General features: G+C 59.8%; 97 protein-coding genes and 23 pseudogenes (1 of these 120 only partly in view). 51 read left to right on the forward strand and 69 right to left on the reverse strand.

The genetic code is table 11. From position 1 onward, the window contains the following. Window positions 1–445 precede the first annotated feature (445 nt). From HN018_RS24985 to HN018_RS25010, 6 genes and pseudogenes are all read left to right on the forward strand, one after another. Window positions 446–733 (forward strand): hypothetical protein, encoded by a 288-nt coding sequence (locus HN018_RS24985; protein WP_171837599.1) that lies wholly within the window; start codon window positions 446–448, stop codon window positions 731–733. Between the two features lie 362 nt (window positions 734–1095). Further along, a pseudogene (istA, locus tag HN018_RS24990) lies at window positions 1096–2484 on the forward strand (IS21 family transposase); the annotation flags it as partial. A 29-nt stretch (window positions 2485–2513) separates the two neighbouring features. Next, window positions 2514–3316 (forward strand): IS5 family transposase gene (locus HN018_RS24995; RefSeq protein ID WP_172443573.1). Its coding sequence is split into 2 segments (ribosomal slippage): window positions 2514–2850 and window positions 2850–3316, totalling 804 coding nucleotides; the frame shifts between segments, so codons are not numbered across the junction. A gap of 7 nt (window positions 3317–3323) precedes the next feature. Continuing rightward, a pseudogene (locus tag HN018_RS25000) lies at window positions 3324–3485 on the forward strand (IS21 family transposase); the annotation flags it as partial. Further along, a complete protein-coding gene (istB, locus tag HN018_RS25005; RefSeq protein WP_171837288.1) occupies window positions 3475–4254 on the forward strand; it encodes an IS21-like element helper ATPase IstB in 780 nt (259 codons plus the stop codon). The pseudogene HN018_RS25000 and the gene istB, both read left to right, overlap by 11 nt. An 85-nt stretch (window positions 4255–4339) precedes the next feature. Next, a pseudogene (locus HN018_RS25010) lies at window positions 4340–5644 on the forward strand (IS1380 family transposase); the annotation flags it as partial. A 160-nt stretch (window positions 5645–5804) separates the two neighbouring features. Here the strand turns inward: HN018_RS25010 and HN018_RS25015 are convergent. The 4 genes and pseudogenes from HN018_RS25015 to HN018_RS25030 form a co-directional block, all read right to left on the reverse strand. Next, window positions 5805–6574: pseudogene (locus HN018_RS25015) on the reverse strand (IS5 family transposase). Window positions 6575–6679: 105 nt separating this feature from the next. After that, window positions 6680–7465 carry a YsnF/AvaK domain-containing protein gene (locus tag HN018_RS25020; RefSeq protein WP_171837119.1) on the reverse strand — a complete coding sequence of 262 codons (786 nt, stop codon included), beginning with the start codon at window positions 7463–7465 and terminating at the stop codon, window positions 6680–6682. 81 nt (window positions 7466–7546) lie between these two features. Next, on the reverse strand, window positions 7547–7717 hold the full coding sequence (locus HN018_RS25025; protein ID WP_171837120.1) for a CsbD family protein: 171 nt from the start codon (window positions 7715–7717) through the stop codon (window positions 7547–7549). 181 nt (window positions 7718–7898) lie between these two features. After that, window positions 7899–9755, reverse strand: coding sequence for a PAS domain S-box protein (locus tag HN018_RS25030; protein ID WP_171837121.1), 1857 nt, complete (start codon window positions 9753–9755; stop codon window positions 7899–7901). Window positions 9756–9927: 172 nt separating this feature from the next. Between HN018_RS25030 and HN018_RS25035 the strand changes: the two genes are divergently transcribed. From HN018_RS25035 to HN018_RS25060, 6 genes are all read left to right on the forward strand, one after another. Next, window positions 9928–10362, forward strand: a complete 435-nt coding sequence (locus HN018_RS25035; protein WP_171837122.1) for a YsnF/AvaK domain-containing protein — start codon at window positions 9928–9930, stop codon at window positions 10360–10362. A gap of 327 nt (window positions 10363–10689) precedes the next feature. Then, on the forward strand, window positions 10690–11484 hold the full coding sequence (locus HN018_RS25040; protein ID WP_171837123.1) for a YsnF/AvaK domain-containing protein: 795 nt from the start codon (window positions 10690–10692) through the stop codon (window positions 11482–11484). A 97-nt stretch (window positions 11485–11581) separates the two neighbouring features. Next, window positions 11582–11965 (forward strand): hypothetical protein, encoded by a 384-nt coding sequence (locus HN018_RS25045; protein WP_171837124.1) that lies wholly within the window; start codon window positions 11582–11584, stop codon window positions 11963–11965. 40 nt (window positions 11966–12005) lie between these two features. Continuing rightward, window positions 12006–12623, forward strand: coding sequence for a general stress protein (locus HN018_RS25050; RefSeq protein ID WP_171837125.1), 618 nt, complete (start codon window positions 12006–12008; stop codon window positions 12621–12623). 295 nt (window positions 12624–12918) lie between these two features. Then, window positions 12919–13890 (forward strand): IS5 family transposase, encoded by a 972-nt coding sequence (locus HN018_RS25055; RefSeq protein ID WP_171837145.1) that lies wholly within the window; start codon window positions 12919–12921, stop codon window positions 13888–13890. Window positions 13891–14106: 216 nt separating this feature from the next. After that, window positions 14107–14892 carry a GNAT family N-acetyltransferase gene (locus tag HN018_RS25060; RefSeq protein WP_171837126.1) on the forward strand — a complete coding sequence of 262 codons (786 nt, stop codon included), beginning with the start codon at window positions 14107–14109 and terminating at the stop codon, window positions 14890–14892. Window positions 14893–14963: 71 nt separating this feature from the next. Here the strand turns inward: HN018_RS25060 and HN018_RS25065 are convergent. Continuing rightward, a pseudogene (locus tag HN018_RS25065) lies at window positions 14964–15934 on the reverse strand (IS5 family transposase). Beyond that, window positions 15871–16179, reverse strand: coding sequence for a transposase (locus HN018_RS29595; RefSeq protein WP_408886851.1), 309 nt, complete (start codon window positions 16177–16179; stop codon window positions 15871–15873). The pseudogene HN018_RS25065 and the gene HN018_RS29595 overlap by 64 nt, the downstream one beginning before the upstream one ends. Between HN018_RS29595 and HN018_RS28870 the strand changes: the two genes are divergently transcribed. Then, window positions 16063–16422, forward strand: coding sequence for a hypothetical protein (locus tag HN018_RS28870; protein ID WP_239479416.1), 360 nt, complete (start codon window positions 16063–16065; stop codon window positions 16420–16422). The genes HN018_RS29595 and HN018_RS28870 overlap by 117 nt on opposite strands. Before the next feature lie 55 nt (window positions 16423–16477). Here the strand turns inward: HN018_RS28870 and HN018_RS25075 are convergent, their stop codons facing one another. Continuing rightward, window positions 16478–17032, reverse strand: a complete 555-nt coding sequence (locus HN018_RS25075) for a TetR/AcrR family transcriptional regulator (protein WP_172443582.1) — start codon at window positions 17030–17032, stop codon at window positions 16478–16480. Between the two features lie 78 nt (window positions 17033–17110). Further along, window positions 17111–18082 (reverse strand): SDR family NAD(P)-dependent oxidoreductase, encoded by a 972-nt coding sequence (locus HN018_RS25080; RefSeq protein WP_171837129.1) that lies wholly within the window; start codon window positions 18080–18082, stop codon window positions 17111–17113. Between the two features lie 167 nt (window positions 18083–18249). Between HN018_RS25080 and HN018_RS25085 the strand changes: the two genes are divergently transcribed. From HN018_RS25085 to HN018_RS25100, 3 genes and pseudogenes are all read left to right on the forward strand, one after another. Further along, entirely contained in the window at window positions 18250–18387 is a 138-nt protein-coding gene (locus HN018_RS25085; RefSeq protein ID WP_171837130.1) for a hypothetical protein, read from the forward strand. A 31-nt stretch (window positions 18388–18418) separates the two neighbouring features. After that, a pseudogene (locus HN018_RS29600) lies at window positions 18419–19209 on the forward strand (transposase). Between the two features lie 548 nt (window positions 19210–19757). Continuing rightward, window positions 19758–22529 carry a TonB-dependent receptor domain-containing protein gene (locus tag HN018_RS25100; protein ID WP_171837133.1) on the forward strand — a complete coding sequence of 924 codons (2772 nt, stop codon included), beginning with the start codon at window positions 19758–19760 and terminating at the stop codon, window positions 22527–22529. A 962-nt stretch (window positions 22530–23491) separates the two neighbouring features. Here HN018_RS25100 and HN018_RS25105 read toward each other — a convergent pair. The 6 genes and pseudogenes from HN018_RS25105 to HN018_RS25125 form a co-directional block, all read right to left on the reverse strand. Further along, complete coding sequence (locus HN018_RS25105) at window positions 23492–23665, reverse strand: DDE-type integrase/transposase/recombinase (protein WP_171837134.1); 174 nt, start codon at window positions 23663–23665, stop codon at window positions 23492–23494. Then, complete coding sequence (locus tag HN018_RS25110) at window positions 23616–23885, reverse strand: hypothetical protein (protein WP_171837118.1); 270 nt, start codon at window positions 23883–23885, stop codon at window positions 23616–23618. The genes HN018_RS25105 and HN018_RS25110 overlap by 50 nt, the downstream gene beginning before the upstream one ends. A gap of 135 nt (window positions 23886–24020) precedes the next feature. Next, a pseudogene (locus HN018_RS25115) lies at window positions 24021–24449 on the reverse strand (IS6 family transposase); the annotation flags it as partial. Window positions 24450–24535: 86 nt separating this feature from the next. Beyond that, the gene (locus tag HN018_RS25120) at window positions 24536–25168 is read right to left on the reverse strand and encodes a hypothetical protein (protein ID WP_171837135.1); all 633 of its coding nucleotides are present in this window, start codon (window positions 25166–25168) and stop codon (window positions 24536–24538) included. A 4-nt stretch (window positions 25169–25172) separates the two neighbouring features. Next, window positions 25173–25523, reverse strand: coding sequence for a helix-turn-helix domain-containing protein (locus HN018_RS29605; RefSeq protein ID WP_408886836.1), 351 nt, complete (start codon window positions 25521–25523; stop codon window positions 25173–25175). Next, window positions 25471–25680: a helix-turn-helix domain-containing protein gene (locus HN018_RS25125; protein ID WP_171837136.1), complete on the reverse strand. Its 210-nt coding sequence runs from the start codon at window positions 25678–25680 to the stop codon at window positions 25471–25473. Before HN018_RS25125 ends, HN018_RS29605 begins: the two co-directional genes overlap by 53 nt. A 132-nt stretch (window positions 25681–25812) precedes the next feature. On the opposite strand from HN018_RS25125, the gene HN018_RS25130 reads away from it, so the two are divergent. From HN018_RS25130 to HN018_RS25140, 3 genes are read left to right on the forward strand one after another with little or no spacing between them, the layout of a single operon-like run. Then, window positions 25813–26202: a hypothetical protein gene (locus tag HN018_RS25130; protein WP_171837137.1), complete on the forward strand. Its 390-nt coding sequence runs from the start codon at window positions 25813–25815 to the stop codon at window positions 26200–26202. Between the two features lies 1 nt (window position 26203). Continuing rightward, complete coding sequence (locus HN018_RS25135; RefSeq protein ID WP_171837138.1) at window positions 26204–26371, forward strand: hypothetical protein; 168 nt, start codon at window positions 26204–26206, stop codon at window positions 26369–26371. Next, window positions 26368–26565 (forward strand): hypothetical protein, encoded by a 198-nt coding sequence (locus HN018_RS25140; protein WP_171837139.1) that lies wholly within the window; start codon window positions 26368–26370, stop codon window positions 26563–26565. The genes HN018_RS25135 and HN018_RS25140 overlap by 4 nt, the downstream gene beginning before the upstream one ends. Window positions 26566–26826: 261 nt before the next feature. Here the strand turns inward: HN018_RS25140 and HN018_RS25145 are convergent, their stop codons facing one another. Then, window positions 26827–27768, reverse strand: a complete 942-nt coding sequence (locus tag HN018_RS25145) for an IS5 family transposase (RefSeq protein ID WP_171837140.1) — start codon at window positions 27766–27768, stop codon at window positions 26827–26829. A 208-nt stretch (window positions 27769–27976) separates the two neighbouring features. On the opposite strand from HN018_RS25145, the gene HN018_RS25150 reads away from it, so the two are divergent. Together HN018_RS25150 and HN018_RS29610 are read left to right on the forward strand one after the other, a co-directional pair. Then, complete coding sequence (locus HN018_RS25150) at window positions 27977–28213, forward strand: hypothetical protein (protein WP_171837141.1); 237 nt, start codon at window positions 27977–27979, stop codon at window positions 28211–28213. Between the two features lie 60 nt (window positions 28214–28273). Next, window positions 28274–28486, forward strand: a pseudogene (locus HN018_RS29610) (IS5/IS1182 family transposase); the annotation flags it as partial. Between the two features lie 248 nt (window positions 28487–28734). Here HN018_RS29610 and HN018_RS25155 read toward each other — a convergent pair. Further along, window positions 28735–31575, reverse strand: a complete 2841-nt coding sequence (locus tag HN018_RS25155) for a ligand-binding sensor domain-containing diguanylate cyclase (RefSeq protein ID WP_171837143.1) — start codon at window positions 31573–31575, stop codon at window positions 28735–28737. Window positions 31576–32412: 837 nt separating this feature from the next. Between HN018_RS25155 and HN018_RS25160 the strand changes: the two are divergent. Continuing rightward, window positions 32413–33395, forward strand: a pseudogene (locus tag HN018_RS25160) (IS481 family transposase). A gap of 251 nt (window positions 33396–33646) precedes the next feature. Further along, complete coding sequence (locus HN018_RS25165) at window positions 33647–34945, forward strand: IS701 family transposase (protein ID WP_171837144.1); 1299 nt, start codon at window positions 33647–33649, stop codon at window positions 34943–34945. 45 nt (window positions 34946–34990) lie between these two features. Here HN018_RS25165 and HN018_RS25170 read toward each other — a convergent pair whose 3' ends face one another. Further along, on the reverse strand, window positions 34991–35983 hold the full coding sequence (locus HN018_RS25170) for an IS481 family transposase (protein WP_172443529.1): 993 nt from the start codon (window positions 35981–35983) through the stop codon (window positions 34991–34993). Window positions 35984–36103: 120 nt separating this feature from the next. Further along, window positions 36104–36861 (reverse strand): IS5 family transposase gene (locus HN018_RS25175; RefSeq protein ID WP_408886837.1). Its coding sequence is split into 2 segments (ribosomal slippage): window positions 36104–36519 and window positions 36519–36861, totalling 759 coding nucleotides; the frame shifts between segments, so codons are not numbered across the junction. Window positions 36862–37001: 140 nt separating this feature from the next. On the opposite strand from HN018_RS25175, the gene HN018_RS25180 reads away from it, so the two are divergent. Together HN018_RS25180 and HN018_RS25185 are read left to right on the forward strand one after the other, a co-directional pair. After that, complete coding sequence (locus tag HN018_RS25180; protein WP_171837297.1) at window positions 37002–38207, forward strand: IS701 family transposase; 1206 nt, start codon at window positions 37002–37004, stop codon at window positions 38205–38207. A gap of 261 nt (window positions 38208–38468) precedes the next feature. Beyond that, complete coding sequence (locus HN018_RS25185) at window positions 38469–39461, forward strand: DDE-type integrase/transposase/recombinase (protein ID WP_172443575.1); 993 nt, start codon at window positions 38469–38471, stop codon at window positions 39459–39461. Here the strand turns inward: HN018_RS25185 and HN018_RS25190 are convergent. Further along, a pseudogene (locus tag HN018_RS25190) lies at window positions 39444–39695 on the reverse strand (integrase core domain-containing protein); the annotation flags it as partial. The gene HN018_RS25185 and the pseudogene HN018_RS25190 sit on opposite strands and share 18 nt — an antisense overlap. Window positions 39696–39732: 37 nt before the next feature. Here HN018_RS25190 and HN018_RS29750 point away from each other — a divergent pair. After that, a pseudogene (locus HN018_RS29750) lies at window positions 39733–40059 on the forward strand (helix-turn-helix domain-containing protein); the annotation flags it as partial. Between the two features lie 57 nt (window positions 40060–40116). Here HN018_RS29750 and HN018_RS25200 read toward each other — a convergent pair. The 4 genes and pseudogenes from HN018_RS25200 to HN018_RS28875 form a co-directional block, all read right to left on the reverse strand. Then, a complete protein-coding gene (locus HN018_RS25200) occupies window positions 40117–40476 on the reverse strand; it encodes a transposase (protein WP_239479452.1) in 360 nt (119 codons plus the stop codon). 201 nt (window positions 40477–40677) lie between these two features. Continuing rightward, entirely contained in the window at window positions 40678–40989 is a 312-nt protein-coding gene (locus tag HN018_RS25205; RefSeq protein WP_171837728.1) for a TolC family protein, read from the reverse strand. 84 nt (window positions 40990–41073) lie between these two features. Continuing rightward, entirely contained in the window at window positions 41074–42045 is a 972-nt protein-coding gene (locus HN018_RS25210; RefSeq protein ID WP_171837729.1) for an IS5 family transposase, read from the reverse strand. 59 nt (window positions 42046–42104) lie between these two features. Beyond that, a pseudogene (locus HN018_RS28875) lies at window positions 42105–42233 on the reverse strand (sigma-70 family RNA polymerase sigma factor); the annotation flags it as partial. On the opposite strand from HN018_RS28875, the gene HN018_RS29615 reads away from it, so the two are divergent. After that, the gene (locus HN018_RS29615; protein ID WP_171837730.1) at window positions 42174–42314 is read left to right on the forward strand and encodes a hypothetical protein; all 141 of its coding nucleotides are present in this window, start codon (window positions 42174–42176) and stop codon (window positions 42312–42314) included. The pseudogene HN018_RS28875 and the gene HN018_RS29615 sit on opposite strands and share 60 nt — an antisense overlap. A 219-nt stretch (window positions 42315–42533) precedes the next feature. Next, window positions 42534–43657: pseudogene (locus tag HN018_RS25220) on the forward strand (IS3 family transposase). Between the two features lie 161 nt (window positions 43658–43818). On the opposite strand, the gene HN018_RS25225 reads toward HN018_RS25220, so the two are convergent. From HN018_RS25225 to HN018_RS25235, 3 genes are all read right to left on the reverse strand, one after another. Next, complete coding sequence (locus HN018_RS25225) at window positions 43819–44325, reverse strand: GNAT family N-acetyltransferase (RefSeq protein ID WP_171837731.1); 507 nt, start codon at window positions 44323–44325, stop codon at window positions 43819–43821. A 157-nt stretch (window positions 44326–44482) separates the two neighbouring features. After that, window positions 44483–46813, reverse strand: coding sequence for an Orn/Lys/Arg family decarboxylase (locus HN018_RS25230; protein ID WP_239479417.1), 2331 nt, complete (start codon window positions 46811–46813; stop codon window positions 44483–44485). 76 nt (window positions 46814–46889) lie between these two features. After that, window positions 46890–48284, reverse strand: a complete 1395-nt coding sequence (locus HN018_RS25235; protein WP_239479418.1) for an outer membrane beta-barrel protein — start codon at window positions 48282–48284, stop codon at window positions 46890–46892. A gap of 467 nt (window positions 48285–48751) precedes the next feature. On the opposite strand from HN018_RS25235, the gene HN018_RS25240 reads away from it, so the two are divergent. The 5 genes from HN018_RS25240 (at window position 48752) to HN018_RS25260 (ending at window position 53766) form a co-directional block, all read left to right on the forward strand. Next, window positions 48752–50242: a basic amino acid/polyamine antiporter gene (locus tag HN018_RS25240; protein WP_171837732.1), complete on the forward strand. Its 1491-nt coding sequence runs from the start codon at window positions 48752–48754 to the stop codon at window positions 50240–50242. Between the two features lie 42 nt (window positions 50243–50284). Beyond that, window positions 50285–50866, forward strand: coding sequence for a pyruvoyl-dependent arginine decarboxylase (locus HN018_RS25245; RefSeq protein ID WP_171837733.1), 582 nt, complete (start codon window positions 50285–50287; stop codon window positions 50864–50866). A gap of 14 nt (window positions 50867–50880) precedes the next feature. After that, window positions 50881–51780: an N-carbamoylputrescine amidase gene (gene aguB / locus HN018_RS25250; RefSeq protein ID WP_171837734.1), complete on the forward strand. Its 900-nt coding sequence runs from the start codon at window positions 50881–50883 to the stop codon at window positions 51778–51780. Then, window positions 51767–52912, forward strand: coding sequence for an agmatine deiminase (aguA, locus tag HN018_RS25255; RefSeq protein ID WP_171837737.1), 1146 nt, complete (start codon window positions 51767–51769; stop codon window positions 52910–52912). Before aguB ends, aguA begins: the two co-directional genes overlap by 14 nt. Window positions 52913–52963: 51 nt before the next feature. Further along, window positions 52964–53766 (forward strand): IS5 family transposase gene (locus tag HN018_RS25260; protein WP_172443520.1). Its coding sequence is split into 2 segments (ribosomal slippage): window positions 52964–53300 and window positions 53300–53766, totalling 804 coding nucleotides; the frame shifts between segments, so codons are not numbered across the junction. On the opposite strand, the gene HN018_RS25265 is transcribed toward HN018_RS25260, so the two are convergent. Further along, window positions 53728–53922: a hypothetical protein gene (locus HN018_RS25265; RefSeq protein ID WP_172443576.1), complete on the reverse strand. Its 195-nt coding sequence runs from the start codon at window positions 53920–53922 to the stop codon at window positions 53728–53730. The genes HN018_RS25260 and HN018_RS25265 overlap by 39 nt on opposite strands. Window positions 53923–53950: 28 nt before the next feature. Between HN018_RS25265 and HN018_RS25270 the strand changes: the two genes are divergently transcribed. Together HN018_RS25270 and HN018_RS25275 are read left to right on the forward strand one after the other, a co-directional pair. After that, window positions 53951–54232: an ammonium transporter gene (locus tag HN018_RS25270; RefSeq protein WP_171834373.1), complete on the forward strand. Its 282-nt coding sequence runs from the start codon at window positions 53951–53953 to the stop codon at window positions 54230–54232. Between the two features lie 115 nt (window positions 54233–54347). Further along, a complete protein-coding gene (locus tag HN018_RS25275) occupies window positions 54348–54530 on the forward strand; it encodes a transposase (protein ID WP_171834372.1) in 183 nt (60 codons plus the stop codon). 1076 nt (window positions 54531–55606) lie between these two features. Here HN018_RS25275 and HN018_RS25280 read toward each other — a convergent pair. Continuing rightward, window positions 55607–55843 carry a hypothetical protein gene (locus tag HN018_RS25280; RefSeq protein ID WP_171834371.1) on the reverse strand — a complete coding sequence of 79 codons (237 nt, stop codon included), beginning with the start codon at window positions 55841–55843 and terminating at the stop codon, window positions 55607–55609. A gap of 232 nt (window positions 55844–56075) precedes the next feature. On the opposite strand from HN018_RS25280, the pseudogene HN018_RS25285 reads away from it, so the two are divergent. Continuing rightward, window positions 56076–57428: pseudogene (locus HN018_RS25285) on the forward strand (IS701 family transposase). Window positions 57429–57442: 14 nt separating this feature from the next. Here HN018_RS25285 and HN018_RS25290 read toward each other — a convergent pair. Beyond that, entirely contained in the window at window positions 57443–58045 is a 603-nt protein-coding gene (locus tag HN018_RS25290; protein ID WP_171834370.1) for a DedA family protein, read from the reverse strand. A 558-nt stretch (window positions 58046–58603) separates the two neighbouring features. Beyond that, window positions 58604–59197, reverse strand: coding sequence for an adenylate kinase (locus HN018_RS25295; RefSeq protein ID WP_338034041.1), 594 nt, complete (start codon window positions 59195–59197; stop codon window positions 58604–58606). 489 nt (window positions 59198–59686) lie between these two features. Between HN018_RS25295 and HN018_RS25300 the strand changes: the two genes are divergently transcribed. From HN018_RS25300 to HN018_RS25320, 5 genes are all read left to right on the forward strand, one after another. Continuing rightward, window positions 59687–61135: an NAD(P)H-hydrate dehydratase gene (locus HN018_RS25300; protein ID WP_338034042.1), complete on the forward strand. Its 1449-nt coding sequence runs from the start codon at window positions 59687–59689 to the stop codon at window positions 61133–61135. Further along, window positions 61135–62118: a zinc-dependent alcohol dehydrogenase family protein gene (locus HN018_RS25305; RefSeq protein ID WP_171834380.1), complete on the forward strand. Its 984-nt coding sequence runs from the start codon at window positions 61135–61137 to the stop codon at window positions 62116–62118. The genes HN018_RS25300 and HN018_RS25305 overlap by 1 nt, the downstream gene beginning before the upstream one ends. Window positions 62119–62205: 87 nt before the next feature. Continuing rightward, complete coding sequence (locus HN018_RS25310) at window positions 62206–63282, forward strand: sensor histidine kinase (RefSeq protein ID WP_171834368.1); 1077 nt, start codon at window positions 62206–62208, stop codon at window positions 63280–63282. A 666-nt stretch (window positions 63283–63948) separates the two neighbouring features. Continuing rightward, window positions 63949–65436 carry an FAD-dependent oxidoreductase gene (locus HN018_RS25315; RefSeq protein ID WP_171834367.1) on the forward strand — a complete coding sequence of 496 codons (1488 nt, stop codon included), beginning with the start codon at window positions 63949–63951 and terminating at the stop codon, window positions 65434–65436. Beyond that, the gene (locus tag HN018_RS25320) at window positions 65436–66368 is read left to right on the forward strand and encodes an NAD(P)/FAD-dependent oxidoreductase (RefSeq protein ID WP_171834366.1); all 933 of its coding nucleotides are present in this window, start codon (window positions 65436–65438) and stop codon (window positions 66366–66368) included. Before HN018_RS25315 ends, HN018_RS25320 begins: the two co-directional genes overlap by 1 nt. Window positions 66369–66420: 52 nt before the next feature. Here HN018_RS25320 and HN018_RS25325 read toward each other — a convergent pair whose 3' ends face one another. The 4 genes from HN018_RS25325 to HN018_RS25345 form a co-directional block, all read right to left on the reverse strand. Then, on the reverse strand, window positions 66421–66906 hold the full coding sequence (locus tag HN018_RS25325; RefSeq protein ID WP_171834365.1) for a CBS domain-containing protein: 486 nt from the start codon (window positions 66904–66906) through the stop codon (window positions 66421–66423). Between the two features lie 271 nt (window positions 66907–67177). After that, the gene (locus tag HN018_RS25330; RefSeq protein WP_171834364.1) at window positions 67178–67600 is read right to left on the reverse strand and encodes a response regulator; all 423 of its coding nucleotides are present in this window, start codon (window positions 67598–67600) and stop codon (window positions 67178–67180) included. 94 nt (window positions 67601–67694) lie between these two features. Then, window positions 67695–69947: a response regulator gene (locus tag HN018_RS25335; protein ID WP_171834363.1), complete on the reverse strand. Its 2253-nt coding sequence runs from the start codon at window positions 69945–69947 to the stop codon at window positions 67695–67697. Window positions 69948–70563: 616 nt separating this feature from the next. Next, the gene (locus HN018_RS25345; RefSeq protein ID WP_171834361.1) at window positions 70564–70977 is read right to left on the reverse strand and encodes a hypothetical protein; all 414 of its coding nucleotides are present in this window, start codon (window positions 70975–70977) and stop codon (window positions 70564–70566) included. A 294-nt stretch (window positions 70978–71271) separates the two neighbouring features. Between HN018_RS25345 and HN018_RS25350 the strand changes: the two genes are divergently transcribed. The 3 genes from HN018_RS25350 (at window position 71272) to HN018_RS25360 (ending at window position 74037) form a co-directional block, all read left to right on the forward strand. Then, window positions 71272–71541, forward strand: a complete 270-nt coding sequence (locus HN018_RS25350) for a hypothetical protein (protein ID WP_171834360.1) — start codon at window positions 71272–71274, stop codon at window positions 71539–71541. Window positions 71542–72308: 767 nt separating this feature from the next. Then, entirely contained in the window at window positions 72309–73163 is an 855-nt protein-coding gene (locus HN018_RS25355) for a universal stress protein (protein WP_171834359.1), read from the forward strand. A gap of 187 nt (window positions 73164–73350) precedes the next feature. Beyond that, window positions 73351–74037 (forward strand): helix-turn-helix domain-containing protein, encoded by a 687-nt coding sequence (locus tag HN018_RS25360; protein WP_171834358.1) that lies wholly within the window; start codon window positions 73351–73353, stop codon window positions 74035–74037. 13 nt (window positions 74038–74050) lie between these two features. On the opposite strand, the pseudogene HN018_RS25365 reads toward HN018_RS25360, so the two are convergent. The 4 genes and pseudogenes from HN018_RS25365 to dnaK form a co-directional block, all read right to left on the reverse strand. Continuing rightward, a pseudogene (locus HN018_RS25365) lies at window positions 74051–75593 on the reverse strand (acetyl-CoA hydrolase/transferase family protein). A 155-nt stretch (window positions 75594–75748) separates the two neighbouring features. Further along, window positions 75749–76327, reverse strand: a complete 579-nt coding sequence (locus HN018_RS25370; RefSeq protein WP_171834357.1) for a protease pro-enzyme activation domain-containing protein — start codon at window positions 76325–76327, stop codon at window positions 75749–75751. A 69-nt stretch (window positions 76328–76396) separates the two neighbouring features. After that, window positions 76397–77566 carry an alkene reductase gene (locus HN018_RS25375; RefSeq protein ID WP_239479419.1) on the reverse strand — a complete coding sequence of 390 codons (1170 nt, stop codon included), beginning with the start codon at window positions 77564–77566 and terminating at the stop codon, window positions 76397–76399. 235 nt (window positions 77567–77801) lie between these two features. Next, window positions 77802–79697: a molecular chaperone DnaK gene (dnaK, locus tag HN018_RS25380; RefSeq protein ID WP_171834356.1), complete on the reverse strand. Its 1896-nt coding sequence runs from the start codon at window positions 79695–79697 to the stop codon at window positions 77802–77804. A gap of 214 nt (window positions 79698–79911) precedes the next feature. Here dnaK and HN018_RS25385 point away from each other — a divergent pair, with 214 nt between their 5' ends. Beyond that, window positions 79912–80601 carry a BON domain-containing protein gene (locus HN018_RS25385; RefSeq protein ID WP_239479420.1) on the forward strand — a complete coding sequence of 230 codons (690 nt, stop codon included), beginning with the start codon at window positions 79912–79914 and terminating at the stop codon, window positions 80599–80601. Between the two features lie 282 nt (window positions 80602–80883). Here HN018_RS25385 and adhP read toward each other — a convergent pair whose 3' ends face one another. Then, a complete protein-coding gene (adhP, locus tag HN018_RS25390; protein WP_171834355.1) occupies window positions 80884–81918 on the reverse strand; it encodes an alcohol dehydrogenase AdhP in 1035 nt (344 codons plus the stop codon). Window positions 81919–82159: 241 nt separating this feature from the next. Between adhP and HN018_RS25395 the strand changes: the two are divergent. Next, window positions 82160–82959: pseudogene (locus HN018_RS25395) on the forward strand (IS5 family transposase). A gap of 54 nt (window positions 82960–83013) precedes the next feature. Here HN018_RS25395 and HN018_RS25400 read toward each other — a convergent pair. The 12 genes from HN018_RS25400 to HN018_RS25455 all read right to left on the reverse strand — a co-directional run bounded on the left by HN018_RS25400 (window position 83014) and on the right by HN018_RS25455 (window position 95734). After that, window positions 83014–84429, reverse strand: coding sequence for a carbohydrate porin (locus tag HN018_RS25400; protein WP_171834354.1), 1416 nt, complete (start codon window positions 84427–84429; stop codon window positions 83014–83016). Further along, a complete protein-coding gene (locus HN018_RS25405) occupies window positions 84426–85364 on the reverse strand; it encodes a malonate decarboxylase subunit epsilon (protein ID WP_171834353.1) in 939 nt (312 codons plus the stop codon). The genes HN018_RS25400 and HN018_RS25405 overlap by 4 nt, the downstream gene beginning before the upstream one ends. Continuing rightward, the gene (mdcB, locus tag HN018_RS25410; protein WP_171834352.1) at window positions 85361–86254 is read right to left on the reverse strand and encodes a triphosphoribosyl-dephospho-CoA synthase MdcB; all 894 of its coding nucleotides are present in this window, start codon (window positions 86252–86254) and stop codon (window positions 85361–85363) included. Before mdcB ends, HN018_RS25405 begins: the two co-directional genes overlap by 4 nt. Beyond that, the gene (mdcG, locus tag HN018_RS25415) at window positions 86251–86907 is read right to left on the reverse strand and encodes a malonate decarboxylase holo-[acyl-carrier-protein] synthase (protein ID WP_171834351.1); all 657 of its coding nucleotides are present in this window, start codon (window positions 86905–86907) and stop codon (window positions 86251–86253) included. Before mdcG ends, mdcB begins: the two co-directional genes overlap by 4 nt. Continuing rightward, window positions 86894–87637, reverse strand: coding sequence for a biotin-independent malonate decarboxylase subunit gamma (locus HN018_RS25420; protein WP_171834350.1), 744 nt, complete (start codon window positions 87635–87637; stop codon window positions 86894–86896). The genes mdcG and HN018_RS25420 overlap by 14 nt, the downstream gene beginning before the upstream one ends. Beyond that, complete coding sequence (locus tag HN018_RS25425; protein WP_171834349.1) at window positions 87624–88547, reverse strand: biotin-independent malonate decarboxylase subunit beta; 924 nt, start codon at window positions 88545–88547, stop codon at window positions 87624–87626. Before HN018_RS25425 ends, HN018_RS25420 begins: the two co-directional genes overlap by 14 nt. A gap of 13 nt (window positions 88548–88560) precedes the next feature. Beyond that, a complete protein-coding gene (gene mdcC, locus HN018_RS25430) occupies window positions 88561–88872 on the reverse strand; it encodes a malonate decarboxylase acyl carrier protein (protein ID WP_171834348.1) in 312 nt (103 codons plus the stop codon). A gap of 12 nt (window positions 88873–88884) precedes the next feature. Further along, window positions 88885–90528 carry a malonate decarboxylase subunit alpha gene (gene mdcA, locus HN018_RS25435; RefSeq protein ID WP_171834347.1) on the reverse strand — a complete coding sequence of 548 codons (1644 nt, stop codon included), beginning with the start codon at window positions 90526–90528 and terminating at the stop codon, window positions 88885–88887. Between the two features lie 76 nt (window positions 90529–90604). Then, window positions 90605–91540, reverse strand: a complete 936-nt coding sequence (locus HN018_RS25440) for an AEC family transporter (protein WP_171834346.1) — start codon at window positions 91538–91540, stop codon at window positions 90605–90607. Between the two features lie 406 nt (window positions 91541–91946). Continuing rightward, the gene (locus HN018_RS25445; RefSeq protein WP_171834345.1) at window positions 91947–92300 is read right to left on the reverse strand and encodes a BON domain-containing protein; all 354 of its coding nucleotides are present in this window, start codon (window positions 92298–92300) and stop codon (window positions 91947–91949) included. 357 nt (window positions 92301–92657) lie between these two features. Beyond that, on the reverse strand, window positions 92658–94922 hold the full coding sequence (locus tag HN018_RS25450) for a glycoside hydrolase family 65 protein (protein ID WP_239479421.1): 2265 nt from the start codon (window positions 94920–94922) through the stop codon (window positions 92658–92660). A 23-nt stretch (window positions 94923–94945) separates the two neighbouring features. Further along, the gene (locus HN018_RS25455; RefSeq protein WP_171834343.1) at window positions 94946–95734 is read right to left on the reverse strand and encodes an HAD family hydrolase; all 789 of its coding nucleotides are present in this window, start codon (window positions 95732–95734) and stop codon (window positions 94946–94948) included. A 327-nt stretch (window positions 95735–96061) separates the two neighbouring features. On the opposite strand from HN018_RS25455, the gene HN018_RS25460 reads away from it, so the two are divergent. The 3 genes from HN018_RS25460 to HN018_RS29190 all read left to right on the forward strand — a co-directional run bounded on the left by HN018_RS25460 (window position 96062) and on the right by HN018_RS29190 (window position 98477). Beyond that, complete coding sequence (locus HN018_RS25460) at window positions 96062–96259, forward strand: hypothetical protein (RefSeq protein WP_171834342.1); 198 nt, start codon at window positions 96062–96064, stop codon at window positions 96257–96259. A gap of 784 nt (window positions 96260–97043) precedes the next feature. After that, window positions 97044–98045, forward strand: coding sequence for an IS4/Tn5 family transposase DNA-binding protein (locus HN018_RS25465; RefSeq protein WP_275434435.1), 1002 nt, complete (start codon window positions 97044–97046; stop codon window positions 98043–98045). A 27-nt stretch (window positions 98046–98072) separates the two neighbouring features. Beyond that, a complete protein-coding gene (locus HN018_RS29190; protein ID WP_275434436.1) occupies window positions 98073–98477 on the forward strand; it encodes a hypothetical protein in 405 nt (134 codons plus the stop codon). Between the two features lie 50 nt (window positions 98478–98527). On the opposite strand, the gene HN018_RS25470 is transcribed toward HN018_RS29190, so the two are convergent. The 3 genes and pseudogenes from HN018_RS25470 to HN018_RS25480 form a co-directional block, all read right to left on the reverse strand. After that, a complete protein-coding gene (locus HN018_RS25470) occupies window positions 98528–98752 on the reverse strand; it encodes a hypothetical protein (protein ID WP_171834341.1) in 225 nt (74 codons plus the stop codon). 2 nt (window positions 98753–98754) lie between these two features. After that, window positions 98755–100155, reverse strand: a pseudogene (tnpC, locus tag HN018_RS25475) (IS66 family transposase); the annotation flags it as partial. Between the two features lie 459 nt (window positions 100156–100614). Further along, entirely contained in the window at window positions 100615–101442 is an 828-nt protein-coding gene (locus tag HN018_RS25480) for a slipin family protein (protein ID WP_171834377.1), read from the reverse strand. A gap of 399 nt (window positions 101443–101841) precedes the next feature. Here HN018_RS25480 and HN018_RS25485 point away from each other — a divergent pair, with 399 nt between their 5' ends. Next, window positions 101842–102078: a hypothetical protein gene (locus tag HN018_RS25485; protein WP_171834340.1), complete on the forward strand. Its 237-nt coding sequence runs from the start codon at window positions 101842–101844 to the stop codon at window positions 102076–102078. 13 nt (window positions 102079–102091) lie between these two features. On the opposite strand, the pseudogene HN018_RS25490 reads toward HN018_RS25485, so the two are convergent. Further along, window positions 102092–102843 (reverse strand): annotated as a pseudogene (locus HN018_RS25490) (IS5 family transposase). A gap of 273 nt (window positions 102844–103116) precedes the next feature. Here HN018_RS25490 and HN018_RS25495 point away from each other — a divergent pair. After that, the gene (locus tag HN018_RS25495; RefSeq protein ID WP_171834339.1) at window positions 103117–103281 is read left to right on the forward strand and encodes a hypothetical protein; all 165 of its coding nucleotides are present in this window, start codon (window positions 103117–103119) and stop codon (window positions 103279–103281) included. Here HN018_RS25495 and HN018_RS29620 read toward each other — a convergent pair. From HN018_RS29620 to pgm, 14 genes and pseudogenes are all read right to left on the reverse strand, one after another. Further along, window positions 103254–103478 carry a hypothetical protein gene (locus HN018_RS29620; RefSeq protein ID WP_204259808.1) on the reverse strand — a complete coding sequence of 75 codons (225 nt, stop codon included), beginning with the start codon at window positions 103476–103478 and terminating at the stop codon, window positions 103254–103256. The genes HN018_RS25495 and HN018_RS29620 overlap by 28 nt on opposite strands. A 148-nt stretch (window positions 103479–103626) precedes the next feature. Then, window positions 103627–103908, reverse strand: a pseudogene (locus tag HN018_RS25505) (transposase); the annotation flags it as partial. A 409-nt stretch (window positions 103909–104317) separates the two neighbouring features. Then, the gene (locus HN018_RS25510) at window positions 104318–105202 is read right to left on the reverse strand and encodes an ADP-polyphosphate phosphotransferase (protein WP_408886838.1); all 885 of its coding nucleotides are present in this window, start codon (window positions 105200–105202) and stop codon (window positions 104318–104320) included. A gap of 466 nt (window positions 105203–105668) precedes the next feature. After that, window positions 105669–108143 (reverse strand): annotated as a pseudogene (locus HN018_RS25515) (plasma-membrane proton-efflux P-type ATPase); the annotation flags it as partial. Window positions 108144–108327: 184 nt separating this feature from the next. After that, entirely contained in the window at window positions 108328–108990 is a 663-nt protein-coding gene (locus HN018_RS25520) for an amylo-alpha-1,6-glucosidase (RefSeq protein WP_408886839.1), read from the reverse strand. A 113-nt stretch (window positions 108991–109103) separates the two neighbouring features. Continuing rightward, a pseudogene (locus HN018_RS25525) lies at window positions 109104–109892 on the reverse strand (IS6 family transposase); the annotation flags it as partial. After that, window positions 109873–111102: pseudogene (groEL, locus tag HN018_RS25530) on the reverse strand (chaperonin GroEL); the annotation flags it as partial. The pseudogenes groEL and HN018_RS25525, both read right to left, overlap by 20 nt. Before the next feature lie 10 nt (window positions 111103–111112). After that, window positions 111113–111913 (reverse strand): IS5 family transposase, encoded by an 801-nt coding sequence (locus HN018_RS25535; protein ID WP_171834337.1) that lies wholly within the window; start codon window positions 111911–111913, stop codon window positions 111113–111115. A 50-nt stretch (window positions 111914–111963) separates the two neighbouring features. Then, window positions 111964–112332, reverse strand: a pseudogene (locus HN018_RS25540) (TCP-1/cpn60 chaperonin family protein); the annotation flags it as partial. A 95-nt stretch (window positions 112333–112427) separates the two neighbouring features. Beyond that, window positions 112428–112670: a co-chaperone GroES gene (locus tag HN018_RS25545; RefSeq protein ID WP_171834336.1), complete on the reverse strand. Its 243-nt coding sequence runs from the start codon at window positions 112668–112670 to the stop codon at window positions 112428–112430. Window positions 112671–112907: 237 nt separating this feature from the next. Further along, window positions 112908–113651 (reverse strand): triose-phosphate isomerase, encoded by a 744-nt coding sequence (gene tpiA, locus HN018_RS25550; protein ID WP_239479423.1) that lies wholly within the window; start codon window positions 113649–113651, stop codon window positions 112908–112910. Between the two features lie 126 nt (window positions 113652–113777). Beyond that, a complete protein-coding gene (locus HN018_RS25555) occupies window positions 113778–114170 on the reverse strand; it encodes a hypothetical protein (protein ID WP_171834335.1) in 393 nt (130 codons plus the stop codon). A gap of 54 nt (window positions 114171–114224) precedes the next feature. Next, complete coding sequence (locus HN018_RS25560; protein ID WP_171834334.1) at window positions 114225–115016, reverse strand: PRC-barrel domain-containing protein; 792 nt, start codon at window positions 115014–115016, stop codon at window positions 114225–114227. Window positions 115017–115118: 102 nt separating this feature from the next. Beyond that, window positions 115119–115343: the 3' portion of a phosphoglucomutase (alpha-D-glucose-1,6-bisphosphate-dependent) gene (gene pgm, locus HN018_RS25565; RefSeq protein ID WP_171834333.1), read on the reverse strand. 1431 nt of this gene lie beyond the right edge of the window; 225 of the gene's 1656 nt are visible here — the last part of the coding sequence; the start codon falls outside the window, past its right edge — the gene reads right to left on this strand; its stop codon occupies window positions 115119–115121.

Below are 115343 nucleotides of genomic sequence, written 5' to 3' on the forward strand. Positions count from 1 at the left end.
GTTTACTAGAAGCACCCTCATCCCGTGCGTCCGGCATCTGGCTAAGCTGCGAAGGCGCTGCCTGTTGTTTTATTGGTGAGCCAAGTTGTGCGGCCAACGCGCCCGAAGGTGCGGGTATTCCTCCTGTCTGCGACGAAGATGGCCGCTCAGGAGCCTCAGTAGCTTGTGGTTTGTCGAGTTGAGTTGTGTGCGACTGCGCAGCCGTCTGGTGTAATTCCGATTCAACAGAAGCAGCGCGCGGCAAACCGAAATTGGGTTTAGTTCCGCTGGCTCCGTCAGGTCGGGATGCAGCCGAAACCATCCCGGGTTCGGGCGAGACGACAAGCCCGTCAGTGAGTCCAGCTCGCCGCTGTAACTCATCGATGCGTGTATTGGCAACCTGACCGTTACCATCCCCACTTCCATCGGCAATCGCGAGTGCAGTGCGTCGAATATCGATAGCGAGTTGGCGATCATCCAGACTCTCCGTAGATTTGAGCAGAGCAATCATTTGCTCATTCTGGAGACCGGGAACCGTCACCGCTCTTTCAGTCATCTCCTTTCGCAAACTAGCGCTCATTGGAACCGCGCCCTTGCCAAGCTGGCGTTCTGTGTCCTGCACAGCGTAGGCGAGATGATTCCGAAGGCCGTCACTTTCGGCACCACCCTCCTTCTGGATCGCGCGGTTAAGCCGCTCAAGATTCATGGCAAGTCCGCGGTCGGCTTCCTGGATCTGTGGAACGGCTCTCTGTAGTTCAGCGGCCAAGTTCCGCACCTCGGCAGCACCCACTGGACCAGCGGCGGCAGGCTGCTCTTGCTCTAGCGTCTCACTCATGTGGAAATCCTCCTACTGCTCTATCTTATCGTCGGAGACGGCATGCTTACGGATCCTACAAGTCGGGTCTCCGCCTGATTGGCAAGCACTGCCGCATTGACCAGCGCGGCCTTCTGCGCAATCTGCAGATTCTGCCACGAGAGGTAGTTTTGCAGAGCCAGTTCAGTCGCTGTTGATTTGCATTGAGATCTGCCCCGGGTAGGGCCTGAGTTTTCGCTGAGATTTGACCCGTGTCTGTTCACATCCCTTGCCGAATGGTTGGGGTTATTGGAGTGATCGACATGGAGTTGTTGAGTGTGATCCGCCGTTGGCGTCACAGGGATCAGATTTCGATCCGAGACATTGAGAGGCGGACGGGGTTGTCGCGGAACACGATCCGCAAATACCTGCGTTCGGACGCGGTCGAAGTCAGGTTCAAGGTGCCGGAGCGCCCGAGCCGGCTGGACCCGTTCGCAGACAAGCTGTCGGGATGGCTGGCGGTGGAGGCAGGCAAAGGGCGCAAGTCGCGCCGGACCGCTCGCCGGTTGCACGCGGACCTCGTCGTGCTGGGTTATGACGGCTCCTACGCACGGGTTGCCGCTTTTGCCCGGCATTGGCGAGCGGAGCGCATGGTCGCGCAGCGCACTACCGGGCGCGGAGTGTTCGTGCCGCTGGTTTTCTCTCCGGGAGATGCTTTCCAGTTCGACTGGAGCGAGGACTGGGCAACGATCGCCGGCAAACGGGTCAAGCTGCAGGCCGCGCACACCAAGCTCGCGCATAGCCGGGCCTTCGTGGTCAGGGCCTACAGGCTACAGACGCACGAGATGCTGTTCGACGCCCTGGCCGAGGCGTTCCGGGTGCTGGGCGGGGTTCCGCGCCGGGGCATCTTCGACAACATGCGAACCGCCGTGGACCGGATCGGGGTGGGCAAGGCGCGGCAGGTCAACGCACGCTTTGCCGCCATGGCCAGCCATTACCTGTTCGAGCCCACGTTCTGCAGCCCAGCCTCGGGCTGGGAGAAAGGTCAGGTCGAGAAAAACGTACAGGATGCGCGGCGGCAGCTCTGGCAGGCCGTGCCGTCCTTTGCCGACCTGCCAGAACTCAACGCGTGGCTCGAGACGCGCTGCATCGAGCGCTGGGGCGAGCTCGTGCACGGGGTGCTGCCGGGCAGCGTCGCTGACGTTCACGCCGAGGAGCGGGCGAGCCTGATGCCGGTGGGCCGGGCGTTCGATGGCTTTGTCGAGCACCCCAAACGGGTGTCGCCGACCTGCCTGCTGCATTTCGAGGCCAACCGCTACAGCGTGCCCGCCTCGTTTGCCAACCGGCCGGTCAGCCTGCGGGTCTATCCCGATCGCCTGATCGTGGTAGCCGAGGGGCAGGTCTTATGCGAGCACGTCCGCATCGTCGAACGCTCGCACGATGTCCCCCGCCGCACCGTCTACGACTGGCGGCATTACCTGGCGGTGATCCAGCGCAAGCCGGGGGCTCTGCGCAATGGCGCGCCCTTTGCCGAAATGCCGGAAGCGTTTCGCACACTCCAGACCGCACTGCTGCGGCGGCCAGGGGGCGATCGGGAGATGGTGGACGTCCTTGCCCTGGTACTGCAACACGATGAGCAGGCGGTGTTGTGCGCGGTGGAACTGGCTCTCGAGGACGGTGTCGCCACTAAGAGCGCCTTTCAAAACCTTGTACTGCCCGGCGATCTGATTCATGAGGAGACATGGCTTCTCCTCTCGTCTCCGACGCCCTCTGGTCGATCATCGAGCCGTTGCTGCCCGTGCCTCCGCCACGACCGCGGGGCGGTAGGCCGCGGGTACCGGATCGGGCGGCGCTGACCGGGATCCTGTTCGTGCTACGGAGCGGCATCCAGTGGGAGATGCTACCGCTTGAGGTGGGGTGCGGCTCGGGCATCACGTGCTGGCGTCGCTTGCGGGATTGGCAAGAGGCGGGCGTGTGGGATGCACTGCACCGCGAACTGCTGCGTCGGCTGCGGGCGGCCGACCGGATCGACTGGAGCCGGGCCTGCCTGGACAGCGCATCGCTGGCTGCAAAAAGGGGGGCGACAAGACAGGGCCAAACCCGACCGATCGAGGCAGGCTCGGCACGAAACGCCATCTCGTCACGGACCGGAGCGGCATCCCGCTCGCCTTCATACTGACCGGCGCCAACACCAACGACAGCATGCCGTTCGAGGAACTGCTCGACAGCATCCTGCCGATCGGCGGCAAGCCGGGCCGGGCACGACACCGGCCGGACAAGCTGCACGCCGACAAGGCCTACGATCACCGACGTTGCCGCCAGGCCTGCCGCCGCCGTGGGATCTCACCCCGCATCGCCCGGCGCGGCGTCGAGACCAGCGAGAAGCTGGGCCGACACAGGTGGGTCATCGAGCGGACCTTCGCGTGGATCAACCGCTACCGCCGGCTCGTCACGCGCTACGAGCGCAGAAGCGATATCCACCACGCATTCACCGCTCTCGCCTGCTCATTGATCTGCTTCAACACGCTGCAGAAGAGGTTTTGAAAGGCGCTCTAAGACCCATGTCCTCAACATCCTCCACCGCCTGACGGACGGCCATGGCGCAACTGCCGCCATCAACGCACCGCAGGCTCTCGTGCTGCGACAGGAGCCCAAGGCCGATATCGAGCGCTACGACGCGCTGCGGGACCGGGAGCTGCGCCATGCGTCATGATCCCGCCAGCGCCGCCCTCGTGGTCATGCTGCGCGGGCTCAAGATGTTCGGCATGGCTCAGGCGGTGGGAGAACTGGCCGAGCAAGGCGGCCCTGCGTTCGAGGCGGCCGTCCCCACCATGTCGCAGCTGCTTAAGGCCGAGATGGCCGAGCGCGAGGTACGCTCCATCGCCTATCACACCAAGGCAGCACGGTTTCCGGCCTACAAGGACCTGGCCAGCTTCGACTTCGCCGCCAGCGAGGTCAACGAGGCCACGGTGAGGCAACTGCACCGAGGCGAGTTCACCGACCGGGCCGACAACGTCGTGCTCATCGGCGGGCCCGGCACCGGAAAGAGCCACCTCGCCACGGCACTGGGCGTCCAGGCCATCGAACAAAGCCGCAAGAAGGTCAGGTTCTTTTCCACCGTGGACCTGGTCAACACGCTGGAACAGGAGAAAGCCGCCAACAAGGCCGGACACCTCGCCGACCATCTGATCCGTCTCGACCTCGTCATCCTGGACGAACTTGGCTACCTGCCGTTCAGTTCGTCGGGCGGCGCGCTGTTATTTCACCTGCTCAGCAAGCTCTACGAGCAGACCAGCGTCGTCATTACCACCAACCTGAGCTTTAGCGAGTGGGGCCAGGTGTTCGGCGATACCAAGATGACGACCGCGCTGCTCGACCGGCTCACCCACCACTGCCACATCCTGGAAACCGGGAACGACAGCTTCAGGTTCAGAAGCAGTTCGACCGAACCCAAAACCAGGAGAACCAAAACATCGGCTTGACCCGCACCAGCAGTGCGACAGAAATACCCTTGGCCGGGTCACTTCTCAATGAAAACGCCGGGTCAGCTCTCAGTGAAAATTAACAGTCCAGCGCAAGAAAGTCACCACCGCGTTCGACGGTGGACGCCTGACCTCCGACGGCGGCGTGATGCTAATTGCCGCTGTCGAGACCCGCCTCGGTCTTGCGGCCAAACTGGCCGCGCTGATCGCTGACCATCGCAACCCTGCGTTTGTGACGCATAGCGTTGCCGACATCTTGCGCGCGCGCATGCTTGCCATTGCCTGCGGCTACGAGGACGGTGATGACCTCGATCATCGGCGTACCGATCCCGGTTTCAAGTTTGCCTGCGGGCATCTGCCTGACAGCGGCCGCGATCTCTGCTCGCAGCCAACAGTGTCGCGTTGGGAAAACGCACCGACACTGCGCGAGGTCATGCGCCTGACCTACGCCATGGTCGATGTCTACTGCGCCAGCTATTCGCGTCCGCCCCGCGCTGTGACGCTGGATATCGACGATACCGTCGACATCGTGCATGGCCATCAACAGCTCTCGCTGTTCAACGCCTACTACGACGAGCGTTGCTTTCTGCCGATCCACGTCTACGACACCGTGACATCGCGTCCCGTGGCGGTGCTGCTGCGGACCGGCACAACGCCGTCCGGGGTGGAAGTTCGCAATCATCTGCGTCGCCTGGTCCGCCGTATCCGACAGCATTGGCCTAACACCCGGCTGACCATTCGCGGCGATGGTCATTACGGCCGTCCGGAGGTGATGGCATGGTGCGAGGCCAATGGCGTCGATTACATCCTTGGTTTGCCGGGCAACAAAGTTCTCGATCGCCTCATGGAGCCATACGCCGACGATGTGCGGGTTTGCCGCGCCGAGACACAGGCGCCGGTCGTCCGCCGCTATGCAGGGGCGCGCTATGGCGCCAAGTCCTGGCGCTGCGAGCGCCGCGTCGCAGCACGGATCGAGGCCACTACCAAAGGCCTCGACATACGCTTCGTCGTCACCAACATCATCGGAAGCAACGCCGAATGGCTGTATGACACGCTCTATTGCGCCCGCGGCCAGGCAGAAAATCTGATCAAGCTGCACAAGAGCCAACTCGCCTAGGACCGCACCAGTTGCCGCTCGCCGCTCGCGAACCAGGTACTGCTCGTGCTGCATACAGGTGCCTTTTGGCTGATGCTCGGGCTGCGTGACGCTATTCCCGAGCCGCAGCCGTTGGCCCGGGCCGGGTTCACCACCTTGCGCATGCGCCTGATCAAAATCGGCGCCCGCATCGCCGAGACCGCCAGCCGGGTGCAGATCGCTTTCGCCACCGCCCATCCGGAGGCCGCGCTGTTTGCAAGCCTTGCCCGATGCCTCAACCCTGCCGGGCCGTGATGCAGGGGCCACGTGCCCCGAATTCGCCCGATCCTGACAACCTCCAGCGCCTGCCAGATACGCGCCGCTCAGCGATGAAAAAGACGAATTGGAAAATCACGCCCGACGCTCAAGATGCCGCCGCCGCTTCACCGCGCTGAATAAGACGGGCTAGGGCCTGTTAGCACTTGATCCAGTCGCACGCAGCAGCGAGGCAGAGGATGCCCATGAAGGAACTAGCGGTCTTCTCATAACGTGTGGCGACCGCGCGCCATTCTTTTAATCTGGCCCATAGCCGCTCGACCTGGTTGCGATTGTTATAGATCCAGGCCGGACAGGACAGCGCCTCTTCGTTCCTGCGCGTCGGGATCGCCGGACGTGCGCCCAGGCTCTAGATGTGCTCGCGAAAGGCGTGGCTGCTGTAGCCCCGGTCGGCGACCACCCACTTCGGCACGCCGGGCAGCTTTGCCAGCAGCGGTATGGCATGAGGCAGTTCGTAATCCTGGCCTGGCGCCAGAATGAAGGCCACAGCCCGGCCAAGGGCGTCGGTGATCACGCTTGCTTTGGTTCCAAAGCCGCCCCGAGACCGGCCCAGCGCCTCACGTTCGTCGCGTTGTTCTGACGTATCCTCTTTCGAGGCGCGCCTGCAGCCTTCTGATGGGCCCGGATACTGGTTCCGTCCAGGAACGTCATGCCCAGCTTCACAGCGTCCTTCTCAGCGAGGATCAGGAGCCGGTCCCACACGCCCAACCTGGACCAGCGGATGAACGTCTGAGCGGGCTTCCACCAAGGCCCCAGCACGTCCGGCACCGCACGCCACTTCGCTCCGTTCTGATGTCGCCACAGGATCGCTCCGATCGTTTGGCGGAGATCCTTCGGCGCAACCTTCGCCCGCGGCCGGCATGCCTCGATCAATGGTTCAAGCGCCGCCCACTGCCCATCCGTCAGCATCCAGGTCATCCTCCCCGAAAGCCAGCACAACGCTGAAAGCGCCAAATGGATTCACATGCTAACAGGCCCTAGTCATCGTGTGCAACGAACACACTTATTGTGGCATCAGAGACCGGGATTGGGAGCAATGTTGGGTTTAACCACCGCGGGGATCTGTTCGACCTCGACCTCTTCGCTCCGCAGGTTCTCATGGATGGTTTCGACTCGCTCCGAGATGACTTTGTGCAGAACCAACTCCTCTCTGACGCGCGCACGCTTCGACACGACCACTTCCTCGCGAGTTTCGGTCATCTCGATCATCCCACCCATGAAAGCATCGGGCGCGACCGGCGTATTAGCGGCGGCGGCTCGGCGGTCAACAGCGACCGTTACATCCTGTAAAGTGACGTTTTGTTCAGCCACTTTGGTCTGCACAAACCGGCGCAAGCGTATGGCACCACGATTGACCTGACGCTTACTAACCGCGAGCCGCTCCGCAGAAAGCTGGAACGTCTGTTCGGATCGGATGGGTAAGGGCGTGATCGAGGCTACTTGGCCATAGGTCGCCGCCCGCTCGGCTACGTCAACCGGACTATGTTTTTCAAGAACTGTCATGACCTGTTCAGCGTCGCCCTCTCCGTCCAGTAACAATACGGTCACGACGTCGCCCCGAGAGCGCGTGGTTTGCTCATAGACGGCGTTCTGCTCGTCAGATGTTTCACCACCGAATAAATGGCTCCAGAAGCCAGTGTCCTGTCCTGGGGCAGGGGCCGGTCCAGCTCGAGCATCCAGTGCCGCTTTGGCGTGGCGGTCGATGTTGCTTTGCAGGACCCCCGCTCGAATGAGGTCGAACACTGCCATGTCGGCCTGCTTCTCCGTGTCGAAGACAGCGACCAAAGTCTCTTGTTTCATGTTTACTCTTTTCTCGCCCTCTCGTCAGCCTTGACCGGGATACCCATAAACACCGTTCAGAAGGCATCGAGACTTAAACCGCTACTTTTTATCGTGCTGCTTGTCGGTCGCCGCACGCTGGTCAGCCTCACCTTCAAGTTTCCTCGCGGCCCCACGGTCCTCAGTCATTTGATCGCCTGTAAGTTTGCCGAGGGCCTCGGTTATAGATCCTTCGATCTTCTTAGCCGCCCCGCTTTGTTTCCTCTCGTTCATCAGCTACCTCTTGAATTGCATATGGGATTCTGCCGATAGGGTTTACGTGTTGTTGACACGCTCGGACTGCCAGCAAGCTTTGCAACGCACAATCTCGCTATGAGTTGAGCGATGGGTGCTCACTAGACAAAGCAGGGGGCAACTGCACTCATTGGCATCTTCAGTAATCCAACTGGCATTCTCATCGTGCCCTTTTGAGCTGCTCCGGTCCATTCAGACCGCGCTCACGAGCCCAGATGATGGCGTTGCTACGCTTGTGAACTCCGATCTTGCCATAGATTGCAGCGACGTGATTACGAACGGTGTTTCGGGTAAGGCCGAGGGCCGTGCCGATCTCATCATCTTTATGTCCAACGCTAAGGTGAGCGAGGATCTCCGCTTCACGAACGGTCAGATCATCGAGCGCGGCTCCTTTCCCCTTAACGATACCGGGCTGTCGGAGGTGCGCAAGCTTCTCAATGACACTCCGACTGAACCATGACGTATCACGCATAACCGTTTCAAGCGCCTCGAATAGCTGAGCCTCGGTTCGTCGCCGGTCGGTTATGTCCTGAATCACGACGAGCGCGCACCGCTGCCCGAGCAAATTGACCAATTCGGCGGAAATGAGGCAGTCTATTGTGTTGCCGTCTGCTACCCGGACAGCAATATCAAGGCCGCGAACGCCTGCTTGACGATGCAGCAGTTCGTTAAACTTCACCGATTCGGGGTCGTCGGGCCACATTCGTAAGCTTGCGATCGAGTGACCAACGACATCTCCCCTTTGGAGCCTGATCATAGTCAGGAAGGCCTGGTTGGCGTCGATGACTTCGGATGACACTACACTGCTTAACATCATCGGCACCGGCGCCAAGCTAAAGGCCGTTGCAAACCGCTCCTCGCTATGTTTCTTCTCGGTGACGTCCGTCAGGACTGCAGTCGTGCGGGTAAAAACGCCTTGTCGGTCAAGGGTCGTACGGGTGGACACCAGGACGTCGGCTTTGACTTTCGTCTTCGTAAGGATTTGGTACTCCTGGTCACCGGGCAGATCCGCGCCGCTTGGATGTCCAGCGGTGATATCGCGATACCGTGACGCGCTTGCTAGCGTCAGGAAGTCGGTGAACAGACGCCCGATGACGTCCTCGCGATTGAATTGGGTTAGTTCAAGCCATCGGTTGCTGACAGTAACGATGCGCCCCGCCGCATCAAGAGAGTGCAATGCGACCGGGGTCTCCGTGTAAAGCGCCTCGAAATCAGCGCGTGACTGCTCCCTACTCTCCTTCAGTGCCAACTCCGCCGCGCGCCGTGGTTCCAGGTCCATGAACGTAAACATCATGCATGGCTTGTCGTCGATCTCGATCGGCTGGCCAGCGACAATGACTGCCTTCTCACCACTCGCCGCCGCAAGGCACGACTCCCACTGAGGGACAGGCCGCCCTTCTGCGACCAAGGTCAAAGCCTCCTCACGCTTGTCAGCCTTTGCGAACAGATCAATCTCGGAGAAGTGCCGCCCAACAACCTGATCACGCCTGAGATCAGCCAGGTGAAGAAAGCCTCGATTCACCTTGATATACAGCATATCGGCGAGCCGACAGATGACCGCCGGCGCGGGATTGACGTTGAACGACGTTTCGAAGCGCTCCTCCGCTTCAAAGCGTTCCGTAACGTCACTCAGGATCAGCACCAGACAGTCAGGCTCGCCAGTCGCGTGGGTTAGGACTAGGCTGCGTACCCTGTGCACCCAACGCGGCTCCTCTGCTCCCGGCGGGGTGACTTCCACCACAACATCTCGGAATGCCTCTCCCGCGATGATCCGCTCAAGCGGGTAGTCTTCCTTGGAAAGTTTGTGGTTGTTCCGATATCGCAGGCGAAACCTTGCTCGATAGTGATCCACCGTCACGCCAAGGTCAGGTAGTGTCTTGACACCATGCATAAGCAGGGCGGCATCGTTGGCCCAGATGATGTCTTGGTTACCGTCAATAAGAATGACGCCTTCGGTCAGCCCGGCGACGATCTGCTGCAGCTGATGACGATCAGTGACGGTTTGGCGAGCATCCATGTCCTGGCCTTTTCGGTAGCCAACCTTAGTTCAGGCTGATGGCGGCCGCCTGATGCAAATGCACCACCTTGCCTAGGTAAACCAGCTCTATGCAACTCGTCCAGGCGCAGGAACACATAGGTCAAGGCAATCAGTGAGATGACACTGATCCAACATAAATCGGACCGTAACCATGGCTCAAAACCCTCAAAATCCGGCTTCCGACGGCGAAGCAGTTGTGCCGCGACGAGAGGAGCAGGTGCTGGCGTTGCATGCTGAGGAGATCGCGGTCGCAAAGCGTGTCATCGCCGGGGACACGGTAAGGATCAGCAAAGCGACCCGAAGCCACGACCAGCTGGTACAAGAGACGCTTACACATCAGCGGATCGAGGTAACACACGTCCCGATCGGTCGTTATGTCGACTGCGCGCCCTCCATCCGCGAGGAGGGTGGCCTGACGATCATGCCTGTGATCGAAGAGGTCGTTGTCACAGAACGTCGTCTTCTTCTGAAGGAGGAGATCCATATCCGCCGCGTTCAGGTTACCGAAAATTATACCGAGACGGTTATCGTCCGCGTGGAAGAAGCGAGTGTGGAACGGATCCCAGCTGCTGTGAGAGGCCGTTAAATGGACATTGATCAGCTTTGTGATGGGCAAGCCTATCTCAGGCGCGAATAGTGTCTCGACAAACATGCGCCTTGCTATCAATGGTCAGCCGATAGACGGAGAAGTACCTTTGCATCATACGAATTAATAGAATTGGCTCTTTCTGCATACCGTCGAGGGAACTAGATCCGACTGAAACGTGCTACCCGAGGTTTTTTCAGTTCGGCGTTCTTCCGCGGGCCGACAGCTAATGCAACCTTTTCTAAAGCGATTTGGTTGAGAGAGAGTATCACTTACAATCGAAAGCGTTCCCACTGAGAAGGTGGGAGTAAACAAATGGAGACAGATATGTCAGACGAGATGATCGTTGCGGTTTTTGACACCGCTGCTCATGCCGACGCTGCGGTTCAGGATCTCCTGAGCGCCCACGTGCCCCAGGGTGCGATCAGCACGCATGCGAATTCAGCGTCCGGGGGCACTGCCACGTCAACAGAGAAGCCCGGGCTCTGGGCGAGCCTCTTCGGTGGCGAGCCCGATCATGATACGGCGGTTTACAGCCAGAGCGTGCAAGGCGGCTCCACTGTCGTCACCGTCAAGACGCCCGATCGTGACGTTGCTTCCGTCATGTCGATCCTGGCGCGCCATAACCCTATCGATATCGATGAGCGCGCATCCAGCTATGGCTTGACGCAGAAGCCTTCCGCACCGTTGTCGACTGGCCGTACTGGCATGGCTGCGACTGCACCGGCGGCCGATGACGGTGTTATCCAGCTCTCCGAGGAAGAGCTGGTCGTCGGAAAGCGTGTGGTTAACCGTGGTACGACCCGTATCCGCCGCTTCGTGACCGAGGTTCCGGTCGAGCAGCAGGTTAGCCTGCATGAAGAGAGCGTAAAGATCGAACGGCATCCGGTGACAGGTGATCAATCAGTTCCGGGCACTGCCTTTACCGATCAGACCATCGAAGTGGCTCAAACCGGTGAAGAAGCCGTCGTAGGCAAGACGGCCCGTGTCTACGAGGAGGTCAATCTTCGGAAACAGGCGGTAGACCGCGTCGAGACGGTGAAGGATACCGTGCGTCGCGAGGACGTCGAGATCGAGCAGATCCCGAGTGAGACGGTCCTCAACAAAACACCGAAAGTCTAAGTATCCAATGCCCGATCGGCGACCGTCGTCGCCGATCGGGCATTGGTCAGATTCCGAAATCTGATCGCGGTTGTGCGACAACTAGAACGAGAAAACAATGAAATATATTCCGGCTGCGCTGATCCTCGTCGCCTTGGCAACGAATGCTGTTGCCCAAACTACAGCGCCCAACTCGACTTCTGGTACGACGTCGATGGCTCCGGCCGGCATGGCGATGGCGCCTACCGACAATGGTCAGGCCGCGGCCGCAGGCAATGACAATCAGGCCGTCGCTACAACCACTGCCAATGCGACACAGCCGGCACATGGTGCGAACTCGTTCAGCAAGAGGGAAGCCCGTCGGCGTATTGCACGGCATGGCTTCCAGCAGGTGGCCGGCCTGAGCAAGGATAAGAACGGCGTGTGGCGTGGGACCGCCACACAGGGCGGCAACCAGGTGAACGTTTGGCTGGACTTCAAGGGCAACGTCGGCCAGCAGTGAACTCACCTATTATTCGTTGACCATTCAAAGGAGCTAGGTCATGGCAACTCGTGTTTTCACCCATCTTTATGATAACTACGCTGACGCACGGCAGACTGTTGAGGCACTTGAGGCGGCCGGAATTTCTCAAGCCGACATCAGCATCGTCGGCAATAACGCAGATAGCGTACATACAGGGGCTGCCACGCAGACTGATGGTGTGTCGGACGCCACCAAGACTGCCACGGGAGCGACCACGGGAACCGTTCTTGGCGGTGGCCTTGGCCTACTCACCGGTCTTGGCCTGCTTGCGATCCCGGGTGTCGGCCCGGTTATTGCGGCTGGATGGTTGATCGCCACTGTGACTGGTGCAGGTATTGGGGCTGCCGGTGGCGGCGTGCTCGGATCGCTGATCCATGCCGGTGTGCCTGAGGAGCATGCGCATGCTTATACCGAAGGCGTCCGTCGTGGTGGCACATTGGTGAGCGTGCGTGCCGATGACAGCAAGGCTGCGGCCATCGAAAGCGTTCTCGAGGGACGCACCTCTGCCGCAGCGGACATGACGACGCGCCGAACTGATTACACGTCTACCGGTTGGGAAAAGTTCGAGGAGACGGCTCCCCATTATACTCCCGATCAGGTCGCGGCGGAGCGGGCACGCTACAACCGTACGTCCTGACGCTCCGTTCAACATAGCTTCGGTGGACAGTGGTTCGCTCGTGGCTCAGCAGAGTAGAACCCTCGCATGAGCGATACGAGCGGACCTGGTCCCGTGAGGGCCGGCCTGGACATTGCCCATGCTGCCGGGGACGTGCGTCAGGATGTCGGCAGCCAGGCCAAGCAAGTCGGAAACTAGGCTTGGAGCGAGGCGCAGGGCGTTGCGCATGACGCGACGACGCGGAGTGCCTCTTTGGGGCATTGGTGCATGAGTCGATTGACTGACGCAGCTTTCCTACCTTGGGTAGAGACTTTAAATTCCCTTCAAGCACAATGCGTCCCGCCGCCATCACATCCCGAAGGCCCGTCGCCGGGTCATGAACTGGGCGGCCTATGAGGCTGGTCTGCGGCAACGTGGTGATTTGACGTTGTGGCTGGACAAGGCGGCCTTGACTGGATGGCATGCCCCGCGCCGGACGACACCAGGCGGTCAACCGATGTATGCCGAGGTGGCAATCGAACTGGTGCTGACCCTGCGCCTGGTCTTCCATCTGGCTCTACGCCAGGCAGAAGGCTTCGTGCGCTCGGTTCTGCGCCTACTCGGACTGGCACTTTGCGTGCCTGATCATTCGACCTTGAGCCGTCGGGGGCGCGCCTTTGCCGGACGTCAACCGCGTGCAGGACGGCGTGACGAACCCGTTCATGTCGTGCTGGACAGCACGGGCCCGCAGGTCTTCGGGCAGGGCGAGTGGGATGCCGAGAAGCACGGCCGCACGCCCAGGCAGTGGCGCAAGCTGCATCTGGCCGTCAATGTCGAGACCGGCGAGATCGTCGCACATAGTCTGACCGACAAGGATACCGGCGACATATCAGAATGTGCGGTGCTGCTGGCAACGGTAGAGGGGCAGATCGCCAGCGTGATCGCCGACGGCGCCTATGACGGCGCGTCCGTCTATGATGCCGCCGCCGCACGCCAGCACAACCCGCCACCTCATATCGTCATCCCGCCAAAAGCATCTTCGGTCATCAAAGCTGACGCCGACACCGAGACCGTTCGCAATCGTCATCTCCGGGACATTACCGAGAAGGGACGCATGGCCTGGCAGAAAGCCAATGGTTACGGCCGACGCAGCATCGTGGAGACGACGATCGGTCGCTACAAACACATCATCGGTCCGAAGCTCAGAGCACGGTCGACCACCGGTCAGAAAGCGGAGGTCGCCATCGCCATCTGTGCCCTCAACCAAATGATCCGGATCACCAAGCCCATCTCCGTTCCCACCGTCTGAAGCGATCACCGGGTAGGGCAAGCTCTTGTCTCCCGCCCGGTCCACGCAACAACGCTGAGGCAAGCGGCAACAAGCGGACGCTGTGATTGGCTACAGGCAGGAGCGTTGCGCTCGACAGCAAGCTCCAATGCGCCTTTTTGAGCCGGGCGCCCCAGCGGTGAGCGCTTCGACACGCGCGTTACCTAATGTTGGTCAGTTTGTTAGTTTGGATGCCCCATGGATGAATCAAATAGAACCGCTCGTGCCCATACAAAACTTGTCCGACTACTCGGCCAGAAGAACGAGACTCATCTTCTTCTTATCAACACCGAGAGCAGCCTGCGCGATGAGAGGCTGCATGAATCTTCAGCGGAGCCGGTCACCCTGACGAAGGCTGAGATACAACTCAAAGTGCACTACTTGGACGGCCCCCTCCTTAGAGAAACGACCAGCGGTTCACCGATAGCCAATTTTGGTGGTACGATCGAGCCAGTGTGGAACTCTAAAACGAACGGCTGGTGTCAAAGGGTTCGGTTGTCAAACGGTTTTGTAATCATTGAACGACCGGAACTGCGTGGACTCGGATTGGGAACGTATCTGTTTGCGCAGATCGTGCTTTGGGCAAAGCGAGTTGCCCCCCAGGCTTGGGTGCAAGCAATAGTACTGTCCAGCGTCCAAGCAAGAGACACGGAGAGCCGGAATCGCCGCAACAAATTTTACGAGAAGTTCGGCTTCGAATTTGACTATCGCTCTGTGGACGGTATCAAGGATGCAGAAGGGTCCTCCCAATCCATCAATATAAGCGACATGAAAGTTCCCGATAAAATCGAGACTATCGAAGTGCTTCCTTTGATTAATTTTCTACGGGAGAATTTTGAACAGATGCGGAAGGAGCGAAGTCGCTTCCATAGTGAAGTCCAACGCTACGAACGGGTGGTTGCGGACCATGTCGCACTATGCCGGGAAAATAATCTGCTGATTAGCCTAGGCAGGTGGTTGTACAGAATCCGGAGGCCAGAGTGATTACCTTCCCTAATGGGCGTTGTTGCGTGGACCGGGCGGGAGGCAAGAGCTTGCCCTACCCGGTGATCGCTTCAGACGGTGGGAACGGAGATGGGCTTGGTGATCCGGATCATTTGGTTGAGGGCACAGATGGCGATGGCGACCTCCGCTTTCTGACCGGTGGTCGACCGTGCTCTGAGCTTTGACCCGATGATGTGTTTGTAGCAACCGATCGTCGTCTCCACGATGCTGCGTCGGCCGTAACCATTGGCTTTCTGCCAGGCCATGCGTCCCTTCTCGGTAATGTCCCGGACATGACGATTGCGAACGGTCTCGGTGTCGGCGTCAGCTTTGATGACCGAAGATGCTTTTGGCGGGATGACGATATGAGGTGGCGGGTTATGCTGGCGTGCGGCAGCAGCGTCATACACGGACGTGCCATCATAGGCGCCGTCGGCGATCACGCTGGCGATCTTCCCCTCCACCATTGCTAGCAGCCCCGCGACTTCTGATATGTGCTGGTATCCTTGTCCGTCAGGTTGTGCGCCACGATTTCGCCAGTCTCGGCATTGACGGCCAGATGCAGCTTGCGCCATTACCTGGGTGTGCGGCCATGCTTCTCGGCATCCCACTCGCCCTGCCCGAAGACCTGCAGGCCCGTGCTGTCCATCACGACATGAACGGGCTCGTCACGCCGGGCGGCACGCGGTTGACGTCCGGCAAAGGCGCGCCCCCGACGGCTCAAGGTCGAATGATCAGGCACGCAAAGTGCCAGTCCGAGTAGGCGCAGAACCGAGCGCGCGAAACCTTCTGCCTGGCGTAGAGCCAGATGGAAGACCAATCGCAGGGTCAGCACCAGCTCGATCGCCACCTCGGCATAGACCGGTTGACCGCCTGGTGTCGTCCGGCGCGGGGCATGCCATCCAGCCAAGGCCGCCGTGTCCAGCCACAACGTCAAATCACCACGTTGCCGCAGACCAGCCTCATAGGCCGCCCAGTTCATGACCCGGCGACGGGCCTTCGGAATGTGGTGGCGGTGGGACGCGTTGTGCTTGAAGGGCATCCCAGACCTCTATCAGGCCAGGAGAGCCGCGTCAGCCGACCGGTCCATGGACCAACGCCGGTCAGCGTCCCCGTGGCGCCAGTCAGCATCTGTCGCCGCCACGTGTAGAGCAGCCCGGTGCCGATCCCATGTCGCCGCGCCACATCAGATGGCGTCAGACCGGGCTGCAGACTTTCGGCAACGATCTGGCACTTCTGCTCCGTCGTCCAATTCCGCCGGCGCTCTCCGCGGACGATGACCTCCATGGCAGCGCCGCGCGCGCTCTTACGGTCAATCGTATGAGTGGCTTCAGCATCGGTGAGCGCGGGCGGCAGCATCGTATCCATGCAGCCCTTCCAACATATTCAGCCACGCCAGAGCCATGTGCCGGTCCCGCGACGCTTACGTGGCAGACCCAGCACCGCTACATGCAAACAGAACCGATGGCCGACATCATGGCACCGACCATCAACGTCGAACCTGCACAGATTGCCACCGTAGCCGCTTGACCGTAGGCCAACTCAGCTACACCCCAATTTCCACCACGTTGACGGACACGACCGATTAGGTCGCGCACTTGGAAGCGCGGTCCATCGTAGGTCTTAACAGATCGAGAAGCAGGAAGGCGCTGTCGAGGACGTCGATAAAGCCCTTTTCCGCACGCATTCTCCCGCCTGCACGTAGATCGAGTAGGCCGTGAAGGTTGGCATAAATGAGGCTCGTCATCGTCGGCGTTGCCACGGCCGGCAAATAGCCGGCCGCCTGCGCCCCCGCCACCAGTGATGCGAAGCTGGCGAACGTCGTCATTGCCACTGCTTCGAGCTGACCGCCGCGTTTGGCAATATCGGGATCGCCGAAGAGCAGACGGTAGCGCGCCGGATGGGACTCGCCATAATAGGCAAACGTCCGCAACGCCGCCTTGACCTTGTCGATCGCCGTCCGGTCAGACTGGCCAATTTCATCGAACTCGACCGAGAAGGCCGCGAAATCCTTCTCGGCCACGCCGGCGAGCAGTGCTGCACGATCGGTGAAATGCCTATATGGCGTATTGTGAGAAACGCCGACCTGATGAGCGACCGCGCGCAACGTCACTGCTGCCTCGCCGCCTTGGTCCAGCAACGCCGCCGCGGCCTCGACCAGCTTCTCCCCTGTCCCCATCGTCGCGCCAACTCCCTGAGCGCGTTCGTCTTAGCAGTCTCATCCCATCGACAGCAGGGCCGACCGTTCCTCATGATGAAGATAGACGAGCGTTTCGGAATCTCGCCACAGCTTTGCCGCCGCGGCCGTGTCGTATGATTTGGTGGATGACCGTTGCTCGGTCAGCCGATTGTCCTTCGCCTGAAAGTATTTGCCCGATTCGCTTGCATAGGTCGGGTCAGCGCATAGCCTCGCTAGGGCTGCGCCGGAGAACTCAGCCGACGACATGGTGATTCCCATACGGCGCATTACCCACTTCATTAACCCTGTCTTAGCAAGGACCTGAAGGGGTTTCGGATGCGTGCGCAACAACCCGGTTCCTGCCACGGAGCCGGGATCGAAGGCGATGGACACGATTGAGCTGTTGGCTCGCCGCAGACGTCGGTCCAGCTCATAAGCATAGAGAATGTCGCAGAGCTTGGACGACGTATAGCGGACGCCCGTGGAGAGCGGCTTGCCCCCGCCCTTCCCCTCGTGCGCGAGCACAAGGGCATCCGGTTCGGCTGCCTTTCCAACCACCTTGCCGTCCGCAGTCTTCGGATCATGGGTACCGCTTGCGGTGAACACGACACGGCCACTTTCCGCGAGCCTGTCGATCAGCAGTTCGACTAGGAGAAAGTGACCGAGGCAGTTGGTCGCGAACGTGTTTTCATAGCCATCCGGGCTATAGGTCACCGGTCCCATGAACTGTGCGCCGGCATTGCAGAGAATGGCTTCAAGTCCATCGATCTCGTTCTTGTCGAGCATGGCACGACAGCGCGCTGCGCCCGTCCTGACGGACGCCAGCGATGCGACATCTAGCTGGAGTGTCTTGACCTCGACCCCTCGCGTCCGGAGTTGCCGTGCGACAGGCTCGACACGCTCAAGGTCTCGACCGGCCAGAACCAGCGTGTGTCCGGGCTTGTCAACAAGCCGCTTGGCACACTCGAGGCCGATCCCGCTATGGCCACCCGTAATCAATATGGTTCCCATAATCACCGTCTCCAGGTTGACAGTGTCAACATAAGACATAGGTTGACATTGTCAACCTGTGGCTCATCCACCTAAAAGGAGCTTGGACGATCTGCCAACTTAGCCTGTGCCTTCTGGGTCTCCTGGAACTTCGTGCTTCGAGGCAATTCTTCCCATGTGTCCAGGTCGTGCTGCCGATCGACTATCTTTTGTCGAATCTGATCGAGGGCGTCTCCCTCGATCACCAGATGCAGTGGCGGCTGATTAGCTTCGACCGCAGTTATGATTGCCTCCGCCCGGCGTTGGTGCATGGACCGGTCGGCTGACGCGGTTCTCCTGGCCTGATAGAGGTCTCGGATGCCCTTCAAGCACAACGCGTCTCGCCGCCACCACATCCCGAAAGCCCGTCGCCGGGTCATGAACTGGCCGGCCTATGAGGCTGGTCTGCGGCGGCGTGGCGATCTGATGTTATGGCTGGATGAGGCAGCCTTGGCTGGATGGCATGCCCCGCGCCGGACGACACGACGCGGTCAGCCGGTCTACGCCGAGGTGGCGATCGAGCTGGTGCTGACCCTGCGGCTGGTCTTCCAGGTCTCCGGGCAAGGCGAGTGGGATGCCGAGAAACACGGCCGCACACCCAGGCAGTGGCGAAAGCTGCACCTGGCCGTCGATGCATAGACCGGCGAGATCGTGGCGCACAGCCTGACCGACAAGGACACCGGCGACATCTTGGAGGTTGCAGGGCTGCCGGCGACGGTGGAGGGGCATATTGCCAGCGTGATCGCCCATGGGGCCTATGATGGCGCGTCGGTCTACGACGCCGCTGCCGCACGCCAGTTCAACCCACCACCCGACATCATCATTCCTCCGCGAGCTTCGTCGATCGTCAATGGTGCAGACCGGGTCGATACCGTTCGCAATCGTCATGTCTGATACATCGAAGAAAAGGGGCGCATGGCCTGGCAGAAGGCCGATAGCTATGGCCGGCGCAGCGCCGTGGAAACCACGATCGGTCGCTACAAACACATCATCGCCTCGAAGCTCAGGGCACGGTCGACCACCGGTCAAAAAGGTAAGGTCGCCATCGCATTCGCGCCCTCAACCAAGAGATCCGGATCGTCAAGCCAATCTCCATTCCTGCCGTCTGACGCGACCACCGGGTGGGGTAAGCTCCTGCCTCCAGCCCGATCTATGCAACAACGCCAAGAGTGCTCGGACTCTGCTCTAGCTGGGCAGTCCGGAGGCGTGAGCCAGGACAGTTCCAAGGCACGCGGCACTCACTGTCACGCGAACACACCAAACATGGTTTGCGACAATGTGGCAAAAAGGAGACAACCAAGATTTGGTTAGCCGAGGCATTAACTGGCGTTCACTTCAGCCTTGTTGTAAGCGCATAGCTGTCATAACAATTCAGCATCCGAGGCCTCACACCTCAGACCACCACCAAAGCCGGAGGCTGCCGACCTTGAAGAACTTCCAACGATATCGGAATGTTATGCTGCTTTCCTCGGCCGCTGCCGGATGTCTAGCTTTGGAGGTCGCCGCGCCAGCGCGCGCGCAAACTCCTGTAGTGCCAACATCGACAACTGGGACAAGTGGCCCCATCGCCGCACCTCCCCCGGCGTCCGGCGCGCAGGTCAATCTTGGTGCAGGTTCCACAACGACGCAGACGCCGGAAAAGGTAGAAGACGTCGTTGTGACCGGTTCAATACTTCGCAATCCCAACCTCTCCGGTGCTTCCCCGGTAACCCACCTAACCGCACGCGATATGCAGGCACGCGGCATCACGACGGTGGCTGCAGCGCTGCAGCAGATCTCGGCCAACAACGCCGGCAACCTGCCGGCCTCGTTCACCGGCAACGGGGCGTTCGCCAGCGGCGCCAGCGGCGTCTCGTTGCGCGGACTCACGGTGGATTCAACGCTGGTGCTGATCGACGGTCAGCGTGCCGCCTATTACCCGCTTTCGGATGATGGCGAGCGTAACTTCGTGGATATCAACACGATCCCGCAATCGATCGTGCAGACCATCGACGTCGAACAGGATGGCGCGTCCGCCACCTACGGCGCCGACGCGGTGGCCGGCGTGGTCAACATCATCACACGCAAGCAGATCGAGGGCTTCGAGGGCGGCGCGGAAGGCGGCCTGAGCCAGCGCGCCGATAGTGGGCATCAGCGGCTCTATTCGACCTACGGGATCGGCGACCTCAATCGCGACGGCTACAACGTCTATCTGAATGGCGAGTATCAGAACGACGACATGCTCTACAACCGCGATCGCGGTTATCCCTACAACACCGGCGACCTGCGCGGTCTTGGTGGTTTGAACGGCAACGCGAACGGCATTCAGGACGACGGAACCATTTCCGGTGTCGGCGCAACGCGGATTGCCGCAGTACGACCAGTGACCGTGGACCCGACCACCGGTGCGCTCACCAGCCTCGCCGGGCTCCGGCCGATCAATTCGACACTGGGATGTAACGGCCTCGCCACGCATGTGGTGTCGCAAGGCACGGTTTGTGAACAAAACACGGTCGGCGACTATCGCGTCATCAGCCCGAGCGACCGGCGCATCAGCGCCAACCTGCGCGGGACCGCGAATGTTAGCGACAGGGCGCAGGCCTATGCAATGTTTACATATGCGCAGAACCAGGTTTATTTCACCGGAACGCCGAGCTCGATCCGCCAGCAAAGCGCGTCGGCCGATGTGAGCCTGACCAACATCGTGCTTCCGGCGCTTCTGGCGAACGGCTCCCTCAACCCGAACAATCCCTTCGCGGCACAAGGACAGGCCGCTCAGATCTACTACCGGTTCGCCGACTTGCATCCGACAACGACCGACTTCAACCAGACTTTCCGGGGATCCACTGGCATCAACGGCACGATCGGATCGCAGTGGGGATCGGACTGGAGCTACGGTACCTCGGTTGTCGGCATGACCGACGATCTGCAGGTGACGACGACCGGGGTGCCAACATACGCGGGCATCCTGAACGCGGTAAACACAGGGAGCTACAATTTCGTTGATCCGTCGAAGAACAGTTCGGCGGTCCGCGAGTCAGTTGCACCAAAATCGGTGCAACATGCGAGCAGCCAGGAGTACGCGTTTGACGTAACGCTGTCGAAAGGCTTGTTCAGCCTGCCAGGCGGCATGGTGACGCTGGGTATCGGCGGCGCCGCACGCTACGAGTCACTGAACGATCCGAGCGCCAATCCGGATGATCCATCGAACCCGAATGCGCAGTATCTGCCGCAGATCAACGGCTTCGGCGCCTCTGGCAGCCGCCGGGTCGGGTCTGGTTATTTCGAGGCTGCCATTCCGCTAATTAAGCGACTGACTGTGAGCGTATCGGGCCGCTACGACAATTACTCCGAAGGGTTCAGCAACTTCGCGCCGAAGGTCGGTGTGATCCTGAAGCCGATCGACAAGCTCATGCTGCGGGGCACCTTCTCCAAGGGCTTCCGTGTCCCAAGCTTTGCCGAAACCGGCGCATCGCCGACGATCGGCTATATCAGCTATACGCCGACCGATCCCGCGTTCCTGGCGCAGCACCAGAACAGTAACGGCACCGGCCCGGACGCTTATGCGCAGACCTACAGCCTCGGGTTGAACAGTGTCGGCAACCCGGCGCTCAAGCCGGAGAAATCGACCAACTTCACCGGCGGTGGCGTCCTGACGCCTGTCCCCTGGCTAAACCTGACCGCCGACTATTATCACATCAAGAAGAACAACTTCATCACTCTTGCCGATTATAGCGGGCCGGTGGCGAACTACTTCACCAGCAAGGACTATCCCGCCGGCATCACCGTGACGCCCGACGTCGCGGATCCGGATCATCCGGAGGCCACGATCCTGCGGCCCGGGATCGTCAATCTCGGCTATATCAACGCCGCCAAGCTGGTGACGTCCGGGGTCGACCTGGCGCTCTCAGCCCGCATCCCGCTGCCGCGTCCGTTGCAGGACATCAAGTGGACCAGTACAGGCCAGGCGACCTACGTCCTCGGCTACACCATCACTTATCCCGGCATCGGCCTGGAATCCTATGCCGGGTCACTTGGGCCAGCCAACGTGACCTCGGCCTCCGGCACGCCACGCTGGCGCGCCAACTGGGCAAATACCTTCACCTATAAGCGCCTCGCGGTAACCGCGACCGTAAACTATACAAGCGGTTACAAGCTGACCGCAGAAGACGTAACGGGCCCGGGCACACTCAACGATTGCAGCCAAGCCCAGCAGGGTTTCGCCGGCGATCCGCAGCGCTGCGGTGTCGCCAGCTTCGTCGACGTCGACCTGACGATCAACTATGCCCTGAACGACAGACTAAACCTCTACACCAACATCTATAACGTCTTCGACAAGGGGCCGCCGCTCGACACCGGCACCTATGGCGGCTACCAGTATAATCCGGCCTGGGCTTCTGCCGGCATCCTCGGCCGAGCCTTCCGGTTCGGGGTCACGGGCAAGTTCTAATCCAGATATAGATGCAGCGGCTGGCGCACAATTGGTTCTGCCGGCCGCTGCAGAGGTTACGATGGGGCGGCCTCTAAGAAGGCAGCTTTAGCCAGAATTGGCGTCATCGCAGATGCTATTGAAAAGATCGTCATCATCCAGTACGCCTTGAGCGTTGGCGCAACTTAGCTATCTGATACAGCGCTGCTGTTATGATTTTGATGCACGTGCGCGATCCCTCGATCGAAGACCGACGGGTTACCACTAATTAGCGCCTCGGGTGAGAATATTACTCAACATATTCATCACTCAAACACAGAGCGGCACGCAGTCCTGTCAGCCCGTCGGGCGTGCGGACCTCGAGCAAGTCATACCGAAAAGGTATTAACAGGGTTCCTGCCTGAAATCGGTGACCGAGGTGTCAAGCTCTGAAGCAGATAACGGCAGCTTCTGGCGATCTCCCGGACATTTCTGTGCAATGGCCCGATCTTGCTGCCGGACGAAATTACCAGCGGACGCCGTGGTGAGAGCAAGCAGAAGGTGAAGGGCGCTGCTCGACCGCTTGATTGTTTGATGGTTTTCCAGACCGTGGTCGCAGCTATACATCGAACTATCAAAGTCCGCAGCTTTTGCCAAATCTTCATGCAGTCAACCCCGTGCTGCAGAATAGAACACTGGGTTCTGTCGGAGCTTGCGCCAGCGTTCTGACTGTTTCTTCGGGAGCTTGCGGGGTTACGCGTTCTGCATGATCCCGAGCGCAAGTTTGGCGCCTCTTGCGAAGCGGAAGCGGCGGAGGGAGGCGGAAACGATTTGGTTGCGACGGCGACGAGGGCGAAGGAGATCGCAAAGTTCACCGTGCTCCCTGCAGAACCGGCGGCCGGCATCATGGCTCTTGATGGCGCGCATACATCGGATCCTGCCCTTGATGCCGCGGTAGTTCGGTGCCGGACGATCGTCCCCAGCACCGGGCGGATTGGTCTGGGCTAGGAGCCATGTCCGTCTGTGGTCACCCGGTCCGGGCGGAAGCCCATGGTCGCTCGGGCGAAGCGGAACAACGCCTTGGCCGCCATCATGTCGCGGTGCTGTCTCAGCATGGCGTCGATCAGGTTACCCTCCCGATCGATGGCCCGGTAGAGGTAGGCCCAGCGGCCACGCACCTTCAGGTAAGTCTCGTCTACGAACCAGCTGGCGCTTGCGCAGCGCTTCGCCCATGATCGGCAGCAGCTTTGCCTCCCAGTCTCGAATGGCCTCATGGCTTACCTCGATCCCGCGCAGCGCCATCCTCTTGCTCAGGCTACGGAGCGTCAGCCGGTAGCGCAGGGGGCAGAACATCACGAACACGATGATGTCCTTGGGCAGGCAGGTTCGGTACGCCACCGTTGCGCTCGTTGAACTACCACCCGCAAGCTCGGCACCGGAAGCGCCGGTAGCCCCGTGCCGTCACCTCCCGGCATTGTCACGTTAACTGGTAGAGTTTGGAAGTAGGCTTGGGGCAATTGGGTTGGCCACCTCGTAGCTCTTCAGCTTGTCCGTCACCACGACGCGGGGCGTATAAGATAGACCTTTCAGCAGGCGCTTGAAGAAGCGCTTTGCTGCTGTGCCATTCCGGCGACTTTGCACCAGGATGTCCAGCACGACGCCGTTCTGGTCGACAGCGCGCCAAAGATAGCCCAACTCTCCCTGGATGCGGATGAAGACTTCGTCGAAGTGCCATTTGTCACCCGGGCGAGGCCGCCGTCGACGGATGCGGCCCGCGAAATGCGAGCCGAACTTCAGGCACCATCGCCGAATGCTCTCATAGGAGACGATGACGCCACGCTCGGCCAGCAGGAGCTCCACGTCTCGACAGCTCAGGCTGAACACGTAATAGAGCCACACGGCGTGGCTGATGAGCTCGGCCGGAAAGCGGTGACGATGGCGGGGATCAGGCGGCATCTTCATCCAGCTATCCTCGCTCGGACCGCAGCTGAAAGCCAGTTAACGTGACAATGCCCCGACAACATCATCAACTGCAGTGCTTGCATTAGTCATGCGCTGGTGTCTGTTGTTGCTGCTGGGAATGCGATCTTTCTGCAATCCGCTGCCGAAAGGCGGCCCCTGACCAGCAATTCGGCTGCAAGCCGTTCAATCAGCAGCCATCGTTCAGCTACTAGCTCTCGGGCTTGGATGTCCCAAAGTCGCGTCATCAGCTCTGCCTGTTCGGTCGATCCAGTAGCGTCCAGGGCATAAGCAGTCACATGATCGCGCTCTAAAGATTCATGGTATTTGTTCACGCTGTCAGAACTAAACCGATGCTGTGCAGCCCCCCCCGCCATCACAACGATACCTTGCCCATGTATTCGTTCGATGCTTCCCGCTGATCGCAGGAAACGCATACGCCTGGCGTAATCGTTTAAACTTTCGATCGTGATGAAACGAAAGGAAATGGATTTCAACAATGCTGCGATGGCGTGCCCAGCCTCGTGATGTGCAGTGGCGGCAAGCGCTGATGGTGTCACATGCCTCACCCCCTCATCCTGGGGGCTGGCCCAGTCCAGCGGTCTGCCGCCGCGAGCTGCAGCCCGTGCGATCCGGAGCAGTGACTGTCGAGTCTCTTCGAATAGATGCGGCCAGAGCTTCAGCAGGTCGTCAAAGGCGGGGTCGTACTGGCTCATATTCACGCCTCTATCGTGACCGGCCAACTGTCTTGTTCCGCTGGGCCAGCCGAGCCGCACGAAGCACCGCCCGTGCAATGGTCATATGCCGATCGTCAGCCGGAGCCTCCACAGGCGTCACTGCAACGGTACGCTGGGCTTCGTATTCGACAACCGCAGCGATGGGGATGCGGAACATCTTCGTGCCGATCCGAAAGGCAGGTAGTTGGCCGGACGCGATCAGGCTGCGGACCTTGCCTGCGGAACAAGCCCACCGGTCAGCCAGGTCGCGGACCCGGTAGCAGATCGGATTAGCCACTACTTGCCTTTTAGCCAGTCGAGCTGGGGGTATTTGGCTTCCTAAGTCGTACCCCGGCGCCACCGCCGTTCTCCGGAATGAACACGACTCCGGCTGCCTCAAGAGCGCGCCGCAAAGTCTCCATGTTGGCATTCGTTAAAGAGCCGCCAGCTTCAGCCCGCTGGATTGTCGACAGCCCCAAACCGGCCGCCTCTGCCAATTCTCGAGCGGACCAGGACATGAAGCCTCGGGCAGCACGTATTTGTCCTGGTGTTAGAAGCAATCCGGTTCACCTGGAATAAATCGCTTGACCTGTTGTTTTCGGTGAAACGAATTATGTCACATGAAGCGCGTCGCTTCAAGGGCAAGCCCTATGACCTACCAGAACCGCCACTCCGAAGCAGCCGCCCACCCGTTCCGCTCGATCTCCATGTTCCACCCGGCCAGCGTCCTCGGCCCTGGGTTCATAGTGAAGCAGGATCCGTTGCCTCTCGCCCGGCAGATCGCCGCTCGCACTCTCGAGCTCGCCTGCTTCGAGATCGCCGAAGCTTGGGAGGCCTATGGCACCGCGAAGGCGGCTGTCGGCGCGGTCAAACGGCAGAGCCGCAAAGACCGGCACGATCGGGCCATCACATCGGACCGCTATGTCGCCCGGCGCCGTAGCGAGGCTTTCGGCGCCGTGAACCGCCGCCGCGGGCAATTTCTGCTTGCCCACGAGGCTCTGGCAATTGCCGAGGTCGCTCTGCTGGCACTGGCGAACTGAGATGATCGGCGTTCTCCTCATGCTCGTGGGTGCGGTGGTGACCTTCGTCCATCGGCTGGTGCTTCGGGTTCCGCGACGCGGCCAAGTAGGACCGGCGACTATCGATGCGCTGACAGCACCATGGGACGGCATCGAGCGCCGCCAGGACACGGACGGGGTGTCGGTATGAACCCCGCGATCGCCATCCCGCCAATGCCGGCGACCCTGAACGCACCGGCCTACACGCCGCTCGCCCTCGCAGCCCGTGAGTGCTTCCTGCGTGACGCTGCATTGGCCCGGGCGCGTGCCGGTGACGCTCAGACCGCCCTGCTCCTGGCTCATGATGCCGACGTGCAGCACCGCCGCCACCGCCTGGAGAACTGACGAAAACCAGATTGCTCGCCTGATCCAGGTCGCCGCGCTGCGCGGGGCCTGGACCAGATATGAGCCTTCCGCGCCGGGGCGGTTAATGAGACCTGTGCGCGGGCCCAGCATGGCGGCGTTTTGAGGGATGGCTACGCTGAACCATAATCGTCATTCGATGTGTTGATCTGTGACAGCCTGCTGATCTCTAGTTGAAGGATAAGCACGGTCACTGAAAGGCACGAAAGCTATCGAAGGCTGGGCCGTAGCAGGTGTCGGGGCTTAGGCGGTGGCGGCTTGCAAGAGAGTAGCGGTTCGTCTGAAATTATAAGCAATGGCGGTGATCCGGACCTGAAGTGCCGCCTTGGCGAGGCCTCTCCATCGCATACGCCGCAACCCATAGCAGCGCTTCCACGCCCCGAAGATCTTCTCGATCCGGCAGCGAACGCGCTGGATGCCGTGGTTCCAACTCCTAAGCTTGCGCAGGGTATCGTCGCCGGGCCTGCCCCATATGCTGGTCTGCACGACACGCGGGATACCTTGCTTTGCCAGTACCGCGGCTGCGAAGAGAGAGCCGCGATAACCGCTATCTGCATAGACGTGACCGGATACATCCGGCAGCACGTGGCCGCCGACCTGGCCTTCATGAACATTGCCCGGTGTGACCAGGAGTTCTTCGACAAGAGCGGTGTCGGCATCGGCTGCGACATGCGCCTTGAAACTGTGGACCGCCTTGCGCCCTCGATGCCCGGCCCATGCGGCTTCGCCATCCTGATGACTGGCTGAGGCAATCACCGTTGCATCGACCAGCGTGCCCGTCTTCACCGTCGCAGTACGCCGCTTGAACTGTTTGGTGATTTCGCAAAACAGTCTGGCGTCCAGGCCGCGGGCAAGCAGCTGCTTGCGGAACCGCACGAAGGCAGTGCGTTCCGGCGTCGGCTCATCCGCGGAGAAGCCGCAGAAACGCCGAAACGACGCCCGATCGTCCAAGGCTTCGGCCAGCTTCACGTCGGACAAATCGTACCAGACGGCGATGAGCATCGCTTTAAACATCGCCAGAGGTGGCCACCCTGGCTCACCCTTGACCGCGGCGTGGATGTCGATGAGCTCGTTCTCGATTGGTGTCCAATCGATCAGCCTGGCCAGACCCTCCAGCGATGACCTCCGACTGCCGGTGCCTGCCGTCAACCGCAAGGCTTCCTGACCGATCCGACGACGCGCCATGACGAATGCTCCATCCTTTCGAGATAACCGAGCGAATCATGGATTATGGAGCCTGTCGACAATTACCCGCGCACAGGTCTCATAAGCCCGGCGAGTCCAGCCTTTACCGGCTGGGCAAGGTCAGCACGGACGGGACTGCGCTCCCGCCCGTGCCTGACCCCAAACAGAGTGGGGACACCCTATGTCTGAGGCTAGTTTGATTCCTACCATGCGTCGGTCACGACCCAGCAACGTCATCGTGTTGCCAGTCCACGAGAAGCCACTCGCCGTGCTTTGCGAGGCTGTCGCTGACTTGGCCGCGCACGAGCTGCCGGCTGTAACTGCTTCGCTGGCCGGACTGGCCCGCACCGCACACGCCGCCGGCCAGATGTCCGACTTCTACGACCGTATCAAGGGCGCATATGCCGCCCTCGAGCGCGTTCTCCGGGCAGGAGGGCGTATCTGATGGCCCGGCTTCCCATTCTCGGTACCCGCATCACCGAGCTGATTGGCCTGACCAAGATACATCGCCGAGAAGGGCCGCATGGCCTGGCAGAAGGCAACCGGCTACGGGCGCCGCAGCATCGTGGAAACTGCGACCGGCCGCTACAAGCACGAAATCGGTGCGAAACTGCGAGCCAGATCAGCCGATGGCCAGCGGGGCGAAGTCGCCATCGCCGTCAGCGCGCTCAATCGTATGATCCAAACAGCCAAGCCCGTATCGGTTCGGGCATCCTAACGTTACCCGCAGGTAGCGTGGTCCAAACCCTGTAGATGATCCATGCATCAACGCCATTGACGGCCGGAACCCGCTCGTCGTCACATCGCACCGTTTTCTTCCGCCAAGACGACCTTAATCGAGCTTGTGTTACACAATCCGAGCGTCGTATTTGGACCGACATCGCAACTTCTTCCACAGATCATCAAGACGATCACTTGAACTAATTAAATTCTCCTAGCCGAACTTCAACGGTTTAAGTATTATCTCTAACAACCGGTATTAGTTGACACGACGATCCGGTTACGCCCAGCTCGTTTTGCATCATAGAGAGCTCGATCGGCGCGACCGATTAGCGACATCCAATCGTCCTCTTCTCGTGCTTGTGTAACACCAATACTGCATGTGACATCAATCATATACGTCCCGATAGTGTAGACGTGGCGAAACGCGGCAAGCTCTAACTCATGTATTCTCTCGAGAGCGTTGTCAGAGCTGGATGAAAGGGCGAGGAGTATCTCCTCGCCTCCATATCTGCCGGCATACTCCCCGGACCTCATCTCCGCCGTCAAACGCCTCCCCAGCTCTCGTAGTACTTCGTCCCCAGCCAGATGCCCGTGTGCATCGTTGATCCGCTTGAAGTGGTCAATATCCAAAAGACCAATCGTTAAGTCCAAATTGCTATCCACGACGTCGATGAGGTCATCTATGCGCCTCTGTATTTCTGCTCTCGTCAGAAGCTTTGTCAGGCCATCCTGTGTCGCCTGCAAAAACAGTGCGGCCTGTGCATCCCTGATTTGCCGTGTCTGTCGCTCGACCTCGTGCTGAAGCTGTCTTTGTTGCTTCAGAAGCAATGCAATGCGAACACGTAGTAAGCCGAAAAGACTGGCTATAAAAACTGTGGCATAGAAAACAAGAAATGGCCACCGCTCCCACGTCGGAACCCGCATACGAAGGACAACCGACACCGGGATAGAGACTTGATGCTTGAGTGGGTCGTAGGCAATGACTGTGAAGCGATGGTGTCCGGGTGGAAGGCTTGGATACCGCGCAAAGCCGACCGAGGTTTCTGCCCAGGCCTGATCGACACCATCGAGCCGATAGCGAAACCGGATGACGGTGTCTGACGGAGCATTGAGGATCCCAAACTTTAGAGTCAGCGGTTGACGTGAGAATGGTATTGCCCGCCCCGGGTAGGCGGACTCGCCGATGTCGACCGAGGTAATGACGGGCTGAAGCTTATCCTGCCTAAACAGCCGCGCTGGCTCAAGCAGATGAGACAAGCCGTGACTGGTCCCAAGCCAGATTGAGCCGTCATCATCGGCTAGAATACTATTTTGATCCATATCGTCGGAGATAAGCCCGTCGTCGGTTGTGATGGAAATCCATCGCATACCATTGAAGACGGATACGCCACGGTCCGTGCCGACCCATACCCACCCACGCTTATCGATCGAAAGCGAGACGACGCTGTTGGACTGAATGTCAGCGGAACCAAACTGGGTCAGAGTGGCGACGCGTTCATCCGACAGCGTCAAGCGATACAGTCCCCCGCCGGCGCCGCCAATCCAAAGAACATTTGGAGCCTGAACAGCTATGACTGTTGGGTCAAAATCGGTCTGCGGCCAGTGGAATTCGAGAGTTGAAAGGCTACCATCATTATGGCGATGAACGACGTGCTTGGGGTCGAGGGTCCACAAACTTCCGTCCGCCCCCATGGCAGCACCAACTACTCTGTTAGCAAGTCCTGCAATCGGCATTGGTTTGCTCAAAAGAGCTGTCGTGTTCGTCAGCACAAACACGCCGCCTTCCGTGATGAACCACAAGCGGTCGTCAGTCCCCTGCACAATCTGGTTGACTGGCGGCAGATGGAAGTACTTGCTCACACCCGTTAACACATCGGTCGCAGTAACTCCTGTGGCTCCGAGGGAATGCCAGACACGGCCGAAACGATCCGTCACAACAGCATAGGATGGATCGGGGAAGTGATTATATGGTGGCAGTTGCTGACCACCAGTCATGAGAGCGCTGACGCCTCCATCGGAGGCAACCCAGAGAGGTCCATTTCGATGCCGCGCGATCTGCCAGACCAACCCTTTGGTTAGACCGTCACGCTGGTCCCAGCTTTGCCACGTTCCATAACCTTTGGCACTGAGTACGCCGCTTCCAACAGACCCTAGCCATAGCCGTTTCTGTTGGTCAAACAGAACGGCACTAATAGGTGTATCAGGAAAACCGTTTGCATTGCTCAAGTCCTTCCAGCCTGACGTCTGTAAGATCATCAGTCCATCTTTAGACTGTGTGAGAAGTTCACCGGACGGCGTGAAATTCAGGACCATCCGGCGCCAACTCACAAGAGCAGCCTTGCTCTGAAAAGGTAGAGCGCTTGTGACAACATGATTGTTGCCAATTTCAACATCTGCAAGAATAAGGTCAGACCGGGCAATCAGATGCCCGTTGGGGGCCACGATCAAACTAAGCCATTTTACTGACGGGAGGTCGTCTTTCACTCCGACACAGCGCGTCAAGCGTTGGCTTAGTCGGCAAATCCGTCCATCGACCCGGGAGAACCAGATATCCTGGCCATCAGCAACAAGCGCTGACGTGTTCAAAGCGGTCGGTTCGGGCTGACCTAAAATTGGAGCTAACGGAACAATCTTCGCTCGAACGGAGGTACTGTGAAGATCCAGATACCAAAGCCGACCATTACCAATGAAAGCTGCACCGCCGTGCCAAGGCACCAGTTGTCCACTCTGCTGATTGTCAAGTTCAATGTACACCGGAACAACGGCGTCAAATCTTAGCCCTTCCGGCGGGTCAGTCAAACTTAGCGGTTTTCGAGAGACATATATCTGGTGAAGGTAACGTAGGATGATACGTTGGTCTTGACTAGAGGCAAGGTCGTAGACGACACCCCCCTCCGGAAGTCCCTGTACAGGGCCGAGGTTCAGGAATCGGCGCCCATCATAAATGTATAGTCCGTGTTCACCACAAGACAGGATGTACCCGGTCTTATCTTGCTTGAGACAGGTTACGACGGCATTAGATAGCCCGTCGCCTTGAGTATAGTATCGGAAAGCTATCTGCTGCGCATAAGCATTACTCGCCATAAGCAGACCGACTACTAGAGCAAGTGCCGCTGCGAGACGAGCTACGGCGGTCCACCCGGTACAGTAAGCGTTTTGTCTCAAAGCATGCTTCCAGCTCTACGCAATCATAGAGCGTTAGCATAACCCGGCCAAGCCGTCGCCGAAAAGCTTACTGCTTCAAAAAGCGGATCATCCCTGTCGAGCATCTCGATGCACGACAAAGATGATCAACACCTGTCTTCCGGCCTACTTCGTCAACGCCTCTCGGCATTCAGTCCACATACCGCCAGTGGTGCAAGCCTGCTGGGGACGACGCCGGCTCAATCGCGGCGACCTGAAAGGAGGAACTTACGGTCGGCCAGTGATGCAGGGCGTTCGCAGCCGCACCCGGGCTTGAATCGGTCAATGTAATGCTCAAGGTAGGCCAATGATGGAGAGCATCTGGCGACGGGATCGAAGTTGCGCTAGTCAAGTAACCAGTCCCAGAGCCGAAATGACTCGATACTGCAGGTGCAGGAATGACGGTAGACAACCCGAATACAAGGGCGCATGCCGATGTTGTCTGAACGAAAAGTTTACCGACTTGCATAATATACCCCTAAGCTCGGTCGCGACTGCGACCACGGCATGAGACATATATCAGAAATCTGAACATTTCGAGGATAGACACTAAAATTGATGGGTTTCTTGAGTTTTTATCGTTAAGTGAGCAAGTCGGAGCACGATAGCTGCCTGCCCAAGCCAAGTTGGCACGATGGTTTTGTGCATCATGGTTGACGGAATCGGTCAGACATCGGCGACTAGGTCTTTAGTCCCGGAGTGTGGTGATACGGATCATCAGGCTCCACGGGATAGATTATGGGACAGGTTCTACACGGCTGCGTCCGCACGACAGCGGCGGTACGTCTCGCGATCCAGGGTGGTGAAGAGAGCGTAAGGACGCTGGCGGCTCGCTACGGGGTCAGCCCCACGACGATCCAGAAATGGCGTAAGCGGGATCACGTGCATGACGCCGCCATGGGCCCCAAGGAGATCCGGTCGTCGACGCTGACGCTGGGAGAGGAGGCTGCGGTGGTAGCGTTTCGGCGCCACACCCTACTGCCGCTCGACGACTGTCTGTATGCCCTGCAGCCGTCGCTACCCCATTTGACGCGATCCAGCCTGCACCGCTGCCTGCAGCGCCATGGTTCAGCGGTCACTTGCCGCTGAACTCGTCTGCCCGACGTTGAGGGCGACAACCCGGCAAGCGGAAGTTCAAGATCTACCCGATCGGCTTTTTCCACGTCGATATTGCCGAGGTGCGTACCGGCGAGGGCAAGCTGTATCTGTTCGTTGCCATTGACCGGACCTCGAAGTTCGCTATCGCGCATCTAGCACAGACAGCAGAGCGACAAAGCGCAGTGGCGTTTCTGGATGCCGTGATCGACGCCGTTCCGTATCGCATCCACACCGTTCTGACCGACAATGGTATCCAGTTCTGCCATCCGCCGCGCTACCGCTCTGGGCCCACGGCGCAGTTCAGCATGCATCTGTTCGACAGGCTCTGCCGCCAGCACGGCATCGAGCACAGGCTCACCAAGCCGAACCACCCCTGGACCAACGGCCAGGTCGAACGGATGAACCGCACCATCAAGGACGCGACCGTCAAGCGATACTACTACGCCGACCATCAGCAGCTGCTGGCGCACCTCGAACTGTTCCTGAGCGCCTACAACCACGCTCGTCGGCTCAAGACCCTGAAAGGCCTTACGCCGCACGAATACGTTTGCCGCATCTGGACCGAAGAGCCTGAACGCTTCAAACTCAACCCGCATCACCACACTCCCGGACTAAACAACTAGTTCCCATACTGAGCCGTGCACTCCTGCAGATAGATAATTTTTAGGCGATACTTGACTTGCTGGCGTGCGTGCTGGACCGCGAAGGCGAAGGGGCTTTTTTGCCCAAAGCTGAGTGCACCCGGCAGGCATTATAGACTAATTGATAGGGCCCTAGCACTACTTTGGCAGATTCTTTTGTTGTGGGCGAGTTTGAGGATTCCCAGGAGCGAGTTTGCATGATTCATGGAGGTCGGCTTTTGGAAGGCTGACCGATGAACGAGGACTGGCGCACGGATTTGGATTGCTGGCTGTCGCCGTTTATCACCGCGCTTAGGCATAAGACGAGGGCGCGGATGTGTCCCGCCTATATCGCCGGGCTGATTGGTCCAGGAGACCGCAAAAGCGTCCAACCGATGGCGGCACGTGCTGACGAAGTCGGCTACGATCAGCTTCATCACTTCGTTGCCGTCGGCGCTTGGGACAGTGCTCCACTTGAGGCGGCCCTGCTGAAAAAGGCCGATGACCTGGTTGGCGACAAGGCGGGTTTTCTTGTCATCGATGACACGGCGTTGCCGAAGAAGGGATGCCACTCGGTTGGCGTGGCCCCTCAGTATGCCTCCTCGCTCGGAAAGACTGCCAACTGCCAGTCGCTGGTCTCGGTAACGTTGGCGTCGCGCGAGGTGCCGGTGATGGTGGGACTGCGGCTATTCCTGCCCGAGAGCTGGACCGGTGATCCGGAGCGCATGGCGCGGGCTGGCGTGCCGAAAGATAGACGGACGGCTCTGACGAAGCCGGAGATTGCCATTGAGGAGATCGACCGCATCGTCGCCTCCGGTGTGCGTTTCCATTGTGTGCTTGCCGATTCAGGGTATGGCTCCAGCGGCCCTTTTCGTCAGGCTTTGAGCGAGCGCCGCCTGCTGTGGGCGGTCGGTTTGTCGCGACGCCAGAATGTCTATCCCGCCGACGTCGCTCTGATCTTCCCCGTCGCGAAGACCGGCAAACCCCGCCAATACCATGTCCCGAGTCAGCCCCCGGTTGCTGCTGAAGCACTGCTGGCCAAAGAGAAATGGCAGAGGGTCAGTTGGCGGCGCGGCACCAAAGGTCGGCTGACATGCCTGTTTGCGGCCCGTCGTGTTCGCGTTGCAGATGGGCACAAGCACCGCATGCTCGACAACCGGATGCAATGTATGCCGGGCGATGAGGTTTGGCTCGTCGGCGAACGCCGATCGACTGGCGAACAAAAATACTATGTGTCGAACCTACCGGCCGATGTGAGCATCAAGACACTTGCCGCCACAATCAAAGCCAGATGGATTTGCGAGCAGGCGCATCAGCAACTCAAGGAGGAGCTTGGCCTCGATCACTTCGAAGGTCGATCCTGGACCGGGTTACACCGACACGCCTTGATGACCATGATCGCCTACGCCTTCCTCCAATCCCGCCGCCTCAGCGCAGCGGGACGGAAAAAAAAGAATCGGGGGACCACCGCCACAACCGAGCATGCCAGCCATCAGACAAGCTATCCTCGACCTCTTCGCACGATCTCCACCCAGGCGATGCCCGTACTGTGAGAAACTCCTTGTCCACCCCGGCAAACCTAATCTGCCAAAGTAGTGCTAGGTGTCTGGTTGTGAGACCTCCTTGGCGGCTTCTACGATCAGTCGAGCCTTGGTGAGGTCGCATGGACCTGCTCTGGTGTTTGCCTCGCGATGATCGGTTGAACAGATAGAAGCCAGTCGTTCCTGCACGACCTGGTTTGGTGTTCTGGCAGCGAGGACCCGCTGGCGGCGCGCGTTGTAGGCGACGTTGAAGCCGCGGAGAACCTGCTCGAGAGCACGATGCGAGTAGATGTTGATGCCCAATACCTCGCTGCTAATGCGGCCGTTGAAGCGCTCCACCATGCCATTGGTTTGTGGGGTTCGCGGCTTGGTATGGCGATAGTGCGCGCCCAGGCTTGCGCATACCTTTGCGAAGGCCGGCGTGAAGCAGCTGCCGTTATCGGTCAGCACGTGGGTGAGCGGGAATGGAAAGGCAGCGGCCGCCTCGCGGAGGAAGGCAATGGCGCTCTTTTCGGTTTCGTCGTCCTTGACGGCAAGGTGGACCGAGCGTGAGCATCGATCGATAGCCACGTAGAGATACCGCTTGCGTCTTTCGGCATTAGCTGTCTGCAGCTTTGGCAGATGCTTGATGTCGATATGCACGAAGCCAAGGTCGTATTCACGGAACGTTCCCTGGCCTTTGGTGGGCTGTTCGGAGGAGGGCTTAGGTCTGCGATTGAGACCGGCTGCCTTGAGGATACGCCAGATACTGTCGCGATTGAGGTGTGGCAGGAAGTGGCAGACGGCGAAAGTCAGGTCATCCAGAGGAAAGTTGGTTTCACGTCGCAGGGTGCAGACGATTGCACGCTCTTCATCAGTCGCCTTCCAGGGAAGTCGGTGCGGGCGCGCTGAGTGATCAAGGCAGTCAGCGGCACCTCGCTTGCGCCACTTGCGTACCGTTTCGGCGCTGATGCCGTAGCGCCTGGCTACAGTGCTACTCGGCTCCGTGGATCGGGCGATCTCGATACGGGTGGCGGGTGTGGTACGGGCTTGCGGATGGATCTGCGGCATGCGTCACCTGTGTCCGGCTACAGCGGCAAGGCGGTTAAACCTGTAGGCATAGTCCTGGATCGCCAACCCTACCGGATCCCAACAATGTTCCGCAACCAAACAGCTAGGTTGCCGACTCAATCAGGCCAGCCAAAAACAGATGGTTGCGACGAGTGCGACAGCGGAGAGGAAGTTTCTGGCGAGCCGGTCGTAGCGCGTGGCGATGCGTCGCCAGTCCTTCATCCTGCAGAACATGCGCTCGATGACGTTGCGCCTGCGATACGCGATCCGGTTCAGGGGATAGGGATGGCGGCGCGTGCCATTTGACGGAATGACCACTTCGGTGCCGAGAGCTTCGAGTGGTTTGCGGAAGTGATCGGCATCGTAGGCTTTGTCCGCCAGCAATCGCATTGGCGGCGCGACGTCGTCGAGCAACGTTGCTGCGACGCTGATGTCGGCAATGTTGCCTGGCGTCAGGACGAAGGCGATCGGCTTGCCTTGAGCATTGGCCAGAGCGTGGATCTTGCTGGTCCGTCCGCCACGTGACCGGCCGATCGCCTGCGCCGCATCCCCTTTTTTGACCCTGCCGCGGAGCGGTGGGCCTTGATGTGGGTGCTGTCGATGCTGAGCTCGTCCGGGATGTTCCCGGCCGCAGCCAGACGCGCGAACAGCTTGTGCCACAGCCCCTGCGCACTCCACCGGTTGTAGCGGTTATAGATCGTCGTGGGCGGCCCATACTCGGGCGGACAGTCCTTCCATCGGCAACCTGACCGCAGCACGTGCAGAATGCCGCTGATGACCCGGCGATCGTCGACACGCGGGGCACCCGGCCGGTTCTTCGGCAGATGCGGTTCAAGCACCGTCCACGCCTCGTCGCTCAGCCAGTCCAGTTCGCTCATGCCGATCCCTCCCGATCAGCTCAGCGAATCACATCAGGAAAGCTAAATCAATACGTTGATCGGGTTGTCACCCTAGCATTACAGTTGCGCTTTTTGTGAACCTCTGAATCAATAGGCAACCATGATGCGAGAGGCCATGGATGCTGAGTGCTTCGATCGAGACGACGCTGGAGTTGTGGGCGTCTTCGCTACGCGACATCAAAGCGCGGATACAGCCCTTGTTTACCCAGCAGCGTGTTGCGGCATCGGCGAACCTGTTCCTGGACGGCTTGCTGGGGGATGAACGGCGTAAAACTGGCTGGATGCGCGCGGAGGCTGCGGGTGACCCTGGCCCGTGGCGTCAACAGGCCATCCTCGGTCGTGGTAGATGGGATGCGGATGATCTGCGCGACGTCGTGCGGGGCTATGTCGTCGAGCACCTTGCCGCTGATGATGCGGTGCTCGTCATTGATGAAACCGGGTTTCTCAAGCAGGGACGTGCAACCTGTGGCGTAGGGCGGCAATATACCGGTTCTGCGGGCAAGATCACCAACTGTCAGATCGGGGTGTTTGCGGCCTACGTGTCGCGGCATGGCCATGCCTTCATCGACCGCGCCTTGTATCTACCCAAGGCCTGGACCGGTAATGCGGCCCGGATGGCGGCGGCACATGTGCCTGATGGAACAGCCTTCGCAACCAAGCCTTGCCTTGCTATCCAGATGATCGAGCGCGCCATCGCCGCTGCAGTACCGTTCGCCTGGGTAGCGGCTGACAGCGTCTATGGTGTTGGCGACATCGAGATGGCGTTGCGGCGGGCAGGCCGCGGCTACGTGCTCGGCGTCCATGCCGACCGCCACTTCGGCTCTTGGGCCGACAAGCCACCGGTTGCAGGACAAGCAGAGGAGATCGCTCGTGATCTTGATCCCTCCGCCTGGCAACGCCTGTCGGCCGGAGACGGCACCAAAGGTCCGCGACTGCACGATTGGGCTTATTGCGAACTGGCTGATCTCGATGCGGCCGAATACGATGAGGCCCGTGCCGGTGTGTGGACGCGTGGCTTGCTCATACGCCGCAACATTGCTGACGCAGACATGGCTTTCATCTCAACATGGTGTCCCGCTGGGACAACCGTGAAGACACTCGTGGAGGTCGAAGGGCATCGATGGGCGATCGAGGACAGCTTCGAAACTGCCAAGAATGAACTTGGTCTTGACCACAACGAAACCAGGTCCTGGCATGGCTGGCACCGCCATGTTTCACTCGTCATGCTTGCCTTTGCCATGATGGCTGCCATCCGCCACCAGGCAAACACCTCGGCACCCAAAAAAACAATTCGAATGGCAGCACGGATGCAGCACCGCCGTTGATCCGATGGTCGATCCAGGAAATCAGACGCATCGCCGTCAGACTAGCAAAGAGACGTATCGCGCCCGCTTACATCATCGCATGGTCACTCTGGCGACGGGCGCACCAAGCTTCAGCCCAAAAGGCTCATCTCCGGTATAAAGTGCAACTGTAATGCTAGCTGTATGGTTGCGGAACATTGTTGGGATCCGGTAGGGTTGGCGATCCAGGACTATGCCTACAGGTTTAACCGCCTTGCCGCTGTAACCGGACGCAGGTGACGCATGCCGCAGATCCATCCGCAAGCCCGTACCACACCCGCCACCTGTATCGAGATCGCCCGCTCCACGGAGCCGAGTAGCACTGTAGCCAGGCGCTACGGCATCAGCGCCGAAACGGTACGCAAGTGGCGCAAGCGAGGTGCCGCTGACTGCCTTGATCACTCAGCGCGCCCGCACCGACTTCCCTGGAAGGCGACTGATGAAGAGCGTGCAATCGTCTGCACCCTGCGACGTGAAACCAACTTTCCTCTGGATGACCTGACTTTCGCCGTCTGCCACTTCCTGCCACACCTCAATCGCGACAGTATCTGGCGTATCCTCAAGGCAGCCGGTCTCAATCGCAGACCTAAGCCCTCCTCCGAACAGCCCACCAAAGGCCAGGGAACGTTCCGTGAATACGACCTTGGCTTCGTGCATATCGACATCAAGCATCTGCCAAAGCTGCAGACAGCTAATGCCGAAAGACGCAAGCGGTATCTCTACGTGGCTATCGATCGATGCTCACGCTCGGTCCACCTTGCCGTCAAGGACGACGAAACCGAAAAGAGCGCCATTGCCTTCCTCCGCGAGGCGGCCGCTGCCTTTCCATTCCCGCTCACCCACGTGCTGACCGATAACGGCAGCTGCTTCACGCCGGCCTTCGCAAAGGTATGCGCAAGCCTGGGCGCGCACTATCGCCATACCAAGCCGCGAACCCCACAAACCAATGGCATGGTGGAGCGCTTCAACGGCCGCATTAGCAGCGAGGTATTGGGCATCAACATCTACTCGCATCGTGCTCTCGAGCAGGTTCTCCGCGGCTTCAACGTCGCCTACAACGCGCGCCGCCAGCGGGTCCTCGCTGCCAGAACATCAAACCAGGTCGTGCAGGAACGACTGGCTTCTATCTGTTCAACCGATCATCGCGAGGCAAACACCAGAGCAGGTCCATGCGACCTCACCAAGGCTCGACTGATCGCAGAAGCCGCCAAGGAGGTCTCACAACCAGACAGCTAGGGCGGAGTGCAGCCTGGCGGGGTTATACCAGCCCTCGATGTAGCTGAAGCAGGCCATCCGCGCCTCCGCCTGGGAGGCGAACCGGCGTCGACTCAGCAACTCGGCCTCCAGCGTCGAGAAGAAGCTTTCGGCCATGGCGTTGTCGTATGCATCACTCACCGAGCCCATCGATGGCCGTACGCCAGCCTCGCCGCAGCGCTTGCCGAAGGCCAGTGATGTATATTGGGTAGATTCAACCGGTCGTCGCAACATCTGGATGAAGGAGGTTGCAATGGGCATTCGGAAACGGCGTTCGGCTCGATCTGGGCGTGCTCCATTACGCTCACCAGGTCGGCCACCGGTGGCAAGAAGGGATGAACAGCGACGGTTCTGGGTAGCAATCGCGGCAGGTAAAACGACTGAGGATGCTGCCGTCGGACTGGGTGTGCCGCAGGCTGTGGGAACAAGATGGTTCCGGAAGGCAGGCGGCATGCGACCGGCGATGTTTGGGCTATCGGCGAAGCCACCTTCCGGCCGATATCTCTCGTTTGCAGAGCGGGAAGAAATTTCGCTTCTTCGAGTGCAAGGCTGCTCCATGCATGAAACCGCTCGCCAGCTTTGGACACGCCGAGCACGTGTGCCATGGTGGCGATCGGAAAGCAGGCCTGGTTCGCGCTCATGAACCGGAAGAGCCCGACGGAACCGCCCCGCTCTCCCGTGCAAACCAGGCCGCGGCTTTTGAGAGGATGTCGCGCTCCACTCGGAGTTGCTTGTTCTCCCGACGCAGCCGCGCCAGCTCGTCCCGCTCAGACCCAGCAAGGCCTGGAACCGCTTCCTCCCGTCGGCCCTCTTGCTTGTCGGCTGCAGCGACCCAGGCACCGATCGATTGCGCCGTCGGTTCGAACTCTCGGGAAAGATCCTCGGCTGATCGTCCAGCACGGACCAGATCAACCATCTGACGGCGAAACTCAGGTGAATACGGCGGTCGGCTTTTGGGCATCAGGAACACCTCTGGCGAAAGTCTCAGGGTGTCCACCAAACCGGGTCAATCCCAACCTCACATCGCCAGCGAATAGCTTCGTGGATGGCAGGATCAACACCTTTGATCACCAGATCGCGCAGCTCAGAGTTCAGCCAGGAGGGAAATCCTTGGCGGAGCATCAGCCTCAACCCGGGTCGGTATCAGCCGACAGATAGTCTCGACGAGTGTTGTCCGCCGGCGGGGCACCTGTTCCTCTCAGCTCCTCCACCCGCCCCCCAGCGCGTCGCAAAGGCTCACCAGCGCCTGCAGCCGCGCGGTTTCGGCCTTTGCTACCAACTGGTCGGCGGTGATCAGGGCGCCCTCGGCGTTCAGCACGTCGAGGATGGTCGTGGTGCCGGCATGGAAGCCTTCCTGCGCCATCCCGGCGCCCGTCTGCGCGCTCCTCAGGCTCTGCGCCTGCGCCTCGGCCGCCATCCTCGTCTCTCCGACCGCGTCGAGCGCGTTTTCGACATCGCCGAACGCCGACAGCGCCGTCTTCTGGTAGTCCTGCAGGTCCTCGCGATACACCGCCTTGGCGTAGTCGAGCTGGCCGCGCGGCGTTGTTGCGTGGAGCGGGCGGGAGGCAAGAGCTTGCCCTACCCGGTGATCGCGTCAGACGGCGGGAACGGAGATGGGCTTGGCGATCCGGATCATTTGGTTGAGAGCGCAGATGGCGATGGCGACCTCAGCTTTCTGACCAGCGGTCGACCGCGCTCTGAGCGTCGGACCGATGATGTGTTTGTAGCGACCGATCGTCGTCTCCACGATGCTGCGTCGGCCGTAACCATTGGCTTTCTGCCAGGCCATGCGTCCCTTCTCGGTAATGTCCCGGACATGACGATTGCGAACGGTCTCGGTGTCAGCGTCAGCTTTGATGACCGAAGAAGCTCTTGGCGGGATGACGATATGAGGTGGCGGGTTATGCTGGCGTGCGGCAGCAGCGTCATACACGGACGTGCCATCATAGGCGCCGTCGGCGATCACGCTGGCGATCTTCCCCTCCACCGTTGCCAGCAGCCCCGCGACTTCTGATATGTCGCCGGTATCCTTGTCCGTCAGGTTGTGCGCCACGATTTCGCCAGTCTCGGCATTGACGGCCAGATGCAGCTTGCGCCATTGCCTGGGTGTGCGGCCATGCTTCTCGGCATCCCACTCGCCCTGCCCGAAGACCTGCAGGCCCGTGCTGTCCAACACGACATGAACGGGCTCGTCACGCCGGGCGGCACGCGGTTGACGTCCGGCAAAGGCGCGCCCCCGACGGCTCAAGGTCGAATGATCAGGCACGCAAAGATCCAGTCCGAGCAGGCGCAGAACCGAGCGCGCGAAACCTTCGACCTGACGTAGAGCCAGATGGAAGACCAATCGCAGGGTCAGCACCAGCTCGATCGCCACCTCGGCATAGACCGGTTGACCGCCTGGTGTCGTCCGGCGCGGGGCATGCCATCCAGCCAAGGCCGTCTCGTCCAGCCACAACGTCAAATCACCACGTTGCCGCAGACCAGCCTCATAGGCCGGCCAGTTCATGACCCGGCGACGGGCCTTCGGGATGTGGTGGCGGCGGGACGCGTTGTGCTTGAAGGGCATCCCAGACCTCTATCAGGCCAGGAGAGCGGCGTCAGCCGACCGGTCCATGCACCAACGCCCATCCAGGCTGGAAAATTAGTTCCTGGTATGAAGCTCGCTTGAGCTGCTAACGCATTGCAAACCGCGTCATGCGCCAGATCCTCGGCGGCCGTGCGGTTGCGGGTCAGGGAAAACGCCTGAACCCGCAGCTTCGGCAGGATCGCGATGACCTGCTTGTGGAAGGTTTCTGGCATAGGTTGCGGCCCCCGCGTTATCTGAACAGCAAATGAACAAGGTCGATGAAACGTTGCATCTTTCATAGTTCATTGTCTTCGTAAAAATACAGTGAAATCACAGTCAACACTTTATTGCTTATACGCCGTATCTATTTTGCATACGGTTTGAAAGTCATCCAAATTTCGTTGTGCTGCTCCATCGTTGATACCAGTTGACCCTGCCCCCTGTAATGCCCTCGTTCTGAGCTAGAATCCGTCACCACGAGACGGATGATGAAGCGATCGAGGTTTACGCAAGAGCAGGTGATAGCGGTGCTGAAGGAGCACCAAGCTGGGGCGGCGGTAGCTGATCTCTGCCGCAAGCGCGGCATCAGCGATGCGACGTTCTACACGTAACGCTCGAAGTAGGGCGGCATGGAGGTGTCGGATGCGCGGCGGCTGAAGGCGTTTGAGGACGAGAATGGCAAGCTCAAGAAGCTGCTGGCAGAGTCGATACTGGATGTATCGACTCTGAAAGATTTGCTCGCAAAAAGCTTCTGACGCCTGGCTCGCGGCGCGCTGCTGTGATCTGGGCAATAGAACAGAAGTGCTATTCGCAGCGTTGCGCGTGCGGGCTCGTTGGCATGGACCCCAAGACGTTCCGCTATGCCAGCCAACGGCCGGACGACACGCAGGTCCGGCAGCGGTTGCGGGTGTTGGCGGCTGAACGGCGACGGTTAGGCTACCGGCGACTGCATCTTTTGCTGGAACGAGAGGGCATTCCGTCTAACCACAAGAAGCTGTTTCGGCTCTACCGGCAGGAGAAGCTTGGCGTTCGCAGGCAGGGCGGACGGAAGCGAGCATTGGGCACGCGATCGCCGATGCTTCTGCCGGAGGCATCGAACCGGCGCTGGTCGCTCGACTTCATATCGGACGCTCTCCCCAGCGGCCGTCGGTTCCGGGTGATGGCTGTCATGGACGACTTTACCCGGGAGTCCTGGCCCTTGTGGTCGACACGCCGCTCTCTGGGAGACGGGTTGGACGTGAACTCGACCACGTCATTGACCTTCGTGGTCGTCCGACAATGATCGTCAGCGACAATGGAACCGAACTGACGTTGAACTCGATCTTGCGCTGGCAGGAGGTGCCAGCGTGCTGTGGCATTATATCACACCTGGTAAGCCGCAACAGAACGGGTTCAAGGAAAGCTTCAACGGACGGTTCAGAGACGATGGACGCATGCGTCGATCTGCAACGAGCACTTGTTTAGGAACCTGGTTGCCGCTCGTCGGATCATCGAGGCATGGAGGATCGACTACAACCACAGCCGCCGACACACGAGCCTCAACGGACTCACCCCAGCAACCTTTGCAACACGTCGCGAGCAGCGGCATACAGAAACAGCATTCTGCTTATGAACGAGGGCACGTGAGGGGCAGGGTCACGGATTACCGCATTGGCAATGAGCGCACGTCCGCAGGCGTGCCAGCCTCAGACCTTGGTGACGCAAATCGCCGGTTTCCGGATGCTGACTAGGACGTGTGGGTCAGCGCAAGGGCCGCTCCCGACCCTTTGCGAGCTACAGCAGAAATCGTGCCATAAAGGCCGCCTTCCCGTATGAGGACGAAGCGGCCCGAGTTTCCTCCCGCTCGATGACCTCGAAACCGTTCCTTCGCCAGAAACGCGGCGAGCTGCCGACAGCGACGAGCGACATGCTCGTCATGCCGTCCAGTTCGGCCCGCCGCGCAAGGAGATCAACGGCCTTAGCTCCAAGGTCACCGCCTCTCACTTCCGGCACCAGAGCCAGATCGTGGATGTAAAATGTGTCTGCCCGAACCGGTAGACCTCCTAGCAGCGAATTGAGGGGCGGCGGTCGTCCGAAGAACCATGGATGCGCCACAGTGTAGCCCCGGATGCTCCGTCCATCATCGAGCACGAGGCAGCCCGCCGGATATAGTTTCAGTCGCTCGGCGATGATGGCAGCATCCTCCGGGTAGTCGAGATGGACCGCGTCGCCAACGCGGCCAACGCTGACGAGGTCGGGTTCCACCATTTTTCTCCAGTGAACGAGACCTACTGCTGCCATGCACTCATCCTGCGCCGAGAAATATCGAGTTTCCACCAATTCCAGCGATAGCGGCTACCACGGTGCTTGTTAGCTAAGTTGTCTTTCTGCACGGCTTCGGCACGCCGCGTCTAAACCTTAGGAGCTGTGGCGGCCTGAGACGTATGCCGGAGTTGCATCATCCTACTGCAGGAACTGCTGAGGGCCGTGTTGTGGCTGTCAGGCACAGTATCCGATAGCAACCATCGACGACTTCGACGCCATGGATATCATGCGTAAAGCTTGGGTGCTGCCGGTCATACGCCTCCAGCGCCCGGAGGTAGCTAAGGACTACACCGTCGTCTGCGCCAATGCCCTCACCCGGCATGAGCAGCGGTATTCCTGGCGGGTACGGGACCACCGCGGTGGCAACGGTCCGTTGCGCGATATGATCAAGCGCTACGGCTTCCACGTTACCCCGCACCAGGCTCTCGTAGGCACCGCTGGGGTTCACCTCGGGACGCGGGAGCGTTGAGAAGGCCATGTCTAGCAGCTTCAAGGTTTGCAGCTCACGCATGGTGCCGAACATCGCGTCTCCGACGTCTTTCAGTCCCATCCCTTCGTAGGTTTTGGGATTGGCCGCCGCAAGCCGCGGCAGGACTTGGAGCAGCGGCGCGTTCGCATCGTAGTCGCGCTTGAACCCAAGAAAAGCGCTGACCAACGTTCCCCACTTCCCCTTCGTAATACCGATGGAGAATAGGAACAGGATAGTGAAATCTGTTGTCTTCTCGACCTCGATGCCCTGTTGGTCTAGGTAGGCCGTGACGAGCGGCGCTGGGATGCCATGCTTGGCCATCCGGCCATCACCCTCCACCCCTGGCGTCAGGATGGACACCTTAATCGGGTCGAGCATGCAATACCCGTCCTCAAGCGCGCCGAAACCGTGCCAGAGCTCGTCCGGATGCAACACCCAGCAGTCGGGATCCGTTACCAGTTGCTCAGGAGACGCCGCGTAAAACGGCACTGACACGCCACTCACCGCATCATGAACTGACTGGGGCTGCCAGCCGTCGAAGAACCATTCGCCTTGTTTGGCGAAGTCGGAGCTGAGCCTCGCCATCACCTGACGAAAGGCAACCGCCTCGCAGATCGACTCCGTAGTCAGGTGTTCGCCGCCCGCGCCGTCCATCATCGCGGCGCTTACATCATTAGAAGCTATGATCGCGTATTGCGGCGAGGTCGAAGCATGCATCATGAAGGCCTCGTTGAAGCGGCTATGGCTTATGGGATTCCGGCCGTCGCGCACATGAATCATCGACGCCTGCGAGAGCGCCGCGAGCAACTTGTGTGTAGACTGGGTCGCAAAGATCGTCGGCCTTGTCGCCCCGTGTGCTTCCGAAGCACCGTTCATTGCGAAGCGCTGCCGATAAATCGGGTTGAAGCGCGCATAACCGTACCAGGCTTCATCGAAATGCAGTCGATCAACGCCGCCGTCCAGAATTTCCTCAACCCGCGTTACATTGTAGCAAAGCCCGTCATAAGTTGAGTTCGTTATCACTACGTGTGCCGGCTTCGGATCAATCCCCTCATGAACCAGCGGATTCTCGGTAATGAGTTGCCGCACGAAAGCTGGTGCAAGACTTGCCGCGTGAATTGGGCCAATAATTCCATAACGATTCCGCGATGGCATCAAATAGGTCGGGATCGCGCCGCTCAGGGTCATCCCGTGCTCGACAGACTTGTGACAGTTTCGGTCGCAGAGCGCCACTTGGTCCCGCGTGACGCTGGCCGTGAGGATGATGCGGTTGGACGTTGAGGATCCGTTGGTGACGTAGTATGTGCGGTGTGCCCCGAACACACCGGCCGCATAACGCTCGCTGTCGCCGATCGGGCCGGAGTGATCGAGCAGAGAGCCAAGCTCGCCGACGGAAATCGATAAGTCGGATCGAAGCAAGTTCTCACCGAAGAACTCAAAGAACGCCCGCCCGGCAGGCGATTTAAGGAAGGCGACGCCGCCGGTATGACCTGGGGTATGCCACGAGTACTCGTACACCTTGGCGAAACGCACCAGCGCTCCGAACATAGGTGGCAGTAGATGTTCTCGATAGCGCTCAGTTGCAGCGACAATGCGTCCGCTGATAAAGTCGGGCGTATCCTCGAGCAGCCAGATAAAGTCGTTGCTCTGCTGCATGACCGCAAGCGGAACTGCGGCAATGGCGCTGCGATCCGCAATGAGGAAGATTGGTAACCGGTTATTGTGCTCCCGGATGCGTACGAGGACTCTGGACGCGCTCTCATGACCGACCTCGCCCGCTAGGTCCCAGTCGAGCAGGACGCACTGAATCGAGGCGTCGGAGGCCGTGAGGGCGCCGCCTTCGGTAGCCGAGCTTGCTCGAACAATATCTACATCACGGCTTTCCAGTTCGGAAATCAGCCGCCGGGCCGCCGCGCCGGTAGCAGTGTCCCTGGTTAACTCATCGTGGATGATAAGGATCCTAAGTCCAAGTCGCCAACCGGGTTGCGTTGTCACCGCGATCTCCAAAAGAAAGTTCTGCCCCGCTCCGGCACCGGATCAAGCGATGTCCCGGCCCGGCGCATTGCGCATGTCAAAATAGAAAGCCAGCGCCGAGAGCTGCCGTCGCTTGATCTCGACCACTTCCTTTTGAGCCGTAGCCAATACCATCGCCGATGTCGATCAGGCGCAAGACGCCGAGACTTGCACGAACGAAGAGATACTTTCTTTGCCAAGTCGGGCTAATCGAGAGGCCGACTCCCTTTGAGCGCGGATTGATAAACCAAAGATCGGGCCCGTTGCTTGAGAAACACTCGGCCCAGGCACCGATGGACCACGGCGATTTCCCGAACTTATAATCTGCAAAAAGCGCGGCCCCTAGGTTGCCCGACGCCTTATCAAGACCGATTTTGTGGTCTATCTTTGCATAAACATACTGCACCTCCGGTACAAGCGTAAGGTTGCCCTTTGTAAAACTGTAATATGCGCCGATCATATTAGAGTTCACGAGCGCGGCTGCAGACGTAGGGCCCGATCCGACAAATGACCGACTGTATGGAAGAGATGCCGAACCGTAAAAATGTGCGCCCGGATTCGTTCGGCCAAGATTCGATGCGCCATAGATGTTGAGTGAGTTATCGCTATTGAGCGTATAGGTTACAAGAGCCTGAGCAAAATTCCATACACCGGTATCGAAGCCGTCACCGAAGATGGCTTTTACGGTAATCGCTCCGATTTTATAAGTCGCGGTCACGCCAACGCTCTTAGAGTTCTGGACGTAGAATATATCGGTCGTAAGAAGGTCTGTGTTGTTCCAGTCGAGTGTCGACTCGTAGCCCTCCACTGAACCAACCAGACCTGCAGAAATCTTGAAGTTTGAGGTCGGCGCGATAATAAGAGAACCAGCGTACAATGGGCCGGTCGAGAGCGTCTGCACCGAGGAGCGTGACGGCTCGGTGCCTAAAGTTAGCGACGTCGTGGATCCCATCTGGACCGTGAACTGTATCAGCCCGTCCGACTTACGCAGCCGGATCAACCCGTTCAAGAACTCGTCTCCAAAGGACCTATCGGTGCCTAGCAGGCCGGGCCTTGCGGCGTCGCCGGTTCCCGATAAAGCGTACGTATAGCCGGTCATGCCACCTGAAATCTGAAGCGGTCCGAGCGGACCGGCGTCGAACGTGATCGGTGACGCTCCGTCAAAAGCGAAGGCTTTTCCTACCGTCATCCGCATGGCGCAGGTGCCGACGCCAAGATACAACATCGCGATCGCCGTCAACTTCCCTGGGTTTGCGAATGACTGCGGCAGATGTCGCATCGCCGACGAACGGGACAGCTTGCTCACCGCCGCCTGTCTATTGTCGGCTCCATAACCACGAAAAAGGGTCGAAAGAGACGCGCCCAGCGGATCGTCATCGGTATCCTGGCCAGTCGTCATAGACGAGAAGTCGGTGGACACCTTGTTGCGACCTGTGCCCAGAACAAGTTCCATGAATCCGCGCACGAATCGACCTTTCTAACCTAGCAGTCGAACTGACCGTGAGCTACTAGTATGTTCAGCTACGATCTCTATAGACATCCCTATACTGATAAACTGCGATCTGCCTAAGGTTCGGGAACTACCTACTTAGATACGCTCCCCTCGCTCCCGCAGCCGCCCCTGCATTACGATCGACTCGAAGTAAGTAGATTCCGAACGTTGTCGCGGGGTAGCTTAAGGCGTTTTCTGTTCCGGGGAGCTACGCATCTCATAGCTAGCACAGGCCGCTTGACGCTGCACGTACCGGCTTTCGTTGTCTGCGCATACGTCTCTCGTGGGAATGATCAGAAACGACAGAATCCTGTGGCTTTAGTAACGTGTACTGGCGGTGTCTGGCATCGCCCGCTCAGTCAGTTCGTGAGCACTATCTCTTCGGGCCATCGAAAGGAATACGATCCCATGAATATTATTAGACTACGATGACTGCGGCCACCACAAAATCGCCCGTCACGTTTGCAGCTTCCACTTCTAAACCGGAAGGTCCGGCCGATCGGAAGCTGGGGCTTGTTCTGCTCAGCGGCATCGTCATCAGCTCGATGATCGGCGGTGGAACGTTCAACCTTCCTCAGAACATGGCGCAGAAAGCGGGGCTTGCCGCGATCTGCATTGCTTGGGCAATGACGCTGGTCGGCATGTACTTCCTGGCGAATAGCTTCCGGATTCTTGCTGACAAGCGGCCAGATCTGAAAGCCGGCATTTACTCGTACGCACGGGCTGGCTTCGGCTCGTTCGCCGGATTTCAGATGTCCTGGGGATATTGGCTCAGTTCGGTTTTTGGCAATGTTGCCTTCGCCGTGTTGATCATGCAGATCCTAGGCTACTTCTTCCCGATCTTTGCGACCGGACAGAATTGGCCTTCTATCATCGGCGCGTCACTGCTGATCTGGGTGATGTGCGGCATTGTGCTGCTAGGCGTCAAGCGTACCGCCCTACTGAACGTAATGGCCAGCGTGCTCAACATCACGTCGATACTAGCAGCGCTCGTAGTTATGGCGTTTTTCGTTAGCGGTGGCATGTTCGCGTTCGACATCTGGGGTCGGGCTGGGCATCTCGGGAGCGTCTTCACCCAAGTAAAGAGCACCATGCTGGTAACGCTCTGGGTGTTCATCGGGATCGAAGCCGCAGTCGTCGTCTCGGGACGAGCGCGCTCCATGTCAAGCGTCGGACCAGCCACCTTCATCGGCCTCGGCGTCTGCACGGTGCTATACTCAGTGTTATCGATCCTGCCATTCGGGATCATGCACCAGGATGCGCTAGCTAAGCTCGCCAATCCCTCCGCCGCCTATGTATTACAGGCCGTGGTGGGACATTGGGGAGCCGCCTTCGTAAACGTTTCCCTGCTGCTGTCAGTGTTGAGTTGCTGGCTTGCCTGGACCATCCTAGTCGCGGAGTTGCCGCTGGAAGGCGCAAAAGGGGGCGTATTCCCGAAATTTCTTGCCAATGAAAATCGCTTTCATGCGCCCGCTCCGTCACTGGTGGTTTCGTCGGTTGCGATGCAGGCATCGCTGTTTGTGGTGCTCTTTGCCCATAACGCGTGGTTGTGGTTGGTAGATATTACGGGCGTTATGATCCTTCCGCCGTATTTCGCCAGCACGCTGTACCTAAGCGTCTACGCTGCGAACCCCGCTTATGTTGCCACTCACTCCGAATCCCGGCGCAACGCCCTGGTGACCGGCATTCTGGGGTCGATCTACGCGGCGTGGCTACTTTATGCCGCCGGTGCAGAGTTCATCCTGATGTCCACCATCATATTTTCGATCGGTGTGCCAGTCTTCTGGTGGGCGCGTCACGATCACGCGCCCGGCGAGCCGGTCTTCACCAGACGCGAGAAAATTGCCACCTTCTTGCTGTTGACAATCGGTATCTTGTCCATTGGACTTTTCGCCACGGGCGTGATCAGCGTCACCTGAGCGACTGTCCTAAACCCTGAAACTCTATTAAAGGCTTTCCACATGACTCTAGGCACCCGCTTCCCGACGCTGGGGTTCACCACCGGCGGCACTGGTGAGGCCAATGATGGAATTCCTCCCCAGCCTTACGAGACCTTTTGCTATGACTCAGCGTTGCTTGACGCCAAGATCCACAACTTCAACATCATTCCTTATACGTCGGTGCTCCCCAAAGAAATCTTTGGGCGAATTGTGCCGGTAGAGCAAGTAAAGCGACATTTCCACCATGGCGCCGTGCTGGAGGTGATCATGGCGGCGACGGGTGCGCAGCTCAGCGAGCATCGCGCGATCGCGACAGGCCTCGGTATCTGCTGGGGTAAGGACTCGAAGGGCGAGCTGATCGGCGGCTGGGTAGCTGAGTATGTCGAATACTTTCAAACACCCATCGATGACGGCATTGCCGAGGCACATGCCCACATGTGGCTGACCAAGTCGCTGAATCATGAGCTGAGTCTACGTGGTATAGAGAAGCACAGCGAGTTCAAGTTCTGGCATAACTTCCTTAATCTTACCCAGCCCTATGGCTACTGTCTGACAGCCATGGGATTTTTAAACTTCGACTACGCAGAGGCGGTCACGGTTTAGCGGAAGGACAGTCCATGACACGCGTTGTCACCGTGGCTGCCACGCAAATGCGCTGCAGCTGGGATATAGACGACAACATCCGCCGCGCCGAAGGACTTGTACGGGCTGCGCACGCCAAGGGGGCCCAAATCATCCTGCTTCAGGAACTCTTTGGGACGCCGTATTTTTGCATCGATCAGGACTTGTCTCACCTGACACTGGCGCAGCCGGCCGACGACAGCCGGCTGATCCAGCATTTTCAGGCGTTGGCAGCGGAACTGCACGTGGTCTTGCCGCTTAGCTTTTTCGAAAAGGCGAATCGCGCCTACTTCAACTCGCTCGCAATGATTGATGCAGACGGCGCAATATTGGGCGTTTATCGCAAAACCCATATTCCCAATGACAACGGCTACCAGGAGAAGCAGTTCTTTACGCCTGGGGACACCGGCTTCCAGGTCTGGGATACCGCCTTTGCCCGTATCGGTGTCGGAATCTGTTGGGATCAGTGGTTCCCGGAGACACAACGTAGTCTTTCTCTCCTAGGCGCTGAGCTCATCTTCCATCCCACTGCCATCGGCTCGGAACCCGGGGTGGCTACCTATGACAGCCAGCCGCATTGGACGCGCGTGCAGCAAGGCGCCGCCGGCGCAAATCTCACGCCGGTGATCGTTTCCAACCGCATCGGTACGGAGACGAGCAAGACCGCCTCCAACCTGTCGTTGACCTTTTACGGTTCGGCGTTCATTGCCGATCAAACCGGCGCGTTGGTGGCGCAGGGCGACCGCGTTACCGAGGGGGTACAGGTGCACAGCTTCGATCTGGATGCCATTGCCGTGCAACGCGACTGGTGGGGCGTCTTTCGCGATCGTCGTCCAGGCATGTATCGCACGCTATTGACGTCAGACGGTGTCCACGCCGTCGATGGCGGGATCTGAGGTGACCCGCACTACCCTGACCAGCCGGCCAAGTTCTGACGGCTTCTGGATGCCCCCGGAATGGGCCCCCCAAGAGGCGGTGTGGATGCTGTGGCCATACCGCCCTGACAACTGGCGCGAGGCCGCGCGACCGGCGCAGGAGGCCTATGCCGCGGTCGCGGAGGCGATCATGGGCGCGACGCCGGTCATCATGGGCGTGCCAGCTGAATTCATGGCGCAGGCCGAACGCCGGCTGCCGGCTGGTATCAATCTGGTATCGATGGCGAGCGACGACGCTTGGATCCGTGATTCTGGTCCCTCTATAGTAGTTGACACTCATGGGGAGCGGCGTGGCGTCAGTTGGATCTTTAATGCCTACGGCGGCCTCAAGGGGGGGCTCTATTCGCCGTGGGACCGCGACGCTCAGGTGAGCTCCCTCGTATGTGACCACCACCATTTCGCTCGCTACGCCGCGCCGCTTGTAATGGAAGGTGGCTCGATCCATAGCGACGGCGAGGGCACGCTGCTGGTGACCGAGGAGGTGTTGCTCAACCCGGATCGCAATCCCGCGCTGACCAAACAGCAGATTGGTGACTTCCTGGAGGACTATCTCAATATCGACAAGATCATCTGGCTTCCGTCTGGCGTGTTCGCCGACGAGACCAGTGGCCATGTCGACAACATCTGCTGTTTCTCCCGGCCCGCCGAGGTAATCCTCACCTGGACGGAGGATGCCACCGACCCGCAGGCTGCACGTTCGCAGGCGGCTCTTGCGGTGCTCGAGTGCGAAGTGGACGCCAAAGGCCGGAGCTTTAAGGTGCATAAGGTGCAACAGCCCGGGCCTCTGACTATCAGCAACGAGGAAGCAGTAACCACCATGAGCGGGCCGGGTATGAACCGGAGAGCCGGCACCAGGCTTGCAGGCTCATATGTCAATTTCCTGATCACCAACGGTCGTCTCATTTTGCCGATGTTAGATCGCGCTACCGACGAGCAGGCGCTAAGCATGATGAGAGACATCTTTCCCAAACATGAAGTGATCGGCGTTCCTGCCCGCGAGATTCTTCTTGGCGGCGGTAATATTCACTGCATTACTCAGCAGGTTCCTGCTGGCGCATTTCTTTCATCTACCCATGGTGGGGACGGCCACTAAGAGCGCCTTTCAAAACCTTGTACTGCCCGGCGATCTGATTCATGAGGAGACATGGCTTCTCCTCTCGTCTCCGACGCCCTCTGGTCGATCATCGAGCCGTTGCTGCCCGTGCCTCCGCCACGACCGCGGGGCGGTAGGCCGCGGGTACCGGATCGGGCGGCGCTGACCGGGATCCTGTTCGTGCTACGGACCGGCATCCAGTGGGAGATGCTACCGCTTGAGGTGGGGTGCGGCTCGGGCATCACGTGCTGGCGTCGCTTGCGGGATTGGCAAGAGGCGGGCGTGTGGGATGCACTGCACCGCGAACTGCTGCGTCGGCTGCGGGCGGCCGACCGGATCGACTGGAGCCGGGCCTGCCTGGACAGCGCATCGCTGGCTGCAAAAAGGGGGGCGACAAGACAGGGCCAAACCCGACCGATCGAGGCAGGCTCGGCACGAAACGCCATCTCGTCACGGACCGGAGCGGCATCCCGCTCGCCTTCATACTGACCGGCGCCAACACCAACGACAGCATGCCGTTCGAGGAACTGCTCGACAGCATCCTGCCGATCGGCGGCAAGCCGGGCCGGGCACGACACCGGCCGGACAAGCTGCACGCCGACAAGGCCTACGATCACCGACGTTGCCGCCAGGCCTGCCGCCGCCGTGGGATCTCACCCCGCATCGCCCGGCGCGGCGTCGAGACCAGCCAGAAGCTGGGCCGACACAGGTGGGTCATCGAGCGGACCTTCGCGTGGATCAACCGCTACCGCCGGCTCGTCACGCGCTACGAGCGCAGAAGCGATATCCACCACGCATTCACCGCTCTCGCCTGCTCATTGATCTGCTTCAACACGCTGCAGAAGAGGTTTTGAAAGGCGCTCTAACGCCGGTGATACAGCCTGGATGCTCATCTGCGGCGTGCTGATGATGACGATTTCCGGCTTAGTGTTGTCTTGTGGCGTCATGGTGCGCTGTAAAGACGTGCTAACGATCATGATGCAGAGCATCATCATCTGCTCTTTGGTCACGCTTGTATGAACGCTGGTCGGCTACAGCTTGGCGTTCAACAATGGGTCGTATTGGATAGGCGATCTCTCGGCGGCTGGACTTAATAATTCGACCTTTGGCTCGCACCGACCGTTCAGCCTCAATGCTGGGCTGCTACTTACGCTGGTGATGACGGTGCCACAGAGCACACTCGTTTTCTTCCAAATGACCTTCGCCAACATAGCTCCGGCGGTCATCAGCGGCAGCTTTGCCGATCGGATGAAGTTCCCAGCGTTGGTGCTGTTCACCTCGCTGTGGTCGCTCCTCCTGTACGCCCCTGTCGCGCACTGAGTCTGGAGCCCGGCGGGATGGCTACACATGCTGGGTTTGGGCGACTATGCCGGCGGACAAGAGCTACGTCAGCTAGGCCCTGCGGGAGTGGCTGAGCGAGCGCGGCACCAAGCCCGTGCTCCCGCCACGCAAGAACCAGCATGATTATGACGGTACGATCTACAAGCAGCGCAACCTCCTCGAGCGAATGTTCTGCCGCCTCAAGGAGTGGCGTCGCATCGCGACGCGTTTCGATCGCAACGGCAAAAACATCATGAGCGCCATCACCCTCGCAGCGACCGTCATCTGGTGGCTGTAATGAGTCCGGGCCCTAGGTATTTTCCGGGGCTTGGCCAGCCCGTTAAATCGCGCTCTACAGATCTTAGAAGTCTTGATCAATGACTTAGCCAGAAATGAATGCCGAATTTGCGAAGGATAGAAACTTGGCTAACGTGTTCGCCCTCCGGGACTCTGGTCTAGCAACTTTCCTTTACTCGGATGTTGGCACGGAAGCCAATGGCTCTAGCATAACAGTACTTTCGGTGCTGGCGCGGCTTGGAAAGGATCCTTGGGAAGAGGCCGCTGTTTGGTCCCGTAAATCAAAGGACTCTGCGGTCGATGACCTTACCCAGAGCATCGCGCTGATGCAGCTACGTCATTTGCCGGACGAGTCCGCGCGTTCGACTGCGCTGCGTTTGATCGACCTGCTTCCACTTGGTCCACGGTCTTCCAAGGCCACCGCGGGCTCCGGCCCGGAGGCTGCCTCTTCGGTCGTAGTAACCAGCTTATGGTTATTCATTGCCTGCGCCTTGATCGGCTTCACTATCGCGATCAGCATGAGCATCGGAACTGGTCTAGGTCCAGATACGAGGCCCGTTACACCGAAAACACACATGACCACTCTAACAAGCAAATAGTAACAATTGGGTTGATCGTCAGCGCTTCATTGCACCTTCGACCAGGAAAGGTTTGCCGTCTTGGGAGCAGAGACGACTAAACACGCAGACATCCGACATTCACGATGGCGAAGGCGAGGTCGCCAACCTTCATGTATCATTGGATCTGGTGATCCGTTGTTTGAGGGCCTTGACGCAGTTAATAGTGAATGCTTATCAGGCGGACTTTCGGCTCATGGCCGTAGGCTGGGCTTGCCGGGTGAACCGACTACAAAGTGACTGCAGGCTCCTAATCCTTACTCGGACGCCATCTTCAAACGGGCGCACGTGGAAGCCATCGTCGTGTGTTTACCATCCTAAGATGAAGTACACGTGAACTTATCGTTCAGAAGATAGTGTTTAACGAACCGGGACTACCAGGTAGCTCTTTGGCAAATACGTTTAAAGCTGTTTACGATTTGAGCGGTATCTATCGAAGCAAGAAGCCAAGCCGGTATCATCACTGTCGAGCGGTGCCTGACAAAGTTGTAACCACGGGCCGCGCCCGCCAAGAGGATCCCTCACGATCACCATAAACGTCTTCATTGGTTGGTGTCTCGACCCGCTTGATGGCGCTGCCGGAGAAGAAGACAATATAGAGCCACTCGATCTGCACCACACCAGTGTACAAGGCGGTAACCGGGCCTGCGGCCGACTTGGAGTTCTCAGCGCCTTCGATACAAAGGGAGATTTTCAAGGCCCGCAAGATCACATGCTCGTCCCGTCTCTGGCGAACCCGTGATCTAGTCGCTAGTCTTTATCGCATACCTGAAAAACCCCGAACTGAGCTGGTCGCTCGCTTGTATGTTGGTGCGAGCGGGACTGCTTACGGATTACATCCTAAGCTCGACTTTGGCCATTTGACGTGGACGTAGGCGTCGAGGCGAGTGGCTGATTAGCATAGCGGTGTCCCCCCAAGAGACGCCACCATGCTTCGTCTGCCATCCCGCTTCGCCCCAGTGATCCTGAGCTTTGCGCCGCTGTTTTTCCAACGCAGCTGGCGACATGCCGAGGTGCTGCTGCTGGGTGCGATCCTGGCACCGGGGAAGCGCACCGTGACGAGCCTGCTGCGGATCTCGGGGCTCGCCCAGGGGCGGCGGTTCGTGAACTATCATCGCGTGCTCAACCGTGCCGCCTGGAACCCACTGGCCGCGTCCCGCCTGTTGCTCGGCTTGTTGATTGCGGCCTTTGCGCCGACTGGACCACTGGTTCTGGGTATCGACGACACCATCGAGCGGCGCCGGGGCAAGCGCATCAGCGCCAAGGGGATCTACCGTGACCCGGTGCGCTCATCCCATGGGCACTTTGTGAAAGCTTCTGGCCTGCGCTGGCTTAGTCTGATGCTGCTGGTGCCGATCCCGTGGGCCGGGCGGGTCTGGGCACTGCCGCTCCTTACGTCCCTGGCCCCGTCCGAGCGGGCCTGCCGGTAGCACGGCTGGCGGCACAGGAGGCTGACTGATTGGGCTAGGCAACTGGTGATGCAGACACGGCGCTGGTTGCCGGAACGCGACCTCGTGCTGGTCGGCGACAGCGGCTTTGCCGCTCTGGAACTGCTGGATGCGCTCGGCCGGCAAAGCATCGTCTGCATCACCCGCCTGCGTCTCGATGCAGCACTCTACAAGCCAGCACCCCCACGACTGCCCGGCACGAACGGCCGGCCACCGACCAAGGGAGCACGTCTGCCGAACCTGTCCGAGATCCTGACCGGGACCGACACAGCCTGGCAGCAGGTTGTCGTGCCCGGGTGGTATGGTGAGGGCGAGCGTATCATCGAGCTCTGCTCGGCCACCGCCGTGTGGCGTCATGCCGGCATGCCCGTCGTGCCAATCCGCTGGGTGCTGGTGCGCGATCCACGTAGCCGGTTCGAGCCGCAGGCTCTGCTCTGTACCGGTCTGGCCTGCGCGCCAGAGCAGATCCTGCGCTGGTTCGTCCAGCGCTGGCAGATTGAAGTCACGTTCCAAGAAACCAGAGCCCATCTTGGTGTCGAGACCCAGCGTCAGTGGTCGGACCTGGCCATCGCCCGGACTACGCCCTGCCTGCTCGGGCTGTTCTCCATTGTGACCTTGCTCGCGGATCGGCTCAACTCGACCCAGCGACGGTGAATGGCGACAACAGCCTGGTATCGAAAGCAACGCCCGACGTTCAGCGACACCCTTGCCACAGTCCGCCGCCACATCTGGCAAGAACAGGGTTTACTCATATCCCGGCGCAAGACCCCCAGCACAAAACCCCGGCCAGTTCTCCAGCGCGCTATAGCCGACGCCCTTTGCCATGCCGCCTAATGGCCAAAGTCGAGCTAAGACCGGGAGGCCCCACCTCTTCCGATCTCAATCGTGCCTTGCTCGGCCTTGGCCGCCTGCATCGCCTCTGCCACCAGCCGTTTCTCGTTGCGCTTGAGGAAAAGGAAAGCGCTGCCGATGACAGTAATCGCGGCGATGCCGAACGCGATGCCGAGCGGGCCGGAAAACCTCTCGACTTCACTGCCAAGCTCATACGCGGCCAGACTGTATCCGCCCGCCCACCCGATGCTGCCCAGTGCATTAAAGATCAAGAAGCTATGCCAGGGCATGCGATTAGCACCCGCTAGAAGGGCGGCGAACGTGCGGAGAATGGCGATAAACCGGCCAAAGAAAACCACCATGCCGCCATGTTGGTGAAATAAATAGCGACCCAGTGTCAGCCGCTCTTTGGTAAGGCCGATATATTGACCCCAGCGGGCCAGTGCACGGGAGCCGAGGCTACGTCCGATTAGGTAACCAACATTGTCGCCCATGATTGCGCCAGCGATCGCAACGACGATCACCCAGACGATGTTCAACTTGTGGGTCGTCGCGCAATAAAGCCCGGTGGCGATCAGCAGGGTCTCGCCAGGCAATGGTGCGCCCATACTTTCAAGCATGATAATGAGGCCGACTACGCTGTAGCCGTAATGGACGAGTAGATAGTCGAGACTATGGAACAGGATTGGGGTTCCTTCAGCTGTCTTGTTACATCGGCTAGCACAGGAGATCGGATGTTAAGACGTACCACCTGGGCGTGGCTGCCACCGCGGTCGCACGCGAAGGTGATCTAAAGCTAAATCAACGCGTCCGCCGCATCCTTATTTTCCATCTAAACTTCCGATACAACGCAGCCGTATTGGACTCTGAGGATAGTCGGGAAGGTCACGCGACTACCAGCCACCAATCTTTCAAATGCAAGCATCTCCTACTGGATGCCGTTCCGCAGGACGAACAGGATCCTGGTCAGAGCCGTGCGATCCGACACGCGCGGCCTGTCACATCTTGGTCGTGGCACACTGCCGCGAGTAGCAATGGCTCGATGATCGACCCGAGAGTATGGACTGGAGAGGAGCCATGTTCCTTCATGAATCAGGTGGCGACGTCCTTCAAGAGTTTTGGAGGGCGTTCTAAAACTAACGATGCCCTTTCAATCATATGTTATGCGGAAATCCCGCTCAGATCGGCTTCCGTTCAGCTCGGCGAACCATGGTGGCAATCTCGTCGCTGACGACAGCTATGGGCGGGAGGCCGCTTAGGCACTCCAGCTTTCCTTGCGCGTGATAATACGCCAATAGCGGCGACGCAGTACGATGATAGACAGCTAATCTGTTCTTAAGTGTCTCAGCGTTATCGTCCTGCCGGCCTGATCCGGCTGCCTCGCGCTGTTTGACCCTTTTCACAAGAATATCGTCCACAATCTCGAGACTGATTACGAGGTCAATCTCTGCATGTTGTCCGGCAAGTATGTCATCGAGTTCCTTTGCTTGCCTAATCGTTCGGGGAAATCCGTCGAAGATGGCGCCGTGGGCACAGTCTGCTATCAATAGTCGCTCCTTTATAAGCCCTACCACAATGTCATCTGACACTAGGTCACCGTCGACGAGGGTTTTATCAACCGATGCAGCAAGCGCCGAACCCGACGCTGCTGCGTCGCGTAACATATCGCCTGTCGAGATCCTCGGAGTATTCATAAGTTTGGAAAGTAATTCTCCTTGTGTTCCTTTGCCCGCGCCTGGCGGTCCCAGCAAAACAATGTTCACAATTTCCACCCCGTCGGTGCGTGGCTGATTGCTTTATGCCGATGCGGCAAAAGGTAAGGTTGGCTTGTTCATTCAGTTGCTCTGGCCAGCGCGAAAGTTGATGCAACAGATACCTTAGGCTTCGACTTGGCAGACAATCCATGACGATTACTACAACGGGGAAGGCTCGGAAACTACTCACACCTCAATGGTCCTCTATACGCGGCCCGAACTGAGTAGAACCTTTGATTGGACGGCTAGGTAGTTTCCGATGCTCCTTGGTATGGGCATCAACAACTATAGTCCAAGGGTAACCGAGTTATCCGGTTCACGCTTGGCTCGCGCACTTCCGGTGGACGGGGCGGCGACAACGCGGAAGGCAAGGTGTTCAATGAACGGTTTGGGTATTTCGGGATATCAATGGATTGAATTCGTTCAATCGATACGTTCTCTGCCTCAGCGATGAGATCACGAAATCGACTCGAGGGCGGCGATAACGCTCTACTCACGTCCCTACAGATGCAGGAGGCCGATCAGGCCGCGATCGCCGGGGGCGCCGAGGGGTCTGCGCTCATGCAGGCGGCTGGTGCTGCTGTTGCCGTGGCAGTCGGCGTTCGCTGGAAGATGCGGCCGGTAATAGTCCTTTGCGGTCCCGGGAACAATGGCGGCGACGGCTTCGTTGCGGCTAGTCATTTGAGGTCAGCGGGATGGCCGGTAAAACTTGCCCTTCTAGGATCACGTGACGCGCTTGTAGGCGAAGCCGCAGGCGCTGCGGACCTGTGGCATGGTTCAACAGTGCCATTTCTCCCAGGCTGCCTTGACGGAGCCGGAATCGTGGTGGACGCAATGTTTGGCGCAGGGCTCTCAAGGCCCCTCGCAGGCCCGGCTCTTGATCTGGTCATGGCACTAAAACACCGTCACATTCCGGTCTGTGCGATCGACGTCCCAAGCGGCGTCGATGGGTCCACTGGCGACGTGCTGGGAGCCGCAGCACGGGCTGAAGTGACGGTTACGTTCTTTCGCAAGAAGCCGGGCCATCTGCTCTATCCGGGTCGGGGCCTCTGTGGCGACGTCGTTCTAGCGGACATTGGCATACCCGCTTCTGTCCTCAACGCGGGCAGTCAAGATACATGGGAAAATGGCCCCGATCTGTGGCTGGAGAGTTACCCTTGGCCGCAACCCGAAGGCTTCAAATATAAGCGCGGCGAGGTGCTTGTGCTCGGGGGTGAAGCCGTTACGGGCGCAAGCCGTATGACGGCCCTTGCAGCATCGCGCGCCGGTGCGGGCTTGGTTACAGTAGCGGCCCCTGTAAGGGTCTGGAGTATTTATGCCGCCTCCCTGATGAACGCCATCGTCCACAGCTTCGATGGCCCGACCGACTTTAATACGATGCTTGCGGACGCCCGTCGTAACGTGATCGCGATCGGTCCGGGGGCGGGCGTCAATGCATCGACCCGCGACTACGTCCTTGCGGCGTTGGCCACAAAACGCGCCGTGGTGCTCGATGCGGACGCCCTCACCTCCTTCGCGGAGGCCCCGGAGCAGCTATTCGACGCCATCAAGGGGCCCTGTGTGCTGACACCGCATGCCGGCGAGTTCCTGCGCTTGTTCGATGTCGACGGCGACAAGCTGCACCGCACGCGAAGGGCTGCCCAGCGGTGCGGTGCCGTGGTTATCCTTAAGGGGCCAGACACGGTCATCGCCGCACCGGATGGTCGCGCCATAATCAACGCCAATGCACCCCCTCAGCTTGCGACTGGCGGCTCCGGTGATGTGCTCACTGGTTTTGTCGCGGCGTTGTTGGCACAAGGCATGGCGCCCTTCGAGGCCGCCGCGGCGGCGGTTTGGCTTCATGGTGCGGCCGCTTCTCATTTCGGCTTGGGCCTTGTCGCGCAGGATCTACCTGACGTGCTCCCCGCCGTGCTTCAAAACCTCAAAGCGTTGTCAGACACCGTAGGAAGATCATGATGAAGGCAATGGTGTTGAGCGAGCCGAAGACGCCGCTGGTTTGGACCGAGCTTCCGGATCGCCATCCCGGGCCCGGGCAGATCCGGGTGAAGGTGCTGGCTTGCGGTGTCTGCCGTACCGACCTTCATGTGCTTGATGGCGAATTGCCCAACTCGAAAACGCCGATCATTCCGGGCCATGAGATTGTCGGCCGTATCGACGAGGTCGGTCCGGGTGTGACTGAGCTTAAGCTCGGCGAGCGTGTTGGCATTCCATGGCTCGGCCACACGTGCGGCGTGTGTCCTTATTGCGAGGAGAAGCGCGAGAACCTCTGTGATGCACCGCTCTTCACTGGCTACACGCGCGACGGTGGGTTCGCAACCGCGACCATCGCCGATGCGCGCTTCGCCTTTCCTTTAGGCGAAACCGGCAGCGACGTATCACTCGCGCCGCTTCTCTGCGCCGGCCTAATAGGCTGGCGCTCTCTAGCACTTGCCGGCGAAGGGAAGAATATCGGGCTCTACGGATTCGGTGCTGCGGGCCATATCATCGCGCAAGTCGCCAATTGGCAGGGGCGAAAGGTTTTCGCCTTTACACGGCCGGGTGATAAGGCGAACCAAGCCTTTGCTAGGAGCTTAGGCGCCAGTTGGGCCGGTGGTTCTGACGAGATGCCGCCGGACCCTTTGGATGCGGCGATCATCTACGCAACCGTTGGAGACCTCGTGCCGCTCGCGCTGAAGGCGGTAAAGAAGGGCGGACGGGTCGTCTGCGCCGGTATTCACATGAGCAGCATTCCGGGCTTCCCTTACGAAATCCTCTGGGAAGAGCGCCAATTGGTCTCTGTGGCCAACCTCACTCGGCAGGACGGCATCGACTTCTTCGACCAGATCCCCAAGATGGGAATCGTTGTCAAAACGACAACCTACCCACTGGAGGACGCGAACATCGCCCTTGCCGATTTGCGCGCTGGACGTTTCGAGGGGGCAGCGGTTCTTATACCGTGAATGGCCGCTCATCGGGTGATAGTCATACTGAAGGCTCGCGGAGTTGGTCTGCGATCGCCGGGCGAGCCAACATCGTGAGGGCTGCAGTTGAGACAGTTTGAAAATCCTGAGGATGCTCAGACGCTGGCCCTGGCGCTCGTTGAGGCAATTCCTGAGCCGTTCGTCATTCTCGACGATAAGTTCTGCGTTGTCGCTGCCAACGATCCGTTCTATGACACTTTTCAAGTCGATCCTACGCGCGCGCACGGCATCACGCTCTATGATCTCGACAAGCCGCAGTGGGACATTCCAGACCTTCACCGGTTCCTGGAGACAGTCGTGTCCCAGCACACCCAAATCTCGGGAATCGAGGTCGAACGAGACGTTCCAGGCCTCGGCCGCCGGGTCATGCTGATGAGCGCGAGGAAGGTAGATTATGCGCGGACTACGAACTCGAACACCCTGTTGGCCTTCCAAGACATCACCGAGCGGCGAAGGGCAGAAGCGGAAAAGCAGGCTTTGCTCGAGCATACGGAAGCGCTCCTGGCACAGCAGCGCGTGCTTTTCCAGGAGATGCAGCACCGGGTCGCCAACAGCTTGCAGATCATCGCTAACATCCTGACCCTCAAGGCTCGGGGTGTGGCGTTGGAAGAGACCCGGCAGCATCTGGAGGACGCCCGTCAACGGGTGATGTCAGTGGCGACGGTACAGAGCCATCTCCATCTGACGGATGGGATCGACCAGATCGAGATGTCAGGATACTTGGAGAAACTATGCGCCGGCCTTGCGGCATCGATGATCATAAACAGTAGACCAGTAAGAATCGACGTGATTGCCGACGAAGGGTTGGTCCCCTCTCAGAATGCCATCAGCCTGGGTCTCATCGTAACCGAACTAGTAATTAATGCGATTAAGTACGCTTTCCCTGGCCCCAGACCCAATGCTCGTATTTTTGTCAGTTACGAGATTTCTGATATGAATTGGAAGCTGACTGTATCGGACAATGGCGTCGGTAGAGCGGCGGTATCAGAGCCGGCGAAACCGGGATCCGGTCTCGGTTCTATAATCGTTGGCGCGCTTTCCAAGCAGCTTGAAGCTCACGTGGACATATCGTCTACCGTCGCTGGCATGAGCGTAGTCATCACGCGTGGAACCTTCACCTCACGAATCTTCAATGCAGCCTGAAGGCATTCCGACGCTGCGGATGCGAGATGGTCGAATGGGTATATTCAGCTTTTAAGGGGTCCTAACCACTAATGGGATCCCCGGGGAGGCGGGCTCGTGATTCACTGTCTCGGTATGGAAGGTGTGAGATAGCTGAATCGTTTTGGTTTTCTGATCCACAGCTGGCAGATAATGCCGCTTTCTGTCGCAGCACTTGGTGCGTGCCGAGCTCTTCAGCCCGATCACTTGGGAAACCAATCCAGCGACACCGGTTCGGTTTGCACCGGCAGCAGCCGGGTGATCCAAGCGAGTGTATTCGCGAGCGTCCAGAACGGCAACCGCCGCAGATTGCAGACGATCGCGGGGGACGGCAGGCCTCACGCTACGAGGCACGCCTTGAGAAGTGCTGTCAGATTGTCGCGACCAATGTCAGCCGCCCCCTCGTCATCAGCGGGGAAGCATTCCGCGACACGGCGGTGTCTGAAGTCGGCGGCTTAAATATGGCACAGTTTGCACGTTGGCTGCCCGATACCTTTGCAATCGCCGGCAAGCGCATAATCAATCTTCGCAGGCGGAGCGCTGTAGGTAGTTTCCGATACTACTACCCGCAACGTCCGCCACTAAGTTCATGATCATCGATCGGATGCCAGCAGATAGGCTAGGCAGACGGTCCGCCGGAGGTTCGTCATGACCGAAGATCTGCCTGCCTGGAACAGTGAGTACGATGTCATCGTCATCGGCTATGGCTTTGCCGGCGCTACCGCTGCGATCACCGCCCATGATGCCGGCGCGAAGGTCCTGCTCATAGAAAAGGCCCCCGAAGCCGACAAAGGCGGTAACAGCCGGGTATCCGCCAATCTCGTCTTCTGGCCGAATGACGTGGCGTTGGCCAAGGCGTATTTTGTGGCGCTGGCTGGCCCTTACATGGACGACATCTCAAATACTATGGTCGACGTCTGGGCGAACGAGATGTACGCCAACCGGACTTGGCTTGAAGGTCTTGGCATGACGCCGTTCGAACTTCCATATGTAGAATTCCCCGAAATGGCTGGCTCAGAGTGCGTTCGGGTATTGATGAACGGCCCGGGGCCAATGGGCGGAGAACGCCTCTGGCGGATCATCGAGGCTGCCGTCTCGGCACGCGACATCGATGTCCTCTATGAAGCGCCTGCGATCAACCTGATAAAGGATTGCAGCAATATCGTGGGTGTCATGACCAAACAACGCGGCAAGAACGTCGCTATCAAAGCAACCCGCGCCATCGTATTAACCTGCGGCGGCTTTGAGAACAATCCGGCTATGGTCCGAAACTACGTAGATGGCCTGCCGAGGATCTTCCCGAACGGAACGCCGTACAATACCGGCGACGGCATTCGTATGGGGCTGGAAGTGGGTGCTCAGCTTTGGCACATGAACAACATTTCGGGTCCACTGCTATCGTTTAAGGCACCCGAGATTGCGGTCGCGCAGTGGCTTAATCTACCGCATGGCAAAAGCTATCTCTTCGTCGCTAGCGACGGGTCGCGCTTCACGATGGAAGGCGATCCTTGTCTCACTGGTGACCTGCACGGCAAAGTCAAACGTCATGGCCAATGGGGACAGCAGGCACTACCGGTGCCGATCCATATGATCTTTGATGAAACGTTCCGCAAATCCGGCCATATCGGTAAAGCCACTACGGACTGGGATGTCAGCCACGGGAATCTCTACGACTGGAGCGACGACAATATTCGCGAAATCGAAAAGGGCTGGATCAAACGGGCGGACACACTCAGCGAACTCGCTGACTTGATCGGCATTCCCGCAGAGGCGTTGGAAGCCAGTGTGGTCCGCTTCGACGAATTCGCTTCCGGTGGCGTGGACGCAGACTGGAACCGGGCTGCCGATAAGATGGCACCCCTCGATACGCCGCCCTTCTATGCCATGGAACTGACTCCGGCATTCGTAAATACTCAGGGCGGCCCTTGCCGCAACGAGAACGCACAGGTAATGGGCGCTGACGGCAACCCAATTGGACGGCTTTACTCCGCGGGAGAACTCGGTTCGATCTATTCGTTCCTCTACCAAGCCGGCGGCAACATCGGTGAGTGTTTCGCCTTTGGCCGGATCGCTGGCCGGAATGCTGCGGCGCAGACACCCGCGCCAAGTATGGCCAAGCCATTCGCTTTCACCTGATGGACGCCATCGCCGCGCCCCTCGACTGTCTTGTGATCGGCGGCGGCCCAGCAGGCCTCACGGCGGCAACATACCTAGGCCGCTTTCGCCGGCGCGTAACGGTAATTGACAAAGGCTGGAGTCGCGCTGAATGGATCACGCGCAGCCGCAACGTTCCGGGGTTCCCCGCCGGAGTGGGCGGCCCGGTGCTACTCGACCTCATGCGAAGCCAGGCGCGCTGCTATGATGCTGAACTTCAGCTCGGCACGATCGACACCCTGAGTCGGGGTTCAGACGGGCTGTTCACCGCCAGACTGGCAAATACGCAGCTCACTGCTCACACGGTTCTGCTCGCCAGCGGTGTTGTTGAAAACAAGCCGCCATTAGCGCATCTTGCCGATGCGGTGAAGCGCGGCTTGATCCGGACCTGTCCAGTCTGTGATGGTTATGAAGCGATCGACAAGTGTATCGCCGTCTTCGGCAACGGGGAGCATGCTGCCAGAGAGACGCTCTTTCTTCGCACATATTCGTCGCGGATCTCGCTGCTGCTCACACTTGCAGATACGGCAGCCCTATCTGATCAAACGAAGGCGGCATTAGAAGCAGCCGGGATCGAACTCAACCATGTGGTTGTTGGCTCGGTCGGCATCGATCAGGACGGCATCACTGTACTAAGCGCCGAAGATGGGCGACAACACCACTTCGACTTGGTCTATTCGGCGTTCGGGATGACACCCCAGAGCTCACTGGCTGCGGCGCTTTCCGCACGTGTCAACGAACTCGGACGTCTTTTCGTCAACGAACATCAGCAGACGTCAGTCCAAGGGCTCTACGCCGCCGGCGATCTCGTGCGCGGTCTAAACCAAATCAGCGTTGCTGCGGGCGAAGCAGCGATCGCAGCGACAGCAATTCACAATAGCCTACCGCGGTCGTTCGCGTCTCAAATTGCGTAAAGTCCAATTCGGGCCACGCCGGGTGGCTCATCTGAGCCTGCTACGGAAGGGTCTATAATTCCGTCCGCTCCCCGGTATTTGCCGGCATTTGCGAAATGGCACGCACTAGGTCTGCACGGCTGACGATCCCCACCATCCGGCCGTTCCGCAGGATCGGTAGCCGCTTGATGCGGTGACGGGTCAGCAAATCGGACAGTTGGGGCAGTGTGGCCGTGTCTGGGGCAGTGATAACGGGAGTCGTCATCACGTCGCGAGCCTGACGATGATCCTGACGCACGTAGTCGGTAAATTCCGGAGCTAGGTCATTTCCTTCGGCAATTAGGGACAACCACCAAGCACGTCTCAGCCGGTTGCTTTCACCAAAGGGGCGCAGCAGGTCACCTTCGCTTACCAAGCCGACAAGGACACCGGACTGATCACAGACCGGCACCGCGCTGATATCGTGTGTCGCTAGGACCCTAGCGATGGCCGCTATAGTGGCATCGGGAGTGACAGAATAGACTTCACGGGTCATTATTGCAGATGCGTCGTCCAACATGGCGTTCTTGAATCCTCGAAAACGCTTTGCGATGAACTCTCGCAAAGTGGCCGGAGACCATAAGGTCTGAAGCACAACCAGAGTGTGGCTGTGTCTATCGCCTAACTCGAGCCTAGATCAGAATCGGAAACTACCTATCGCCGGGGCGTCGAGAACCTGGACAGATGCTCTAGTGGTTGGAATTAAAACGCCTTGCGGTCGTTAACCGGTAGTCGGTTCCACCGTCTGACCAATTATAGCTGCTATGATCGCTACGCTATGCCGGTATTGCTCAAACAACCGGCGACGGGCGTAGTAGCCGAAAGCCCGTAGGATGGGGCAGCGCCGAGTGACCCTTGGTAACAATATCGATTACGATCGCCAGTGCGCTCAACAGGTCAGCTGGCCGGTAGGGCTTGCTTATAAAGCCGACACCGTGCGCAGCTTTAAGCTGTGCGCCATTCACATGGTCGCTCGCATATAATATACCGAGCCCATTTAGGCCGCCCAATTCACCGACTATTTCTGTGCCTACTCGACCATCGGCAAGCTGCAGGTCAATAAGGGCATAGTCCGGCTTGTGAAGACTGCAAGGCTTAACCGCTTCCGTCACCGTACGGGCGATTCCTATGACAGCATAGCCCTCCAATACGAGTAGGGTCTCTACGAGGTCGGCAATCATGAGGTCGTCTTCTACAATGAGAATACGGGTCATATGGTTACTTGTCTTCGGTCAGGGTACGAGGGCCTTGGCTTTTGTTAGAACCTTTTACAGATCCCTGCATATTATTGACTGGGTCGGAATATACCTACGTCACGTATTGTTCATCCCAGTTTGCTGCCAGGGCAAGACGGGCTAAGGCCGGAAGCGACTTGGTATTCGTCTTACGCATGATCGATGCCCGGTGATTCTCGACCGTTCGCTGGCTGATTCCAAGGTCGACAGCAATATTCTTGCTGGGGTGTCCCGCGAGGACCATGGCCATGATCTCCCGCTGACGGACGGTTAGATCTGCGACCAAGCTCGCCGCCTTCTCCCGGCGGTCGGCGAGATCCTCAGAGCTATGCATGTGAGTGAGCGCGTTCCTTAGACTGGCAATCAGATCGGAACCACCAACCGGCTTCTCTATGAAGTCGGACGCCCCTGCTTTCATAGCCTGGACCGCCATAGCTACGTCACTGGCACCCGTAATCATGATCACCGGCACGACATCTCCGTCTTCACGAAGCTTTTGAAGGAGCGCGAGGCCGCTCATGCCCGGTAGGTATGCATCCAGCAGTAAGCATGAATTACGTCCTGGCCTGTAGACGGCGCAGAACGCTTCCGAACTAGCATAGGCCTGAACAACTCCCCCTGCACTCTCAATCACGGACCCCATGGCATCGATCACGTCTCGATTGTCATCAATCACGAATATTGTCGCCTCATTGAGGCTGAGATCGGTGCCCTTCTTGGGGGGCGCTGACGCGGCGCGGCTGGAGCGCGAGACAGACAGGCTACGCTGGATGGCGGCGGTCAGCTCCCTCAGCTTGACGGGTTTTGTCAACCGCACGGCGTTCTGACTACCGGTCCCATGCGCCGCATGGGTCGAGGCGTCACCGCTTAAAATAATGACTGGTATCTCGGCGCTCAAGTGCCCCTGCAGTCTCGTCGCGATTTCGGGGCCGCTCCGACTTGTTTCGTGCTTTGAGTCCGTCACAAATATGTCCGGCCGCATACCTTCGACCTCTATTAGCTCCAGCGCTTCTAGCCCGTTATGTGCCAACACGACCCGATAACCTTCGTCTCCGAGCAAGTTCTGTAAAATCTCACCGGTTTCCAAGTCGTCTTCGATCAGCAAAATGCTGCTTGCCTCCGCAAGGGGCGGGCTTCCCCGCCCTTTGAATTGCCGCACAACTGGGCTTGCAGACGGCGCCGAATCGGCAGCTTGTAGAAGCTCGATTGCAAACACCGATCCTTTGCCAACCTCGGAGCGTACGCGTATGCGATGACCGAGCAGATTTCCGAACCGATGGACGATCGACAGACCGAGCCCCAACCCCCTTGTCGACCGCCCCTCCTGGGTATCAAGCTGGTGATACTCCCGAAAGATAGTCTCAACAGCGTTTTCCGGTATACCAATCCCGGTATCCCAGACTTCAAGGCTGAGTGCGGTACCGTTGCGGCGGCAGCCGACAAGGACCTTTCCTTCAGGGCTATATTTAATGGCGTTCGCAAGCAGGTTTCTAATCATCTGCTCGAGCAGGCGACGATCGCTTTTTACAAAGAGACTACATGGAACTACCCGCAGCAGGACACCTTTAGCCTGTGCATCGTAGACAAACCCATCTTTGAGTCGATCGAGTATGTCGTTGATGCTAAATTCTGTGATATTTGTTCTCACGGCGCCCGCTTCGACCTGGTTGAGGTCGAGAAGCGAGTTCAGCATGCTTGACATTGACTCAAGCGTCTGGCCCAGTCGTAGAACAAGTCTTTCGGCTGGATCGCCTTGGATGGTTCTGGCCAGGATACCTTGCAGTAAGACCAGTGATTGTAGTGGCTGACGGATATCGTGGCTGGCCACGGCAAGGAAGCGTGACTTTTCGGCATTCGCAGCGTCTGCCTGATGGCGAGCATCTTTCTCGGTAAGAAGGTCGGCATTGTGACGCTCTAAGAACTGCAGCCGGTCTAGTTCGCCCGTTACATCAAGCTGACTAGCAAAGAAATATATTAGATCGCCGCTTGCGTCGTGAAGCGGCACCATGTGCAGCCGATTCCAAAACGGTGTCCCGTCTTTGCGATAGTTGCGTACCTCAAGATCGAGTGGCTTCCCGGATCGCGCTGCGGCGCGCATTAGGGCTACCTTGGCAGGTTCAGTTTCGGGCCCCTGCAAAAAGCGGCAGTTTCGGCCTATGCTCTCCTCGCGGGAATAGCCAGTTAAATTGCAGAATGCGTCATTGACAAACGCGATCGGATTGTCAGCTTCCCTTGGATTGGTGATGACGACTGGCATGCGTGTCGAGCACACGATGGCGGCAAACGGATCACTGCTAGCGCCTACACGTCCGAGCGCCGCATCCATGTGGGCAAGCGCTCCTCTGTCCGTTAATCGGTCGGTCTGATCATAGGACATGAACGGTTTCTCGCTCTATGGACGTCATCCAGCGCGGGTGCGCGTTCCAGTCTCGCCGTCGGCGAGTTCGATGATGTAGGCGGTTACCGCTTCTCTGTTACTCAAGCGTCCAAAATTTAAAGTTTGCCTAGACGGCGGTTTGCTTTAGATTAAGACTGCGGTCTCGATTGGCCGCACGGTAGAACATCGACGGGTCGACGCATCGCGCACCGGCTATTTTCTGCTTGACTCCATTAGCGTCTACTCCAACCGGAAACTTTCCAGAGGCTTCGCCGAAGCTGATCATTAAGCACAAAGACTTGATAACAACAAGCGATGATGTGTCATAGTGTGAAACTGAGACCAGGTTCGGAGACGGCGAACATCGACACCGCATCCGCGTGGGGGAGGGAGTCGTTGACCCCTAGTCCGATTTGGTTCGAAACGATCCGCGTATCAGTCTGGCTCATCGCGAACGCACCGCGGGAGACCCTCGAGTCGTTGGTTCGATATACGACGCTCTGGTCGCCGGTCGCCAATACGATCCACAGCCCTGTCCACCTCGACGTGACTCCTGAGCCGGAAGCTACCGCGGTAACCTGATTGCTATGTTTCCGCTGGGGGTGGTTACTACTGGTAGAAGCAGCACCGGGCGCGGCTTCTGGCCCGCGTCGCGTTCGGAAATGGCCGCACAGACGCCGACGGAGTTGACGTTGGCACGAAATTTGTGGGTTGTATCGCTGAAATGCTCGTTGATGAAGAAGACCTGGTCAGGACCGGCCAGCTTGTCACACGCATGCATACGAGCGACCAAAAGGCGACGTTGGGCAGAGATGAAGCCCTGGTGCTTCAGGCCAGGAACACGCTGAACAACCGCGCTGCCGACATCGCTTAACGGAAAACGGCGGCGGACTTCGACGGGCTGGAACTCAACCGAGCGACTGTCCTGGTGCGGCAAGGTTATGCCACCCACCAACAGCCCGGCCAGCAGGAGCAGCAACTGAATGCCTCGACCGCGGCCGTGACGATGGCGTTTTCCGGGGTGGGGAGGCAAAACAGGCGCTCAATGCGTCCAAGCACCCAGTCGCGCTGGATCAGGTCGACATCGCCGACAATACGCTGGTAGCGCCCGGCGGCGGGCGGATCGAGTATCGCATATCGAAACCGGCGAGGTGTTGCCGGCGGGCGGCAAGGTCCGTACCATGATCGACCTGACCTATGTCTATATGGATGTCTACTTGTCGACAGCGAACGCGGGACCCATCGGGCTGGGCGGTAACGCGACGCGCGCATCGTGCTGGGCGCCAATCCGATTAGCCCACCGCCGGCAAGGATCACCTTCCTCACCTCGGAAGCACAATTCACGCCCAAAGACGTCGAGACCGAGGACGACCAAGACAAGCTGATGTTCGGTGTCGGTGTCGGTGTCGGTGTCCGAATCGACCCGGTCCCCTTGTTCGCCGCATTCGACCGGGTCAAGACGGGTCCGCCCGGCTTGGCTTACGTCCTTCGCGATCCTCACGTTCCCTGGCCGACGCAGCTGCGACCGAAGCCACTCCCGTGACGGCTACCGGCAAACAGATGACCCGGCTTACAGGGGTCAGCCACCGCTATGGTCGCGTTGTAGCGCTGGATGCCCTCACGCTGGACATTCCGTAGGAAGTCATGATCGGGTTCATCGGCCCAGACGGGTTTGGCAAATCAACACTTCTCGGCCTGATCTCGGGGACCAAGCGGGTCCAGGGTGGATAGGTCTGGGTGCTGGACGGAGACATGGCGCAGCCAGAGCGCGAACCGCCATCTGCAGCACCGAACGCATCGGAATCTGCTGTTTTTGTACTTTACTGCCATACCTTGTGGGCCCGGAGTCAGTTTTACGAATGATATACCGGCCAGCTTTAGCGATCGCCACTTCGGCACCAGTCTAGCCAATGCTCCACTCTCTCATTCGTTACGCTGTCATTGTGGACCGGGGACATGGGGTGATTAATCAAGCCAAAGGACGCAACCGGTTCTGGGACCCGATGACCGACCGGACCATCTTCTCAAAACATGCGTGTAATCCCCGCAAGCCGAGCCGCCGGTTGTCAATTGGGGGGTAGGGTATGCACCATCTCAATCAACATCGGAGGAAGAAGTCGATGAAGAAGCGGATCCCTGCCCGGCAGCACTCGAGGTGTCGCTAAAATAGTTACATTGGTAAACACTGATGGTATTATCGCCGCCAGTTAATTTTGTTGATGTTCGAGGCGACGTGCACCCCAGGGCCTGCTACCGTGAGAGATGCATGCCATACTCGATCACCCTCAAGCCGAGAGTGAGATGCATTCGATGTCAATCCAGACAATATTCGTCCCGCTACAGAAGGAAGATCTTCTATTGCCGAAGCTAGGATATGCTCTAGCCCTCGCAGGCGGTCTGGATTCCAGTATAGAGGTAGGTTTTATTCATGAAGGGCACGATCCAGCAACAATCGATGTTAATTTCACCGGCGGTGACGTGGCAAAAGGCTTTGCTCTGAACGCGGAATATAGGGATCAGATAGACGTCGATGCACTACGCCGCGACCTTTCGACCTGGCCCGAGACATATCGTCCGCCTGCCGGCGGTAGACATCCCAGGATCGAGATGCACGAATACTGGAAAGGTATTGATAATGTTCTCGCACGGGTGGGACGGTTAAGGGACCTGATCCTGACAGGCCCTTGCCGTTCACGCTCAAACATCTTCGCAGACTCAATGAGCCGTGCGTCGCTTTTAATGAGCGCGCGACTGATCCTCGGGCTTGGAGACGTACAAGTTGAGCCGGCTCGTATGCTGGAGCGCGTCGTCATCGCATGGGATGGAGGCGCCAGCGCCACCCGCACCGTCGTTCAAGCTCTCCCTATTCTCAGGCTCGCCGTTAACGTAAGCGTGGTGGTCATCGGCAACCCTTCATCATCGGGTCCCAGCACCGACGATCTGGTGGACTATCTCAGTGCGCGCCAAGTAACTGCCCAAGCCGTCTCACATCCAAAAGATCTTCACACAACCGGTAGTGCTCTTTTGAAATACCTCGACCTGGAAAAGGCTACACTGCTCCTCATGGGAGCCTACAGTCATAACCGGACGGGAGAACTTATCTTTGGTGGTACAACAGTCGACGTTCTTGAACGGATAAGAATGCCTGTCTTAACCTCATTCTAAGAACAGAATTACCGCGCAGCATACCTTGCTCATCCCACGTGCGTTTAAAAGAATACTACGCAATGGAGACCGGTTCGACGGCATTGACACCGCTTCGCTGTGTAGCGTGTAGGTATATTCCGCAGGAACGGCCGGTTATAATCCAGGCACAATCATGGTAGATAAGGAGCTTGTCCTGGAGAGCTTGATGAACCTGTCATTCACGGCCCCTACCTTCCCAATCACTGCTGCCATCCCCGCGTCGATAGCAACTTCCTGGGCAGAAGAGGCAGATGGACGGATTCGGTCGGACGGCGTCATTCTGCGGTTTGGTTCCGACCAGACAATCTATACTGAAGGTGAACGCGGCCACATCTTCTTCAAGGTTTTGTCCGGCACGGTACGAGCCTGCAAGTTTTTCTACGACGGAAGGCGGCAGATCAATGCCTTTCATACTGCTGGCGACGTCTTCGGTGTAGAGGCCGGCACCGACTACAGCTATACGGCGGAAGCAGTATGCGATTGCAGTGTCATCTCTTACCGACGACAGGAGCTGGACAGACTTACGCTCCTGGACGCCGGGTTGTCCAGGCAGTTATTCTTCTACGCGATGCGCAACTTGGCCCATGCTCAGGGCCATGGACTGCTGCTCGGACGTAAAAGCGCTATCGAAAAAGTGGCAACGTTCCTGATAGATTGGTCGGAACAATCGTCCGAGAAAGGCATCATCGTCCTGTCGATGACTCGTAAAGACTTGGCGGACTATCTCGGCCTTACCATCGAGACGGTGTCCCGCACCCTGTCATCCCTGGAGCGGCAGGGCATCATCGGGCTGGATTCCGCTCGGCAGATCCGCCTCGTCAATCCGGCAGCGCTTCAGGGAATGCAATCCTGATCGCCCGGCCTGATCAGCTGCGTCGGATCTGCAGCATCGAGCCGGTGTCGACGTAGCGCTGGTGGAACGAGAGCGCCTCGTCGAGTAATGTCGGAGACTGCAAGCCATATGATCCCGTAAGCGCGCGTCGGAAATAGTCATCTAGGATCGGGCGGAAGGTTTGGTGTGCACAGTTGTCGATGATCACCCGCGCCCGTTGCTTCGGCGATAGCCCACGCAGATCAGCGAGGCCTTGCTCGGTGACCAGCAGCTGAACATCCTGAGTGATGTGATCGACGTGGGACGCATGTGGCACGATCGAGGAGATGCTGCCCCCCTTCGCGGTCGATGGCGTCATAAAGATGGAGAGATAGGCGTTACGAGCAAAGTCCCCTGAGCCGCCGATGCCGTTCTGGATCCGCGAGCCCATGATGTGCGTCGAATTAACGTTTCCGAAGATATCTGCCTCAATTAGTCCGTTCATTGCGATGCAGCCCAAGCGCCTGATCAACTCGGGATGGTTGCTGATCTCTTGTGGCCGCAAAATCAAACGGTTCCTGAAGGTCGCCATGCGGCTGTTGATGTCCAGAGCCGCCTTTGGGCTCAACGAAAAAGCCGTGGCAGAGGCTACCAGAAGCCTACCGCTGTCGAGCAGGTCGAGCATCCCATCCTGGATCACCTCCGTGTATGCAGTGAGCTGCTCAAACGGCCCTTCGAGTAGCCCGGCAAGTACCGCATTTGCGACGTTGCCGACGCCGGACTGTAGCGGTAACAGGGTAGCCGGCAGCCGCCCCCGGGTGACCTCATGACGAAGGAACTCGATCAGGTGACCGGCGATCCTTCGCGCAGCATCGTCAGGCTCCGCAAACGGCAAATTGCGGTCCGGCGCATGCGTCTCGACGATGGCGACAATCTTCGCCGGATCGCAGGTGAAATACGGCATGCCGATGCGATCGTCCGGTCGGGTCAGCGGGATAGGCTTGCGGTCCGGCGGCAGTCCCGTGCCATAATAGATGTCGTGCATGCCATCGAGGGCCGGATCCTGCCAGGAGTTGACCTCGAGGATCACTTGGTTGGCGCGGTCGAGCCAAGTCTTGTTGTTGCCGACCGACGAGGAAGGCACCAAGGTGCCATCCTCACGGATCGCCGAAATCTCGATGATCGCGGTGTCTAGTGGGCCCAGGAAGCCTTGCCAGGCCATCGGCGCCACCTGGCTCAGATGCATGTCAAGGTACTCTATTTCGCCGCGGTTTATCTTCTCGCGGCAGGTCGGGTCGGAGTTGTAGGGAAGGCGCAACTCGATCCCATCCGCACGGGCAAGGGCGCCGTCGAGTTCCGGTCCGGTAGAGGCTCCTGTCCAGACTTTTATCGCGAACGGCTCGCCTGCGTCATGCGCTGCCGTGATCCGGTTGGCCAAAGCCGGAGGAACGGATTTTTGGATAACCGGAGCCGGTGAACCCGCTCATGCCGACGGTGCTGCCTGCTGCAATGAACTGTGCCGCGGCCTCTGCCGGCATAACCTTCTGCTGCAAGGGCTGATTCTGAATCCGGCCTCTACATCCACTTCTACCGGACATCGATCGTCATCCCCATTTGATGATGAACTAATCCTAGATCACCATCCGGCAAACCTTGGCTGCCAGCTTGAACCGCCCACCGTCGCTGAACGTGATGATCGAATGACGTGACGAGTACTGATACTTGGGTCCAGCTATCGATACAGCCGCTGGCTTCAAGAAGGACGTGTCGCCAAACTGTTCGGCCCCACACTGGGCGACTGCGCCGGATGCGATTGCCGGATCCGCGTGTGCGCAACAAACCGGCTGTCCAGCCCGAGTACGGATTCAATAAGCGCATGCAGGTGCTCTGGAAGCTGGATTTCACCATCAAAGCTGCGGAACTTGGTGCTACCATCCTTGTAGAGCGCCAGCTTGACGCCGAATGCCGCATGGATCGCCGAGGGGCTGCCCGCGACCCTGATCAAGAGCCGTGCGGGTGCGAGCGCCGTCACAAATAGCCCATGCGATTTCACGAAGTCCGACACCTCGCGCAGATCGTCGCGATAGAGTGCGGTGCGTGCATTAGCCTGTACCATGCGGCGCACCTCCGGATCGGCGATGCCGCCAAGCTTCGTCATGATCGCCGCCTCGTCACGGGTTCGTAAGTAGACGCTTGCTTCGATAATCTGGCTCTCCGACACCTCACCCGCATGCTGACTACCCTTCGGCAAAGCCCGGGAACTGCCGACGATGGTCTGGATGCCTGCTCCTAGCGCAGGATCGCCAGAAGCTGGATGTTCATTCTCGGTCATCGCGTCCTCACCGGTGCATGTGGGATAGACGTCCGAACGAAATACGCCGCCGCGCGCATGGGCATGCTATCACGTCCCGGTAGGTCCTCTGTTGGCTCCGACTGCCTCCAGAATAGGCAACGAGCCGTGCGCCAGCTCCGCTGCTGGATAGTCGATATAGCCGTGGGGGCTACCGCCATAGAGCGTCGCGGGCTCCATGAGCGGCGACAGTGGGAGATCCTCTCTAAGACGCCGGACGAGGTCTGGGTTGGAGATGAAGGCCCGTCCGAAGGAGACCAGGTCAGCGCGGCCGGACGCGATAGCATCCATCGCCATTGCACGGTCGTAGCCGTTATTCACCATCCAGACTCCATCGAAACGATCCTGAAGGGCTGTGTAATCGAACGGCAGGTTATCCCGCGCGCCGCCTGTGGCTCCCTCCACAATATGCAAGTAGGCAAGGCCGAAGGTGCTCAACTGCTCGACAACGTAATTGAACAGCATCTGAGGATTGCTGTCCCGCTGATCACCGGCGGGTGAGACCGGAGATAGACGAACGCCCAAACGGTTGGCGCCGATCTGCTCCGCTACAGCTTCCGTCGTCTCCAGGATTAAGCGGGCTCGGCGTTCAACCGAGCCCCCATATAGGTCGGTGCGATGATTGGATCCGTCACGCAGGAACGCGTCTAGAAGATAGCCATGCGCGCCGTGAAGCTCGACACCATCAAAGCCCGCCTCAATCGCACGTGCCGCCGCATAGCGGAAGTCTGCAATGATGCCGGGGATTTCGGAGAGGTCGAGGGCACGCGGCATGGAGACGTCGATCAGCCCCAGGCTTGCAGCGAAAGTTTTAGCGTTCGCGCGGATTGCAGAAGGTCCAACCGGCGCCGCGCCGTCCTTCTGAAAGATCGTGTGCGACATGCGTCCAGTGTGCCAAAGCTGGATGACGATGGTGCCGCCTCTGGCGTGGACAGCGTCCGTGACCTTCTTCCAGCCGGCGACCTGAGCGTCAGTGTAGCAACCCGGTGTATCCGCATAGCCCTGAGCTTGTGCCGAGATCTGGGTAGCCTCGGCAATGATCAGGCCAGCAGTGGCGCGTTGCGTATAATATTCTGCCGCGAACGGGCCCGGAACCAGGGCCGGCCCGGCCCGGCTGCGTGTTAGTGGCGCCATCACGATCCTGTTCGCGAGCTTCAGGGCACCAGCCGCTGTCGGTTCGAATAACGACCGGGATAAAGGCTCGCGATACAATTTCAGCACAAATACGTTTCCTTAGAAAAGTCTCTGATGCAATCCTTGCTTCACCAGAGGGGAATCTTGATCCACCAGCTTGAATTGTTCAGACCGGATGATGCAATGGCTCCTTTGACCAGTGCCTCCGTGACAGGTGACAGGTGGGGCTGTCACGGAGGCATGTCCTATCGATCAGGTCGCCTGCTTGTCCTACCGAGCGTGCTGTGTTGGCATGCTCACTGCATCGAGCCTGAGCGCGGTTTTAGGCTGCACTTTTCCGGTCACTTGGCTCCTCGAACTCGGCGTCCACAACTTCACTTTCTTTGTCTTTGACTGAGCTTGCCTCGGTCGGATTTTCATGATCCTGCGAGGTCGCGAGCAGGTTGGTCATGATGTGGTTGAGCCGTTCGATAGCTTTCTGCAGCAGGCCCTCGTCAGTCCCCGTCATTGCAGAGCGTGCAACGGCCATGGCGCTCTCCGCCTCGGAACGATTCTGGATCGAGACGGACGCGCCCTGCTCGGTCACGGTCTTCTGCAACTGGCCAATGAGCTGATCGCACTGGTTTTTGGCCTCGACGAACGCGCGACGTTTTTTGTCGGAGCCGGCATTTGTTGCAGCCTCCTGGACCATCGCCTTGATATCGGCGTCCGATAGCCCGCCATTGGACTGGATGCGGATCTGCTGTTCCTTGCCGCTTGCTTTATCCCTGGCTTGAACGCTGACGATTCCATTGGCATCGATATCGAACGTGACTTCGACCTGCGGAACCCCGCGCGGCGCTGGAGGAATACCAGTCAGGTCGAAATTACCGAGCACCTTATTGTCTTCGGCCATCTCACGCTCGCCCTGGAAGACCTTGATGGTTACTGCCCCCTGGTTGTCGGCGGCGGTTGAGAACACCTGGCTTTTCTTGGTCGGGATCGTCGTGTTGCGCTCGATCAGCTTGGTAAAGACGCCCCCAAGGGTTTCGATACCGAGGCTCAGCGGGGTTACGTCGAGCAGAAGCACGCCCTTGACGTCACCGGTAAGCACTGCTCCCTGCACCGCGGCGCCGATCGCAACCACCTCGTCAGGGTTAACGTTTCGGGCAGGCTCGCGACCGAAAAACTGCTTTACCGCCTCGATCACTTTGGGCATGCGGGTCATGCCACCCACAAGGACCACCTCCTCGATGTCAGCGGCTGTGACCCCGGCATCCTTTAAGGCTGCGGCGCAGGGCGCCATGGTCCGTGCAACCAGGTCGTCGACCAAGCTTTCAAGCTTGGAGCGGGTGATCTTGATGACGAGATGTTTCGGCCCTGCGGCATCAGCCGTGATGAAGGGCAGATTTACCTCGGTCTCCTTGGCCGACGATAGCTCGATTTTGGCCTTCTCCGCAGCCTCCTTTAGCCGTTGCAAGGCAAGCCTATCGGTGCGCAGATCGATGCCATGCTCGCGCTTGAACTCGTCCGCCAGGAATTCGATAACCCGCGCGTCGAAATCCTCGCCGCCGAGAAATGTGTCACCATTGGTGGACTTGACCTCGAATACGCCGTCTCCGATCTCCAGAACGGAGACGTCGAAGGTGCCGCCGCCTAGATCATAAACTGCGATGCGGCCGCCCTTTTTCTTGTCCAGGCCGTAGGCAAGCGCTGCGGCGGTGGGCTCATTGATGATTCGCAGCACTTCAAGACCTGCGATCCTTCCCGCATCCTTGGTCGCCTGGCGCTGGGCGTCGTTGAAGTAGGCAGGTACCGTGATGACGGCCTGGGTGACTTTCTCGCCCAAGAAGGCTTCGGCAGTTTCCTTCATCTTTCCCAAGATAAAAGCACTGATCTGGGAAGGTGGGTATTTCTCGCCACGCGCCTCGACCCAGGCGTCGCCATTATCGCCCCGGACGATGGTATAGGGGACCAGACCCTTGTCCCTGGCGACCATCGGATCATCAAAACGACGGCCAATCAGGCGCTTGACTGCATAGATGGTGTTGACTGGGTTAGTCACTGCTTGGCGTTTAGCAGCCTGTCCGACCAAGCGCTCGCCGTTATCTGCGAAAGCCACGATGCTCGGGGTCGTTCGCGTGCCCTCGCTGTTCTCGATGACTCGCGCGTCCTTGGCTTCCATGATCGCCACGCATGAATTCGTGGTCCCCAGGTCAATGCCGATTACCTTGCTCATTGTGGACTCCCTTGAAGAAAACCGCAGCGTCGAGACGTTCCGTCTTCCCGGAGATGTCCGCCGGACGGTGCGTGATCGCCTTGTCTATCTACTCATACGGCGCGTTCTCCACGGGAGGCAGGATCGGAAACTACTTATCGGCCGACGCGCCCCGGACCGATGTTGAGCGGTGAGTAGATTCCGACTCTATCAAACGTCTAAGTCTGTATTTCAAATGCAACAGACCAAACTGCGGCATCAACAGGGCATCACCATGACCGAAGACAGCAATCTGCAATATGCGGTGCTCGCAGAGTTCAACTGGGAACCGAGCGTTGATCCAGCCAATATCGGCGTGACCGCGCGCAATGGCATCGTGACTCTCAGCGGCCACGTCGGGACTTTCGTCGAAAAATACGCCGCCGAATCGGCCGCCGCCCGCGTTAAGGGCGTGCTAGGCGTGGCCGAGGAGATCGAGGTCCGGCTGCCTTTTGGTATAACCCGCACCGATGGTGAGATCGCTGCCGCGGCAGTCGAGCGCATGGCCTGGGACGTCGTCATCCCACGCGACGCCGTCAAGATCAAGGTGGAAGCCGGCTGGGTCACTCTCAGTGGCGAAGTGGACGCATATCACCAGAAAAACGCGGCCGAACGTGAGATCCGGTCGCTGATCGGTGTCATCGGGCTATCGAATCAGATCGTCATCAGGCCTCGCATCGATACGCGAAATCTCAGCGACAACGTGATGCACGCCCTGCACCGGTCTCGGTTCTTCGACGCCAACACCATTACCGTCGAGGCCAATGGTGGCCATATCCATCTTACCGGCAACGTCCACACCCCACATGAACGCCGCGTGGCGGCAGCGACCGCATGGGCGGCCCCGGGCGCCACTTCGGTTCAGAACGACCTGGCGATCCTCTAATTCACTAGAAAAGTTCCGGTCCATGCACGTGATGGTGTTGAGCAGGATCGGGGCACTTTTGGGGCTGGACGGAACTGCTTTATCTCGTCCCCCCGGCCCTAGTGCTCGACGCAGTTCGTAAGGGGGTTCGCATGGCCTGCGGCTGTATTCATATGCGCGACATTCCGAGTTGTCGCTACGATCGGCTATGTGAGGAAATCTAGCTGGCGTCGGTCGCAAGACTGTAACTGCAGGACGGCCTGGGGCGTAGCTGTGCTCCTGCCGTAGCTTTGGCAAACTGATCTAGGTGTCGCTGAAGTCGATGACGACGCGGGAGGCGACATTCCCGCTTTCAAGTCGATCGAGCACGTCGTTGATCGACGACAGTTTCTGCAGCTCGATATCCGCCTTGACCTTGCCCTCCGCCGCGAAGGCAAGCGCTTCGGCCATGTCCTTGCGGGTTCCGACGAAAGATCCCCGCACCGTAATGCAGTCTGCTACGACGTTGAACAGCGGTAAAGGCAGCTCGCCTGACGGGAGCCCCACCAGCACGCATGTTCCGCGCTTGCGCGTCATGCTCAGCCCCTGACAGAACGCCGGCAACGATGCGGCGGTGATCAGAACGCCATGCGCGCCGCCATCGGTCGCGCGTCTCACCGCATCACCGACGTCCGGCTGCGAAGCGTTGAATTTCAGTTCCGCGCCTAGCTGTCGCGCGTGCTCGAGCTTACCGTCGTCAATATCAACCGCACAGACCTTCAGTCCCATAACCCTGGCATACTGGATCGCAAGATGGCCCAGTCCGCCGGCGCCGGAAATGACGATCCAATCGCCTGGTCGTGCTTCCATCTCCTTGATACCCTTGTAGGTCGTTACGCCGGCACAGATAATTGGAGCGGCCTCACGTGGGCCGAGTCCCGGCGGAATATGCGCGACATAGTCTGGGTCGGCGATGATGTATTCTGCGAAGCCGCCATTCTTTGTGTAGCCGCCGAATTCCGCCTTTGCGCAAACAGTCTCCCAGGCGGACAGACAGTATTCGCAGTGCCCGCATGCCGAGTAGAGCCATGGTACGCCCACGCGCTCACCCTCCGTCACGCTCGTCACACCTGCGCCGAGTGCCACCACGATGCCGATGCCTTCATGTCCTGGAATGAACGGAAGATGCGGCTTGATCGGCCAGTCGCCGCGTGCCGCGTGCAGATCGGTGTGGCAGACACCGCAGGCCTCGGTCTTCACCAGGATCTGCCCGGGCCCAGGCGTTGGAATGTCCCATTCCTGCAGGACCAGCTTCTTGCCTAGTCGTTCGACGACGGCCACTTGCATCTTCAATGCCATGATATTCCTGTCAGCTTTGGGACTACGCTACGGCGTCGATAGCGGCGACGCGGACCAGCTTCTTATTGATGGAATCCTGACATCTATGCCGAACCGTTTAGGTCGGAGGCTTGGTCGGACGTCTGCATGAAGATCCACAGCGTGTATGATCAGACACTACGCCGAAGCATCGCGCGAGCGGAGGGGCGGAAACTACCTAGAGGCTGTTATGAACCTCTGATTTGGGTAGATTTTGTGGGTGATGAAAACCCGCAAAGCGTATCCGTCTGATGTCCCTGATGATGAGTGGGCGCTTGTAGCCCCTTATCTGGCGCTGCTTCCTGAGGAGGCGGGCCAGCGACGCTACGAGCTGCGCGAGGTCTTCAACGGCCTGCGGTATGTCGTCAAGACGGGGGCGCCCTGGCGCTGGATGCCGAACGACCTGCCACCTTGGGAGATGGTTTATCAGCAGGCGCAGCGCTGGCTGACGGCGGGCGTGTTCGAGAACCTGGTGCATGACCTGCGCGTGCTGCTTCGTCTGGAGGCACGGCGAAAAGCGGAGCCCAGCGCTGTGATCATCGACAGCCGCACACTCCGCTCAACCCCGGAAAGTGGTGCACGTGCTGGCTATGATGGGGCCAAACGGAAGAAGGGCTCCAAGGTACATATCGCCGTCGACACGCTTGGGCACCTGCTGGCGTTGCACGTGACCCCGGCGACCGATCAGGATCGCGCCGAGGTCACGCACCTGGCCAGCGCGGTGCAGGACATCACCGCCCACTCTGTCGAGATCGCCTACGTCGACCAGGGATATACCGGTGCAGCCACCGCCGAAGCTGCGGCCGAGCACGGCATCCGTCTGGAAGTGGTCAAGCATCACGAAGCCAAACGCGGGTTCGTCCTGCTGCCGAGACGATGGGTCGTCGAGCGATCGTTTGCCTGGGCCACGCGCTTCCGACGTCTTGTCAAAGACTATAAACGGCTGCCGAGACTGTCCGAGGGCTGCATCTCGTGGCCTTCGTTTGCCTCATGCTCAAGCATGCCGCAGCCGCCAGTTCATAACAGCCTCTAGAGCCCCGGCGAGACTGGCCGTGCAATGGATTACGCGCGCAGCACTCAATTTCTTCGTATCATTGAGGGGAGCCCGAGCACATCGTTTAGAAGCAGGGAGACCTGCAGACCGACCGTCCATGCATGAGTATCTCCAGGATCGGGTCGGGATAAGCCAATCTGGTCAGGATGCATCACCAGCTGACCAAACGGTTTGACAAGGAGCCCTCGCATAAGCGCGACGCTGTAGTTCAGCTCGAATACAGTCTCGGAGCGCGACAGATCACCTGTGCGCTTCTCGGCTTTGAGCGTGTCCGCATAGGCCTCGAGCACACGCTGGTTCAGCAGGGTCGTGTAGGTCATGAACCCGAGCGCATCATCCGGCCGGATCGCCAGTATCCCGCGATCAACCAGTCCCGCCAGGAAATAGCTGTTGGTCTGGGATGGACCACTTACTCCGAAGAGCGCACCGCCGAAGATCGTCAGTCCGCGTGCCGAAACCCGGTCTGGCCGCCAGACCGTCTGCTGCGCCTGCACATAGACAGAGGCACGGTGTTGATTGACCCGGTAGACGCCATGATAAAGCGGATATGGCCGACCGGACTGGTTATAGAGCGCATCGTTAACGCCGGTCGTGTCGAGGTAACCGCCGACATCTATGCCGTTTGGGAATGGCTTGTCGGCAAGGCTGGTCGCATAGCCGATCTCTGCCGGGATGAACGCACCGCTCGCGGCGGAGGAACTCCAACCTCCTTTCCACGGCCAGCCCGAATGAGCATAGGCATATGGATCGGCGTTAAAGATACCGGTCTTTATATAAGTCTGCGGCGTAGGCTTAAGCGTGATTCGGCCGCCCCAGGATGCCAGCGGCCAGTAGCCGATGCTGCTGTTGCGGGGCCATGCATAAGGCGACATGTTGAGGCACACGCCTGACACGAACTGGCAGTAGAGGGTTGAGGTGGCAAATTCCTGTCCCACAGGAACACGCCCGAACAGAAGCCTGACACGGTCTCCGAACAGCGACTGGTCGTAGGAAAACTCTGCCAGCCGCGTTGTGACGATCGGACCTGCATTGGACAAGGTTTCGTAGACGCTGCCAATGTATTTCTTGTTATCGGAGGCGCCAAAGCGGGAGACAATCAGCGCGTGGACCTCCCCACCGGCGATGCCGACGATCCTCTGGAGATCGAGATCGACGCCATACGCGACCTGATTGTCGCCGATGGCGCCCGTTTTCCTGCCACCAGCGGCATAGTCGATGAAATCCCCGGTATAGGCGCTGCGCAGATATACACCGACGTCCCGCAAGCTTTTACCGATAGGCGACACCTCTTGCGGACGAACCGGGGGTATCCCGCTCAGTGTGGGGTCGGGAACCACCGGTCCGGGAACCGCCGCCCGACCGCTGCATGGTGCTGCCAGAACCGCGGCCAGCAGCCAGGCCTTGCCATACCGGCATACCATCCGCGTATGCGTGCTCAAGATGCTGGCCTTTTTATCCACTGCAGAAAGCCATCGAGTGAATGGAATTCCGACAGGCTGTGTGCATCGACGTTTGGGATCGCATTCTGCATCAGGCGAGCGAGTGCATTGCCTGGACCGAGCTCGATGACTTTGGACACGTTCGACTCGCGGCACGTCGACATGCAAGCGGCCCAGTCGACGGTCTGGCGGATCTGGCGCGCGAGCTTCTCTGCACCCGCCGCAACTGCAAAGACCGGGGCGCCGTCGATCCCGCTCAGCAACCGCACATTGGCTGGCATCCTCCCTGGTAGATGGGCGTCTGCGAGATCGCGTCCGAACTGGATGCTCGCAGTTTTTAACAGGGGCGTATGCGATGCCACCTCGACAGCCAGTAGTGTTGCCCTTACGGCCCCGGCCGCCTCGGCGTCGGTGATGACAGCTGCAAGCGCTGTCCTGGTCCCACCGACCAGCATCTGATCACTGGCGTTGATGATGGCGATGTAGGCGCCGTGCGCGGTGCAGATCGGATCGAGTGTATCCCGCTTCAGTCCGCGTATGGCCACGAGGCCTGACGGTTCGGTCGTGGCGGCATCCATGGCGGCCGCACGTTGGACAGCAAGCCGCAGAACCTCAGCGGCGTCCATGAGGCCGGCCACGCCCCAGGCGCCCAGCTCTCCGACGCTGTAGCCAGCCATAACCAGAGGCCCGGAGAGCTTCCCGCGGATGACTGCCCATGCGGCCATGGTCTGGGTGCAGCACAGGATCTGCCCGAGGTGGTTGGTGTGGATATCCTGACTACTCGCCTGCCGCACGAGCTCCCGCGGATCGCGACCGTCCAAGAGTGTCGTCGCTGCCTCGAAAACCGGAGCGGCCTCAGGGGCATCGGCCAGGAGGTCGAACATGCTGGCACTCTGAGCGCCCTGGCCAGAGCACACGATGGCCGTGCCAGTCATGAACGGCGCTCCAGCGCGTCGAGAAACAACGTAATCGCGAGAAGGTCGGCGCAGCCCCCGGGGCTGAGGCGCCGCTCAACGAAGGTCCGGTGGATCGTCCCTGCCGCTTGCCGCCAATCCGGCTGTGCAACTCCTCCAAATCTCAGGAAGCTGGTTGCTGCTTTCCGGGCGTAGTTCAGGCCTTCAGGACCGCCACGGTGCAGCAGGTTGGTGTCCTCGGTGCATGCCATGAGGGCAAAGAAAGCTTGCACGCGGGCGGCTTCCGGATCTCCCGGTGCCTGCGCGCGACCGAGCCGCAGTGCCGGCAGCCCGATGCCATATGCATCCGGAAATCCGGCGGCCGCCTGCGCTCTGGCTCCACCGGCGCCATATCGGCGCAGCGCGTCGGCGCCGTGGCTCCTCAGCGGGATCGGTCCCCGCGTGATCGATCTCCCCCACCGCGTACGCACGGTCCTGCACAGCACGTGCGGCGATACGCCGAGCGCGTCGCTGTCAACCTCGCTTTGGGCGGCACCTGCTGCGGCGCAAAGCAGACCGAGACCGAAGATGGCGCCCCGATGGGTGTTGACGCCGCCAGTTGCAGCCAGCATCGCGCACTCTGCCGCGACGCCGATTGCACGTAGCCTATCCATAGGTGCCCCGGCGGCGCCTGCGATGACAAGTTCGGCAAAGAATGGCTCGATCGCCGTCGCACTGGCCCGGAAGGTCGCTTCCGTCATGTCGAAATGACTGCCCTGGTCTATGTGGCTCACCAGGCCGGGCTTAGGCCAGGTCTCGAGTTCGGCGATCAGCGCCGCGGTCGCGATCTCGGCCACCCGAAGAGGGCTTTGGAGGTCGTGCGGATCGGGAAGCGGATCGGCTTCGGGTGCGAGCTGCAGGGCGACGTTCATGACGAGGCGCAGCCCTGAAACAACCCGGCAATGGCTCGTGTTTCCACACCATCCATCGTCTTCAGCAGCATGCTGGAACAGTCCCGGCTGTCCGCGAACTCGCGCCAGTTGAACGCAGATCCGTCCGGCAGCTCCAGTTCGCCATCGATGCGAATTGGACTGTCGCGGTCCAGCCGAAGCAGTCCGGCAACGAGCGTCTCGACGCGGGTCCGGTCAGCGCCTGACCAGAGTAGATCGAGATCCGACCGCATCGTCAGATACGAGAGGCCCGTCAGGTGCTGCCACAGCAGTGAACCGAAAACGCGCGGCGAGACGCCGACTGTCTCGCCGAGCTCGACGAGCCCGGCGATCACCGCCTGCCACGCATCGGGTGCAGTAAGGGCCGCATCGCTGACGGAAACGGGCGCCAGGGGCAGCAGGCCGAGCGAGTCCGGGAAGCTGAAGGCGAGCCGGCGCTTGCCGTGCTCCGGCGGCAACGGCAATGCGGCCGGCACGGAGCCAAGCGCGTCGCCTGCCATGCGTCGCCGCACGATCACCGGCCAGCCGTGGCGTGACCAGTCAGCCAGAAGCGGCAGGTCGCGCAACGCCGGATGGCGGCCGAGCATGGCCTCCCAGACAATCGGGTCCACTGTCAGCAGGTCATGCCGACGCATGACCACCGCCCTTGCCCAGCGCCTCGGCGACGACCCTCTTCGCGACGGCGGCAGCCATGGGCCGTCCTCCACGCTGTGCGCCGGTCTTGTCACGGACATCGGTGGACGACGTGGTCGCTAGCGTCTCCTCCAGCTGCGCGTCCAGCGGTTTTGCCGGGTCCCAGACTGCAGCCACGGCGCCCATCTGGACCATGTGATCAAGCCCGGGTGCGAATACCGAGGTCGTCTTCGCGAGCTCCTCCAGCTGTTTCACCGGCAGCTTGGTCACCCGCGCGACCGAGGGCAGATCCATGACCGTGGGCGTCGCACCGGGAAGGCCGATGAGCACGTCGGTCGCCAGCGCCGTCGCCAGGAAGGCACCCGCGGCGGCCTTGCCGTATTCCAGGCCGATCGTCCGGTGGCCCTGCTGGCTGGCGAGCAGCAGGCACTTGGCGAGATGGGCGAGATACTCGTTCAGCCCGCGCATCTCGTCGCGCCGCGCCATGAGCTGGCCCTGTGTGTCCACGAGGACCAGGATCGGCGTATCACCACCGGCATCGACCACCTGCAGCACCTGTTCCGCCAGCGGCAGAACGCCGGCCGTTCCCAGCGCTACGCCATTGGCCACGCCGATCACCGCGATCGTTCCGCCGTCGCGCCGCTTGCCCGAGCCGGTGATAGAGCCGTCCGCGCTAACGCTGACGCCGTGGCCGGACGGGAACAGGCTCTTCAGGATCTCATCGAGCGTCATGATTGGCTCCCTTGATGCTGTTGGCGAGCGTCACGAAGCCATCGGTGTCCATCGCGCTGACTGCTTCGGGATCGTCGATCCCCAGGATCTTCCACATCGAGACTGCGTCCGTGCAGCCGCCGAACAGTTTCTCCCGCTCCGCCAACCGGTCCTGCTCCGCACGCATGGAGCGGAGGTCGAAGCTCGGCACACGGTCGAGGATCGCTTTGGCGGCAGTGCGAAACCCGTCCATCGAGTCGGCGGTGAACGCGTCCGCGCCGCCGATCAGCCGGCGGTTCTTGCCGCCCGCGACACTCCAGACCAGCGCCTTGTCCTTCGAGTCGAATTCATCAACCCCCTTGTTGGTCTCGATGACCTCGGGTCCGGAAACACCGATGCGACCCTGTTCCGACACGATGATCCGCGAGCAGGTCGCAGCCGTCAGGCCCGCGCCGCCGAAGGCGCCGGCCTTGCCGCCGACCAGCGCGATCACGGCGACCCCGGCACAACGTGCCTCGATCACCGCCCGCATGATCTCGGCGACCGCAAGCTCGCCCGCATTGGCCTCCTGCAACCGGACGCCACCGCTATCCAGCAGCAGCAGGACCGTGCGCGGCAGCTCCTGATGGTCTCTCGCGGCCCGCAGCAGGCCGACGATCTTGGCGCCGCTGACCTCGCCGAAGGTACCGCCCATGAACTGGCCCTCCTGTGCTGCCAGCAGCACCAGTGTGCCGTCCAAGGATCCACGCCCGATGACCACGCCGTCATCGAAGGCGGACGGAAGATCGAACAGATGCAGATGCGGGCTCTGCACACGCTCGATCGGCTGGAGGAACTCGGTGAAGCTGTGCGGGTCCAGCAGCCCGGTGATACGCTGGCGCGCCGTCGACTGCAGCCAGCTGCTGTGGCCATAGGCCGGTTGGGTATCCATCACTGGTTATCCATCATTGGGCATCCATCAGGGCGCTGCCCTGCAGCAGACGCAGAAACACCGTGTCGGGGCGGGCGCCGCCATCGTTGATCGAGATCCGCAGGCCGCCGGGGGAGCAGCGTTCGACGAATTCATCGACCACGGCCTTCCAGGTTTCGTCGAAGCCCTTCACCGGGGTGGCGATGACCACCTCGCAGTCGCTTCCGGGAAGCAGGCGCTCCAGCAGGACCTCCAGGTTTCCGGATGCCACGACGCCGATGATGGCATGGGCTTTCGTGCCTGGCAGTCTCTGCCGCGCGGTATGGTTGAATGTCAGGGTTAGCATGGTCCGCGTCTCCTACCAGTTCCGGAACTTGCTTGGTGGCGCGTAGAGGTTCCCCGACCAGTGCATCAGGTCACGGATCGACTGCGCGGCGAGCAGGCCGCGCTGCGCGTCCAGCGGATTGATGCCGAGGTCTTCCGGCCGTTGGATGATCTTCCGCTCGCGCAGCTTCTCGACCATGGCGCGGTCGCGCCTGCGACCGACATCGGTGAAGCCCGCGATACCGCGGATCGCCTGCTCGCGCTCCTCCGGCGTGCGGCACAGCAGCAGGTTGGCGATGCCTTCCTCGCTGATGATGTGAGTAACGTCGTCGCCGTAGATCATCACCGGCGCCAGCTCCAGATTAAGCTTGCTGGCCAGCTCGAGACTGTCGAGCTTCTCAACGAACACCGGCACCATCTTCTCGCTGAAGCTCTCCACGAGCTGGACCACCAGCTTGCGGCCGCGCATCAGCTGCGGATTGCCGTCGTTCGCCTCGCTCCCGGCCTTCAGCCAGGGGTCGCTCGGATGGCGTCGTCCATGTGGATCCGAGCCCATGTTCGGTGCGCCGCCGAACCCGGCGATCCGGTCGGCGGTGACCGTCGAGCTGTTGCCCTGGAGGTCGATCTGCAGGGTCGAGCCGATAAACAGGTCGGTGGCATACAGGCCGGCGACCTGGCAATACATCCGGTTCGAGCTCATCGAGCCGTCATGCCCGGTGAAATAGATGTCCGGACGCGCACGCATATACTCGTCCATGCCGACTTCGGAGCCGAAGCTGTGGATCTGCTTGACCCAGCCGGACTCGATCGCCGGAATGAGCGTCGGATGCGGATTGAGCGCCCAATGCGTGGCGATCTTTCCCTTGAGCCCGAGCTTCTCCGCGAAAGTCGGCAACAGCAGCTCGATCGCCGCCGTGTTGTAGCCGATACCGTGGTTCAGCCGCTTGATGCCGTACTCGGCATAGATCCCCTTGATGGCCATCATGGCAGCCAAGATCTGCATCTCGGTGATGCTGGCCGGATCACGGGTGAACAGCGGCTCCACGTAGAACGGCTTCGGCGTCACGATCACGTAGTCGATCCGGTCGCCGGGAATATCGACCCGTGGCAGCGTGTCCATGAGCTCGTTCACCTGGGCGATGACGATGCCCTGCTTGAACGCGGTCGCCTCGATCACCGCCGGCGAGTCCTCGGTGTTCGGTCCCATGTAGAGATTGCCGTTGCGGTCAGCCGCGCGGGCGACCGTCAGCGCTACATGCGGCGTGAGATCGACGAAATACCGCGCGAACAGCTCGATATACGTGTGGATCGCTCCGAGCTCGATCTTGCCCGCGTTCAGGACGCGCGCAATGGCCCCGCCTTGCGGACCGGAATAGGAGAAATCGAGCTTCTTCGCGATGCCCTTCTCAAACAGGTCGATATGCTCGGGCAGCACGATCCCGGATTGCACGATATGCAGATCGTGAAGCCTGCCCGGATCGGCCTTGGCCAGGCATGCGGCCAGGAAGTCCGCCTGCTTCTGGTTGTCTCCCTCGAGGCAGACGCGATCGCCCGGCCGTATCACCGCTTCGAGCAGCGCCGTCACGTCGCCGGGGGCGACAAGCTTGCCCTTGGCGAACGCACTGCCCGCCGTCAGCCGCTCGTCGCGGGATTTTCGCTGGGTTTGCCATTCGGCCATGTGGTTCAGATCCCGTTCATGTTGTCGGCGAGAAGCCAGGAGTCAGGAGTCAGGAGTGGGACGTGCCGGATGGCCGTTATCCCATGCCGGCGGTCAGATAGATCGCGGCAGCCAGAGTCGCCGCACTGAGGACAGTGCTTGCGATCAACGTCGAGCCGACGACCTCTGACGCGATGCCGAAGCGCAACCCGAACAGGATGCCGAAGAAGCCGACCGGGAGCGCTGAAAGCACAATAGACTCCCGCATTGCCAGAGGCGGCACGGCGAGTGCCCAGGCCAGGGCCGCCGCGAGCAGCGGATGGATGACGTTGGCCGTAAGGGTTTGAATGCTCACGCTCAGGCCGAGCCGCACCTTCTGGGCCGACAGGATCAACCCGGTCAGGAACAGCGCCGCGCCGCCGCCAGCCTGCCCGATCAACGACACCGAACGTGCCAGCGGTTCGGGTAGTCCCAGCCCGGTGGCAACGAAGGCGACCGCGAGCAAGGGTGCCAGCACAATCGGCTTCTTGAAGGTGCTCAGAAACGCTTTTCCGATACCGCCCTGTCCCGGCTTCTGGGAGTTCCTGTTCAGAATGATGAGCGTTATCGGTGAGACCACGATCGATCCGCAGGCGATCGCCACCGCAACGGACACCAGTTGGGGAGCGCCGAGAAGTGCCGCGATCAGTGGCAGACCCGCCGACGCATAGTTCGGCAGCGACGTGGTCAGGGCCTGGACCGATGCCTCGCCAGGTTGCACGCCATAGACGCGACGAGCCATGACATACATCAAGACATAAAGAATTAGCATGGAGAGGGAGAGGATCGCCGCGAGCGGAAGTTGCTGATACAGGGTTGTCCGGGATGCCTGAACGACGGTCGCGAAGATCGCGGCGGGAACCGCAAAGTCCATGACAAGCGCGTTCAACTGAGCGACATTCTTGTTGTCGAGGTCGCGGCTCCAACCGCCCAGGTAGCCCAATCCGATACCAAAGAATACAGGAAGCAGCGCATCCAAAATAATCTTTATCAAGTGCGCTCCGTGAATAGATATTGATTATATTTGACCGATGACGAGCGGTTCAAGTGAACTGACCCACTCGCTTCCGCGTCGATATCAGTTTTCTACCGTCGCAGGCGATACGCCACTAGGCTCGGAAACTACTCATCTTGTCGGTCAGCCTCGGCTTTATTGCTGGTTCATACCGTCTGCATCTGGCTTGACGTACGGATTTGCCCGACAGGAACCAAATATCATGTCGACGCTCGCGTTGCGTTGCCTGCACGGGTCGGTGGTCCTGTTCATTCGCTCGACGCCAAGGGCGTGTTAGTTCCGCGCACTCATCGGCATGAGGCAGATCAGGTGCACACGCTCCAATGAACAGACCACGCAATCACCCGGCTACCAGAGGATCTTGTCCATGATGCGCCGCTTTGATTCACGCGCCACGGCTGTCAAGGACAAGATTATCCTCGATCCCTGTAACGCCCGGAACTGCCCAGGCGAGATCCAGCGCAATCTGCTTTTCAATGCAAGACTTTGAAAATCCCGTCAGAACGATGATACCGCCTCTGCTTGTCACTGTAACAGCGTCATGATCATAGGCGCGAGACTGCTCTATCGCCGCCGTTATCGCATCAGTCAGGCCAGCAAGATTTAAATCCCGCACCGGCTGCCTCCGGTGCAGCGATGGGTTGACCGTCACGCTCGGCACCGTCGGCTTACTCGCCGCATATCGGGAGACTACGCTGCTCTGATTTGACAAGGCTTCATCCTTCCTCTTGGATTGCATGACCACATGGATACGTAGTTGTCTCCAGAGTCCTCATCCATACCGGCTTTAGAGTTTATTTAAACCAGCTCGGGGTGAATGGAGATAGGATCGGAATCTACTTAATCATCGCTTGCATTCGCGACGCATTGATGAAGCCCGGGGAGCTCTAACCATTGGTTATAGACACGGTACCACCATGTTTTCTAGTGCGGCTTCACAAATCATAGATGATCACGGCGGCAGGATTATACCGTGTTCCCGAGCTCTAATTCAGGATATCTCAACCTGCATATTCTCCGATCCGCCTACGATATTATCTACCAGGCTTGGCTTTAGGACTCCTTCGATAAGCAGCCTCATCCCAATGTGGCAGCATTATCTTCGCGAGGAAAAGGTCCGGGTCTCGCCGGCCCGAGAGATTTCATGCTGTTTTCCGCAGAGGACAATTAGCATCGGTTCGCCAGCGTCGAGAGTTGCATCAAGGGTTCCGTCTGATTGTCTGATGCTGATAGAGAGCTGTCGGCCTCGCCACTGTACGGAAAAAGAGAGGCTCTCCCAACCGCTTGGTAGCTGAGGCTCGAAACCCAGGCCTGCCGGCAGCAACGACAGTCCGGCAAAACCGAATATAGCAGTCAGCCAGGAGCCACCCAGTGCCGCCATATGTATTCCGCCGTCTACAGCGACCTTGGTATCTCCCAGATCGATCTCCGCACTCTCGCGAAAGAACGACAGAGCCACCGATGAAGAGCCCATCCGTGCTGCGGCAAGGGCGTGCATCGTGCGACTGAGCGAGCTGCCGTGACTGCAGCGCGGCTCGTAATAGTCGAAGTTGACTGCAGCGGTACTAGCATCAAACTCATCCGGCAGAAGCGCGAGCAGCGCCACGACGTCGGCCTGCTTGACGATCTGCGAAGCGGCGGTTCGCTCGCGTCCCAGCACAACGTCTATCGGCACCGACGGCCCTGCATACTGCGACAGATCGATAGGATCGAGACCGAAGAAGCCGCCGAACTGCTCATACAGGCCAGTCGCGACGTCTAACCCGGTGACAATCGTGTCGGCGACCGTCGACCATTGCGCCAGTTCTGAATCATCGATGACCAACCGACCGGCCAGTACCGACCAGCATTCAGGCCAGCGACTGCGAAGTAGCGTCGCGGTCTCGATCGCCCGGCGGATGGTCCAGCGCGCCATGACGTTGGTGTAGGCGTTGTCATCAACCCGCTCGTGATATTCATCCGGCCCAATCACTTGTTGAATATGACACAGTCCGTCACCCTCGAGTATTGCACGGCTCGACCAGAAACGACCGCTCTCCAGCAGGATCTCAGCGCCGGCGTCGCGCAGGAATGCCTCGTCACCTGTTGCCTGCCAGTATTGCCATACTGCATATGCGACGTCGGCGCCGATATGCTGCTCGAGTGTGCCGCACAGGATGTCAACCACCTGACGATCGGCCGCGATGGCATGTTCTGGTGTTGCTTCGGCGCCGGTGTCGGCGGACTCCCACGCATACAGGGCTCCACGGTAACCGAGGCGGCGAGCTTTTGCCCGGGCCTGATCCAGGGTGTGGAACCGATACATAAGGAGGACGCGCGCTGCTTCAGGCCAGGTCAGACTGTAGAAGGGAAGCAGGAATATCTCGGTGTCCCAGAAGACATGACCGTGATAGTCATTGCCTGTTAGGCCCCTGGCGGCGATCGAGACATACTCATTGCCCGGGTCGGCCGCTCCGTTCAGGTGGTAGCATGCAAAACGCAATGCCTGTTGTGCGCCCGGATCACCCTCGACCCGTACATCGCTGCAACGCCAGCGCTCGGTCCAGGCCGCCTCGTGCCGGGATACGCAGTTTCGCGAACCCAGCGTCCGTGACTTGTGCAGGCTAGTCTCGACAGCCTGTATGGGGTCGACATCGCGCGAGCTACAGGCCACGGCGACCATCCGCTCGAACCAGAGGATCTGTCCTGCGCGTGCGTGCCACTTCCAGGCGCGGCTGAACGGCCCGAGCGAGTTGGCTTCGATGGTAGCTCCGTCCAGCGTCAGTGTCGCCAGATCTGCGATTGCCAGGCGGTGGCTGAGACGCGTGGTGTGCCAGACGCCGCGATCTTCATCCAGCCGATCAACGTTAAGGCCGAAATCAAGGCCGTCAAAGCCAGTCTGCAGTGTGACTTCTCCCGCACCAGCCTCGATCTCGAATTGGATCAACTGCAATCCGGACGACCGGTCGCTCATCGAAACCAGACGCAGGACTCGCACGCTGATGACCAGTCCGCTGGGGCTCGACAGACGGCCCTCGGTCAACAGGACGCCTCGCCGCAGGTCAAGCGTGCGACGGTGGATGTGGCTGTCATCCGAATGAAGAGCCGGTACCCCGGCCGGTGTCGACAAATGCGCCCGCAACCAACTAGGAACCTGGACAAGGCCCGGGATCGGCTGGTCGGTGCCGATGGTTTCGAACAGGCCGGCTACCAACATATAGGGCGTGCCTAGGCCGTGTAGTTGACGGTTGACCGTCCGGCCCCCGCGCACACCCAGGAAGCCGTTGCTCACCGTGAAGCGTGACTGCCGGCTGCTGTCACGGAGGGCGTCATAACCGACTTGTTCGAGCACCCAAGCCGGATCAGAGGTCGGTTCGAGCACCTGGTCGGCTCTAGGCATGCTACTCACCCAAATCGCCTGCTACACCGGCCGGCGGCCAGGGCGGCAAGATCGACATCGTCGAGGCTGTCGACGACCAGATCTGCTCCGGCTACCGCGAGAGTCGCCTCGTCGTTTGACCGAGCGATGCCGAGTGCAGTCATGTTGCCGGCGTGCGCCGCCCGGATGCCTGCGGGCGCATCCTCTATTACGAGGCAGTGGATCGGTTCGATCGCCAACTCCGCGGCAGCCGCAAGGAAGATAGCCGGGTCAGGTTTTCCATGCTGGAAGGTCTGGCCGCACAGGTTCGCGTTGAATAGCCCGAGGAGCGGCTTGTCATTCGCGAGACGGACGAGTTGCAGCATCGAATTTGCGTTCATGGACGATGATGCGACTGCCATCTTCCAGCCTAATGCGGATATCGCCTGGACAAGGCGCAGCGCGTCAGGAAATGCAACGATGGGACCCAACTGGATTAACTGCTCGAGCCGCTCCTGCTTGCGCGCGGCGTAGAGCGGCGCCTGACGCTCGACATCGGCAACGCCCAGGGCTCGCAATGCAGCTCGTGCACCTGCTAACCGCGGCTTTCCGGCGACCTGTTTTTGGTAGATGGCTGTCGTGAAGAAGATCGGATCCGCAAATCCTGTCAGTGCTTCGCGCCATGCCCGCTCATGTGGGGACGCCAGCAGAACGCCATCTACATCGAAAATCGCTGCTCTCAGTGAAGTATCCGAGTTTGCGATCGATAGTCTCGGATATGAGCCGGTCTCCGAACGACGAAGCACGGGCTTGATGACACCTTGTCCATCAGCCATGACGCAGATCATATTAGTTACTCACTCGAGTCGTTACCCATGTTGTTGCCCTGGCTCGGGACGATTTCCATGGGACTGGTGAAGGGAGTGTGCGGGGTTTACACTGGAGCGGATAGACTCGGAAACTACTCAGGCCTGAACCGGGCCTCTTTTTCTACCGATTGAAGCAACGTGCGTGCAGCGCCTATACGTAGTTTCCGACCCTCCTCATGCGGCATCAGTGCGCCTAAGCACGCATGTCGGGAGAACGGCTGGAACCCCATCCGATTGCACCATTTGAAGTGCTGGCCGTCTTGCCGCCTATCGTGATATCGAGGAGCCCTATAGATGATGATCGTCTCTCAACAGGCAAATGGTCTTTTCGCCGTCCGCGATATTAGCGGACTTGCCTTGCATGATGTGCTTGGCCTGTTCAAAACCCGCCTCGAAGCTGAGGAATGGCTGCTTGACAGAGCGTTGCATACCGATGAGGCCGACAACGGTCTGAGCGTTCAAAAGCCCGGTAATGGACAGGGCCTCACCTAAGCGACGATACACCGCCATATTTCAACACTCGATGCTTTCCTTAAAAGCTGACAATGGCTGACTATGGGCTTTCCATCTCCACTCTGTCTCACACTCTGACCACCGACTAAATTGCTGATAAAGTCTATACGGAACTGCCCGCAACCTAGTTTGCGGTCAGGATATTATAAAACTGCTCCCTTAGTCGCCTCGCCGCCGGGGGCTCTTTTGAAGTGTTTTAGGATAATCGATAGCTTCTTCCTTCACCCTTCACCCTTCACCCTTCACCCTGCACTGAGCCAGCGTTCGTGCGCGCCGTAACGGATCTTCCCGTCCAATTAATCATAATTAATCACTCGAGTCGTGCCGACGACGGGAAGACCTTTGCTCACCAAATCGACTTAACTAACGCGCTCCATAGACACCATAGTAGCGCCAGGCACAGAAATGGTAAAAGTTAAACCGTCACCGAGACCCGTGCTGCCGTTCCGGCTGGTTCAACCCCGTTAATGTTGTTCTGTTTCGGATACATACCGCCGGGAACTACTCTGGCGCATTCAACTCTGCGCTTTCACCATGCGCCATCGGCCTCGGTATGAGTTCCGAATATGGCAAACACGGCATCATCTTTCTAAATAGTTAGTTCTCTCCGTAACGATGACGTTTGTACTGTAACCATCCGCCGAGCCTTGCGATTACCCACAAGTAGCTGACTCCTTTATGACTATTTTAGAGAAGACTATTGAATTGGATAAATCGGCTATGATTCATCCACCGGCACCGTGATGTGTTCGTAAGGTGCGCGATGCAGGCCGAAAACGAAAGACTGTTGCCTCGAGGTGATCACTGGTCGCGCAGCGAGGTCGATAAGACAGCATTCAGAGATGCCCGTCTCGGGCGCCGGTTCGGCGATTTGCTCTGCCGCCTGAGCGATAGGATAGGCGGCACGATCCCTCTGGCCTGTCAAGACTGGGCGAGCACCAAAGCCGCCTATCGGTTCTTTGCCAATCCAAAAGTTGAGGAAGGGGATATCCTGGCGGGCCACCTTGAGGCGACCAAGGCGCGGTATGCAGCATCCGATGGACCGATCCTCGTGCTTCAGGATGCGACCAAGTTTACCTATCAGCGCCGGAACCCACGCGACGTCGGTTTTACCAAATGCATCAACAGTGGTCGCGACAAGAATGGCCGACTTCGGCATCATGCGGTGTGCGGAATCTTGATGCATTCGAGCCTGGTTGTGACCGAGGAAGGACTTCCCCTCGGTCTGGCGGCCATCAAGTTCTGGAACCGCGACAAGTTCAAGGGTACCGCTCAACTCAAGCGGAAGATCAACCCGACACGGGTTCCGATCGAAGCAAAGGAGAGCATTCGTTGGCTCGATAATCTCCGTCAATCGGTCAGCTTGCTGGGGCGAGCGGATCGGTGTGTTCATGTTGGTGATCGGGAAAGCAACATTTACGAGCTCTATTGCCTTGCCAAAGATATCGGCACCCACTTTGTCGTTCGTACCGTTGTCGATCGGCTAGCTGGCAGCGGCGACCACACCGTGAAGAGCGAAATGCGTGACGCTCCAAGTGCCGGTAAGCATAGTATCGAGGTGAGAGTCGATAACGATACGGTTGAGCGCGTGACCCTCGATATTCATTATAAACGGATCCACGTCTGCCCACCGATGGGAAAGCAGAAGCGCTACCCGGCGCTCGATCTGACGGTGATCCATGCGGTGGAGGTCGGCGCCCCGCCAGGCCGAAGGCCGATCCTCTGGAAGCTCGTCACCGATCTTGAGGTCAGCAACCTTCATTAGGCAATCGAGAAGGTCCGTTGGTATTCCATGCGTTGGAAGATCGAAGTCTTTCATAAAATCCTGAAGTCGGGATGCCGCGCCGAGGACGCCAAGCTCCGTACTGCCGATCGGTTAGCCAATCTCGTCGCGCTGTTTTGTATCGTGAGCTGGCGCGTCATGTGGATCACCATGATGGCACGTGCGGCCCCCGAGGCCGATCCGACGACCGTATTTACAGTGACGGAAATTACATTTCTCGACCGTCTGATTGCTCACAGCGGGAACCGCGAGGCCAAACCGGGCACGCTCAAGCTTTATCTTACGAAGCTGTCCCGTCTTGGCGGCTATCTTGCGCGAACATCCGATCCACCGCCCGGAAATACCGTCGTCTGGCGCGGCCTACGGCGCCTCGTAGACATCCAGATCGGCGCGGAGCTTGCAACTTGTGGGTAATCGCAAGCCGCCGAGCACCGCGGCATCAGGTCTGACCAGATCGCGCGCTGCTACTCGGACGTCTTGTGAGGTTCGTATTCATCGAGCAGATGCGTGGGGTTTTCGATACCGAATGCGGTGAGTACCGTCGTTGACACATCATCTTCGAGATCTATGACGCAAAGACGGCCGTCTTCGGGATCCATCTGCATCGCGATCTCTTTCAGGCTGTCTTCATCCTCGCCCAGCACCCTGGCCACGCGCGTGAAGGTAAAGACATAGCTTGGGGCGGCCATGATCAGGCAGCTTGGCCGATCGCGGCGGCACTGGATTTAACCCAGCGCCACGGCAGCAGATCATCGAGGCGCTGCGCCGGATGTTCCGCAATACGAGCCAGGACGTCGGCCAGCCAAGCCTGCGGGTCGATGTCGTTCATCTTGGCCGTGACGATCAAGCTATACATGATCGCAGCACGCTGTCCGCCGCGATCCGAACCACAGAACAGCCAGGATTTTCGTCCGAGAGCGATGCCCCTCAGCGCGCGTTCGGCCGCGTTGTTGCTGAGGCAGACCCGTCCATCGTCCAGGAACCGGGTGAACGCCGTCCAGCGTTTCAGCATGTAGTCGATGACCTTGGCGACGTCGTTGCCACGCGCGAGCTTGACCCGCTGCTGACCCAACCAGTCCTGCAGGTCCATCACCAGAGGAAGTGATAAAGCCTGCCGGATCGTCCGGCGCTCCTCGACGCTGTGGCCGTTGATGTCGCGTTTGATGTCGAACAGGGCATCGATGCGTTGCACGGCTTCCAGGCAGATTTGCGACCGAACCGCGGGGGCCTTGCCGTGCGCTGCGCGGTGCGCACTGCCTGCAAGATCGGCCAGTACGAAAGACTTCCCGCGTGCATGCGCCCAGCAGGCGGCTTCTTCGATCGGCCGAGTTTTGCGTCCCGGTTCATAAAGCTTGCCATAGCCGCCATAGGCATCGGCCTGCGGATGCCGGTGTAGGCTACCAGATGGCTTTGTGGGTGCTCGCCACCGCGATCGCGCGAGTAGTGGAATACGGCTCCCGTCGGAGCGGGACCGCCGAATGGCCGATCGTCACGCACGTAGACCCAGAGACGGGCAATGTCGGTCTTGCCGCGGGCCAGCACCGGCACCGTGGTGTCATCGCCATGCAGCCGTTCTGCCGCCATGACATGAGCTTGCAGGCGCCCAAACAGCGGCATCAGCACGGCTGTGCAGGCGCCGACCTGGTCGGCCAGCGTCGACAGGCTGACCGCCACGCCCTCGCGGGCGTAGCGTTCCGCCTGACGGTTGAGCTGCCGATGCTGGCCAAACTTCTCGAACAAGATCATGGCCAGCAGGTTTGGTCCGGCCCAGCCGCGGGGCGTCACGTGGAATGGGGCTGGGGGCTGGGGGCTGGCTGATGCGCTCGCAATCACGGCGGGAGAATTTCTCGCGAACATGTTGTAGGACTTTCCAGCTGCGCGGGATGACCTCCAGGGTCTCGGTAACATCCTCTCCCAGCCCGGACAGGCGTGTGCCGCCGCAGCAGGCGCACGCCGACGGACCTGCGATGACGACGCGCTCGCGAGGAAGGTGTTCGGGAAACGGGCGCCGGGCCGGGCGCTTGCGGGTAAAGCCGGTGACGGCCGTGGTCTTGGCCGCGGCGGCCTCGGCAGCCAGCTCGTCCTCGGAAGCTAATGTCGCTGGGCAGGCAGGTCCGGTTCAGCACGCCACCGCTGCGCTCGTTGAACTGACGTCCGCAGGCCCGGCAACGGAAGCGCCGCTATCCGCGTGCCGTTATCTCCGGCCGTTCCGTCACTGCCGCAGCCCCACAGCACACGCAGTTCATCCCGATATCCTCCCAGTGCCACGGCTTGCGACGCTACGGCAGGCTTCAAGCGGCCACTAGACCGCCCCTGGCGCGAGAGCTGACAGAACCGGGCCAACCTTCAAGAGCCCCTATGCCGGCACCGATGACCTAGTCTGGATCAACATCATCACGGTGATGACGACCTCGATACTGCTGGCCTGTCTGGCGATCGCGGCACTGAGGGGGATCGGTCCGGACCGATCCGGACCGATTCGCCATCGGGCGACCCTGCGTCGACGCCGCCCGGACTATCGGCCGCGGCGCTGGTCGCTGCAGCGTCTCGATCAGGCATTGCCCAGGGACATCTCCTTGGCGCCCACACCGTGCAGCACCCCGTTGGAAGCCGGCGGCTTGCCAGCCTTTTCCATGATTTCCAGGAACGGCTTGATGATGTCGATCGGCATCGGGAACACCACCGTCGAATTCTGTTCGGCGCCGATCTCGGTCAATGTCTGCAGGTAGCGCAGTTGCATGGCGGCCGGTGTGCTTCCAAGGATCTTGGCCGCATTGACCAGCGTCTGTGACGCCTGGAATTCCGCTTCGGCATGGATGATCTTGGCCCGCCGGTCACGCTCCGCCTCGGCCTGCTTGGCGATGGCACGCACCATGTTCTCGGTGAGCTCGACCGTGCGGATTTCTACATTGGTCACCTTGATCCCCCAGCCTTCGGTCTGGGTGTCGATGATCCCCTGGACATCGGTGCTGAGCTTCTTCCGCTCCGACAGCATTTCGTCCAGCTCGTGCTGGCCTAGCACCGCCCTCAAGGTCGTCTGGGCGAGCATGTTGGTAGCAGGTAGGTAATTCTGAACCTTGATGATGGCGCGCTCGGGGCTGACCACGTTGAAATAGAGGACGGCATCGACCTTCATCGACACATTGTCGCGCGAGATAACGTCCTGGCTCGGGATCTCGATGACCTGGGTTCGGAGATCGACCCGCACCATTTCCTGGATGAACGGGATCAGCAGCACAAGCCCCGGTCCCCTCACCCTCTGAAAGCGCCCGAGCTGGAAAACCACAGCGCGCTCGTATTCCCGCAGGATCTTGATCGAGCTTCTGGCCAGCGCGACGAGGAGAAATAGGAGCACCAGGAGAAAGACAGTCGAACCGATGGCTTCATCCAGAACAGTCGATAACATGACGTCAAGCTCCCAATCTACCAAGGCCAATAAGGTTGACAGTCTCAACCCGGCTGACGGCCGTCTTCCATCACGAATACATCTCGACACTAATCCTGGGCCTTAGCACCTCGGTAGAGTAGTTTCGGAAACTACCTAGAAGCGCCCGATCCTATGGGAGCGGACGTTGTTGAATGATGTTCAGCCGCATCGGCACTGCCTCGTGACCACTCAATCCGCTTCGCTACCAACCTGCGCAGTTTCCGAGGCTGCCGCCACGGTCTGGAGCCAGCTAAAGTCAGCCCTCACCAGGGTCGCGCCAGCCACGTGCACCGAGAGGAGATTACAATCCATGGACGACTGTTTCACACAGCTGGCTGTCGGGAGCCATGGATGTGGCGCGGCCTTTCTCTTGCAAGTGAGTTGATTCAGATGATGCAAGTTCTTCAACAGCCGGACGGGCGCTATGCGGTCCGTGACATCGGCGGCATCGCGCTGGACGATGTTCTCGCTGTTTTCGACAGTCGCACAGAGGCAGAAGAATGGCTTCTCGACCACGCGCTGCAGGGCGACGAGGCGGGGGACGGACTGGGCGTGATGAAGCCGGGAAGCGGGGAGGCAGTTCGCTAGGGCTGATCGACATTCATGCGAGCCATATTGTGATCGCGGCCAAGTGTATGAAGGCGGTGAAGTGGGTCGTTCTTCGATCGTAGCGTGTGGAAATGCGGCGGAGATGCTTGAGGCGATTGAAGCATCGTTCGATCCGATTTCGGTGCTTGTAGGTTTCGATATTGTGGGGGATGAACACCTTGCGGTTCCGCCTGGACGGGATCACTGCGTCGGCGTTAATCGCCGCAATTCGTTTGCGCAACGCGTTGCTGCCATAAGCCCCATCTGCGAGGACAGCTTGACCTGCTTGCTCTTCAAGCAGGGCCGCTGCCTGAGTGATGTCGCTTGCCTGTCCGGCGGTGACGATCACGCGCAATGGCCTGCCAAGGGCATTGGCCAACATGTGGATCTTGGTGGTTAATCCACCTCGGGAACGCCCCAGCCCCTGATTTTGGGCCCCCCTTTTCCGGTCGCTGCCTGCTGGTGCGCCCCGACGATGGTGCTGTCGATCATGAGTTACTGGTGGTCGGGGTCGGCGGTCAGAGCCGTGAAGACGCGCTCCCACACGCCAGCATGGCACCAGCGGCTGAACCGTCGGTGCACCGTCTTCCACTGACCGTAACGCTCAGGCAGATCACGCCAGTGCGCGCCCGAGCGTAAAACCCATAAACATCCGTTCACGAACAAGCGGTTGTCCGATCCCGTCCGGCCTGGATCACCCGCCTTGCTAGGGAGCGACGAAGCGATCCGATCCCACTGCGCCTCGTTCACCTCGTGGCACTTGATCCCCATCATCGACCCCGTGGCTCACACGGAGCCCTGTGAATCACCGATCAAGCCTCTTGGGAATCATAAATGTCGATTGGCCCTAGGATCGAGCACGCTCGGGGGTTACGCGGCCGATCGCTGGCCGGTTGCTGCTTAAGACTTTGGACTTTGTCGTTGTCTCATAATATACCGTGATTAATCCCGAAAAGGTCGTCGACACGCTTACAAGATGCGCGGCGGTTTTTGGCGCCGCCGTATAGGCGCAGCTTCGGCTTGGAGGGTGTGCGTGCCTTGGCGCGCCAGCTCTGCGACGCCGTGACCTTGCGGCAGGAATCCGCCGCGGCGCGGGTGGGCCACAGCTTTGCCTGTCCTCTGGATCTGCACGCCCTCGTGCCGGTGCCGCAGGAGATCCTGCAGCTGGGACCCGATCACCCGGAGGCCCTTTCCTCGCTGTAGGCGCGTTGGGGCACCATCGACACGCTGTGCCAGGTTGCTCGCGCGCCGTATCCGACCCTGCGTGTCCAGCTGACCACCGTTACAATGTCGATGCGATACAGCTTCTGGTCGACCAACTGTACGCCGTGGCGATAGGGAAACGTCCGGATGTCGTTCATGTGGATGCCGGCGCAGACGACGCGGTCGCCCTTGCGCACGGGCTTCAACGCGGCGGCACAAGCGCACCAACTGTCGCGAAGATGATGGCGGCGCCGATCGGCTGCGGTGGCATCTCGTCTAGACGCTGGCTTAGCAAGCGCCGAGGCTGTGGGCGAAATCCTGTCCTTTGGTATCACCCGGCTGGGTGGCGGTCACGAACCGCACGGCGATGTCGCGATAGGTCGCACGCTCGATCCGTCGCGACGAGAAGATGCCGTTTGCAGTGCAGTAAATTAGCAGCGCCAGCATGAGCCGAGGGTGATACTGCGGATTGCCGCCGGTCCGCCCCGGCACGGCGAGAGCGGCAAAGGGCACACGCTCGACCGCCGCCACCACGAAATTCGCCAGGTCGTCATCCGGCAGCCAGGACTTCAGGTCCGGAGGAAGCAGGAACGCCCGGTCGCGGTTGGGTGGAATGAAACTTGCCATCCCTGGATCCTACCCAGGATCAGCCAAGCCGTGTATGGCCCTAATCCGACAGGCTGTAGAACCGCCTGCTGTCGCAGTATATTATCTTGCGACTGGATTTAGTGGCTGATCATCTGATGACAGTCGTAAGGGTGCTCATACGATGATGCGCAGTCCAAAGCTTGATTTTAGACCTGATTCGTTTTCGGATTAAAGGTCATGAGCGAAGTGGAGCAATAACTAGAGATAGTGGCCCCGACCATCGGTACGCGCATCCGCGCGGCTCATGGCTACGACTCACAGCATGTCGAAGTCATTCTCGGCAATTTCAAAGTCGCCGAGAGGACGCCTCGGCGGTTTGCCCTGGCGTCCAAGGGGCCGGGTTACCTCTGGCGACGCGGCTGGGTGCCAAGGTACTAGACGCACCGCATCAGGTCACGAGCCCCTCCCTAATCGACTTCAGTTCGAGTGCACGCTTGGCCGTCACCTCGGGATAGCTCATGCCGATCCCCTCCAGCGTGTCGACGACAATTTGGGAGATGATCAAGCGGGCATTCTCCTTGTCGTCCGCGGGCACCGCGTACCACGGCGAGCCATCGGTGCTTGTAGCACTTAGGCAATCCTCATAGGCCTTCCTATACTGCTTCCAGAACTTGCGTTCTTCGATGTCGGCCGAGGTGACTTTCCAGTTCTTGTCAGGCTGGTCGATCCGGGCGAGGAAGCGCCGCCGTTGCTCCTCCTTCGAGAGGTGGAGGAAGAACTTCACCACGAGCGTGCCGTTCGCATGCAGGTGGCGTTCCATATCCACGATAGACCGGTATCGCCCGTGCCACAGATCGTCGTCGTGTCCGGAATGATCCGGGATGTCCTCGCTGAGCAGGATCTCGTGATGGACGCGGACGATGAGGACTTCCTCGTAATAGGAGCGGGTGAAGATGCCGATCCGGCCGCGTTCCGGCAGGTCGCGCGTGGTCCGCCAGAGGAAGTCGTGCTCAAGCTCGGTGGCGCTGGGATGCTTGAAACTATACACTTGGCAGCCTTGCGGATTCACCCCGGACATCACGTGGCGGATCGCTCCGTCCTTGCCGGCGGCGTCCATCGCCTGGAAGATCAGCAGGACGGCATGACGGCTGGATGCGTAATGAAGCTGCTGCAGTGCGCTCAGCTTTTCGATGTGCGTGGCAAGGATATCGTTGTAGTCGGATTTCGACCCGTAGACGGGATCGACGCTCGTTGGCCGCTTCTTCAGGTTAACGTCTTCGCCTTCGCGGACCAGATAGTCCTTGGTGTGGATATGCTTCATCTCGCTCTCCATGCATGACCGGTTATTCCGCGGCAGTTTTTGGCGCCGGCGGCTGCACGGTTTTTGCAACCGTCGGAGCTGCCGTCTTCGGGGTGACCGTTGCGGGCGACCCCGCCCCAGAGATCGCCTGGGCGACGAGACGCCCGGCATCCGCGGGGTCCCTGCCCAGCACGTCGAGAAGAACGTCACCGAGCTTTGCATCCATCAGGGCCGCGATGTTGGCATAAGCGGGTTCAAGCTGGGGCGGTTGGGGCGTCGGCGCGTGCGACGCGGCGGGCGGCGGCTTGGGCGCGTCGGCGGCGTTCGTCTCAGACTTCCATACCGGATCGGGTGCGTGCTTGCCCTCGCTTTCGGGAGCGGGTGCATCCTCTTGGTCCGGCTCAACTTTTGCCACGGACCCTGACGCGGTCGTCCCGCTGGCGGCGGCTAACACTGCCGCGCCGGGTTTCGATCCGGCGTAGGCGGGCGCGCTGTCGGCTCTGATCGTATCGAGAACCTTGTAGGCCAGGAGCTTGACCGGGTCGGTGATCAGGAACCACGTGAAAGCATACGCCCAGACGATGCCCGCATACATCCAGCCGAGAGGCGTCACGAGTCCAGCGCCGTAGACCGCGATCAGCGTTGCCAGAATCTGGGTTCCGCAAACCGCCGCCAGCAGGATCCAGGCAGGGCGTGTGGACCACCACGGGCCGCGTGTCCGCGTCTGGAATATCGTCAGATGCCCAGCCACCGACAGCATCAGGTACATCATCGTCTGAAGCTGCGGATGGCCCAGTTTGAAGTATCGGTTACCCAGGAAAAACAAGCCGAAGGCGGCCATGGGACCGACCAGGCCGAGCACCGTAGCGACACCCAGCACCAGCCGCATGTTCCAGGCTTCAGGCACGTTCCGGTAGCGGACATTGTCGTAGGCGATCGAAAGGATCGCGCCATCGTTCAGCAGGGCCAACATCACGATCATGATCGCGGTGAGCGGATAGAAGTTGAAGACCAGGATGGCGAGCGTCATGAAGATCAGCACGCGCAGCGTCTCAGCGATGCGGTAGATCGCGTAGCTGTTCATGCGCTGGAAGATGCGCCGGCTTTCCTTGATCGCTTCGATGATGACCGAGAGACCCGGCGTCACCAGCACGATGGGCGCTGCCGCCCGTGCCGCATCTGTCGCACCGGACACGGCAAAGCCGCAATCGGCCTTCTTCAGTGCCGGCGCGTCGTTCACGCCGTCACCGGTCATGCCAACAATATGGTCGTGCTTCTGCAGGATATCGACGATGTGGAACTTGTGCTCCGGAAACACCTGGGCAAAGCCGTCGGCGTCCTCAACAGACTTGATCTCTGCCGCGGTCTCCTTGCTCTTTGAGTCTCCCAAATTGGCACCATCGAGGATATTAGTGCCCATGCCCAGTGTCTTGGCGGTCTCCTTGGCGATCGCGAGCGCGTCGCCGGTCACCATCTTGATCTTGACGCCCATCGCGGCCGCGGTCGCGACCGTCGATTTTGCGTCCTCACGCGGGGGGTCAAACAGTGCCAGCACCCCGAGAAGCTGCCAGTCACCGCCGTCATCCGCCCGCGCCACGCCGAGTGCGCGGAACCCGCGTTTGGCGAAGTCATCGACCGCTTTGTCGACTGCGTCCTTTGCGGAGGCGCCATTTGCCGCCAGCGCCTGGATGACCTGAGGCGCTCCCTTGGTCACCTTGAATGTCTTGCCGTCCGCCGCGGTCACGCTCGCCTCGGTGCGCTTATGCACCGGATCGAAGGGCTGGAAGTGCCCGATCTTGAACGGCTTCAGCGCCGCCTTGTCCTTCAGGCCGCCGAGTACGGCGAGGTCGATCGTGTCGTCGTTCTCGGACCGCGATGCGAGTGCCGCGGCCAGAATGAGCTGATCGGGAGTGATCTTGTCCAGACAGAACGGATTGCCCAGCGTCAGCTTGTTCTGCGTCAGGGTCCCGGTCTTGTCGGCACACAGCACGTCGACGCCGGCCAGTTCCTCGATGGCAACCAGCTTGCTGACGATCGCCTGCTTCTTGGCGAGCAGACGCGCTCCGACCGCCATCGTCACCGAGAGGACCGTGGGCATGGCGACCGGGATCGCCGCCACGGTCAGCACCAACGCGAATTGCAGCACCGTGAGAATGTGCTCGCCTCGGTAAATGCCGACAGCAATGATGAGCGAGACCAGCACCACCGCGAGCATGATCAGGTAGTTCCCGATCCGAAGCACCGCCTTCTGGAAGTGGCTCACCGTGACGGCCGACTGCACCAGTTCGGCCGTCCTGCCGAAATAGGTCTTGCCACCTGTCGCGTAAACCAGCGCGCCGATCTCGCCACGACGGACGATCGAGCCGGAAAACACTGCATCGCCCGATTTTTTGGTGGTCGGCATAGACTCGCCCGTCAGCGCGGACTGATCTAGCGAGATCTCGTCGCCGTCTAGCAGACGCGCGTCCGCCGGAACGATATCACCGAGCCGCAATCTGATGACGTCACCTGGCACTATCTCCTTGGCCGGGGGAGTGACCCATTTGCCGTCACGCTGCACCCGGGCCTTGATCGCCAGTCTTGCCTTCAACGCATCGATGGCATTGCCGGCCTGCCGTTCCTCCCAGAAGCCGATCGTGGCGTTTGCGACGAGCAGCAGCAGGATGATGAAGAAGTCAGGCCAGTGTCGGACGACGCCTGACAGGATAACGGCTACCTCGATCATCCAGGGGATCGGGCCCCAGAAATACTTCAGGAACTTGAGGAGCGCGTTGGTTTTCTCTTCCTCGATCTCGTTCGGCCCGTACTGCGCTAGGCGCTTCGTTGCCTCGGCCTGCGTGAGCCCTTCCCTCGATGCGCTCAGGCGTTTCTCAACCTCCGCCAAAGGAAGCGTTTTCAGATCGTCCTTGGCATCCGAAGCCGAGGCCGGCTTGGCGTCCGGTGACTTGGCGTGGGCGGCTTCTGGCTTCGCCATGACGGATCTACCTCTCGATTGGGTGCAGGCCTGAAAGCCGCCAAGGCCGGGCTTCGGTGCGAGCGAAAATTCAACAATAGAAGGCGCGGCCGGGGTGGGTAGGCTCGGATACTACGCAGGCCACAGCCGTTGACTCGGTCGTCGTTTCAAGCCACTCCAACCTGCCTACTGCTTGTGACGGTCACTAGATAACAACTTCGACGCCGCTGTCGTTGGCGAAGACGGCCGCTGATGCACCAGTCGCGTGTCGGGTGAACCTCACCGATACCGTGGCATTGCCGACAGCCACACGGTGCAGCGTAAGCGTATCCACGCTGTCTGGGAGCAGCGGCCGCCGGATGTCCAGACGCTTGTCGAAGCCATCGGCCTCCAGCCCGAGCAATTCGCTGACCATGAAAGGCATGGCGGCCGCCGGCCAGGCCTTCATGGGATCCGCACGTGGGGTATGGGTCGGGGCGTCACCGGCCAGGCGCTGCACTCCGGCGATGAACTCTGGCAGCCGCCCATTGCGGAAGCCACGCGCCGAATCCAGGGTCGCGGCGGTGACACGGAGGGCCGATTTATCCTCCGCGTTGCGGCGGAGGTCCGAGACAATAAGCGCGTTGTCGAAGGACCAAACACTTCCCTGCTGATATGCAAGCGGGTCGAAGGCCGCATGATCCGCCGAAAGGGTGCGGACGCCCGAGCCGGAGAACATGTCCGGGCGCATCATCCGCTCCGACGTCTTCCTGGCGTGTTCTGGGGTCGCAATTGCGGTCAAGAGCACCTGAGCCGCATTAGATGTGACAGACGTGATCTGCCGCCCATCCTGTTCCAGACCGAGGCAGTAGCAGTCCTCGCTCTCCATCCAGAACTCCCGTAGGAAGGTTCTGTCAGCACTCGCGCCAGAGTCCCAGGCTTTCTTCGTAACAGCCTGCGGGGTGACGCGTTCTGCATGATCCCGAGCGCAAGTTTAGCGCCTCTTGCGAAGCGGAAGCGTCGGAGGGAGGCGGAGACAATTTGGTTGTGACGGCGACGAGAGCGAAAGAGGTTGCGGAGTTCGCCATGCTCTCGGCAGAAGCGGTGGGCGGCATCGTGGTTTTTGAAGCCACGCATACATCGGATTTTGCCCTTGATGCCGCAATGGTCCTGTTCGAGACGGTTGTTCAGGTACGCGCTGGTGCGGTGGCGGACTGCCTTGCCCGGCACAGTGCGAATCGCCCTTGGGTAGGAGCCGTGCCCGTCTGTCATCACCCGGTCCGGCCGCAGGCCCATAACCGCCCGCGCCGAGCGGAAGAACGCGTTGGCGGCCTTCATGTCGCGGTGCTCGCTGAGCATGGCGTCGATCAGGTTCCCATCCCGGTCGATCGCCCGATACAGGTAAGTCCAGCGGCCGCGGACCTTCAGGTAGGTCTCGTCGACATACCAGCTCACGCCGGATTGCCGTCCGGTGCCGCGGCGGCGTTTGCGCAGCTCCTCGCCGAGGACCGGCAGCAGCTTTGCCTCCCAGTCACGCACGGCCTCGTAGCTGACCTCGATCCCACGCAGCGCCATGATCTCGCTCAGGTCGCGCAGCGTCAGCCGGTAGCGGAGCCTGCAGAACACCACGAAGGCGATAATGTCGCTGGGCAGGCAGGTCCGGTTCAGCACGCCACCGCTGCGCTCGTTGAACTGACGTCCGCAGGCCCGGCAACGGAAGCGCCGCTATCCGCGTGCCGTCATCTCCGGCCGTTCCGTCACTGCCGCAGCCCTACAGCACACGCAGTTCATCCCGATATCCTCCCAGTGCCACGGCTTGCGACGCTACGGCAGGCTTCAAGCGGCCATTAGACCGCCCCTGGCGCGAGGGCTGACAGAACCTGATCAGCAGCCCTGCGACGGACGCCGCATTCTGCAACGCCACTCGAACGACCTTGGTCGGATCGACGATGCCGGCGGCAATCAGGTTCTTGTATTCGCCCGATTGCGCGTCGTAACCGAAGCCGTACTCCAGTTTCTCGAGCACCTTGCCGCCGATAACCGCGCCGTCCTCGCCGGCGCTGTGGGCGATCTGCCGTAGCGGGATCTGGACCGCCTTGCGCACCATCTCGATGCCAAACCTCTGGTCGTGGTTGTCGGCATCCAGCGTTGCCAGGATCAGGCTGGCACGCGCAAGCGCCACGCCGCCAGCGGGGACGATACCCTCCTCGACGGCTGCACGCGTTGCATGAAGCGCGTCATCCACGCGATCCTTGCGTTCCTGCACCTCGACCTCGGTGGAGCCACCGACGCGAAACACCGCGACGCCACCTGCAAGCTTGGCCAGCCGCTCCTGCAGCTTCTCGCGATCGTAATCCGAGGTGGTCTCCTCGATCTGCGCCCGGATCTGCTCCACCCGCGCCTTGATGAGGTCGTGCGCGCCGGCACCCTCGATGACGGTGGTGTTCTCCTTCTCGATCAGAACACGCTTTGCCTGGCCGAGCATGTCGAGCGTCACGGTCTCGAGCTTGATCCCGAGATCATCCGAGATCACCTGGCCGCCGGTCAGGACCGCGATATCCTCGAGCATCGCCTTGCGCCGGTCACCGAAGCCCGGCGCCTTGACCGCAGCAATCTTCATGCCGCCACGCAGCTTGTTCACAACCAGTGTTGCCAGCGACTCGCCCTCGATGTCTTCGGCGATGATCAGCAACGGCCGGTTCGACTGCACGACAGCCTCCAGCAGCGGCAGCATCGCCTGCAGGCCGGACAGCTTCTTTTCGTGGATCAGGATGTGCGAGTTGTCGAGATCGACCGTCATCTTCTCGGCATTGGTGATGAAGTACGGCGAGAGATAGCCGCGATCGAACTGCATGCCCTCGACCACCTCGAGCTCCGTCTGGATGCCCTTGGCCTCCTCGACCGTAATGACGCCCTCACTGCCAACTCTCTGCATGGCCTCAGTGATGATGCGCCCGATCTCGGCCTCGCCGTTCGCGGAGATGGTGCCGACCTGCGCGGTCTAGAGGCTGTTATGAACTGACGGCTGCGGCATGCTTGAGCATGAGGCAAACGAAGGCCACGAGATGCAGTCCTCGGACAGTCTCTGGCAGCCGCTCATAGTCTTTGACAAGGCGTCGAAAGCGCGTGGCCCAGGCAAACGATCGCTCGACGACCCATCGTCTCGGCAGCAGGACGAACCCGCGTTTGGCTTCGTGATGCTTGACCACTTCCAGACGGATGCCGTGCTCGGCCGCAGCTTCGGCGGTGGCTGCACCGGTATATCCCTGGTCGACGTAGGCGATCTCGACAGAGTGGGCGGTGATGTCCTGCACCGCGCTGGCCAGGTGCGTGACCTCGGCGCGATCCTGATCGGTCGCCGGGGTCACGTGCAACGCCAGCAGGTGCCCAAGCGTGTCGACGGCGATATGTACATTGGAGCCCTTCTTTCGTTTGGCCCCATCATAGCCAGCACGTGCACCACTTTCCGGGGTTGAGCGGAGTGTGCGGCTGTCGATGATCACAGCGCTGGGCTCCGCTTTTCGCCGTGCCTCCAGACGAAGCAGCACGCGCAGGTCATGCACCAGGTTCTCGAACACGCCCGCCGTCAGCCAACGCTGCGCCTGCTGATAAACCATCTCCCAAGGTGGCAGGTCGTTCGGCATCCAGCGCCAGGGCGCCCCCGTCTTGACGACATACCGCAGGCCGTTGAAGACCTCGCGCAGTTCGTAGCTTCGCTGGCCCGCCTCCTCAGGAAGCAGCGCCAGATAAGGGGCTACAAGCGCCCACTCATCATCAGGGACATCAGACGGATACGCTTTGCGGGTTTTCATCACCCACAAAATCTACCCAAATCAGAGGTTCATAACAGCCTCTAGGCCTCGGTGGTGATCTTCTTGCTGCGCGCCGAAAGTTCGATGACCAGGGAGGCGACCGCCTTGCCGCCCTCGTGGAAGATCGCCTGCGCCAGCACGATTGGAGAGGTCGTGCCGTCGCCAGCAAAATCGTTCGTCCTGCTGGCGACCTCGCGCACCATCTGCGCGCCCATGTTCTCGAACTTCTAGGCGAGCTCGATTTCCTTGGCGACGCTGACGCCATCCTTGGTGATCCGGGGCGCTCCGAAACTCCTGTCGATCACCACCTTACGGCCTTTTGGACCGAGCGTGACTTTCACCGCGTCGGCTAGGATATCCACGCCGCGCCGCATCCGGCTGCGGGCATCTTCGCCGAAACGAACCTCTTTGGCTGCCATCGATTTATCTCTCTCTCAGCAGTTTAGGCGACTTTGGCGGGGGCATGCGACTCCTCGATGACGCCCATCAGGTCACTTTCCTTCATGATCAGGAGCTACTCGCCGTCGATCTTGACCTCGGTGCCCGACCACTTGCCGAATAGCACGCGGTCTCCGGCCGCCAGGTCGAGCGCAACGACGGCCCCTTCCTCGTTGCGGGCACGTGATCCGACGGCGATGACCACGTCCTCCATCGGCTTCTCCTGGACAGTGTCCGGGATGATGATCCTGCCGGCCGATTTCTCGAGAGATGTGACACGGTGGATCACGACCCGATCGTGCAATGGGCGGAACTTCATCCGTTCTGCTTCGGCAACGACCGGTAAATGGAAGACCGACCACACGAAATAATTCGCGCGCGACCGGCTCAGCGGCAGAGCGCCGTTAACTGGGGGAAGCCTGGACCGCTCTGACCATCCGAATCTTAAAGGCGCTCCATGAGCACTGATAGGCTCGGGAACTACCTGCAGGAGCGGTGCAGATCCGCCCGGCACTCAGCCTGCGACCGGCAGCGCGCGCAGTACTGCATCGAAGTCCTAGGCCAGCAGGCTCGCGCCGCCGATCAGTACGCCGTCGACATCCGCCAGCCCGAGGATATCGTGCACGTTATCCGACCAGACCGATCCGCCGTAGAGAATGCGGATGTCGGCGCCGGCTGCACCTGCACGTTCCAGCAGGCATTCCCGGATTTTTCGATGCACCTCGATGATCTGACCGGGCGCCGGCACATGTCCGCTGCCGATGGCCGAGAGCGGTTCATACGCGATGGCAATCGTGCCTGACCGGGCGAGGTCAGTCGGGACGCTGCCTGCGATCTGCTGGCCGCAGACGGCGAGCGCATTACCGCCATCGCGTTGTGCCTGCGTCTCACCGATGCAGATGATCGTGGTCAGGCCGGCTCGGCGCGCGGGTTCGGCTTTCGCAGCGACCATGGCATCGGTCTCGCCATGGTATTTGCGTCGGTCCGAATGGCCGGCGTTCATTGTCGTGGCCCCCGCGTCCTTCAGCATGTCGGCGCTGCAATCGCCCGTGTAGGCGCCGGATGCCTGCGCATGACAATCCTCGCCGCCGATGCCGATGCGGCCGGCAGCAATCGATGCCGCCCTGGACAACAAGGCCGCCGGAACACAGATCAGCACGTCGGCGGCAGTCCTTGCCGCATGAACGGTTTTCGACATGGCCTCGATTTCGCGAAGCTGCGCGGCCATTCCGTGCATCTTCCAGTTTCCGGCGATCAGCGGCCGCATAGGGATCTCACCATTGTCCGGAGTTCCAGGCATGCAGCGCGGCTCATCGACGGAGTGTCACTGAATTCGTTGCTGCAGCTGACCCCCGGGTCGCGGTCAGTGTCGCATGGTCGCCCGGCGACGTGAGATTGGCCGACAATCTGGGGATCAGAAGCAGACTCAGCGCCATCCCGACGGCAAGAGCGCAGTACAGAATGGTGATCGGCGCCAGCTGCGGGTTGACCTTTTCCAACTTCGGGGCACCCGATTGCCAGACAGTCTGCGTGCTGGCGGGCAGCAGTTGCACCAGCCGCTTGCACTGTCATGGGCACCGGCAAGCGCGGATGGAGCGAGCGGCATCTCGGCGATGCTGCGCGCCAGGGCCTCGATTACGACAGCCTTCGGCAGTGCCGCCCATCGCGCCGCCTCCATCCAGGGATCCTTGCCCAGCCGTGCCAGGATCGAGAGGATCGTAAGCGTGGATCCGCTCGCCTCCGGCCCGACATCGGCGTACAGGAACGGCTCGAGACCGGACTTCTTGAAAACGAATACGTTCGATTGTGTCGCCTGCATCGGGAGTCTCCTCTGGACGAGCGGCTTCGCGCGGATTTCTAGCCTCGAACCGGCTCACCATCCATATCCGGGCCAGCCATAGTGGCTGTGGAGCTGCCTCTGGATTTTCGTGTTGATCATGTCCGCGGGATCCCAGGGCGGGCTCGACTTCACCTTGTCCCGAGTGAGGTCGAGCGTGATCTGGTGATCGGTCCAGTTCACTGCCGTTACTGCGTGCGGCGAGATCAGCACATGCTGACCGATCCACCAGTTCGAGGTCTCGACGATTAGGTAGCGGACGTCCCAGGTTTCGGTCTCCACGAGGACATCACCGATATGGCCGATGGTGCCGCCGATGGCGCGCACGTGGTAGCCGGTGACCTCTGCGACGCTACGCAGGTGGGGGTCTCCCTCATCGAGGTCAATCTGTCCGCGCTCGGTCTCCCGCACGGCACTTGCGCCGAAGAATATGGGGGCCGACAGCGGAGCGGCGATCACACTGGTTCCGGCGCCATCCATGCCGCCGCCGCCGGATAATGCCGAGCCCCAGGCAGGATCCCAGCCGTAATAGTTGCAGAGGTCGTTCTGCATCTGTCGAGAGACTGGGCGGTCCTGCAGGATGTCGGGGCTTTCCTTCACCTGCTGCGTCGACAGGGAAACGGTCAGTTCCCTCGCACCGTAATCTGCCGATACGACGGCGGAGGGATGGATCAGGACCGTTCGCCCGCTCAACCACCGGCCGGTATCGACGACCATCCAGCGCACCTTCCAGGTGCTGTCATCAAACAGGAAGTCTCTCACGCTCCCGAGGCTGCCATCTTTCGCTTGAAGCTCGAAGCCCTTGAGCGAGGATACGACGTTCAGCATGATGACCGGTCCTTTGGCGCATTGATGATCGGCGCTTCAAGTGGCGTCGGTCGTGTACATCATGCGGCTGACCGAACCGTGCGCGACAGGCTCGGAAAACACTTACGCCGGCGCGCGCTTGCTGAAGAGCCGTGCCAGGGCATCCTGCGCCGCCTGCTGGATCGCGCGCAGATGTGCCTCGCTGCGAAAGCTTTCGGCGTAGATCTTGTAGATGTCCTCCGTGCCCGAGGGCCGTGCCGCGAACCAGCCATGATCCGCCGCCACCTTCACCCCGCCGATGGCGGCACCGTTGCCAGGGGCGGTGGTGATCGTGGACCGCACCGGCTC

It is taken from the genome of Lichenicola cladoniae (assembly GCF_013201075.1).
GTDB classification, from domain to species: Bacteria; Pseudomonadota; Alphaproteobacteria; order Acetobacterales; family Acetobacteraceae; genus Lichenicola; species Lichenicola cladoniae.

What these genes read in the sequence shown, in the direction of transcription:
- HN018_RS25290 (WP_171834370.1), bottom strand. Translation starts at nt 58,045, where the DNA reads ATGCTTGAAAGTATGGGCGCACCATTGCCTGGCGAGACCCTGCTGATC.
- HN018_RS25060 (WP_171837126.1), top strand. Translation starts at nt 14,107, where the DNA reads ATGGATGAATCAAATAGAACCGCTCGTGCCCATACAAAACTTGTCCGA.
- HN018_RS25335 (WP_171834363.1), bottom strand. Translation starts at nt 69,947, where the DNA reads ATGGATGCGGCGCTCGGACGTGTAGGCGCTAGCAGTGATCCGTTTGCC.
- HN018_RS29615 (WP_171837730.1), top strand. Translation starts at nt 42,174, where the DNA reads ATGCGCCAGATCCTCGGCGGCCGTGCGGTTGCGGGTCAGGGAAAACGC.
- HN018_RS25150 (WP_171837141.1), top strand. Translation starts at nt 27,977, where the DNA reads ATGCGTCGGTCACGACCCAGCAACGTCATCGTGTTGCCAGTCCACGAG.
- HN018_RS25360 (WP_171834358.1), top strand. Translation starts at nt 73,351, where the DNA reads ATGAACCTGTCATTCACGGCCCCTACCTTCCCAATCACTGCTGCCATC.
- HN018_RS25445 (WP_171834345.1), bottom strand. Translation starts at nt 92,300, where the DNA reads ATGCAATCCAAGAGGAAGGATGAAGCCTTGTCAAATCAGAGCAGCGTA.
- mdcC (WP_171834348.1), bottom strand. Translation starts at nt 88,872, where the DNA reads ATGCTAACCCTGACATTCAACCATACCGCGCGGCAGAGACTGCCAGGC.
- HN018_RS25045 (WP_171837124.1), top strand. Translation starts at nt 11,582, where the DNA reads ATGAAATATATTCCGGCTGCGCTGATCCTCGTCGCCTTGGCAACGAAT.
- HN018_RS25370 (WP_171834357.1), bottom strand. Translation starts at nt 76,327, where the DNA reads ATGACCGAGAATGAACATCCAGCTTCTGGCGATCCTGCGCTAGGAGCA.
- HN018_RS25300 (WP_338034042.1), top strand. Translation starts at nt 59,687, where the DNA reads ATGCAGGAGGCCGATCAGGCCGCGATCGCCGGGGGCGCCGAGGGGTCT.
- HN018_RS25425 (WP_171834349.1), bottom strand. Translation starts at nt 88,547, where the DNA reads ATGGATACCCAACCGGCCTATGGCCACAGCAGCTGGCTGCAGTCGACG.
- HN018_RS25155 (WP_171837143.1), bottom strand. Translation starts at nt 31,575, where the DNA reads ATGGCGAGTAATGCTTATGCGCAGCAGATAGCTTTCCGATACTATACT.
- HN018_RS25555 (WP_171834335.1), bottom strand. Translation starts at nt 114,170, where the DNA reads ATGCAGGCGACACAATCGAACGTATTCGTTTTCAAGAAGTCCGGTCTC.
- HN018_RS28870 (WP_239479416.1), top strand. Translation starts at nt 16,063, where the DNA reads ATGTCGCCGCGCCACATCAGATGGCGTCAGACCGGGCTGCAGACTTTC.
- HN018_RS25135 (WP_171837138.1), top strand. Translation starts at nt 26,204, where the DNA reads ATGATCGGCGTTCTCCTCATGCTCGTGGGTGCGGTGGTGACCTTCGTC.
- HN018_RS25405 (WP_171834353.1), bottom strand. Translation starts at nt 85,364, where the DNA reads ATGACTGGCACGGCCATCGTGTGCTCTGGCCAGGGCGCTCAGAGTGCC.
- istB (WP_171837288.1), top strand. Translation starts at nt 3,475, where the DNA reads ATGCGTCATGATCCCGCCAGCGCCGCCCTCGTGGTCATGCTGCGCGGG.
- dnaK (WP_171834356.1), bottom strand. Translation starts at nt 79,697, where the DNA reads ATGAGCAAGGTAATCGGCATTGACCTGGGGACCACGAATTCATGCGTG.
- HN018_RS25020 (WP_171837119.1), bottom strand. Translation starts at nt 7,465, where the DNA reads ATGAAACAAGAGACTTTGGTCGCTGTCTTCGACACGGAGAAGCAGGCC.
- HN018_RS29595 (WP_408886851.1), bottom strand. Translation starts at nt 16,179, where the DNA reads ATGGAGGTCATCGTCCGCGGAGAGCGCCGGCGGAATTGGACGACGGAG.
- HN018_RS25180 (WP_171837297.1), top strand. Translation starts at nt 37,002, where the DNA reads ATGCTGAGTGCTTCGATCGAGACGACGCTGGAGTTGTGGGCGTCTTCG.
- mdcG (WP_171834351.1), bottom strand. Translation starts at nt 86,907, where the DNA reads ATGCGTCGGCATGACCTGCTGACAGTGGACCCGATTGTCTGGGAGGCC.
- HN018_RS25455 (WP_171834343.1), bottom strand. Translation starts at nt 95,734, where the DNA reads ATGGCTGATGGACAAGGTGTCATCAAGCCCGTGCTTCGTCGTTCGGAG.
- HN018_RS25080 (WP_171837129.1), bottom strand. Translation starts at nt 18,082, where the DNA reads ATGGGAACCATATTGATTACGGGTGGCCATAGCGGGATCGGCCTCGAG.
- HN018_RS25485 (WP_171834340.1), top strand. Translation starts at nt 101,842, where the DNA reads ATGTGGCGCGGCCTTTCTCTTGCAAGTGAGTTGATTCAGATGATGCAA.
- HN018_RS25465 (WP_275434435.1), top strand. Translation starts at nt 97,044, where the DNA reads ATGCAGGCCGAAAACGAAAGACTGTTGCCTCGAGGTGATCACTGGTCG.
- HN018_RS25170 (WP_172443529.1), bottom strand. Translation starts at nt 35,983, where the DNA reads ATGCCGCAGATCCATCCGCAAGCCCGTACCACACCCGCCACCCGTATC.
- HN018_RS25225 (WP_171837731.1), bottom strand. Translation starts at nt 44,325, where the DNA reads ATGGCAGCAGTAGGTCTCGTTCACTGGAGAAAAATGGTGGAACCCGAC.
- HN018_RS25165 (WP_171837144.1), top strand. Translation starts at nt 33,647, where the DNA reads ATGAACGAGGACTGGCGCACGGATTTGGATTGCTGGCTGTCGCCGTTT.
- HN018_RS25520 (WP_408886839.1), bottom strand. Translation starts at nt 108,990, where the DNA reads ATGGAGAGCGAGGACTGCTACTGCCTCGGTCTGGAACAGGATGGGCGG.
- HN018_RS25385 (WP_239479420.1), top strand. Translation starts at nt 79,912, where the DNA reads ATGCAACAGACCAAACTGCGGCATCAACAGGGCATCACCATGACCGAA.
- tpiA (WP_239479423.1), bottom strand. Translation starts at nt 113,651, where the DNA reads ATGCCTGGAACTCCGGACAATGGTGAGATCCCTATGCGGCCGCTGATC.
- HN018_RS25030 (WP_171837121.1), bottom strand. Translation starts at nt 9,755, where the DNA reads ATGGATGCTCGCCAAACCGTCACTGATCGTCATCAGCTGCAGCAGATC.
- HN018_RS25315 (WP_171834367.1), top strand. Translation starts at nt 63,949, where the DNA reads ATGACCGAAGATCTGCCTGCCTGGAACAGTGAGTACGATGTCATCGTC.
- HN018_RS29190 (WP_275434436.1), top strand. Translation starts at nt 98,073, where the DNA reads ATGCGTTGGAAGATCGAAGTCTTTCATAAAATCCTGAAGTCGGGATGC.
- HN018_RS25140 (WP_171837139.1), top strand. Translation starts at nt 26,368, where the DNA reads ATGAACCCCGCGATCGCCATCCCGCCAATGCCGGCGACCCTGAACGCA.
- mdcA (WP_171834347.1), bottom strand. Translation starts at nt 90,528, where the DNA reads ATGGCCGAATGGCAAACCCAGCGAAAATCCCGCGACGAGCGGCTGACG.
- mdcB (WP_171834352.1), bottom strand. Translation starts at nt 86,254, where the DNA reads ATGAACGTCGCCCTGCAGCTCGCACCCGAAGCCGATCCGCTTCCCGAT.
- HN018_RS25210 (WP_171837729.1), bottom strand. Translation starts at nt 42,045, where the DNA reads ATGCCCTTCAAGCACAACGCGTCCCGCCGCCACCACATCCCGAAGGCC.
- HN018_RS25185 (WP_172443575.1), top strand. Translation starts at nt 38,469, where the DNA reads ATGCCGCAGATCCATCCGCAAGCCCGTACCACACCCGCCACCTGTATC.
- HN018_RS25050 (WP_171837125.1), top strand. Translation starts at nt 12,006, where the DNA reads ATGGCAACTCGTGTTTTCACCCATCTTTATGATAACTACGCTGACGCA.
- HN018_RS25040 (WP_171837123.1), top strand. Translation starts at nt 10,690, where the DNA reads ATGTCAGACGAGATGATCGTTGCGGTTTTTGACACCGCTGCTCATGCC.
- HN018_RS25535 (WP_171834337.1), bottom strand. Translation starts at nt 111,913, where the DNA reads ATGAAAACCCGCAAAGCGTATCCGTCTGATGTCCCTGATGATGAGTGG.
- HN018_RS25545 (WP_171834336.1), bottom strand. Translation starts at nt 112,670, where the DNA reads ATGAAGTTCCGCCCATTGCACGATCGGGTCGTGATCCACCGTGTCACA.
- HN018_RS25125 (WP_171837136.1), bottom strand. Translation starts at nt 25,680, where the DNA reads ATGTCCTGGTCCGCTCGAGAATTGGCAGAGGCGGCCGGTTTGGGGCTG.
- HN018_RS25035 (WP_171837122.1), top strand. Translation starts at nt 9,928, where the DNA reads ATGGCTCAAAACCCTCAAAATCCGGCTTCCGACGGCGAAGCAGTTGTG.
- aguB (WP_171837734.1), top strand. Translation starts at nt 50,881, where the DNA reads ATGACACGCGTTGTCACCGTGGCTGCCACGCAAATGCGCTGCAGCTGG.
- HN018_RS25130 (WP_171837137.1), top strand. Translation starts at nt 25,813, where the DNA reads ATGACCTACCAGAACCGCCACTCCGAAGCAGCCGCCCACCCGTTCCGC.
- HN018_RS25470 (WP_171834341.1), bottom strand. Translation starts at nt 98,752, where the DNA reads ATGGCCGCCCCAAGCTATGTCTTTACCTTCACGCGCGTGGCCAGGGTG.
- HN018_RS25240 (WP_171837732.1), top strand. Translation starts at nt 48,752, where the DNA reads ATGACTGCGGCCACCACAAAATCGCCCGTCACGTTTGCAGCTTCCACT.
- HN018_RS25460 (WP_171834342.1), top strand. Translation starts at nt 96,062, where the DNA reads ATGATGATCGTCTCTCAACAGGCAAATGGTCTTTTCGCCGTCCGCGAT.
- aguA (WP_171837737.1), top strand. Translation starts at nt 51,767, where the DNA reads ATGGCGGGATCTGAGGTGACCCGCACTACCCTGACCAGCCGGCCAAGT.
- HN018_RS25245 (WP_171837733.1), top strand. Translation starts at nt 50,285, where the DNA reads ATGACTCTAGGCACCCGCTTCCCGACGCTGGGGTTCACCACCGGCGGC.
- HN018_RS25330 (WP_171834364.1), bottom strand. Translation starts at nt 67,600, where the DNA reads ATGACCCGTATTCTCATTGTAGAAGACGACCTCATGATTGCCGACCTC.
- adhP (WP_171834355.1), bottom strand. Translation starts at nt 81,918, where the DNA reads ATGGCATTGAAGATGCAAGTGGCCGTCGTCGAACGACTAGGCAAGAAG.
- HN018_RS25420 (WP_171834350.1), bottom strand. Translation starts at nt 87,637, where the DNA reads ATGACGCTCGATGAGATCCTGAAGAGCCTGTTCCCGTCCGGCCACGGC.
- HN018_RS25145 (WP_171837140.1), bottom strand. Translation starts at nt 27,768, where the DNA reads ATGGCGCGTCGTCGGATCGGTCAGGAAGCCTTGCGGTTGACGGCAGGC.
- HN018_RS25355 (WP_171834359.1), top strand. Translation starts at nt 72,309, where the DNA reads ATGTCAATCCAGACAATATTCGTCCCGCTACAGAAGGAAGATCTTCTA.
- HN018_RS25025 (WP_171837120.1), bottom strand. Translation starts at nt 7,717, where the DNA reads ATGAACGAGAGGAAACAAAGCGGGGCGGCTAAGAAGATCGAAGGATCT.
- HN018_RS25235 (WP_239479418.1), bottom strand. Translation starts at nt 48,284, where the DNA reads ATGGAACTTGTTCTGGGCACAGGTCGCAACAAGGTGTCCACCGACTTC.
- HN018_RS25510 (WP_408886838.1), bottom strand. Translation starts at nt 105,202, where the DNA reads ATGGAGAGCGAGATGAAGCATATCCACACCAAGGACTATCTGGTCCGC.
- HN018_RS25305 (WP_171834380.1), top strand. Translation starts at nt 61,135, where the DNA reads ATGAAGGCAATGGTGTTGAGCGAGCCGAAGACGCCGCTGGTTTGGACC.
- HN018_RS25325 (WP_171834365.1), bottom strand. Translation starts at nt 66,906, where the DNA reads ATGTTGGACGACGCATCTGCAATAATGACCCGTGAAGTCTATTCTGTC.
- HN018_RS25320 (WP_171834366.1), top strand. Translation starts at nt 65,436, where the DNA reads ATGGACGCCATCGCCGCGCCCCTCGACTGTCTTGTGATCGGCGGCGGC.
- HN018_RS25560 (WP_171834334.1), bottom strand. Translation starts at nt 115,016, where the DNA reads ATGCTGAACGTCGTATCCTCGCTCAAGGGCTTCGAGCTTCAAGCGAAA.